Annotated in this window: 102 protein-coding genes (2 of these 102 running past the window's edge); 47 read left to right on the top strand and 55 right to left on the bottom strand. The window is 73.1% G+C overall.

What is annotated here, in order from left to right; genetic code table 11:
* From FB455_RS17410 to valS, 5 genes are all read left to right on the top strand, one after another.
* Positions 1-483: the final stretch of a DNA-3-methyladenine glycosylase 2 family protein gene (locus FB455_RS17410; protein WP_071097816.1), read on the top strand. Its footprint begins 969 nt before the window's first position; the window shows 483 of its 1,452 coding nt (coding positions 970-1,452); its start codon lies off the left edge, out of view; its stop codon occupies positions 481-483.
* Positions 480-992 carry a methylated-DNA--[protein]-cysteine S-methyltransferase gene (locus tag FB455_RS17405; RefSeq protein WP_145754070.1) on the top strand — a complete coding sequence of 171 codons (513 nt, stop codon included), beginning with the start codon at positions 480-482 and terminating at the stop codon, positions 990-992. The genes FB455_RS17410 and FB455_RS17405 overlap by 4 nt, the downstream gene beginning before the upstream one ends.
* A gap of 37 nt (positions 993-1,029) precedes the next feature.
* Positions 1,030-2,850, top strand: coding sequence for an ABC transporter ATP-binding protein (locus FB455_RS17400; RefSeq protein WP_030269447.1), 1,821 nt, complete (start codon positions 1,030-1,032; stop codon positions 2,848-2,850).
* Positions 2,851-2,936: 86 nt separating this feature from the next.
* Positions 2,937-4,769, top strand: a complete 1,833-nt coding sequence (locus tag FB455_RS17395; RefSeq protein ID WP_327653286.1) for an ABC transporter ATP-binding protein — start codon at positions 2,937-2,939, stop codon at positions 4,767-4,769.
* 151 nt (positions 4,770-4,920) lie between these two features.
* Complete coding sequence (valS, locus tag FB455_RS17390; RefSeq protein ID WP_145754065.1) at positions 4,921-7,485, top strand: valine--tRNA ligase; 2,565 nt, start codon at positions 4,921-4,923, stop codon at positions 7,483-7,485.
* 118 nt (positions 7,486-7,603) lie between these two features.
* Here valS and FB455_RS17385 read toward each other — a convergent pair whose 3' ends face one another.
* The 5 genes from FB455_RS17385 to FB455_RS17365 all read right to left on the bottom strand — a co-directional run bounded on the left by FB455_RS17385 (position 7,604) and on the right by FB455_RS17365 (position 11,638).
* Positions 7,604-8,029, bottom strand: a complete 426-nt coding sequence (locus FB455_RS17385) for a hypothetical protein (RefSeq protein ID WP_013288489.1) — start codon at positions 8,027-8,029, stop codon at positions 7,604-7,606.
* A gap of 157 nt (positions 8,030-8,186) precedes the next feature.
* Positions 8,187-8,897: an ABC transporter permease gene (locus FB455_RS17380; protein WP_013288490.1), complete on the bottom strand. Its 711-nt coding sequence runs from the start codon at positions 8,895-8,897 to the stop codon at positions 8,187-8,189.
* Positions 8,897-9,856, bottom strand: coding sequence for an ABC transporter ATP-binding protein (locus FB455_RS17375; protein WP_013288491.1), 960 nt, complete (start codon positions 9,854-9,856; stop codon positions 8,897-8,899). The genes FB455_RS17380 and FB455_RS17375 overlap by 1 nt, the downstream gene beginning before the upstream one ends.
* Positions 9,853-10,731 carry an ABC transporter permease gene (locus FB455_RS17370; protein ID WP_013288492.1) on the bottom strand — a complete coding sequence of 293 codons (879 nt, stop codon included), beginning with the start codon at positions 10,729-10,731 and terminating at the stop codon, positions 9,853-9,855. Before FB455_RS17370 ends, FB455_RS17375 begins: the two co-directional genes overlap by 4 nt.
* Entirely contained in the window at positions 10,724-11,638 is a 915-nt protein-coding gene (locus FB455_RS17365; protein ID WP_013288493.1) for an ABC transporter ATP-binding protein, read from the bottom strand. Before FB455_RS17365 ends, FB455_RS17370 begins: the two co-directional genes overlap by 8 nt.
* Positions 11,639-12,008: 370 nt before the next feature.
* On the opposite strand from FB455_RS17365, the gene cysC reads away from it, so the two are divergent.
* From cysC to galT, 3 genes are all read left to right on the top strand, one after another.
* The gene (cysC, locus tag FB455_RS17360; protein ID WP_013288494.1) at positions 12,009-13,538 is read left to right on the top strand and encodes an adenylyl-sulfate kinase; all 1,530 of its coding nucleotides are present in this window, start codon (positions 12,009-12,011) and stop codon (positions 13,536-13,538) included.
* A 178-nt stretch (positions 13,539-13,716) separates the two neighbouring features.
* Positions 13,717-14,505, top strand: coding sequence for a DeoR/GlpR family DNA-binding transcription regulator (locus FB455_RS17355; protein WP_013288495.1), 789 nt, complete (start codon positions 13,717-13,719; stop codon positions 14,503-14,505).
* Entirely contained in the window at positions 14,502-15,575 is a 1,074-nt protein-coding gene (gene galT, locus FB455_RS17350) for a galactose-1-phosphate uridylyltransferase (protein ID WP_114918804.1), read from the top strand. Before FB455_RS17355 ends, galT begins: the two co-directional genes overlap by 4 nt.
* 312 nt (positions 15,576-15,887) lie before the next feature.
* Here galT and FB455_RS17345 read toward each other — a convergent pair whose 3' ends face one another.
* A complete protein-coding gene (locus FB455_RS17345; protein WP_013288497.1) occupies positions 15,888-17,105 on the bottom strand; it encodes an NADP-dependent isocitrate dehydrogenase in 1,218 nt (405 codons plus the stop codon).
* Positions 17,106-17,244: 139 nt separating this feature from the next.
* On the opposite strand from FB455_RS17345, the gene FB455_RS17340 reads away from it, so the two are divergent.
* Positions 17,245-18,036 (top strand): MBL fold metallo-hydrolase, encoded by a 792-nt coding sequence (locus FB455_RS17340; protein WP_145754062.1) that lies wholly within the window; start codon positions 17,245-17,247, stop codon positions 18,034-18,036.
* 130 nt (positions 18,037-18,166) lie between these two features.
* Here FB455_RS17340 and mdh read toward each other — a convergent pair whose 3' ends face one another.
* Positions 18,167-19,117, bottom strand: coding sequence for a malate dehydrogenase (gene mdh / locus FB455_RS17335; RefSeq protein WP_013288499.1), 951 nt, complete (start codon positions 19,115-19,117; stop codon positions 18,167-18,169).
* Positions 19,118-19,215: 98 nt separating this feature from the next.
* On the bottom strand, positions 19,216-20,079 hold the full coding sequence (locus FB455_RS17330; protein WP_013288500.1) for a bifunctional methylenetetrahydrofolate dehydrogenase/methenyltetrahydrofolate cyclohydrolase: 864 nt from the start codon (positions 20,077-20,079) through the stop codon (positions 19,216-19,218).
* A gap of 390 nt (positions 20,080-20,469) precedes the next feature.
* Here FB455_RS17330 and FB455_RS17325 point away from each other — a divergent pair, with 390 nt between their 5' ends.
* The 5 genes from FB455_RS17325 to FB455_RS17305 all read left to right on the top strand — a co-directional run bounded on the left by FB455_RS17325 (position 20,470) and on the right by FB455_RS17305 (position 26,128).
* Positions 20,470-22,068 carry a peptide ABC transporter substrate-binding protein gene (locus tag FB455_RS17325; protein WP_013288501.1) on the top strand — a complete coding sequence of 533 codons (1,599 nt, stop codon included), beginning with the start codon at positions 20,470-20,472 and terminating at the stop codon, positions 22,066-22,068.
* An 89-nt stretch (positions 22,069-22,157) separates the two neighbouring features.
* Positions 22,158-23,096, top strand: coding sequence for an ABC transporter permease (locus FB455_RS17320; protein WP_013473620.1), 939 nt, complete (start codon positions 22,158-22,160; stop codon positions 23,094-23,096).
* Positions 23,097-23,114: 18 nt separating this feature from the next.
* The gene (locus FB455_RS17315; protein WP_071097812.1) at positions 23,115-24,071 is read left to right on the top strand and encodes an ABC transporter permease; all 957 of its coding nucleotides are present in this window, start codon (positions 23,115-23,117) and stop codon (positions 24,069-24,071) included.
* A gap of 7 nt (positions 24,072-24,078) precedes the next feature.
* Positions 24,079-25,116, top strand: coding sequence for an ABC transporter ATP-binding protein (locus tag FB455_RS17310; RefSeq protein ID WP_013288504.1), 1,038 nt, complete (start codon positions 24,079-24,081; stop codon positions 25,114-25,116).
* Positions 25,100-26,128, top strand: coding sequence for an ABC transporter ATP-binding protein (locus FB455_RS17305; RefSeq protein WP_013288505.1), 1,029 nt, complete (start codon positions 25,100-25,102; stop codon positions 26,126-26,128). Before FB455_RS17310 ends, FB455_RS17305 begins: the two co-directional genes overlap by 17 nt.
* 221 nt (positions 26,129-26,349) lie before the next feature.
* On the opposite strand, the gene FB455_RS17300 is transcribed toward FB455_RS17305, so the two are convergent.
* The 3 genes from FB455_RS17300 to purN form a co-directional block, all read right to left on the bottom strand.
* The gene (locus tag FB455_RS17300; protein ID WP_013288506.1) at positions 26,350-26,799 is read right to left on the bottom strand and encodes a hypothetical protein; all 450 of its coding nucleotides are present in this window, start codon (positions 26,797-26,799) and stop codon (positions 26,350-26,352) included.
* Between the two features lie 147 nt (positions 26,800-26,946).
* Positions 26,947-28,521, bottom strand: a complete 1,575-nt coding sequence (purH, locus tag FB455_RS17295; RefSeq protein ID WP_071097809.1) for a bifunctional phosphoribosylaminoimidazolecarboxamide formyltransferase/IMP cyclohydrolase — start codon at positions 28,519-28,521, stop codon at positions 26,947-26,949.
* Positions 28,518-29,138, bottom strand: a complete 621-nt coding sequence (gene purN, locus FB455_RS17290; protein ID WP_013288508.1) for a phosphoribosylglycinamide formyltransferase — start codon at positions 29,136-29,138, stop codon at positions 28,518-28,520. Before purN ends, purH begins: the two co-directional genes overlap by 4 nt.
* 178 nt (positions 29,139-29,316) lie before the next feature.
* Here purN and FB455_RS17285 point away from each other — a divergent pair, with 178 nt between their 5' ends.
* Complete coding sequence (locus tag FB455_RS17285; RefSeq protein ID WP_013288509.1) at positions 29,317-29,613, top strand: CD225/dispanin family protein; 297 nt, start codon at positions 29,317-29,319, stop codon at positions 29,611-29,613.
* 34 nt (positions 29,614-29,647) lie between these two features.
* Positions 29,648-30,202, top strand: a complete 555-nt coding sequence (locus tag FB455_RS17280; protein WP_013288510.1) for a DUF4190 domain-containing protein — start codon at positions 29,648-29,650, stop codon at positions 30,200-30,202.
* Positions 30,203-30,272: 70 nt separating this feature from the next.
* On the opposite strand, the gene FB455_RS17275 is transcribed toward FB455_RS17280, so the two are convergent.
* The gene (locus tag FB455_RS17275; RefSeq protein WP_030269427.1) at positions 30,273-31,589 is read right to left on the bottom strand and encodes a cell division protein PerM; all 1,317 of its coding nucleotides are present in this window, start codon (positions 31,587-31,589) and stop codon (positions 30,273-30,275) included.
* Between the two features lie 158 nt (positions 31,590-31,747).
* Here FB455_RS17275 and FB455_RS17270 point away from each other — a divergent pair, with 158 nt between their 5' ends.
* Positions 31,748-32,017, top strand: a complete 270-nt coding sequence (locus tag FB455_RS17270) for a hypothetical protein (protein ID WP_013288512.1) — start codon at positions 31,748-31,750, stop codon at positions 32,015-32,017.
* A 56-nt stretch (positions 32,018-32,073) separates the two neighbouring features.
* Here FB455_RS17270 and sucD read toward each other — a convergent pair whose 3' ends face one another.
* The 3 genes from sucD to icmB all read right to left on the bottom strand — a co-directional run bounded on the left by sucD (position 32,074) and on the right by icmB (position 35,000).
* On the bottom strand, positions 32,074-32,961 hold the full coding sequence (sucD, locus tag FB455_RS17265) for a succinate--CoA ligase subunit alpha (protein WP_013288513.1): 888 nt from the start codon (positions 32,959-32,961) through the stop codon (positions 32,074-32,076).
* A 2-nt stretch (positions 32,962-32,963) separates the two neighbouring features.
* Positions 32,964-34,142 carry an ADP-forming succinate--CoA ligase subunit beta gene (sucC, locus tag FB455_RS17260; protein WP_013288514.1) on the bottom strand — a complete coding sequence of 393 codons (1,179 nt, stop codon included), beginning with the start codon at positions 34,140-34,142 and terminating at the stop codon, positions 32,964-32,966.
* A 453-nt stretch (positions 34,143-34,595) separates the two neighbouring features.
* Complete coding sequence (gene icmB / locus FB455_RS17255; protein WP_013288515.1) at positions 34,596-35,000, bottom strand: coenzyme B12-dependent isobutyryl CoA mutase small subunit; 405 nt, start codon at positions 34,998-35,000, stop codon at positions 34,596-34,598.
* A 402-nt stretch (positions 35,001-35,402) separates the two neighbouring features.
* Here icmB and FB455_RS17250 point away from each other — a divergent pair, with 402 nt between their 5' ends.
* Together FB455_RS17250 and FB455_RS17245 are read left to right on the top strand one after the other, a co-directional pair.
* Positions 35,403-36,113, top strand: coding sequence for a M23 family metallopeptidase (locus FB455_RS17250; protein ID WP_013288516.1), 711 nt, complete (start codon positions 35,403-35,405; stop codon positions 36,111-36,113).
* A gap of 250 nt (positions 36,114-36,363) precedes the next feature.
* The gene (locus tag FB455_RS17245) at positions 36,364-37,137 is read left to right on the top strand and encodes a M23 family metallopeptidase (protein WP_013473628.1); all 774 of its coding nucleotides are present in this window, start codon (positions 36,364-36,366) and stop codon (positions 37,135-37,137) included.
* 70 nt (positions 37,138-37,207) lie between these two features.
* On the opposite strand, the gene pcrA is transcribed toward FB455_RS17245, so the two are convergent.
* A complete protein-coding gene (gene pcrA, locus FB455_RS17240; RefSeq protein ID WP_013288518.1) occupies positions 37,208-39,619 on the bottom strand; it encodes a DNA helicase PcrA in 2,412 nt (803 codons plus the stop codon).
* A 288-nt stretch (positions 39,620-39,907) separates the two neighbouring features.
* Between pcrA and FB455_RS17235 the strand changes: the two genes are divergently transcribed.
* On the top strand, positions 39,908-40,261 hold the full coding sequence (locus tag FB455_RS17235) for a chorismate mutase (protein WP_013288519.1): 354 nt from the start codon (positions 39,908-39,910) through the stop codon (positions 40,259-40,261).
* 85 nt (positions 40,262-40,346) lie between these two features.
* On the opposite strand, the gene FB455_RS17230 is transcribed toward FB455_RS17235, so the two are convergent.
* From FB455_RS17230 to FB455_RS17200, 7 genes are all read right to left on the bottom strand, one after another.
* A complete protein-coding gene (locus tag FB455_RS17230; RefSeq protein WP_145754060.1) occupies positions 40,347-41,363 on the bottom strand; it encodes an ABC transporter ATP-binding protein in 1,017 nt (338 codons plus the stop codon).
* The gene (locus FB455_RS17225; protein ID WP_013288521.1) at positions 41,356-42,384 is read right to left on the bottom strand and encodes an ABC transporter ATP-binding protein; all 1,029 of its coding nucleotides are present in this window, start codon (positions 42,382-42,384) and stop codon (positions 41,356-41,358) included. Before FB455_RS17225 ends, FB455_RS17230 begins: the two co-directional genes overlap by 8 nt.
* Before the next feature lie 25 nt (positions 42,385-42,409).
* Positions 42,410-43,393, bottom strand: a complete 984-nt coding sequence (locus FB455_RS17220) for an ABC transporter permease (protein WP_013288522.1) — start codon at positions 43,391-43,393, stop codon at positions 42,410-42,412.
* Positions 43,394-43,468: 75 nt separating this feature from the next.
* Entirely contained in the window at positions 43,469-44,395 is a 927-nt protein-coding gene (locus FB455_RS17215) for an ABC transporter permease (RefSeq protein WP_013288523.1), read from the bottom strand.
* 144 nt (positions 44,396-44,539) lie between these two features.
* Positions 44,540-46,183, bottom strand: a complete 1,644-nt coding sequence (locus FB455_RS17210) for a peptide ABC transporter substrate-binding protein (RefSeq protein ID WP_013288524.1) — start codon at positions 46,181-46,183, stop codon at positions 44,540-44,542.
* Positions 46,184-46,769: 586 nt separating this feature from the next.
* Positions 46,770-47,447: a response regulator gene (locus tag FB455_RS17205; RefSeq protein ID WP_013473634.1), complete on the bottom strand. Its 678-nt coding sequence runs from the start codon at positions 47,445-47,447 to the stop codon at positions 46,770-46,772.
* 1 nt (position 47,448) lies between these two features.
* Positions 47,449-48,726, bottom strand: a complete 1,278-nt coding sequence (locus tag FB455_RS17200) for an ATP-binding protein (protein ID WP_030269421.1) — start codon at positions 48,724-48,726, stop codon at positions 47,449-47,451.
* A 149-nt stretch (positions 48,727-48,875) separates the two neighbouring features.
* Here FB455_RS17200 and FB455_RS17195 point away from each other — a divergent pair, with 149 nt between their 5' ends.
* From FB455_RS17195 to FB455_RS17185, 3 genes are all read left to right on the top strand, one after another.
* On the top strand, positions 48,876-50,726 hold the full coding sequence (locus tag FB455_RS17195) for a PspC domain-containing protein (protein ID WP_145754057.1): 1,851 nt from the start codon (positions 48,876-48,878) through the stop codon (positions 50,724-50,726).
* Positions 50,723-51,160: a hypothetical protein gene (locus tag FB455_RS17190; RefSeq protein WP_145754055.1), complete on the top strand. Its 438-nt coding sequence runs from the start codon at positions 50,723-50,725 to the stop codon at positions 51,158-51,160. The genes FB455_RS17195 and FB455_RS17190 overlap by 4 nt, the downstream gene beginning before the upstream one ends.
* A 156-nt stretch (positions 51,161-51,316) precedes the next feature.
* The gene (locus FB455_RS17185) at positions 51,317-52,564 is read left to right on the top strand and encodes a phosphatidylserine decarboxylase (protein WP_013473638.1); all 1,248 of its coding nucleotides are present in this window, start codon (positions 51,317-51,319) and stop codon (positions 52,562-52,564) included.
* Positions 52,565-52,622: 58 nt separating this feature from the next.
* Here the strand turns inward: FB455_RS17185 and FB455_RS17180 are convergent, their stop codons facing one another.
* From FB455_RS17180 to FB455_RS17170, 3 genes are all read right to left on the bottom strand, one after another.
* Positions 52,623-53,537 (bottom strand): CDP-alcohol phosphatidyltransferase family protein, encoded by a 915-nt coding sequence (locus FB455_RS17180; RefSeq protein WP_013288530.1) that lies wholly within the window; start codon positions 53,535-53,537, stop codon positions 52,623-52,625.
* A gap of 345 nt (positions 53,538-53,882) precedes the next feature.
* Positions 53,883-54,794, bottom strand: coding sequence for an NUDIX hydrolase (locus FB455_RS17175; protein ID WP_145754052.1), 912 nt, complete (start codon positions 54,792-54,794; stop codon positions 53,883-53,885).
* A 144-nt stretch (positions 54,795-54,938) separates the two neighbouring features.
* Positions 54,939-55,886, bottom strand: coding sequence for an NUDIX hydrolase (locus tag FB455_RS17170; RefSeq protein WP_013288532.1), 948 nt, complete (start codon positions 55,884-55,886; stop codon positions 54,939-54,941).
* Between the two features lie 144 nt (positions 55,887-56,030).
* On the opposite strand from FB455_RS17170, the gene FB455_RS17165 reads away from it, so the two are divergent.
* Positions 56,031-56,393 carry a PspC domain-containing protein gene (locus FB455_RS17165; RefSeq protein WP_013288533.1) on the top strand — a complete coding sequence of 121 codons (363 nt, stop codon included), beginning with the start codon at positions 56,031-56,033 and terminating at the stop codon, positions 56,391-56,393.
* A 6-nt stretch (positions 56,394-56,399) separates the two neighbouring features.
* Here FB455_RS17165 and guaA read toward each other — a convergent pair whose 3' ends face one another.
* Entirely contained in the window at positions 56,400-57,956 is a 1,557-nt protein-coding gene (guaA, locus tag FB455_RS17160; RefSeq protein ID WP_030269412.1) for a glutamine-hydrolyzing GMP synthase, read from the bottom strand.
* A 119-nt stretch (positions 57,957-58,075) separates the two neighbouring features.
* Positions 58,076-59,758: an FAD-dependent oxidoreductase gene (locus FB455_RS17155; RefSeq protein ID WP_013288535.1), complete on the bottom strand. Its 1,683-nt coding sequence runs from the start codon at positions 59,756-59,758 to the stop codon at positions 58,076-58,078.
* Between the two features lie 141 nt (positions 59,759-59,899).
* Between FB455_RS17155 and FB455_RS17150 the strand changes: the two genes are divergently transcribed.
* Positions 59,900-61,000, top strand: coding sequence for an LCP family protein (locus FB455_RS17150; RefSeq protein WP_013288536.1), 1,101 nt, complete (start codon positions 59,900-59,902; stop codon positions 60,998-61,000).
* A gap of 5 nt (positions 61,001-61,005) precedes the next feature.
* On the opposite strand, the gene FB455_RS17145 is transcribed toward FB455_RS17150, so the two are convergent.
* From FB455_RS17145 to guaB, 4 genes are all read right to left on the bottom strand, one after another.
* Entirely contained in the window at positions 61,006-62,463 is a 1,458-nt protein-coding gene (locus FB455_RS17145; RefSeq protein ID WP_013288537.1) for a M1 family metallopeptidase, read from the bottom strand.
* A gap of 89 nt (positions 62,464-62,552) precedes the next feature.
* On the bottom strand, positions 62,553-63,947 hold the full coding sequence (locus FB455_RS17140) for a M1 family metallopeptidase (protein WP_145754050.1): 1,395 nt from the start codon (positions 63,945-63,947) through the stop codon (positions 62,553-62,555).
* Between the two features lie 94 nt (positions 63,948-64,041).
* On the bottom strand, positions 64,042-65,160 hold the full coding sequence (locus FB455_RS17135; RefSeq protein WP_013288539.1) for a GuaB3 family IMP dehydrogenase-related protein: 1,119 nt from the start codon (positions 65,158-65,160) through the stop codon (positions 64,042-64,044).
* Between the two features lie 31 nt (positions 65,161-65,191).
* Positions 65,192-66,754 (bottom strand): IMP dehydrogenase, encoded by a 1,563-nt coding sequence (guaB, locus tag FB455_RS17130; RefSeq protein ID WP_030269408.1) that lies wholly within the window; start codon positions 66,752-66,754, stop codon positions 65,192-65,194.
* A 197-nt stretch (positions 66,755-66,951) separates the two neighbouring features.
* On the opposite strand from guaB, the gene FB455_RS17125 reads away from it, so the two are divergent.
* Positions 66,952-67,356, top strand: coding sequence for a DUF5319 domain-containing protein (locus FB455_RS17125; RefSeq protein ID WP_013288541.1), 405 nt, complete (start codon positions 66,952-66,954; stop codon positions 67,354-67,356).
* A 12-nt stretch (positions 67,357-67,368) separates the two neighbouring features.
* Here the strand turns inward: FB455_RS17125 and FB455_RS17120 are convergent, their stop codons facing one another.
* Positions 67,369-68,187 carry a helix-turn-helix transcriptional regulator gene (locus FB455_RS17120; protein WP_013288542.1) on the bottom strand — a complete coding sequence of 273 codons (819 nt, stop codon included), beginning with the start codon at positions 68,185-68,187 and terminating at the stop codon, positions 67,369-67,371.
* A 252-nt stretch (positions 68,188-68,439) separates the two neighbouring features.
* On the opposite strand from FB455_RS17120, the gene FB455_RS17115 reads away from it, so the two are divergent.
* Complete coding sequence (locus FB455_RS17115) at positions 68,440-68,823, top strand: WhiB family transcriptional regulator (RefSeq protein WP_013288543.1); 384 nt, start codon at positions 68,440-68,442, stop codon at positions 68,821-68,823.
* Positions 68,824-68,999: 176 nt separating this feature from the next.
* On the opposite strand, the gene FB455_RS17110 is transcribed toward FB455_RS17115, so the two are convergent.
* The 3 genes from FB455_RS17110 to groES form a co-directional block, all read right to left on the bottom strand.
* The gene (locus FB455_RS17110; protein WP_145754047.1) at positions 69,000-70,646 is read right to left on the bottom strand and encodes a sulfite oxidase; all 1,647 of its coding nucleotides are present in this window, start codon (positions 70,644-70,646) and stop codon (positions 69,000-69,002) included.
* Between the two features lie 123 nt (positions 70,647-70,769).
* The gene (gene groL, locus FB455_RS17105; protein WP_013288545.1) at positions 70,770-72,413 is read right to left on the bottom strand and encodes a chaperonin GroEL; all 1,644 of its coding nucleotides are present in this window, start codon (positions 72,411-72,413) and stop codon (positions 70,770-70,772) included.
* A 70-nt stretch (positions 72,414-72,483) separates the two neighbouring features.
* On the bottom strand, positions 72,484-72,798 hold the full coding sequence (gene groES / locus FB455_RS17100; RefSeq protein ID WP_018222648.1) for a co-chaperone GroES: 315 nt from the start codon (positions 72,796-72,798) through the stop codon (positions 72,484-72,486).
* 254 nt (positions 72,799-73,052) lie between these two features.
* On the opposite strand from groES, the gene FB455_RS17095 reads away from it, so the two are divergent.
* The 7 genes from FB455_RS17095 to FB455_RS17065 all read left to right on the top strand — a co-directional run bounded on the left by FB455_RS17095 (position 73,053) and on the right by FB455_RS17065 (position 80,343).
* A complete protein-coding gene (locus FB455_RS17095) occupies positions 73,053-74,285 on the top strand; it encodes a THUMP-like domain-containing protein (RefSeq protein ID WP_145754045.1) in 1,233 nt (410 codons plus the stop codon).
* A 55-nt stretch (positions 74,286-74,340) separates the two neighbouring features.
* Positions 74,341-74,820 (top strand): Cys-tRNA(Pro) deacylase, encoded by a 480-nt coding sequence (gene ybaK, locus FB455_RS17090; protein ID WP_145754042.1) that lies wholly within the window; start codon positions 74,341-74,343, stop codon positions 74,818-74,820.
* A gap of 204 nt (positions 74,821-75,024) precedes the next feature.
* Positions 75,025-76,128 carry a substrate-binding domain-containing protein gene (locus tag FB455_RS17085; RefSeq protein ID WP_145754038.1) on the top strand — a complete coding sequence of 368 codons (1,104 nt, stop codon included), beginning with the start codon at positions 75,025-75,027 and terminating at the stop codon, positions 76,126-76,128.
* 103 nt (positions 76,129-76,231) lie between these two features.
* Positions 76,232-77,044 carry an ATP-binding cassette domain-containing protein gene (locus FB455_RS17080; protein ID WP_013288549.1) on the top strand — a complete coding sequence of 271 codons (813 nt, stop codon included), beginning with the start codon at positions 76,232-76,234 and terminating at the stop codon, positions 77,042-77,044.
* Positions 77,041-78,300, top strand: coding sequence for an ABC transporter permease subunit (locus FB455_RS17075; RefSeq protein ID WP_145754035.1), 1,260 nt, complete (start codon positions 77,041-77,043; stop codon positions 78,298-78,300). The genes FB455_RS17080 and FB455_RS17075 overlap by 4 nt, the downstream gene beginning before the upstream one ends.
* A 31-nt stretch (positions 78,301-78,331) precedes the next feature.
* The gene (locus FB455_RS17070) at positions 78,332-79,507 is read left to right on the top strand and encodes an ROK family protein (RefSeq protein ID WP_030269402.1); all 1,176 of its coding nucleotides are present in this window, start codon (positions 78,332-78,334) and stop codon (positions 79,505-79,507) included.
* A gap of 98 nt (positions 79,508-79,605) precedes the next feature.
* Entirely contained in the window at positions 79,606-80,343 is a 738-nt protein-coding gene (locus FB455_RS17065) for a DUF4142 domain-containing protein (RefSeq protein WP_013288552.1), read from the top strand.
* A gap of 53 nt (positions 80,344-80,396) precedes the next feature.
* Here FB455_RS17065 and FB455_RS17060 read toward each other — a convergent pair whose 3' ends face one another.
* From FB455_RS17060 to tsaB, 6 genes are all read right to left on the bottom strand, one after another.
* The gene (locus tag FB455_RS17060) at positions 80,397-82,166 is read right to left on the bottom strand and encodes an ABC transporter ATP-binding protein (protein WP_013473653.1); all 1,770 of its coding nucleotides are present in this window, start codon (positions 82,164-82,166) and stop codon (positions 80,397-80,399) included.
* A complete protein-coding gene (locus tag FB455_RS17055) occupies positions 82,163-83,869 on the bottom strand; it encodes an ABC transporter ATP-binding protein (protein ID WP_145754033.1) in 1,707 nt (568 codons plus the stop codon). Before FB455_RS17055 ends, FB455_RS17060 begins: the two co-directional genes overlap by 4 nt.
* A 70-nt stretch (positions 83,870-83,939) precedes the next feature.
* Entirely contained in the window at positions 83,940-84,194 is a 255-nt protein-coding gene (locus FB455_RS17050; protein WP_013288555.1) for a hypothetical protein, read from the bottom strand.
* Positions 84,195-84,211: 17 nt separating this feature from the next.
* Positions 84,212-85,258, bottom strand: coding sequence for a tRNA (adenosine(37)-N6)-threonylcarbamoyltransferase complex transferase subunit TsaD (gene tsaD / locus FB455_RS17045; protein WP_145754030.1), 1,047 nt, complete (start codon positions 85,256-85,258; stop codon positions 84,212-84,214).
* Between the two features lie 5 nt (positions 85,259-85,263).
* Positions 85,264-85,707 carry a ribosomal protein S18-alanine N-acetyltransferase gene (gene rimI / locus FB455_RS17040; protein WP_013288557.1) on the bottom strand — a complete coding sequence of 148 codons (444 nt, stop codon included), beginning with the start codon at positions 85,705-85,707 and terminating at the stop codon, positions 85,264-85,266.
* Positions 85,704-86,381 carry a tRNA (adenosine(37)-N6)-threonylcarbamoyltransferase complex dimerization subunit type 1 TsaB gene (gene tsaB / locus FB455_RS17035; protein ID WP_145754028.1) on the bottom strand — a complete coding sequence of 226 codons (678 nt, stop codon included), beginning with the start codon at positions 86,379-86,381 and terminating at the stop codon, positions 85,704-85,706. Before tsaB ends, rimI begins: the two co-directional genes overlap by 4 nt.
* Positions 86,382-86,594: 213 nt before the next feature.
* Here tsaB and FB455_RS17030 point away from each other — a divergent pair, with 213 nt between their 5' ends.
* Entirely contained in the window at positions 86,595-87,320 is a 726-nt protein-coding gene (locus FB455_RS17030; RefSeq protein WP_145754026.1) for a helix-turn-helix domain-containing protein, read from the top strand.
* On the opposite strand, the gene ung is transcribed toward FB455_RS17030, so the two are convergent.
* A complete protein-coding gene (ung, locus tag FB455_RS17025; RefSeq protein ID WP_013288560.1) occupies positions 87,309-88,007 on the bottom strand; it encodes a uracil-DNA glycosylase in 699 nt (232 codons plus the stop codon). The two genes, FB455_RS17030 and ung, sit on opposite strands and share 12 nt — an antisense overlap.
* A gap of 181 nt (positions 88,008-88,188) precedes the next feature.
* On the opposite strand from ung, the gene FB455_RS17020 reads away from it, so the two are divergent.
* Positions 88,189-89,577, top strand: coding sequence for a lipase family protein (locus FB455_RS17020; protein WP_145754023.1), 1,389 nt, complete (start codon positions 88,189-88,191; stop codon positions 89,575-89,577).
* On the opposite strand, the gene tsaE is transcribed toward FB455_RS17020, so the two are convergent.
* The 4 genes from tsaE to FB455_RS17000 form a co-directional block, all read right to left on the bottom strand.
* Positions 89,574-90,056, bottom strand: a complete 483-nt coding sequence (tsaE, locus tag FB455_RS17015) for a tRNA (adenosine(37)-N6)-threonylcarbamoyltransferase complex ATPase subunit type 1 TsaE (RefSeq protein WP_013288562.1) — start codon at positions 90,054-90,056, stop codon at positions 89,574-89,576. The genes FB455_RS17020 and tsaE overlap by 4 nt on opposite strands.
* On the bottom strand, positions 90,053-91,138 hold the full coding sequence (locus FB455_RS17010; protein WP_047890899.1) for an alpha/beta fold hydrolase: 1,086 nt from the start codon (positions 91,136-91,138) through the stop codon (positions 90,053-90,055). The genes tsaE and FB455_RS17010 overlap by 4 nt, the downstream gene beginning before the upstream one ends.
* Positions 91,135-92,253 (bottom strand): alanine racemase, encoded by a 1,119-nt coding sequence (alr, locus tag FB455_RS17005; protein WP_030269390.1) that lies wholly within the window; start codon positions 92,251-92,253, stop codon positions 91,135-91,137. The genes FB455_RS17010 and alr overlap by 4 nt, the downstream gene beginning before the upstream one ends.
* A gap of 84 nt (positions 92,254-92,337) precedes the next feature.
* Positions 92,338-93,807 carry an NAD(P)H-hydrate dehydratase gene (locus FB455_RS17000; RefSeq protein WP_071097779.1) on the bottom strand — a complete coding sequence of 490 codons (1,470 nt, stop codon included), beginning with the start codon at positions 93,805-93,807 and terminating at the stop codon, positions 92,338-92,340.
* A gap of 217 nt (positions 93,808-94,024) precedes the next feature.
* Here FB455_RS17000 and FB455_RS16995 point away from each other — a divergent pair, with 217 nt between their 5' ends.
* Both FB455_RS16995 and FB455_RS16990 read left to right on the top strand, forming a co-directional pair.
* The gene (locus FB455_RS16995; RefSeq protein WP_145754021.1) at positions 94,025-94,327 is read left to right on the top strand and encodes a type VII secretion target; all 303 of its coding nucleotides are present in this window, start codon (positions 94,025-94,027) and stop codon (positions 94,325-94,327) included.
* Entirely contained in the window at positions 94,324-95,946 is a 1,623-nt protein-coding gene (locus tag FB455_RS16990; protein ID WP_145754019.1) for an alpha/beta hydrolase, read from the top strand. The genes FB455_RS16995 and FB455_RS16990 overlap by 4 nt, the downstream gene beginning before the upstream one ends.
* A gap of 119 nt (positions 95,947-96,065) precedes the next feature.
* Here the strand turns inward: FB455_RS16990 and glmS are convergent, their stop codons facing one another.
* A complete protein-coding gene (gene glmS, locus FB455_RS16985) occupies positions 96,066-97,979 on the bottom strand; it encodes a glutamine--fructose-6-phosphate transaminase (isomerizing) (protein ID WP_013288568.1) in 1,914 nt (637 codons plus the stop codon).
* 272 nt (positions 97,980-98,251) lie between these two features.
* On the opposite strand from glmS, the gene FB455_RS16980 reads away from it, so the two are divergent.
* From FB455_RS16980 to FB455_RS16970, 3 genes are read left to right on the top strand one after another with little or no spacing between them, the layout of a single operon-like run.
* Positions 98,252-99,229, top strand: coding sequence for an MmpS family transport accessory protein (locus FB455_RS16980; RefSeq protein ID WP_145754017.1), 978 nt, complete (start codon positions 98,252-98,254; stop codon positions 99,227-99,229).
* A 31-nt stretch (positions 99,230-99,260) separates the two neighbouring features.
* Positions 99,261-100,448 carry a pyridoxal phosphate-dependent aminotransferase gene (locus tag FB455_RS16975; RefSeq protein WP_145754015.1) on the top strand — a complete coding sequence of 396 codons (1,188 nt, stop codon included), beginning with the start codon at positions 99,261-99,263 and terminating at the stop codon, positions 100,446-100,448.
* The gene (locus FB455_RS16970; RefSeq protein ID WP_145754013.1) at positions 100,445-101,551 is read left to right on the top strand and encodes a beta-eliminating lyase-related protein; all 1,107 of its coding nucleotides are present in this window, start codon (positions 100,445-100,447) and stop codon (positions 101,549-101,551) included. Before FB455_RS16975 ends, FB455_RS16970 begins: the two co-directional genes overlap by 4 nt.
* A gap of 57 nt (positions 101,552-101,608) precedes the next feature.
* Here the strand turns inward: FB455_RS16970 and glmM are convergent, their stop codons facing one another.
* The 6 genes from glmM to FB455_RS16940 all read right to left on the bottom strand — a co-directional run bounded on the left by glmM (position 101,609) and on the right by FB455_RS16940 (position 106,249).
* On the bottom strand, positions 101,609-102,964 hold the full coding sequence (glmM, locus tag FB455_RS16965; RefSeq protein ID WP_013473666.1) for a phosphoglucosamine mutase: 1,356 nt from the start codon (positions 102,962-102,964) through the stop codon (positions 101,609-101,611).
* A gap of 116 nt (positions 102,965-103,080) precedes the next feature.
* The gene (rpsI, locus tag FB455_RS16960) at positions 103,081-103,545 is read right to left on the bottom strand and encodes a 30S ribosomal protein S9 (protein WP_013288573.1); all 465 of its coding nucleotides are present in this window, start codon (positions 103,543-103,545) and stop codon (positions 103,081-103,083) included.
* Between the two features lie 20 nt (positions 103,546-103,565).
* Positions 103,566-104,009: a 50S ribosomal protein L13 gene (gene rplM, locus FB455_RS16955; RefSeq protein ID WP_013288574.1), complete on the bottom strand. Its 444-nt coding sequence runs from the start codon at positions 104,007-104,009 to the stop codon at positions 103,566-103,568.
* A 209-nt stretch (positions 104,010-104,218) separates the two neighbouring features.
* A complete protein-coding gene (locus tag FB455_RS16950) occupies positions 104,219-105,586 on the bottom strand; it encodes an MFS transporter (protein ID WP_013288575.1) in 1,368 nt (455 codons plus the stop codon).
* A 122-nt stretch (positions 105,587-105,708) separates the two neighbouring features.
* The gene (locus FB455_RS16945; protein ID WP_030269379.1) at positions 105,709-106,002 is read right to left on the bottom strand and encodes a type II toxin-antitoxin system PemK/MazF family toxin; all 294 of its coding nucleotides are present in this window, start codon (positions 106,000-106,002) and stop codon (positions 105,709-105,711) included.
* Positions 105,992-106,249 carry a DUF6364 family protein gene (locus FB455_RS16940; protein WP_030269378.1) on the bottom strand — a complete coding sequence of 86 codons (258 nt, stop codon included), beginning with the start codon at positions 106,247-106,249 and terminating at the stop codon, positions 105,992-105,994. The genes FB455_RS16945 and FB455_RS16940 overlap by 11 nt, the downstream gene beginning before the upstream one ends.
* A 178-nt stretch (positions 106,250-106,427) precedes the next feature.
* Here FB455_RS16940 and FB455_RS16935 point away from each other — a divergent pair, with 178 nt between their 5' ends.
* Both FB455_RS16935 and FB455_RS16930 read left to right on the top strand, forming a co-directional pair.
* Entirely contained in the window at positions 106,428-106,895 is a 468-nt protein-coding gene (locus FB455_RS16935; protein WP_013288578.1) for a helix-turn-helix domain-containing protein, read from the top strand.
* Between the two features lie 84 nt (positions 106,896-106,979).
* A complete protein-coding gene (locus tag FB455_RS16930; RefSeq protein WP_255348697.1) occupies positions 106,980-107,447 on the top strand; it encodes a PIN domain-containing protein in 468 nt (155 codons plus the stop codon).
* Here FB455_RS16930 and FB455_RS16925 read toward each other — a convergent pair.
* Positions 107,420-108,130 (bottom strand): class I SAM-dependent methyltransferase, encoded by a 711-nt coding sequence (locus tag FB455_RS16925; protein ID WP_013288580.1) that lies wholly within the window; start codon positions 108,128-108,130, stop codon positions 107,420-107,422. The genes FB455_RS16930 and FB455_RS16925 overlap by 28 nt on opposite strands.
* A gap of 146 nt (positions 108,131-108,276) precedes the next feature.
* Between FB455_RS16925 and FB455_RS16920 the strand changes: the two genes are divergently transcribed.
* Positions 108,277-110,388 carry a molybdopterin oxidoreductase family protein gene (locus FB455_RS16920; protein ID WP_145754009.1) on the top strand — a complete coding sequence of 704 codons (2,112 nt, stop codon included), beginning with the start codon at positions 108,277-108,279 and terminating at the stop codon, positions 110,386-110,388.
* Positions 110,385-111,869 carry an FAD-dependent oxidoreductase gene (locus tag FB455_RS16915; RefSeq protein ID WP_071097772.1) on the top strand — a complete coding sequence of 495 codons (1,485 nt, stop codon included), beginning with the start codon at positions 110,385-110,387 and terminating at the stop codon, positions 111,867-111,869. The genes FB455_RS16920 and FB455_RS16915 overlap by 4 nt, the downstream gene beginning before the upstream one ends.
* Entirely contained in the window at positions 111,866-114,388 is a 2,523-nt protein-coding gene (gene nirB, locus FB455_RS16910) for a nitrite reductase large subunit NirB (protein WP_145754007.1), read from the top strand. Before FB455_RS16915 ends, nirB begins: the two co-directional genes overlap by 4 nt.
* On the top strand, positions 114,385-114,388 hold the start of the coding sequence (nirD, locus tag FB455_RS16905; protein WP_013288584.1) for a nitrite reductase small subunit NirD. Its footprint extends 344 nt past the window's final position; only the first 4 of its 348 coding nucleotides appear in the window; the start codon lies at positions 114,385-114,387; its stop codon lies off the right edge, out of view. Before nirB ends, nirD begins: the two co-directional genes overlap by 4 nt.

Genomic DNA, 114,388 nt, shown 5'->3' with positions numbered 1-114,388 from the left:
GCCACCCAGCAGGTCTCGCTGGCCTCGGCGCGGACCACGCTCACCCGCCTGCTCTCCGCCACCCGGGCAGCGAGCGGGGCGGCTGCCGACGACCCGGCGGACGGCCTGGTGGCGTTCCCCGGTCCGGCGGAGGTGCTCGCGGCGCCGGACACGGCGTTCCGGATGCCGGCGGCCCGCCGGGAGACGCTCCGTGCGCTGGCCCGCGCGGTCGCCGACGGCGAACTCGACCTGGAACCCGGAGGCGACCGGGAGGAGGCGGTCCGGCTCCTGGCCGCGGTGCCCGGTATCGGCCCGTGGACCACCGGCTACCTGGCCATGCGCGCACTCGGCGACCCGGATGTCGCGCTCACCACCGACCTGGGCGTACGCCGTGGCGCAGCGGCGCTCGGCCTGTCCGACGACCCGAAGACCCTGTCCGCGTACGCCGACCGCTGGCGCCCCTGGCGGTCGTACGCGACCATCCGACTCTGGAGAGCAGCATGAGCACTGTGGACAGCACCGTCATGGACACACCCGCCGGCCCGTTGAGCGTGCTCGCCGGCCCGACCGGGGCGGTACGCGCGGCGGGCTTCACCGCCGACCCGGCGGACCTGCTGCCGTTGATCCACCCGAGCCTGCGCGGCGAGCTGCGAGAACGGGCCGACCTCGGTCCGGTGACCGCCGCCGTGCGGGCCTACCTGGACGGTGAACTCACCGCGATCGACGCGGTAGCGGTGGAGCAGCACACCGGCGGCGCATTCCTGACGCACGCCTGGCAGGTGCTGCGCGACGTGAAGCCCGGCGACCCCGTCACCTACACCGGCTTCGCCGCGCTGGCCGGGCGACCGGCGGCGATCCGGGCCGCCGCGGCGGCCTGCGCACGCAACGCCGCCGCGCTGTTCGTGCCCTGCCACCGGGTGCTGCGCACCGACGGCTCGCTCGGCGGATACCGCTGGGGCCTGGACGTGAAGAAGTGGCTTCTCGGGCATGAGGGACGGGTGACGGCTAGCTGACAGCCGGACTGTCACCCCCGGCGGCTACCGTCGGGTAGTGCCCGCGTCCAGCGACGGCAACCCCGCGGCGCATTCCGGCGCCCGGTCCCAGCCGCTGCGCAACCTCTGGCGGCTGCGGCCCTACCTGCGCCCGTACGCGACGGAGTTCGCCTGGCTGCTGGTCGCGGCGCTTGCCGCCACCGCGGCGAGCCTGGCCGTTCCGCTCGTGGTGCAGCGGGTGGTCGACGGGCCGGTGGCCCGGCACGACGAGGCCGGGCTGCTCCGGCTCGGCGCCCTCGCGCTGCTGCTCGGCGTGGCCGAGGCGGTCCTCATCTTCATCCGCCGCTGGACGCAGTCGTCGTCCTCGGTGGGCATGGAGGCCGCCATCCGCGCCGACATCTACGCCCACCTGCAACGGCTTCCGGCCGGCTTCCACGACCGCTGGCAGTCCGGCCAGTTGCTGTCCCGGATCACCAGCGACCTCTCGGTGATCCGGCGGTTCCTCTCCTTCGGGCTGCTGTTCCTGGTCCTCAACCTGGTCACCTACGCGGCGGTGGTGGCGCTGCTGATCCGGCTGCACCAGTGGCTGGGGCTGCTGGTCGCGGCGAGCGCCGTACCGCTGTTCCTGATCAGCCGCCGCTTCGCGCGCCACTACCACGCGGCGTCGCGGCGCATGCAGGACCAGCAGGGCGACGTCGCCACGCTGGTCGAGGAGACCGCGCTGGGGTTGCGCACCATGCGGGCGTACGGGCGTGGGCCGGAACTGGCGGCCCGGTTCGCCGTCGGCGCGCGCCGGCTGCACGACACCGGGATCGGCAAGGCCCGGCTGCTGGCCCGTACCTCCGCGTTGTTCGACCTGGTGCCCAACCTGACCCTCGGCGCGGTCCTGGTGGCCGGCGCCGCGGCGGTCGCCGACGGCGTGCTGTCCATCGGGGAGCTGGTCGCGTTCGTCAGTCTCCAGCTCATGCTGATCTGGCCGGTGCAGTCGCTGGGCTGGATCATCGCCAACGGCCAGGAGGCCGCGACCGCCGCCGACCGGATCCAGGAGGTCCTGGACACGCCGCCGACCATCGTGGACGCACCGCACGCCCGGCCGCTCGACCGGGGCGAGGTGCGCGGCCGGCTCCGCTTCGAGGGGGTCGGCTTCCGCTACCCCGGCACGTCCGCGCCGGTGCTGCGCGATCTGGACCTGACAGTGGAGCCGGGCGAGACGATGGCGCTCGTCGGCGCCACCGGCTGCGGCAAGAGCACGCTGCTGTCGCTCGTCCCCCGGCTGCACGAGGTCACGCGCGGCCGGATCACGCTCGACGGGTACGACGTGCGTGACCTGCGGCTGGAGTCGTTGCGGCGGCTGGTCGCCGTCGCGTTCGAGGAGCCGACGCTGTTCTCCATGTCGGTCTGGGAGAACCTCACACTGGGCCGCCCGGACGCGAGCGAGGACGAGGTCCGGGCCGCGCTGACGCTGGCCCAGGCGGAGTTCGCGTACGAGCTGCCCTGGGGGCTTTCGACCCGGGTCGGTGAGCAGGGGCTGTCGCTGTCCGGCGGGCAGCGGCAGCGTCTCGCGCTGGCGCGTGCGGTGCTCGGCCGGCCCGCGGTGCTGGTGCTCGACGACCCGCTCTCCGCACTCGACGTGCACACCGAGGCGCTCGTCGAGGCGGCCCTGCGCCGCGTGCTGCGGGACACCGCCACCACGACCCTGCTGGTGGCGCACCGCCCCTCGACCGTGGCACTGGCGGACCGGGTGGCGTTGCTCGACGACGGCCGGATCGTCGCCGTCGGCACCCACTCGGAGCTGCTGGCCCGCGTACCCGCCTACCGGGCGGTGCTGTCCGCCGAGCCGGAGCGCCGGAGCGACGGCGTCGGCCTGGTGCGCTCGTGACCGGCCGCGCGCCGCGGGTGCCCCGGCCCCGCGACGCGCCGAACGGTAACGGGACGACCGGCGCACGCCACGGCGACGGTGAAGACCTGTCCCGCTGGCGAGGGCGGGCCACCGATCCGGACGCCGACCGCAGCCGGGCCGAGGACTCGTCCCCGGAGGCGGTGACCCGGCTGCGTGCCCGCAGCCGGCTGCTGCTGCGCCGGCTGCTGCGCCCGCACCGGCCGGCCCTCGGGCTGGCGGTGGCGTTGCTGCTGGCCCAGAACGCCGCCGCGATGTCCGGGCCGTACCTGGTCATGCTCGGCATCGACAGGGGTATCGAGCCGCTGCGGGCCGGCGATCCCGGCCCGCTGATCGCTGTCGCCGCCGCGTTCGTGGTCGCGACCGCTGTCGAGTACGCGGCCCGGCGCGCGTTCCTCACCCTCGCCGCCCGGATCGGCCAGGCCGTCCTGCTGGACCTGCGCCGCCGGGTGTACTGGCACTTCCTCCGCCTCGACGTCGGGTTCCACGAGCGCTACACGTCCGGGCGGATGGTGTCCCGGCTGACCAGCGACCTGGAGTCGATCGCCGAGCTGGTCGACGGCGGCATCGACAAGCTGGTGATGGCCGGGCTCTCAGTGCTGTCGGTGGCGGGCATCCTGCTCTGGCTGGACCTGCCACTGGCGGCGGTGACGCTGCTCGCGTTCCCGTTCCTGTTCGTGCTGTCACGCTGGTTCGCCCGCGCCTCGGCCGGGGCGTACCGGCGCACCCGGGAGGCGGTGGCGCTGGTCATCGTGCACTTCGTCGAGTCGCTGCGCGGCATCCGGGCCGTCCAGGCGTACCGGCGGGAGGACCGCAACGACCACATCTTCGCCACTGTGAACGACGACTACCGGCGCTCCAGCCTGCGCGCGTTCCGGCTGATCGCGATCTACTCACCGGGCATCCGGTTGATCGGCAACCTGACCGCTGCGGTGGTGCTCGGGTACGGCGGCTGGCGGGTGCTGGGCGGCGGCGTGGAGGTGGGCGTGCTCGCCGCGTTCCTGCTCTACCTGCGCCGGTTCTTCGAGCCGATGGAGGAGCTGAGCCAGTTCTACAACTCGCTCCAGTCGGCGACCGCCGCGCTGGAGAAGCTGGCCGGCGTGCTGGACGAGCGCCCGGCGGTGGCCGAACCGGCGCGGCCGGTGCCGCTGCCGGCCGGACCGCCGCGCGGGGCCGTCACCTTCCGCGCCGTCGACTTCGGCTACCGCCGCCGAACACCGATCCTGTCCGGCCTGGACCTGACCGTGCCGCCCGGGCAGACAGTGGCGTTGATCGGGCCGACCGGCGCCGGGAAGTCCACTGTCGCGAAGCTGGTGGCCCGCTTCCACGACCCCGACGCGGGCGTGATCCGGCTGGACGGGGTGGACCTGCGCGACCTGGCCGACGCCGAGCTGCGCCGGGCGGTGGTGCTGGTGACCCAGGAGACGCACCTGTTCAGCGGTTCCGTGGCCGACAACATCAGGTTCGGCCGCCCCGACGCCGACGACGAGGCGGTGGTCGCGGCCGCCCGGGCGATCGGCGCGCACGACTTCATCGCCGCGCTGCCGGACGGGTACGCCACCGACGTGCACCGGCGCGGCGGTCGGCTCTCCGCCGGGCAGCGGCAGCTCGTCGCGTTCGCCCGGGCGTTCCTCGCCGATCCCCGGGTGCTGATCCTCGACGAGGCGACCTCGTCGCTCGACGTGCCGACCGAGCGGCTGGTGCAGCGGGCCCTGCACAGCGTGCTGCGCGACCGTACCGCCCTGGTGATCGCCCACCGGCTCTCCACGGTGGAGACAGCGGACCGGGTGCTGGTGCTCGACGACGGCCGGATCGTGGAGGACGGCCCGCCGGCCGAGCTGATCGCCGCCGACGGCCCCTACGCCGCCCTGCACCGCCAGTGGCGCGACTCCCTCCTCTAGCTCTCGCCCAGGTCCCCGTCGATCTTGCACTTGCGGCCCGAGGGATGCCCGATCAGTGGCTTGTGCCGGGGCGGCAAGTGCAAGATCGACGAGGACGCGCGGGGTGGGGAAAGTCGTGGAGTGCGGCGGGGCGACTGCCTACCATCGGCTGATGACCGACACGACGAGGAGCGCCCGCGGCGGCGTCCCCGAGCGTCCGAGCCTGGACGGCCTCGAGGAGACCTGGGCCCGCCGCTGGCAGGAGGACGGCACGTACGCGTTCGACCGCACGAAGGAGCGGTCGGACGTATACGCGATCGACACTCCCCCGCCGACCGTGTCGGGCGAGCTGCACATGGGTCACGTCTTCTCGTACACCCACACCGACACGGTGGCCCGGTTCCAGCGGATGCGCGGGCGCACCGTCTTCTACCCGATGGGCTGGGACGACAACGGGCTGCCCACCGAACGCCGGGTGCAGAACGTGTACGGCGTTCGTCCCGACCCGTCGTTGCCGTACGACAAGGACTGGCGCCCGCCGGCCGCACCGGTGGACGACGCTGCCCGGAAGAACCCGACAGCGATCTCCCGGCGCAACTTCATCGAGCTGTGCGAGCTGCTCACTGTGGAGGACGAGAAGGCGTTCGAGGCGCTGTGGCGGCGGCTCGGGCTGTCGGTGGACTGGTCGCTGACGTACACCACGATCGGGTCGGCGGCCCGCGCGGCGAGCCAGCGGGCGTTCCTGCGCAACCTGGCGCGGGGCGAGGCGTACCAGGCCGAGGCGCCGACGCTGTGGGACGTCGGGTACGGCACCGCCGTCGCGCAGGCGGAACTGGAGGACCGGGAGCGGCCCGGCGCGTACCACCGGCTGCGGTTCACCGGGCCGGACGGCCGCGAGGTGCTGATCGACACCACCCGGCCGGAGCTGTTGCCGGCCTGCGTGGCGCTCGTCTGCCACCCCGACGACGAGCGGTACGCGGACCTGGTCGGCGCCGCTGCGCGTACCCCTGTGTTCGGGGTCGAGGTGCCGGTGCGCGCGCACCCGCTGGCGGACCCGGCCAAGGGCACGGGCATCGCGATGGTCTGCACGTTCGGTGACCTGACCGACGTGACCTGGTGGCGGGAACTGCGGCTGGACACCCGCGTGGTGATCGGCCGGGACGGGCGCCTGCTGCCGGAGCCGCCGGCCGGCGTGCCGGCGGAGCCCTACGCGGCACTGGCCGGGCAGACGGTGAACGGCGCCCGGCGGACGCTCGTGGAGCTGCTCGCCGACGCGGGCGACCTGGTCGGCGAGCCGCGGCCGATCACCCACCCGGTGAAGTTCTACGAGCGCGGCGACCGGCCGCTGGAGATCGTCTCGACCCGGCAGTGGTATCTGCGCAACGGCGGCCGGGACGCCGGCCTGCGCGAGGAGTTGCTGGCCCGGGGGCGGGAACTGCGCTGGGTGCCGGAGCACATGCGGCACCGGTACGAGCACTGGGTGGGCGGACTCACCGGTGACTGGCTGGTCAGCCGGCAGCGGTTCTTCGGCGTGCCGGTGCCGGTGTGGTACCGGCTCGACGACGCTGGCGAGCCGGACTGGTCCCACCCTCTCACACCGGACGAGGCGATGCTCCCGATCGATCCGACGAGCGAGCCGCCGCCCGGATACGAGGAGACGCAGCGCGGCGAGCCGGGCGGTTTCACAGGCGACCCGGACGTGCTGGACACCTGGGCCACCTCGTCGCTGACCCCGCAGATCGTCGGCGGCTGGGAGACCGACCCGGACCTGTTCGCCCGGGTCTTCCCGATGGACCTGCGCCCGCAGGGGCACGACATCATCCGGACCTGGCTGTTCGCCACTGTGGCCCGGTCCCACCTGGAACACGGCGCGCTGCCGTGGCACACAGCTGTGCTCTCCGGCTGGATCCTCGACCCGGACCGCAAGAAGATGTCGAAGTCCAAGGGCAACGTGGTCACGCCGATGGCGCTGCTGGAGCGCAACGGGTCCGACGCGGTCCGCTACTGGGCCGCCAACGGCAAGCCGGGCATGGACCTCGCCTTCGACCCGGCCCAGGTCAAGGTGGGGCGCCGCCTGGCCACCAAGCTGCTCAACGCGTCGCGGTTCGCGCTCGGGCTGGGCGCCGCCGACGCGCTGCGGGCCGCGGCGACCCAACCGCTGGACACCGCGATGCTCGCCGAACTGTCCGGCGTGGTCGCGACCGCGACCACCGCCTTCGACGGGTACGACCACACGGCCGCCCTGATGGCCACCGAGGCGTTCTTCTGGCGGTTCTGCGACGACTACATCGAGCTGGTGAAGGAGCGCGCCTACGGCACCGGGCCGGCCGCCGACTCGGCCCGGGCGGCGCTGGCGACCGCGCTGTCGGTGCAGTTGCGCCTGTTCGCGCCGGTGCTGCCGTTCGTGACCGAGGAGGTCTGGTCGTGGTGGCGGTACGGGTCGGTGCACCGCTCGCCGTGGCCGACCACGTACGAGGTGGGCCGCGCCATGGAGGCGCCGGGTGACCCGGAGCTGCTGCGGCTGGCCGCTGACGCGCTGGGTCAGGTGCGCCGCGCCAAGTCGGAACGGAAGCTGTCGATGAAGGCGGACGTGCCGCTGGCCGAGGCGCTCGGACCGGCGGCGGTGCTCGACCAGCTCGGCGCCGTCGCCGACGACCTGCGCGCGGCGGGCCGGATCGCGAAGCTGGACCTGCTGCCGGACCGCACCACCGAACTGGTCATCGCCTGCGCGTTCTGAACCGCCGCACGGCGGCCGGATGTAAGGAAGGGCCCCTTCTTAACGCCTGGCGTTGTAGAAGGGGCCCTTCTTAACACCCCGGAGGGCCGACCGGGCCGGCCCCTCGGCGGTGCATGCCTCACTCGGCCGCGCAGGCCGCCTTGAGCTTGTCCCGGGCGGTGGTCAGATCCGCCTTGCTCGGCGCCTTGCCCGGCGCCTTGGCCCAGGTGTCGGCGAGGTCGGTCATGGCGGTGGCGACCCCCTTCACCGCGGCGTTCACCTCGTCGCTGCTGGTGAAGGCGTGCGTGTAGAGCGTGGCCGCGCCCGCCGAGTACTGGGCGCTGACCGCCGAGTGGCCGGCCGGCGGGCCGATCTTCTCCGCCTCGGCCACCTCCTTCAGCGCGGCCGTGATGTCCTTCTCCGCCGTCGCGCAGGTCTTCCGGGTGGCCTCGTCGAGGCCCGCCGGCGCCGGGGTCACCGGCGGCACGGAGGTGGCGGCGGGGGCGGAGGGCGCCGCCGGCCCGGCCGAGGGCTTGTCGTCATCGCAGCCGGACATGACGATCATCGCGACCGCGGCCGGAGCCAGCAGGGCGAGGCGAGCTGAACGCAAGGTGTTCTCCCCGTGTCGGTGTGCGTAGCCGCCGCAAACTAACAGACCGGACACGGCAGGGCAGAACCCGTTTTCCGGCGCTCGTGCCGGAAAACGGGTTCCGCCCCGGGGTTCAGCTCGTCTCGCCGGCCACGCTGAACGAGCGCAGGCGGTCGATCGCCAGCACTGTGAACCCGACCGCCACCAGGGCGGTGAGCACCGCCGCGACCGGCACCGAGACGGTGGTGCCGAGCAGCGGCGTCGGCGCCATCCGGTCGGCCAGGGCGATCACCCACTGCTGGATCGACAGCACCCGGGTGCCGCCGACGAACCGGCCCAGCAGCCCTTCCCAGATCAGCACGTAGACCAGGCCGAGCAGCACCGGCCGCCGGGTCACCAGGCTCAGCGCGAGGAACAGCGCCGAGTACGCCAGCGCGCCCGCCGCCGAGGCGGCGACCAGTGCGAGTCCGAGGCGTACCGAATCGGCGAGCACGCCCGCGACGTAGATCGGGACGCCGACGGTGACCGCTGTGACGCCGGCCGCGACCGCCAGCTTCGGCAGCACGATCTGCCAGCGCGGCAGCGGCTTGGTGAGGATGTGCACGACGGTGCCGTCGTCGATCTCCGCGCCGAGCACGCCGGTGCCCACGATCAGCGCCACCACCGGCAGCACCACCGCGAGGCCGAGGCCGACGAGCACCGGCGGTCCCCACTGGCCCGGGTCGACGCCGAGCGACCGGCAGAGCACCGCCAGGCCGATCAGGACCAGCGGCAACGGCAGCAGCATGAGGAACCGGCTCCGGCCGAACAGGCCGCGCGCGGTGATCCAGGTGACTGTCGACATCATGCCTCCACCAGATACGAGAAGACGCTCTCCAGCGACTCGTCCTCCGGCAGGAGCTGCCGGACCCGGATGCCGTGCCGGAGCGCGATCCGGGGCAGTGCCCGGGTGAACGCGCCGTAGTCGCCGGCCTTGACCGTCAGGCCGGTTCGGTCCAGCTCGACGCCGGAGACCGACGCCTCGGCCATCAGCGCCACCGCCAGCGCCCGGTCGTCGGTGGAACGCACCCCGAACACGTGCGGCCGGTTGGTCATCAGGCGGCGGATGGTCCGGTAGTCGCCGGAGGCGGCGAGCCGGCCGGCCACCATCACCTGGACCGTGCCGGAGACCTGCTCGACCTCCTCCAGGATGTGCGAGCTGAACAGGATGGTCCGCCCCGCGTCGCCGAGCCGGTGCAGCAGCGCCATCATGTGCAGCCGCTGGCGCGGGTCCATCCCGTTGAACGGCTCGTCGAGCAGCAGCACCTGCGGGTCGTGCACGAGCGCGGCGGCGACCCGGGTGCGCTGCCGCATGCCCTTGGAGTAGGTGCCGATCCGGCGGGTCTGCGCGTCCTCCATCTCGACCAGCTCGATCGCCCGCCGGGTGGCGGCCTCCGGGTCGGGCAGCCGGTGCAGCTTGGCGCTGGCGAGCACGAACTCGTACGCGCTGAGGAACGTGTGCACCGCCTCGCGCTCGCTGACCAGGCCGAGCCGCCGGTAGACGGCGGGGTTGCGCCAGGTCGGCTCCCCGTCCAGCGTCACGGTGCCGCGCGACGGGGACAGGAAGCCCGCCATCATGTGCAGCAGCGTGGTCTTCCCGGCGCCGTTGGGGCCGAGCAGGCCGGTCACGCCGGGGCCGAGCCGCATGGTGACGTCGTTGACCGCCACCACGTTGCCGTACCAGCGGGAGACGCCCGCCAGGTCGAGCGTGCTCGTCGCGGCGGCGGGCGCGCCGGCCGTCGACTGGGTGCTGATCGCCGTCATCGGGCGGCCACCTTCCGGTATCGCAGGAGCAGCAGGCTGACGCAGGCGGCGACCAGCAGCACGGCGGCCACGGCGTAGACCGGCCCGAAGTCGCCGATCGGCATGCCGCCCCGTCCCTGGGTCAGCCGGTCGCCGAGCGCCCAGTTGCCCACGCCGCCGACGAGCGTCGGCGGAGAGGCCACGAAGGCCAGCTCGTTGATCGTCCGCGAGGGCAGGATGGACAGCACGCCCACGACCGGCGTGGTCATCAGGAAGACCGCCACGATGCCGCCGGCGGCGAACGCGCGCTTGCCGGTGAGCGAGGCGACGAGCAGGGCGATCGAGGCGAACACCACCGCCCACAGCCCGGCGTAGAGCAGCCCGGGCAGCAGGTCGAGCAGCTCGTCCCACACCCCGCGTACGCCCCGGTTCGTGGTGAACGCGGCACCGAGGAACATCACCAGCTGCGGGCCGCCGAGCAGCAGCCACAGCGCGGTCACCAGCGCCAGCAGCTTGGACAGGGCGTAGTCGCCGCGCGGCAGCGGCCGGGAGAAGTACAGCGGCAGCACGCCGCTGCGCAGGTCGCGGGAGACCAGCTCGGGCGCGGCCACCGCGGCGAAGAAGATGACCAGCCAGCTCATCGCGTCGGCGAACTGGGCGTACGTCATCACCACCTCGCCGATCTGGCTGCGTACCGCGGTGACGCCGGCGGCCACCACTGTGACCACGGAGACGACCAGCCACGGGAAGATCTTGGCCTTGGCGCTGCGGCCCAGCCCGAAGACGGTACGCACGCCGTGCAGGTAGAGCGCGCCGAAGACCTGCCGGCGGCCGAGCCGCGGACCGGTGTAGCGCTGGTAGCCGATGTCGTGGATGACCCCGGTCGCGTCAGACATGGCTGGGCTCCCTCGCGGCGAAGAGTTCGGCCACCCGGTGCCGCCGCTGGTCCAGCCGGTGCAGCGGCAGGTCCAGCTCGGCGACCGCGCCGAGGATCTGGTCGTAGGTGGCGTCGTCGGCGAGCGGGACGAGCAGCAGCCGCCCGTCGCGGGTCACCGGCAGGTCGAGCGCGGTGAGCCGGGCGGCCAGTTCCTCCGTGCCCTCGCTCACCTCGACCGCGAGCACGTCGGTGGCGGTGGTCATGGCGGACACCCGGTCCGCGCGCAGCAGCCGACCGCCGTCGATGGCGACGAGCGTGTCGCAGATCCGCTCCACCTCGCCGAGCAGGTGCGAGCAGACCACCACCGAGATGCCGAACTCGGTGCCGATCCGGTGGATCAGCGCGAGCATGGCGTCCCGGCCGGCCGGGTCGAGGCCGTTGGTCGGCTCGTCGAGCAGCAGCAGGTCGGGATCGTGCACGAGCGCCTGGGCGAGCTTGACCCGCTGCTTCATGCCGGTGGAGTAGCCACCGACGGCCCGGTGCCGCTCCTCGTGCAGACCGACGTGGCGCAGCGCCTCGGAGGCCCGCTCGCGGGCGACGGTGCGCGGCAGCCCGCTGATCCGGCCCAGGTGGGTGACCAGCTCGGCGGCGGACAGGTCGGGCGGGAGGGCGTCGTGCTCGGGCATGTAGCCGACCCGGGCGCGAACCGCGGCGGGGTCGGTGGTGGGGTCGAGGCCGAGCACCTGCACCCGGCCGCTGGTCGGCGGGAGCAGACCCAGCAGGATCTTGATCAGAGTGGACTTGCCGGCGCCGTTCGCGCCCACCAGCCCGATGATCCCCGGCTCGACCGACACGGTGAGGTCGGCCAACGCGGTGACCCGGCCTCCGTACGTCTTGGTCAGCGACTCGGTCGCGAGCAGTGTCACGCCGTTCAGCGTAGAACTCCGGTGCCTCGCCGGAGCCTCTCCTGACCCCTGCGATCCCCTGATCCTCGGCCTCCGCGGCCCTTAGGTGGCGGGAACGGCGGCGCGCCTCGGGTGGAGGAGTCGCGCCGGCTCCGGTCCCGTCTCCGCCGAGCGGTCCGGCGGATACGGGACCGCGCGCTCGGCCGGTCGGCGCGCGCAGGCAGCCGTTCGCACGATCGACCGGCCGCGGCCCGCCGGTAAGGATTCGGTGACCCCGACTCGTCCTCGGCACGGTCGCCGGAACAGGCGATCACCGGGAGGCCGGGTGGCGCTCTCGACCGATCGCCGGTGGGCTGCGAAACTGTGTGCCGGCCGGTGAGTTGGGGGTTCGATGAGCAACGGGTGGCTGCTGCCCGAGGACGTTCTGCGGGATGCGCCGTCGTACGCGCCCAGACCCGCTGAGCTGGCCGATCTCCAGTTGTTGCTGAGCGGGGCGTACGCACCGCTCACCGGTTTCATGAGCCGGGCCGACCTGGCCTCGCTGAACCGGCGCGGCCGGCTGGCCGACGGCACGCCGTGGCCGGTGCCGGTGACACTCCAGGTGCCGGCGGCGCTCGCCGACGGGCTGGACCCGGCCGACCCGGCCCGCCGGGCGGTGGTGCTCACCGACGGCGAGGGCGCACCGGTGGCGGCGATGGACGTGACCGACGTCTGGCCGGGCCGCGAGGGCATGGTGGGTGTCGGCGGCACGGTGCGCCGCCTGGGCGACGGCGGCCACGGGCCGTTCCAGCGGCTGCGGCGCGGCCCCGACGAGGTACGCGGACTGCTGCCGCCGGGCCGGGTGCTCGGCGTGTTCGCCGACCGTCCCCTGCACCGGCCGCAGCTGGCGCAGATCGCGCACGCGGCCCGTACGCTCGGCGCGCACCTGCTGGTGATGATCCCGGTGGGCGAGGAGTCGATCGGCGGCCTGCCGGCCGAGTCGCTGGTGCGCAGCGTGTTCGCCGCCCGCGACCGGATGCCCCCGGCGACGCTCGTGGCGGTGCCGCTGGCCCGGCGGCGCGACGAGATCAGCGACGCGCTGCTGCGGGCCCGGGTCGCCGCCGCGTACGGCGTGACCCACCTGCTCTCCACCGAGGGCATGCTCTCCGGCGCCGGTCTGCGCGTGCTGGTCCCCCGCGAGCTGGCCTACGACAACCGGGACGGGCAGTGGCGCTGGCGCGAGGACATCCCGCCGCGCAACCGGCGGCTGGCGCTGAGCGCGCGCGAGATCGACGACCTGCTGGACCGGGGTTTCCCGCTGCCCGAGTGGCACACGCCGCCGGCGGTGGCGAAGGAACTGGCCCGGGCGCGCCCGCCGCGGCGGCACCGAGGGCTGGTGATCTTCCTGACCGGCCTGTCCGGCTCGGGCAAGTCGACGATCGCCCGAGGGCTGGCCGACGTGCTCCGCGAGCAGGGCGACCGCACCATCACGCTGCTCGACGGCGACGTGGTGCGGCGGGAACTCTCCGCCGGGCTGGGGTTCAGCAAGGCCGACCGGGATCTCAACGTGCGCCGGATCGGCTGGGTGGCCGCCGAGATCGCCCGGCACCGGGGCGTCGGCATCTGCTGCCCGATCGCGCCGTACGCGGCGGCCCGCGCCACCGCCCGGGAGATGGCGGAGACGGCCGGGGCGGGCTTCCTGCTGGTCCACGTGGCGACGCCGCTGGCGGTGTGTGAGCAGCGCGACCGCAAGGGCCTGTACGCCCGCGCCCGGGCCGGCCTGATCACCGGGATGACCGGCATCGACGACCCGTACGAGGCGCCCACCGACGCCGACCTGGTGGTGGACACCTCGGATCTGAGCGTCGAGGAGGCCATCGGGAAGGTGATGGAGCACCTGACCGAGACCGGCTGGGTGGAGCCCCGCCTCCAGCCCGCGTGACCGCCTGACCGCCGGCCGAGTCCCGGCACTCCAGCACCCTCGACCGCCGTCGTCCGGCTTCCGGACGGCGGCGGTCTCGCATCACCCCTCGTTGCGCGGTAGTGTTCGTCTTTGTTGGAACACGTTCGACCGCGTGGAGCGCCCGCGTGAGTCGGTGAGGCGCGGAGGTGAGCCGGGGATGCTGGCGCGGCAGCGGCAGACGGCCATCCTGGAACGACTGCGCCGCGCCGGCGGCGTCCGGGTCACCGAGCTGGCGGCCGAGTTCGGCGTCTCCGACATGACCATCCGGCGCGACCTGGACACGCTGCACGAGCAGGGCCTGCTCGCCAAGGTGCACGGGGGCGCGACGCCGGCCGGTCCCGGCTCGACCGACGAGCCCGGCTTCCACGCCAAGTCCGTCCGCCAGTCGGCGGAGAAGGCCGCCATCGCCGAGCATGCCGCAGGGCTGGTCCGGCCCGGCGCCGCGATCGCGCTCTCCGCCGGCACCACCACCGCCGAGCTGGCCCGGCGGCTGGTGGACGTGCCCGGCCTCACAGTGGTCACCAACTCGCTGCCGGTGGCGGAGGCCCTGCACGTCGGCGGCCGGCCGGACCAGACGGTGGTGCTCACCGGCGGCGTACGCACACCGTCGGACGCGCTCGTCGGCCCGCTCGCCGTGGCCGCGATCGCCGCGCTCCACCTGGACCTGCTCTTCCTGGGCGTGCACGGGATCAGCGAACGGGCCGGTTTCACCACCCCCAATCTGATGGAGGCGGACACGAACCGGGCGCTCGTGGCAGCGGCGGACCGGCTCGTGGTGCTCGCCGACCACACCAAGTGGGGCACCGTCGGCATCTCGTCGATCGTGCCGCTGGAGGCGGCGGACGTGCTGGTCACCGACGACCGGTTGGCACCCGAGGCCCGACGGGTACTCGACGACAGGGTGGGTGAGCTGGTGACGGTGCCCACGACGAGGGGGGCGGAGTGAAGCGTACGCAGATCGCGCTGGCCGACGGCCGCGAGCTGATCTACTTCGACGAGCGGGACGACGCGGTCCGCGACCAGCCGGACCGGCGGGACCTGCCCCCTCCCCCGCCCGCCTCGCAGCTGCGGTACGACCCGCTGACCGACGAGTGGGTGGCGGTGGCGGTGCACCGGCAGACCCGCACGTTCCTGCCCCCGGCCGACCAGTGCCCGCTGTGCCCGTCCCGCGGTGAGCGGCACAGTGAGATCCCGGCACCCGACTACGACGTGGTGGTCTTCGAGAACCGGTTCCCCTCGCTGAGCCAGCGGGTGGCCGACGAGCCGGCCGAGATCACGCCGTTCACCCCGGTACGCCCCGGACGCGGCAGGTGCGAGGTGGTCTGCTTCACCGACGACCACAACGCCTCCTTCGCCCGCCTCTCCCCGCACCGGGTGCGGACGGTGCTGGACGCGCTCGCCGACCGCACCACCGCACTGAGCGCGCTGCCCGGCGTCGAGCAGGTCTTCCCGTTCGAGAACCGGGGCGTGGAGATCGGGGTGACGCTGCACCACCCGCACGGGCAGATCTACGCGTACCCGTTCGTCACGCCGCGCACCCGGACCATGCTGGCCGCCGCCCGGCGGTACGCCGACCGCACCGGGGGCAACCTCTACGCCGACGTGCTGGCCACCGAACGCGCCTCCGGAGAGCGGGTGGTGACGAGCAACGAGCACTGGACCGCGTACGTCCCGGCGGCGGCGCGCTGGCCGTTCGAGGTGCACGTGGCACCGCACCGGCCGGTGCCGGACATCCCGGCGCTGAACGACGCCGAGCGGGACGCCTTCGGGCCGCTCTACCTGGACCTGCTGCGCCGCTTCGACGGGCTGTTCGACCTGCCGATGCCGTACATCGCGGCCTGGCACCAGGCGCCGGTGCGGATCGACAGGGAGCTGGGCCACCTGCACCTTCAGCTGTTCAGCATCCGGCGGGCCAAGGACAAGCTGAAGTACCTCGCCGGGTCGGAGTCCGGCATGGGCGTGTTCATCAACGACATCGCCCCGGAACGCGCCGCCGAACTGCTCCGCGCCGCATGAAAGGAAGGGCCCCTTGTTAACGCCTGCGGTAGAGGAAGGGCCCCTTCTTAACAGCCGCGGCCCGAGCAGGGGGCGCGGGGGGCCCGGGACAGGACCCCCCGCAGGGAAGGGACGGCTGGCTGCGCTCAGCAGCCTCGAAGGTCGGCCGGCCGGCGCGCGGCCACGGCCCACCTTCATGGACGCGACTGGCATCTCGTCCACCTTGTCAACGAGGGCGCACCGAACGAGGTCACGCCGCCCCGGCGGGCCTGAGGTGTTAAAAAGGGCCCCTTCTACAACGCGAGGCGTTAAGAAGGGGCCCTTCCTTGCACGTCAGGCGGCGAGCTTGCGCGCCAGGTTCTCGTCGAGCGCGTTCATGAACTCGTCGGTGGTCAGCCACGGGGCGTCCCGCGAAATGAGCAGCGCGAGGTCCTTGGTCATCTGGCCACCCTCGACGGTGTCCACGATGACCTTCTCCAGCGTGTCGGCGAACTCGGTGACCGCCGGGGTGCCGTCCAGCTTGCCCCGGTGGGCCAGGCCCCGGGTCCAGGCGTAGATCGAGGCGATCGGGTTGGTCGAGGTCTTCTCGCCCTTCTGGTACTGCCGGTAGTGCCGCGTGACGGTGCCGTGGGCGGCCTCGGCCTCGACGGTGCGGCCGTCCGGGGACAGCAGCACCGAGGTCATCAGGCCGAGCGAGCCGAAGCCCTGCGCGACGGTGTCGGACTGCACGTCACCGTCGTAGTTCTTGCAGGCCCAGACGTATCCGCCCTCCCACTTGAGCGCGGCGGCGACCATGTCGTCGATCAGCCGGTGCTCGTAGGTGAGGCCGGCGGCCTCGAACTCGGCCTTGAACTCGTTCTCGAACACCTCGGCGAAGATGTCCTTGAACCGGCCGTCGTACGCCTTGAGGATGGTGTTCTTGGTCGACATGTAGACCGGGTAGCCGCGGTCCAGGCCGTACCGGAACGAGGCGCGGGCGAAGTCCCGGATCGACTCGTCGTAGTTGTACATGCCCATGGCGATGCCGCCGCCGGGGAAGTTGGCGACCTCCATCTCCATCGGGGTGCCGCCGTCGGCCGGGGTGTAGGTGATGGTCACAGTGCCGGGGCCGGGGACGACGAAGTCGGTGGCCTTGTACTGGTCGCCGTGCGCGTGCCGGCCGATGATGATCGGCTTGGTCCAGCCCGGGACGAGCCGCGGCACGTTCGACATGATGATCGGCTCGCGGAAGACCACGCCGCCGAGGATGTTGCGGATGGTGCCGTTCGGCGACCGCCACATCTTCTTCAGGCCGAACTCCTCCACCCGGGCCTCGTCCGGGGTGATGGTGGCGCACTTGACGCCGACGCCGTGCTCCTTGATGGCGTTGGCGGCGTCGACCGTGACCTGGTCGTCGGTGGCGTCACGGTGCTGGATCGACAGGTCGTAGTAGTGCAGGTCGACGTCGAGGTAGGGCAGGATCAGCTGCTCCCGGATCTGCTTCCAGATGATCCGGGTCATCTCGTCGCCGTCGATCTCCACGACCGGGTTGTTTACCTTGATCTTCGCCATCGGCCGGCGCTCCTCTCGGGGGACACGTGCTCAAGCAGTACGAGCGTACTGGAAACTGACCGGCAGTCCCCAGGCGGCCCGGGTGGACCGCCGGAAAAGCGGGCTGCGCCGCGCCTCGGCCCGCTGGCATCATCGTCCGATGCCGCGCAGCCGCACCCTCGGGTCTATCACGGTCACCGCGCTCTCCGACGGCGAGGGGCCCTTCTTCCAGCCCCGCGGCGAGGCGTTTCCCGACGCCACGGAAGCGCACTGGCAGGCGGCCGACCGGCTCGATCGGGGCGCCGTCACCGACGACGGCCGGTGGTGGCTGCGGTTCCGCGCGTTCGCGGTGCGGGCCGGCGACGGGCCGGTCACGCTCGTCGACGCCGGCATCGGCCCGGCCGACTCCCTCGCCGCGAGCTGGGCGCCGGTGCCGGGCCGGCTGCCGGCCGAGCTGGCCGCGGCCGGGATCGACCCGGCCGACGTGCGCACCGTGGTCCTCACCCATCTGCACACCGATCACGTGGGCTGGGCCGGCGCGCTGTTCCCGAACGCGGACCACCTGATCCAGCGCGCCGAGGTGGACGCGCTGGAGCTGTTCCACCCGGAACTGCCGGCCCGGCTGCTGAGGCCGTTGCGCGCCGCCGGCCGGCTGCGGGTGGTCGACGGCGAGACGCCCCTCACCCCGGGGGTACGGCTGCTGCACACGCCCGGCCACACGCCGGGTCACCAGTCGGTGCTGGTCGAGGCGGGCGACGACCGCCTCCTGATCACCGGCGACCTGCTCGTGCACGCGATCCAGTTGGTCGACCCGGAGCTGGCGTACGCCCACGAGGAGGACCAGCCCACGGCCCGTCACTCCCGGCAGCACCTGCTCACGTCCCTCTCCCCCACCGTCCTGGCCACTCCCCACCTGACCGCCCCCTTCACCCCCCATCCCCTCCCCGGATGATCATGAGGTTGGCGGCGTATTCGATCTCCAATTCCGCCGTCAACTTCATGATCGACGGGGAGAACCGCGGGTGGGACGGCAGAAGGCCCGCCGGCGGAGCCGGCGGGCCTTCGACGCTGTGGGACGGGCGTCACATGCTGGCGACGTCGCCCTGCTTGGCGCGGACCGCCTCGGCGGCCTCCTTCAGCGCGGCCAGCTCGTCGGCGTCCAGGTCGGTCTCGACGACCCGCTTCACACCCTCGGCGCCGATCTCGGCCTCGACGCCCAGGTAGACGCCGGAGATGCCGTACTCGCCGTCGACCCAGGCGCAGACCGGCATGACGGCGCCGGAGTCCTCGGCCACTGCCTTCGCCATCCGGGCCGCGGCGGCGGACGGGGCGTAGTACGCGGAACCGGTCTTGAGCAGCGCGACGACCTCGGCGCCACCGTTGCGGGTCTTGACGACCAGCTCCTCGATCTGCTCGGCCGGCATGACGTCACGCAGCGGCTTGCCGTTCACCGTGCTCTTGGACGGCACCGGGACCATCGTGTCGCCGTGCGAGCCGAGCGTCAGGGTCCGTACCGACTTCACCGGCACGCTCAGCGCCTCGGCGACGAAGTTGGTGAAGCGGGCGGTGTCCAGCATGCCCGCCTGGCCGAGCACCCGGTTCTTGGGGAACTGAGTGGCGAGCTGGGCCAGCGCGGTCATCTCGTCGAGCGGGTTGGACACCACGATGACGACGGCGTTCGGGGCGTACTTGGCGACGTTCTCGGCGACCTGCCGGACGATCTTGGCGTTGGTCTCCAGCAGGTCCATCCGGCTCATGCCCGGCTTGCGCGGCAGGCCGGCGGTGATGACGACGACGTCCGAGCCCTCGATGGCCTCGTAGCCCTCGCCGTTCGGGCCGGTGGTGACGCCGACGACCTTGGTCTCGAAGCCCTCGACCGCGCGGGACTGGTTGAGGTCGAGCGCGAGACCCGCCGGCTTGCCCTCCACGATGTCGGTGATCACGACGGTGTCGAAGACGTCGTACTCGGCCAGGCGCTGTGCGGTGGTCGAGCCGTAGAAGCCGGCGCCGACGACAGTGACCTTCTTACCCATGGTCGTCCCACTCCCTGATACCAGTCGGTTTTCCGGACCGTATCAGCCATCCTGGCACCGATCGGGTCAGGGGCGGACGGTTATGACCTGGGTGGGTGTCAGGCGGTCCGCTCGGCCCGTTCGACCACGTTCGTCAGCAGCATCGCCCGGGTCATCGGGCCGACGCCGCCGGGCATCGGCACCAGCTTGCCGGCGACCTCGGCCACCTCCGGGTCGACGTCGCCGGTGTAGCGGCCCTTGCCGTCCTCGCCGATGACCCGGGTGATGCCGACGTCCACCACCGTCGCGCCCGGGTTGATCATGTCGGCGGTGAGCAGCCCGGGCACGCCCGCGGCGACGATGACGACGTCGGCTGCGCGGGTGTGCGCGGCCAGGTCGAGCGTGCCGGTGTGGCAGAGCGTCACTGTGGCGTTCTCGCTGCGCCGGGTCAGCAGCAGGCCCAGCGGGCGGCCGACCGTGTTGCCCCGGCCGACGACAGCCACGTTCGCGCCGCGCAGCGGCACGTCGTGCCGGCGCAGCAGCTCCACGATGCCGCGCGGGGTGCAGGGCAGCGGCGCGTCGTACCCGAGGACGAGCCGGCCCAGGTTGACCGGGTGCAGCCCGTCGGCGTCCTTGTCCGGGTCGATCGACTCCAGCGCGCGCTGGGTGTCGAGGTGCCCGGGGAGCGGGAGCTGGACGATGTAGCCGTGGCAGGCCGGGTCGGCGTTCAGCTCGGCCAGCGCCGCGTCGAGCTGCTCCTGGCTGGCGTCGGCCGGCAGTGCGACCCGCAGCGAGGCGATGCCGACCTCGGCGCAGTCACGGTGCTTGCCGTTGACGTACGCCTGGGAGCCGGGGTCCTCCCCGACCAGCACGGTGCCGAGGCCGGGGGTGATGCCGCGTTCCGCGAGCGCCTTCACCCGGGCCCGTAGCTCGTCCTTGATCTCCGCCGCGGTGGCCTTGCCGTCCAGGATCGTCGCCGTCACGTCGTGATCGTCTCACGGCTGCGGGCGGGCCCGGACGACGACGGCCGACGATCACGCTGCGCAACGTGCCCTAACTCACGGAGAGTGACCAGTCACCGTGACACGGCGGCCCTGACACGCCCGGACGGGCAGGGACCGGACAGGCGGGCCGGACGTCGCAGACGCGCTTGACCGACCTCGAACGGACCACCAGGGGCGAACAAAAGGCCAGGTAGGGGCGGTGTTTAGCACGCGCGGACAGCAGCGGCAAGGCCCGCCGAACACGATCCGTCATCAGTTGACCACGCACTAGTTGTCGACGGGCCGGATGGCGACCTACCGTTACCGCTCGTTGCGCAGAGTCACCCAGCGCCGGGACGACCGCGCAGCGTGAGGAGATGAGGAGACTCCATGCGTGTTCGTAGGCTCGCGGCCTGGGCCGCGCTCCCGCTCGCGGTGACGCTCGGCCTGACGGCCTGCGGCTCGGGCGGTGGCGGCGGCGGTGCCGGCGACTCCGATGCGGCCGTGCGGATCGAGATCGCCGAGCCGCAGCACCTCGTGCCCACCAACACCAACGAGACGAGCGGCTCCCAGGTCCTGTCGGCCCTGTTCAGCCCGCTCGTCGACTACGACGAGGCGAACAAGCCGCACGAGGTGGCGGCCGACTCGGTGACGACGTCCGACAACAAGGTCTGGACGGTCAAGCTGAAGCCCGGCTACACGTTCCACAACGGCGAGAAGGTCACCGCCGACAACTACATCGACGCCTGGAACTACGGCGCGTACGCGCCGAACGGCCAGAACTCCAGCTACTTCTTCGAGAAGGTGGCCGGCTACGACGACCTCCAGGGCGAGAGCCCGAAGGCGACGACGATGAGCGGCCTGAAGAAGGTCGACGACCTGACCTTCACCGTGACGCTCAGCCAGCCGTACGTGGACTTCAAGTCCATGCTCGGCTACACCGCCTTCTACCCGCTGCCCAAGGCGGCCTTCTCCGCCCCGGGCGTGCTCGCCGAGGGCTACGAGCAGGCGCCGATCGGCCAGGGCCCGTTCAAGATGAAGGGCAGCTGGCAGCACGACGCCAAGGTCGAGGTGGAGCGCTACGACGCGTTCCCGGGCCAGCAGCCCAAGGTCGGCGGCGTCGAGTTCCGCATCTACCAGCAGCCGACCGCGGCGTACGCGGACGTGCTGTCGGACAACCTCGACGTGATCAAGACGATCCCGACCGAGAACCTGTCGACCGCCTCGACCGACCTGGGCGACCGCTTCCAGCAGAGCCCGGCCTCGTCGCTGCAGGTGCTGGCCTTCCCGACGTTCCAGGAGGAGTTCAGCAAGCCCGAGGTGCGCAAGGCGATCTCGATGGCGATCGACCGGGACGAGATCACCAAGTCGATCTTCAAGGACTCGCAGCAGCCGGCTCGCTCGTTCGTCTCGCCGGTGGTCGCCGGTTACCGGGAGAACACCATCGGCACGGCGGGCGCGTTCGACCCGGTCAAGGCCAAGGCCATGTACGAGGCCGCGGGCGGCCCGAAGAAGATCGAGCTGTCCTACAACGGCGACGGCGGCCACAAGGACTGGATCGACGCCACGTGCAACCAGCTCAAGGCCAACCTGGGTGTGGAGTGCGTGGGCACCGCCGAGCCGAAGTTCGCGGACCTGCTGACCAAGCTCAAGCAGAAGCAGCCGGTCGGCCTGTTCCGGATGGGCTGGGTCATGGACTACCCGTCCATGGAGAACTACCTCGGCCCGCTGTACAGCACCACCGGCTCGTCGAACTACTACGGCTACAGCAACCCGGAGTTCGACAAGCTGCTCGCGGAGGGCGCCCGCGCGGCGACCGAGGACGAGGCGATCAAGAAGTACCAGGCGGCGGAGGACCTGCTCGCGCAGGACATGCCGGTGATCCCGCTGCGGTACGGGCAGAACAACTTCGGCCACTCGACCAAGGTCAAGAACGTCCACGTGGACCTCTTCGACCGGGTGGATCTGCTGAAGATCGAACGCGCCTGACACCCCGCTGACGGGCCGGGCCACCCCCACCGGGTGGCCCGGCCCTCGCATTGGCACGTATTTAGCCTGGTTTCGGCAGACTTGCCAGCATGCTCCGCTTCATCCTGCGGCGACTGCTCCAGATGGTCCTCGCCTTCTTCGGGACCACGCTGATCGTCTACGCGTTGATGTTCGCCGGGCAGGGCGACCCGATCCAGGCCCTCGCCGGGGAGCGGCCGGTCACCGCCGCGCAGCGGGCCTACCTGACCGAGAAGTACCACCTGGACGCGACGGGTGTCGGCGGCTTCTTCTACCGCTACTTCGACTACCTGGGCGGCCTGGTCCAGGGCGACCTCGGGCAGTCGCTGACCGGGCGGCAGATCAGCGACATCCTCGCCGCCGCCTGGCCGGTCACCCTGAAGCTCGCCGTGATCGCGATGGCCGTGACGGTGATCTTCGGGGTCACCGCCGGCGTGATCGCGGCGATCCGCCGCTCCGGCGTGTTCGACCACGCCACGCTCGTGCTCACGCTGCTGGTGCTCGGCATCCCCACCATCGTGCTGGCCCCGCTGGCGCAGTACTTCCTCGGCGTACGCTGGCCGATCTTCCCGCCCACCGCCGGAGCGCAACCCTCCTTCTACGCGTTGCTGCTGCCCGGCATCGTGCTCGGCTCGTTGTCGCTGGCCACCGCGCTGCGGCTGACCCGTACCTCGGTGACCGAGAACCTGCGCGCCGACTACGTCCGCACCGCCCGGTCCAAGGGCCTGCGGCGGCGCCGCATCGTCGGCGTGCACGTGCTGCGCAACTCGCTCATCCCGGTGGTCACCTTCCTCGGCGTCGAGCTGGGCAACCTGATGGGCGGCGCGATCATCACCGAGGGCGTGTTCAACGTCCCGGGCGTCGGCTTCAACCTGTTCCGCGGCATCCGCACCGAGGACGGCCCGCTTGTCGTCGGCATCGTCAGCGTGCTCGTCGTGGTCTACCTGCTGTCCAACCTGGTGGTGGACGTGCTCTACGCCGTCCTCGACCCGAGGATCCGCTATGAGTGAGCGCAGCGAGGTGCCGCAGTGAGCGACTTCGAGACGGTGGCGGCTACCGAGAACCAGGCCGCGCGGCGCGGCGTGTCAGGCGAACCGGGCACGCCCGGGCGTGCAGGGCGGCCGGACCGGGCCCGCAGCCTGGCCGGTGACGCCTGGCGGGACCTGCGCCGCAACCCGGTCTTCTGGATCAGCCTGCTCCTGGTGGTGCTGGTCGCCGCGATGGCCGTGGCACCCGGGCTGTTCGCCGCCAACGACCCGCGCGACTGCGTGCTGTCCCGGCAGCACGCCGGGCCGTCCGGCGGGGCGATCTTCGGGTACGACTTCCAGGGCTGCGACACGTTCGCCCGCGCGGTCTACGGCGCCCGCGCCTCGCTGCTCGTGGGCGCGTTCTCCGCGCTGATCACCGGCGTGATCGCGCTCGTCGTCGGCATGCTCGCCGGCTACTTCGGCGGGTGGGTCGACGCGGTGCTGTCCCGGGTGATCGACATCGTGCTCGGCATCCCGCTGCTGCTGGCCGCGATCGTGCTGCTCAAGCGCGTCAGCACCAGCGGCGACACGGTACGGCTGTTCGCGGTGATCCTCGTCCTGGCGCTGCTCGGGTGGACCACGGCGGCCCGGGTGGTCCGCTCCTCGGTGATCACCGCCCGGGAGCAGGACTACGTGGCCGCAGCCCGGATGCTCGGGGCCGGCAACGGCCGGATCATGTGGCGGCACATCCTGCCGAACGCGCTCGCCCCGGCCATCGTGGTGCTCACCATCGCGCTCGGGTCGTTCATCGCGGCCGAGGCGACGCTGAGCTTCCTCGGCATCGGCCTGAAGGCGCCGACCATCTCCTGGGGCATCGACATCGACGCCGGCCGGGTGCACATGCGCGAGTCGGCGACACCGCTGATCGTGCCGTCGACGTTCCTGGCCCTGACCGTGCTCGCCTTCATCATGCTCGGCGACGCGATCCGCGACGCCTTCGACCCGAAGCTGCGGTGACTTCCTCATGACGCAGAACGCGGTCCGGCCCACGCCGGCCTCACCCACGCCGCCCGGCGGGCACCTGCTGGAGGTACGGGACCTGCACGTCGAGTTCCGCACCCGCGAGGGCGTGGCCCGGGTGATCAACGGGGTGACGTACCACCTGGACGCCGGTGAGACGCTCGCGGTGCTGGGCGAGTCCGGCTCCGGCAAGTCCGTCACCGCCCAGGCGATCATGGGCATCCTGGACACCCCGCCCGCGTACGTGCGCGCCGGGCAGATCCTCTACCAGGGGCGGGACCTGCTCACCCGCCCGGAGGAGGAGCGCCGGCAGATCCGCGGCGCCGAGATCGCGATGATCTTCCAGGACGCGTTGTCGGCGTTGAACCCGGTCTTCCCGGTCGGCTGGCAGATCGGCGAGTCGCTGCGCGAGCGGGCCGGGATGTCGCGGGCCGACGCGCGCAGGCGCACCGTCGAACTGATGGACCTGGTCCGGATCCCGGCCGCGGCGAAGCGGCTCGGCGACTACCCGCACCAGTTCTCCGGCGGCATGCGGCAACGCGTCATGATCGCGATGGCGCTGGCGCTGGACCCGAAGGTGCTGATCGCCGACGAGCCGACCACCGCGCTGGACGTCACGGTGCAGGCGCAGATCATGGACCTCCTGGCCGACCTGCGCCGGGATCTCGGCATGGCGCTCGTCCTGATCACCCACGACCTGGGCGTGGTCGCCGGCGTCGCCGACCGGATCGCGGTCATGTACGCGGGCCGCATCGTCGAGCACGCCGACGTGCATGCGCTGTACCGGGCGCCGGCCCACCCGTACACGAAGGGGTTGCTGGAGTCGATCCCGCGCCTGGACGTGCGCGGCCAGGCGCTGTCCAGCATCCGCGGGCTGCCGCCGAACCTGATGGCGATCCCGTCCGGCTGCCCGTTCCACCCCCGGTGCCCGTACGTCCAGCCGGTCTGTGTGGACGAGGTGCCGCACGACCTGGTGCTCGGCGACGGGCGGACCAGCGCGTGCCACTTCGCCCAGGAGGTGCACGATGACCGCGACGGCTGAACCCGCCAAGGTGCGCGGCGAGACGATCCTCGCCGTCGACCAGTTGGTCAAGCACTTCCCGATCAGCCAGGGCGTGCTGTTCAAGAAGACCATCGGCCAGGTCAAGGCGGTCGACGGCGTCTCGTTCGAGCTGCGGCGCGGTGAGACGCTCGGCGTGGTCGGCGAGTCCGGGTGCGGCAAGTCCACGCTGGCCCGGCTGCTCATGCGCCTGGAGACGCCGACCGCCGGGCGGGTCACGCTGGAGGGGCGCGACCTGCTCCGGGCGGCAGGGGCGGACCTGCGCCGGCTGCGGCGGAACATGCAGATGGTGATGCAGGACCCGTACACCTCGCTGAACCCGCGCATGACTGTCGGCGACATCATCGGCGAGCCGTTCGAGATCCACCCGGAGGCGGCACCGAAGCGCAGCCGGCGGCAGCGGGTGCAGGAGCTGCTGGACGTGGTCGGGCTCAACCCGGAGCACGTCAACCGCTACCCGCACCAGTTCTCCGGCGGTCAGCGGCAGCGCATCGGCATCGCCCGGGCGCTCGCGCTGCGGCCCGAGATCATCGTCTGCGACGAGCCGGTGTCGGCCCTGGACGTCTCCATCCAGGCCCAGGTGATCAACCTGCTGGAGCAGCTCCAGGACGAGCTGGGGCTGTCGTACATCTTCATCGCCCACGACCTGTCGGTGGTCCGGCACATCTCCGACCGGGTGGCGGTGATGTACCTGGGCCGGATCGTGGAGATCGGCACCGAGGAGCAGATCTACCAGCGCGCGACCCACCCGTACACCCAGGCGCTGCTGTCGGCGGTGCCGGTGCCCGACCCGGAGGCCCGCGACCGGCGGACCATCATCCGGCTCACCGGCGACGTGCCGAGCCCGGCCGAGCCGCCGTCCGGCTGCCACTTCCGGACCCGCTGCTGGAAGGCCGAGGAGGTCTGCGCGACGCAGGACCCGCAGGCGGTACCGCGCGCGGCGGACCCGCACCCCAGCGCCTGCCACTTCGCCGAGGTACGCACCGAGGCGTGACGACGAAGGCCCCGTCCCCCGGAGGAAGAGGGGGCGGGGCCTCCGATGCGGGCACGCGTGCGGAAGGCGGACCCGGGACGAACCCGAGGCGGCCCGGCGGCGTGAGGCGCGCCGCCGTACCGGTGGACGGCAGCTCGCGGCGGAGACCGCCGGGTCGACGCGGCGGTGTCCGGTGCGGCGCGAGCGCGCGTCCCGGGTGCGGGCTGCGGGTTCGGTGCGGCTCAGGCGGCCGGCGGGGCGCGCGCGGCGAGCGGGCCGCGCGGCGGCAGCGGCACGACAGGCGGCCGGGGCGCGGGCACGACCGGCTCCGGCACCGCCGGACCGGCCACGCGCGGGAGCGCGGCCGGGGCCAGGTCGTCCGGTCCGTCGGCGTAGCCGAGACCGCCGCCGTGGTCGTGCCACGGCCCGGCGGCAAGCTCCGACCAGGAGATTCGGGGGTACGCGGCACGCAGCGCGGCCGGGCTCGTTCCGCTCGCCGAGGCGGCGGCCGGCGCGGCGGCGAGCGCTTCGGCGGGTGGTGCGACGTCGGGAGCGGGCCGCGCGGCGGCGAGCGCTTCGACGATCGGGGCGACGGCCGGTGCGGTGACGGCGGGTGCGGCTGCCGCTCCCAGTCCGGCCAGGACGAACGCCAGCGTGACGACGACGGCGGTCAACCGGTCGCGAACGCGCATGGCACACCTGCCGGGCTCACAGACAGCGGAGACGCTCGATCGTCGCCGCGCACACGCTAGCAACCGCCTCCCGCGGCGGGCAACGGCACGACGTCCGGGTGCGTCAGTCGTCGGATGGACGACCGACGCACCCGGAGGCCGGACTCGTCAGTGGAAGAAGTGCCGGGTGCCGGTGAGGTACATGGTCACGCCGGCCGCCTTGCAGGCCGCGATGGTCTCCTCGTCCCGGATCGATCCACCCGGCTGAACGATCGCCCGCACCCCGGCGTCGATGAGGATCTGCGGACCGTCGGCGAACGGGAAGAACGCGTCCGAGGCGCAGACCGAGCCGCGGGCCCGCTCGTCACCGGCCCGGCTGACCGCCAGCCGCGCCGAGTCCACCCGGTTGACCTGGCCCATGCCGACACCGACGGTGGCGCCGTCGCGGGCCAGCAGGATCGCGTTGCTCTTGACCGCGCGGACCGCCCGCCAGGCGAACGCCAGGTCGCGCAGCGTCGCCTCGTCGGCCGGGTCGCCGGTCGCGAGCGTCCAGCCGGACGGGTCGTCGCCGGGCGCGTCGACGGCGTCCCGCGTCTGCACCAGCACGCCACCGCTGACCTGCCGCCACTCCGCGGGCCGCACGGCGAACTCGGGCGCCCGCAGCAGGCGGAGGTTCTTCTTGGCCCGCAGCAGCTCCAGCGCGTCCGCGTCGAAGCCGGGCGCCACGAGCACCTCGGTGAAGATCTCCGCGACCTGGCCGGCCATCGCCGCGTCGACCGGCCGGTTCACCGCGATCACGCCGCCGAACGCGGAGACCGGGTCGCAGGCGTGCGCCTTTCGGTGCGCCTCGGCCACGTCCGCACCGACGGCGATGCCGCACGGGTTGGCGTGCTTGATGATCGCCACCGCCGGCTGGTCCGCGAAGTCGTTGGCGGCCCGCCAGGCGGCGTCCGCGTCGACGTAGTTGTTGTAGGACATCTCCTTGCCGTGCAGCTGCTCGGCCTGGGCCAGCCCGGCCGGCGCGCCCGGGTCGGTGTAGAGCGCCGCCGCCTGGTGCGGGTTCTCGCCGTACCGCAGCACCGCCTGGCGGCGCAGTGCCAGCCCGGCGAACTCCGGCCAGCCGTCCTCGACCGGCGACACGGTGGTGGCGAACCAGTCGGCCACCGCGACGTCGTAGTCGGCGATGTCGGCGAACGCGCGGGCCGCCAGCGCCCGGCGCCGGGCCGGCGTGAAGCCGCCCTCGGCGAGCGCGGCCACCACCGCCGGGTACGCGGCCGGGTCGGTCACCACCGCCACCGAGGCGTGGTTCTTCGCCGCGGCCCGCACCATCGCCGGACCGCCGATGTCGATCTGCTCGACGCACTCGTCGGTGTCGGCGCCGGAGGCGACGGTGGCCTGGAACGGGTACAGGTTGGAGACCAGCAGGTCGATGCCGGCGATGCCGTGCTCGTCGAGCTGCGCGGCGTGCGCGTCCTTGCGCAGGTCGGCGAGGAGGCCGCCGTGGATCTTCGGGTGCAGCGTCTTGACCCGCCCGTCGAGGATCTCCGGGAAGCCGGTGACCTGCTCGACCGGCGTCACCGGCACCCCGGCGCCGGAGATCGTCGACGCGGTGCTCCCGGTCGACACGATCTCCACGCCGGCCTCGTGCAGGGCGCGGGCCAGCTCGGCCAGGCCGGTCTTGTCGTAGACGCTGACCAGCGCGCGCCGGATCGGGCGGCGGCCGGCGTCCTCAGTGGCGTTCACGGGATGGTGACCTTTCTGCCGGTGATCGTCCAACCTTCACGGACCAGGCGGCCGACCTGCTCGACGAGCTGGCGCCGCTCGGCGGACTTGATGCGCTCGGTGAGCGTGTCCTCGTCGTCGTCGTCCTGCACCGGCACGGCGACCTGGGCCACGATCGGGCCGGTGTCCATGCCGGCGTCGACGAAGAACAGGGTGGCCCCGGTGACCTTGACGCCGTACGCCAGCGCGTCGCGGGGGCCGTGGATGCCGGGGAACGCCGGCAGCAGCGTGTTGTGCGTGTTGAGGTAGCGGTCGCCGAACGCGGCCAGGAACTCCGGACCGACCAGCTTGAGGAACCCGGCGCTGATGACCAGGTCGGGCCGGTGCTCGGCGACCCGCGCGGCGAGCGCCTTGTCCCAGTCGGCGCGGGTGGGGTGGTCCTTGACGCGCTCGACGAAGGACGGCACACCGGCTGCGGCGGCCCGGTCCAGGCCGGCGATCCCGTCCCGGTCGGCGCCGACGGCGACCACCCGGGCGCCGTACCCGGGGTCGGCGGTGGCGTCCAGCAGCGCCTGGAGGTTGCTGCCGGAACCGGAGACGAGGACGACGAGGCGGGCGACGGACGCGGGCTCGGTCACCGGGCAACCCTATCGGGCAGGTCAGGCGGCCCGGCCGCGGGGCGGCGGCTCATCGGGTGACCTCCCCGGTGGCGTGATCGCGGTACGCTGCCGGTCGCCCGGTGTCCGGCCCCGTGCCCGGCCCGCACCCCCAGTGAACCCGGCACGCCGCGTGCCACCGGACCGAGGAGTACTTCGAATGCAGCCCGGATACCCCCCGCAGCAGCCGCAGCAGATCGACAACAACATGACGATGTCCATCGTCGCGATCTTCCTGTTCTGGCCGCTCGCGATCCCGGCCATCATCAACGCGTCGAAGGTCAACCCGCTGATCCAGCAGGGTGACTACGCGGGCGCCCAAGCCGCCGCCGCCGAGTCCAAGAAGTGGTCCAAGTGGGCCCTCATCGTCGGCCTGATCTGGATCGGCATCATCGTGGTGGGATGTTGCCTCCTCGGCGGCCTTGCTGGTCTCGCCGGCAACAGCGGCAGCAACTGACCGACAACCCGAACCGATCTGAGGAGCACCAGACATGCAGCCCGGTTACCCCGGACAGGACCCGTACGGCCAGCAGCCGAACCAGGACCCGAACGCGCAGCCGCACGACCCGTATGCCCAGCCGCCGCAGGCCCCGCAGTACGGCCAGCAGCCCCCGTACGGGCAGCAGCCGCAGTACGGCCAGCAGCCGACCTCGGGCCAGCCGTACGGCCAGCCCACGTCGGGTCAGCCCGCCTACGGCCAGGACCCGTACGCGCAGCAGCAGCCGTACGGCGCCGCGCCGCAGTACCCGGCCGCCGGCTACCCCAGCGGCCCGGGGCAGGGTCAGAACAACACCATGGGCCTGGCCGGCATGATCGTCGGCATCGCGTCGATCGTGCTCGGCCTGTGCTGCCCGCTGCTGGGCGTCCCGGCCGGCATCGTCGCCGTCGTCCTCGGCGTGCTGGGCCAGAAGAAGGTCCAGGCCGGTGAGGCCAGCAACGCCGGCCAGGCCCGGGCCGCCCTGATCTGCGGTGCCGTCGGCGTGGTCGTCGGCATCGTCAGCGCCATCGCGGGCGCGGCGATCAACATGAACAACTTCGGCGCCTGACCGGCGTCCGACGAGGGGCGTCCACCATCCGGTGGGCGCCCCTCTCGCGTTCCCGAGCCGCGCCGCGAGGTCAGCGGGGAGCCGGGGTGGCGCGGGGCGGAGGGGTCGGGCGGGTCAGCGTGCGGGTGGCGGCGGCGCCGAGCGCCGCGCCCACCCCGATCACGAGCGTGGCCACCGCGGCCACCGCCCACGGTGACGGCCCGACCTCGGCCAGCCGGCCACCGCCGAGCGACCCGCCGGAGGCCGCCGCGAACAGCCCCAGCAGCGCGCCCGCGACCGGTCCGGCGAGCGCGGCCGGCAGCAGCAGCGCCGGCCAGCCCGCCTCGGTGCGTTCCTCGGCCGCCACGCGCAGCAGCCGCCGGGCCAGCAGCCAGCCGGCCGCCATGGCGGCCAGCACCGGCACGGCCAGCAGCGCGCCACCGAGCCCGTCCATCGGGCCGCGCGGCAGGCCCGCCAGCAGCGGTACGGCCGGCAGCGCGCCCACGGAGACCTCACTCGTGCGGACGGCGGTGTCGGTGCCGACCGCGAACCCGGGGCCGAGCAGGTAGCTCGCCGACCAGGCGGTCGCGTTCGGCGCGTAGGCGAGGCTGACCAGTGTGATGCCCGCCTGACCGGCCACCCCGGTCCGGTACGCCCCGATCATGTCGGCCGCGTCGCCGCCACCGGTGGCCACCGCCAGCCCGGCCGCACCGGCACCCGCGCCGCACAGCAGCAGCGCCGCCACCAGTCCGGTACGCAGACCGTCGCGCACCGGCGGTGGGCAGCGCTCGGCCAGCAGCGCCCAGACACCTGTGGTGCGCAGCGCGCCGACCAGGGCGGCGGGTACGCCGAACGCGGCGAACGTGAGCGCGGCGGTGACCGGGGAGACCCGCAGGCCGCCCGCGTCGACAGCGAACGCGGCGAGCGCGCCGAGCAGCGCGTACCCGATGCCGACGGCGACCGCGACGGTGAGCGCCTGGCGGGGTGACCCGGCCCCGCGCGCGCCGACGGCCCGGCTGACGTGCACCCCGGCGCGGGTGAGCCGCCAGACGACGAGCGCGCTCAGCGCGAGCGGCGCCAGGCCGAGCGGCCCGGCGGTGGTCTGCAACGGCACCCCGTGCCCGAGCAGCCAGCCGGCCAGGCCGGCGCGCAACGCGCCGCCGAACGATCCGGCGTCCTCGCTGAGCTGGGCGAGGCCCAGCACGGCGGACACCGGCAGCCAGGAGGTCAGCGCCGCCCAGAGCGCGGCCACCCCGGCGGCGACCGGCAGCGGGGCCCGGCTGCGGGGCTCCTCACCCGATCGGGGTGCGGGCACCCGCGCGGCCGGGCGGGCACGGCCGGGCGGCCGGGCGCCGGCGGGGGGACCGGTGGCCGGACGGCGGGGCTGGTCAGGGGTGACGCGTGACATCGTGTCTACTCTGGCACGCCGCGGGAAGGACGGCAGTCCGATACCGGGTCGGCAGCGTGGCGAGTTCGCCGAACCCCGGTCCCGCGGTGGTGATCCGGTCTAGCCTCGGCCTCAGACGCGACCGTTCCCGTCGCGGCGCCGACCGCTCGGAGGAAGCCGTGCACGCTCCGTATCCGCCGCCCCCGCCGCCACCGGCCGTCGGCCGGGACCGGACCACGCTCTGGGGCGTCCTCGGCATCGTCTTCGGCCTGCTCTGCTGCGGGATCCTGGGCATCGTCTTCGGCGCGCTGTCGATCCGCGACGCCCGGCGCAACGGCCGGTCGCAGTTGCTCGGCTGGCTGGCCATCGCGTTCGGCGTGATCAACATCGTCGCCAGCGCCATCGTGCGCGCCCGGGGCAACTCGTACTACCCGTACTGGTATCGCTGAACGCGAGGGGGCCGACCGGTTCCCCGGTCGACCCCCTCGACACGTCGCTCGACCGCTCAGCGGCCGGACATGATCTCCCGCATCAGGTTGGCGGTCTCGGTCGGGGTCTTGCCGACCTTGACGCCCACCGCCTCCAGCGCCGCCTTCTTGGCGTCGGCGGTGCCCGCCGAGCCCGAGATGATCGCGCCGGCGTGGCCCATGGTCTTGCCGGGCGGGGCGGTGAAGCCGGCGATGTAGCCGACCACCGGCTTGGTGACGTTGGCCTTGATGAACTCGGCCGCCCGCTCCTCGGCGTCGCCACCGATCTCACCGATCATGACGATCGCGTCGGTCTCCGGGTCCGCCTCGAAGGCGGCCAGGGCGTCGATGTGGGTGGTGCCGATGATCGGGTCACCGCCGATGCCGACGCAGGTGGAGAAGCCGATGTCGCGCAGCTCGTACATCATCTGGTAGGTCAGCGTGCCGCTCTTGCTGACCAGGCCGATCCGGCCGGAGCCGGTGATGTCGGCCGGGATGATGCCGGCGTTCGACGCGCCCGGCGAGGCGATGCCCGGGCAGTTCGGGCCGATGATCCGGGTGCGCTCGCCCTGGGCCCGGTTGTACGCCCAGAACGCGGCGGTGTCGTGCACCGGCACGCCCTCGGTGATCACCACGGCCAGGTCGATACCGGCGTCGATCGCCTCGACCACGGCGGCCTTGGTGAACTGCGGCGGCACGAAGATGACGGTGACGTCCGCGCCGGTCTCCTTCATCGCGTCCGCGACGGAGGCGAAGACGGGCAGCTCGGTGCCGTCGAAGTCGACGGTCGTGCCGGCCTTGCGCGGGTTCACGCCGCCGACCACGTTGGTGCCGGCGGCGAGCATCCGCCGGGTGTGCTTGGAGCCCTCGGAACCGGTCATCCCCTGCACGATGACCTTGGAGTCCTTGGTCAGCCAGATAGCCATTGTCAGACCCCCGCAGCTGCCAGCTCGGCGGCCCGCTCGGCCGCGCCGTCCATGGTGTCGACCCGCTGGATCAGCGGGTTGGCCGCGCCGTCGAGGATCGCCCGGCCGGCCTCGGCGTTGTTGCCGTCGAGGCGCACGACGAGCGGCTTGGTGGCCTTCTCGCCGCGCTGCTCCAGCAGCGCCAGCGCCTGCACGATGCCGTTGGCGACCGCGTCACAGGCGGTGATGCCGCCGAAGACGTTGACGAAGACGCTCTTGACCGACGGGTCGGACAGGACGATCTCCAGGCCGTTCGCCATCACCTCGGCGCTCGCGCCGCCGCCGATGTCGAGGAAGTTGGCCGGCTTGACGCCGCCGTGCCGCTCGCCCGCGTACGCGACCACGTCGAGCGTGGACATGACCAGGCCCGCGCCGTTACCGATGATGCCGACCTCGCCGTCGAGCTTGACGTAGTTGAGGTCCTTGGCCTTCGCGGCCTGCTCCAGCGGGTCCACCGACGCCTGGTCGACCAGGGCCTCGTGGTCCGGGTGCCGGAACCCGGCGTTCTCGTCCAGGGTGACCTTGGCGTCCAGGAGCAGCAGCTTGCCGTCCTTGGTCGTGGCCAGCGGGTTCACCTCGACGAGCGTGGCGTCCTCGGCCACGAACGCCTGCCACAGCTTGACCGCGACCTCGACCACCTGGTCGGCGATCTCGGCCGGGAAGCCGGCCGCGGTGACGATCTCGCGCGCCTTGGCCTCGTCCACGCCGGTGTTGGCGTCGATCGGCGCCTTCACGACCCGCTCCGGGGTCTCGGCCGCGACCTGCTCGATGTCCATACCGCCGGCCACGCTGGCGATGCAGAGGAAGGTGCGGTTCGCCCGGTCGAGCAGGTACGAGAAGTAGTACTCCTCGGCCACGTCCGCGGTCACGGTGATCATGACCTTGTGGACGGTGTGACCCTTGATGTCCATGCCGAGGATGTCGGTGGCCCGGGCCACCGTCTCCTCCGCGCCCTCGGCCAGCTTCACGCCGCCGGCCTTGCCGCGGCCACCGACCTTCACCTGCGCCTTGACGACCACCCGGCCGCCGAGGCGTTCGGCGATCGCGCGGGCCTCCTCCGGGGTAGTGGCGACGCCGCCGGCGAGCACGGGCAAGCCGTGCCGCTCGAACAGGTCCCGCCCCTGGTACTCGTACAGGTCCACGATTGCGCGTCCCGTCCCGTCTCCGCGGCGCGCCGTCGCGCCGCCACCAGCTTCGGAAAATCAGTTTGACGCCTGTCATCAGATGAGACAGGCCATTTGCCGCAGCCTAACGAGATGGGAACGGGCGGCAACCGAGCGGGTGCGGGGTGTGCGGTAATGCACAGACCGGGCTCGGCCGGGCCGATCACCGCGGCGCCGGCGCACGGGGGCGTCAGCCGTCCGGGGGATGTCCGGGCCCGGGCGTAACCGCCCGTCGGGGGCGTCGTTGAGTGTGATGTCGGCGCGCTGGTCAAGCGCGGCGACGGGAGCGGCCGATGCCCTGTCGGTCGAGGGGTGGCGGCGGGGCATCGTGCATAGAGGGGCCGGGCGTGTGAGGGGTGCGTCCGGCCCCTCCCCCGTGCCCGGAACCGGAAACGCGGGGGCCGGGCACGCAGGAGCCGGGAACCGGGCGGGTCAGCCGACCGGCTGGGCGACGTTCTCCCGCACCCACTCGACGATCGACCCGGTGGTCGCACCCGGGGTAAAGATCTTCGCGACGCCGAGCCGCTCCAGCTCCGGGATGTCGGCCTCGGGGATGATGCCGCCGCCGAACACCACGATGTCGGTGGCGTCGCGCTCGGTAAGCAGTTCGACGACGCGCTTGAACAGCGTCATGTGCGCGCCCGAGAGCACCGAGAGGCCGACCGCGTCCGCGTCCTCCTGGATGGCGGTCTCGACGATCTGCTCGGGCGTCTGGTGCAGGCCGGTGTAGATGACCTCCATGCCCGCGTCACGCAGGGCGCGGGCGACCACCTTCGCCCCCCGGTCGTGGCCGTCCAGGCCGGGCTTCGCGACGACGACCCGGATACGAGAGCTCATCTGCGCACACCTTTCACCGGCACTCCTGACCTGAACGAACGGTAACCCGGCCGGACCGGAGGCGGGAAGCCGGGCCGGACCTTCCCACATACGAGCCGCCCCACTACCGCCCACCCGGGTACGCGGAAAGCCGGACACCTCCGCCGTTCGGTCACTGTCCGCGACGAATGGGCAGTCGACATACCATCCGACCGGCGGCACGAGCTATGACAAGGTCGGATGGAATTGGACATAACGAATCAGCATTTCGGCGCTTCGGCTTGTGACAGGAGTGGCGGTTGGCTAACGTGTCCACGGTTGTCATCAGGTCCACGGACGGGTGACGACGCGACACCGGAGGTTCGACCGAGCTTCACCGAACGGTCCGGAGTCGCATCGGATCCCCGACAACGGAGGGTGTGCGTGCGCCAGCGCCTGTCGTCTGAGCCCGATCGCTATCGCGGCCGCCGCCGCGTACCCACCCCCCCGCGGAGCCGCTACGCCGCGGTGGTCACCACCGCCTTCGTCGGCGCCGGCATCGTCGCCATCGGCGCGAACGCCCTCCCCGACGCCAAGAGCGTCAGCCCGTCGGTCCTCGACGAGCTCCGGCAGGCCTCGGTCGCCAGCCAGGACGCCGCCGCCCGCGCCGACAGCGCGGAGCGCCCGTCCCGTGCCGACCGCTCCGACAGCAAGGCCGCCGAGCAGGACCCGTGGCTCCTGCCGCTGCACGGCTACGACTTCAAGTCCCCCTACGGCATGCGGTGGGGCAAGCTGCACACCGGCATCGACCTGGTCGCCCCGGAGGGCACGCCCTACAAGGCGGTCCACGCCGGCACCGTCACCAAGGCCGGCTGGTTCGGCGGCTACGGCTACGCCGTCATCGTCCAGCACTCCGACGGCAGCGAGGCCATCTACGGCCACTCCTCCGCGGTAACGGTCAAGGAGGGCCAGGAGGTGAAGGCCGGCGACCAGCTCGGCCTGGTCGGCAACACCGGCCACTCCTACGGCTCCCACCTGCACCTGGAGATCCATGTCAAGGGCCAGCCGCAGGACCCGGTGGCGTTCCTCAAGGATCGCGGAGTGGACATTCAGCTCGAAGTCGAGGCAGTTTACAGCGACGTAGCCGCGTCCTGACGCTCCGTACCGCCCCGTCACCGCCCGGACCGCACGGTCCGGGCGGTTTCGTCTGTGCCGATGTCTGCCACGTCACACCGGCCGGTGTGAGCGGGAGCACATCGCCGAATGATCGTCTCTTCGACCGAACCGGCCGACCGGTTCGAAACCGGACGCGCGGTGGCGGCGCGGGCCACCGCCTCCGTACCCCCGATACCCGCTGCGACCTGCACCGACACCAGTATTTCGAGGTCACGTGCCCCTCGAACCGATGAAGGATCCCGTGCAGCACAGCAGCCCCACCCCGGACAACGCTCCCGCCCGGCACCGGCGCCCGCGCCGCGCCCGGCGCACCGTTTACGTGGTCACCGGCGCGGTGGCCCTGCTCGGCCTCGGCATCGGCGGCGTGGTCGTCACCACCGCCCCGTCCGACCCGACGCCGGCCGCCGTCGACCTCGGCGTAGCGGCCCGCGCCGACGACGCCGACCGCGCCGACCGTTCGGCCCGCGAGCCGGTCACCCCGTCCGCCGTACCGGCCAGCCCGTCGCCGAGCCCGAGCGCGAGCGCGACCAGCCCGGCACCGAAGAAGACGGCGACGGCGAAACCCAAGCCGAAGCCGAAGAAGACGACAGTGGCGAAGAAGCCCACCTGGGTCATCCCGATGAAGGGCGCCGACATCACGTCGTGCTACGGGCCCCGCTGGGGCACCCAGCACGCCGGCATCGACTTCGCCATGCCGGCCGGCACGCCGATCCACGCCGCCGCAGCGGGCACCGTGGTCAAGGCCGGTGACGTCGGCGACGGCTACGGCATCTCGGTCTTCATCGACCACCACAACGGCTACCTGACCCACTACGCCCACCAGAGCCGGCTCGCCGTCGGCGTCGGCGACACGGTCAAGGCCGGTCAGGTCATCGGGTACGAGGGCTCCACCGGCGACTCCACCGGCCCGCACCTGCACTTCGAGGTGCACCAGGGCGCGATGTGGAACCAGATCGACCCGGCACCGTTCCTGCGTGCCCGGGGCATCGGCGTGGCCTGCTGACGCAGTGGTCCACCGGCGTGGCCGGGCCGGTCTCCAGCCCGGCCGCGCCTGCGGTCCGTCCGCCTGACGCTCAGAGCTTGTCGATCGGGGCGTGCCGCAGCACCAGCCACATGGTCTGGTCGCCGAAGTCGATCTGGGCCCGGGCACCCGGCCCGGCCCCCTCCACCGCCAGCACCCGGCCCAGGCCGTACCGCTGGTGGTTGACCCGGTCGCCCACCGCGACCTTCGGAGCCTGCTTCAGCTCGCTCGCGGTGGCCAGCCGGCTGGCGTCCACGCCCAGCCGCTTCGCCAGCTCGGTCGCCTTGGGCGTGCCGCCGGCGAAGCCGCCGCGGCCCAGCCGGTCCGCCCGGCCGCCGACGCCCCCGCCTCCGCCGCCCCACGAGGTGTACGACCCCTCGGTGCGCTCCCAGCGGACCAGCTCGGGCGGCAGCTCCTCCAGGAACCGCGACGGCGGGTTGTAGGCGGGCGCGCCCCAGGCCGACCGGGTCACCGCGCGGGACAGGTAGAGACGCTGGCGGGCCCGGGTGATGCCCACGTACGCCAGCCGCCGCTCCTCCTCCAGCTCGCGGGTGTCGCCGAGCGAGCGCAGGTGCGGGAAGACGCCGTCCTCCAGGCCGGTCAGGAAGACCACCGGGAACTCCAGGCCCTTGGCGGTGTGCAGCGTCATCAGCGTGACCACCCCTTGGTGGTCCGGGTCGTCGGAGGGGATCTGGTCGGCGTCGGCGACGAGCGCCACCTGCTCCAGGAAGCCGGCGAGCGTGGCTCGCTCGTCGTCGGCGCCGAGCGCCTCGATCCGCTCGGTGTACTCCCGGGCGACGCTCACCAGTTCCTGGAGGTTGTCCACCCGGCCGGCGTCCTGTGGGTCGAGGCTCTCCTCCAGCTCGGCCAGGTAGCCGGAGCGGGTCAGCACCGCCTCCAGCACCTCCTCCGGGGTGCCGGTGCCGGCCAGCTCCCGCGCCGCGTCGAGCAGCGCGACGAACTCGGCGATGCCGTTCGCCGCCCGGGTGGAGATGCCCGGCGCGTCCTTGGCCCGGCGCAACGCGGCGCCGAAGGAGATGCGGTCCCGGGCACTCAGCGCCTCCACGCACGCCTCGGCCCGCTCGCCGATGCCCCGGCGCGGGGTGTTGAGGACCCGGCGCAGGCTGACCGTGTCGTCGTCGTTGACCACGGCGCGCAGGTACGCGAGCGCGTCGCGGACCTCCTTGCGCTCGTAGAAGCGCACCCCGCCGACCACCTTGTAGGGCAGGCCGACCCGGATGAACACCTCCTCGAACACACGGGACATGGCGTTCGTGCGGTAGAACACCGCCACGTCGCCCGGGCGGGTCTCGCCGTCGTCGACCAGCCGGTCGATCTCCCGGGCCACCCAGTCGGCCTCGGCGTGCTCGGTGTCGGCGACGTACCCGACGATCTGCTCGCCGGACCCGGCGTCGCTCCACAGCCGCTTCGGCTTGCGGGAGGTGTTGCGGTCGATCACCGCGTTGGCGGCGTTGAGGATGGTCTGGGTCGAGCGGTAGTTCTGCTCCAGCAGGATCGTGCGGGCGTCGGTGAAGTCCCGCTCGAACTCCAGGATGTTGCGGATGGTCGCGCCGCGGAACGCGTAGATCGACTGGTCGGCGTCACCGACCACGCACAGCTCCGCCGGCGGGATCCCCTCGGTACCGGAGACCAGTTCCTTGATCAGCACGTACTGGGCGTGGTTGGTGTCCTGGTACTCGTCCACCAGCACGTGCCGGAACCGGCGCCGGTAGCTCTCCGCCACGTGCGGGTGCGACTGGAGCAGGTGCACAGTCGTCATGATCAGGTCGTCGAAGTCCAGCGCGTGCGCCTCGCGCAGCCGCCGCTGGTAGAGCGTGTACGCCTCGGCCAGCGCCCGCTCGTTCGGCCCCTTGGCCCGGCCGGCGAACTCCTCCGGGTCGACCAGCTCGTTCTTCAGGTTCGACACCTGGGCGGCCAGGCCCCGGGCCGGGTAGCGCTTCGGGTCCAGATCCAGCTCGCGGGCGACCATCTGCATCAACCGGCGCGAGTCGTCCGCGTCGTAGATCGAGAACGTCGACTTCAGGCCGGCGTGCTCGTGCTCGGCCCGCAGGATGCGTACGCAGGCGGAGTGGAACGTCGAGACCCACATGAGCCGGGCGCGCGGGCCGACCAGCGCGGCCACCCGCTCCTTCATCTCACCGGCGGCCTTGTTGGTGAACGTGATCGCGATGATCTCGCCGGGGTGCACGTCGCGGGCGGCGAGCAGGTAGGCGATCCGGTTGGTCAGCACCCGGGTCTTGCCGGACCCGGCGCCGGCCACGATCAGCAGCGGGGAGCCGGCGTGGGTCACCGCGTCCCGTTGGGGGCCGTTCAGGCCGTCGAGGAGGGCGGCCGGGTCCGACCCGGCGCCCCCGGGACGGCGCGGCGGGGTCGGCCGGGACTCCGGCGCGGGCGGGGACTCCGGCGCGGGCGGGGATGTGGGAATGTCGAAGAGAGGATGCATCGCAGCCCGAGTCTATGCCGCCGGGCGGACACTTCCCCGCCCGCGCCGCCGCCCGGCGCACACCGTCACGTCTCACCTGTTGGTGCGTCTTCTTGCGCGCCCGCCCGGATGGTCGGCATACTCGACGACGTGTTCGATCAGCGCTTCTACTTTTACTACGGCACCGGGAGTCCGGCAGCCGTGGGTCGCGCCTGATCACAGACCTACGAAACGCCCCGGGCTCCCCGAGCCCGGGGCTTTTCCGTCCCGGGATCCGGGTACCGGGCCCGAGCCCCGAGAGGGACGACGATGATGACTGACGTGGTGGAGTCCAGCGGCAGCCTGGCGCGGCACGACCGGCCGGCCGGCGGCGACCCGACCGGCGCCGCGGCGGCCCGGACCGGCACCGACGACGCGGCGGCGGCGGAACGGATCGGCGAGATCCGGCGGCGGATCGACGAGATCGACCGCACCCTCATCGCGCTCTGGCAGGAGCGGGCAGCGCTCTCCCAGGAGGTCGGCGCGACCCGGATGGCGTCCGGCGGCACCCGGCTGGTGCTCTCCCGCGAGCGGGAGATCCTGGAGCGGTTCCGGTCCGAACTCGGCGCCGACGGCACCCAGCTCGCGCTCCTGCTGCTGCGCGCCGGCCGCGGCCCGCTGTGACGGCCACGGAGACGCTGTGACGGCCACGGAGACGACGAACCGCCTGCCGGCGTCGAGCTGACGCCGGCAGGCGGTCCGGAACGGATCAGGCCACCTCGTGGGTGACGACGATCTCCCGCTTCTCCGCGAAGTGGCAGGCGCTCGGGTGGTCCGAGCCCGGCCGGATCTGGAGCAGCGGCACCTCCTGGGCGCAGACGTCCTGCGCCTTCCAGCACCGGGTGCGGAACCGGCAGCCCGAGGGCGGGCTGACCGGCGAGGGCACGTCGCCCTGGAGCCGGATGATCGCCTTGCTCTCCCGCACGGTCGGGTCCGGCACCGGCACCGCCGACAGCAGTGCCTGGGTGTACGGGTGGGTCGGCCGCTCGTAGATCTCGTCCTCGGTGCCGATCTCCACCATCTTGCCCAGGTACATCACGGCGACCCGGTCGGAGAGGTGCCGCACCACGGACAGGTCGTGGGCGATGAAGACGTACGACAGCCCGAACTCGGCCTGGAGCTTCTCCAGCAGGTTCATCACCTGAGCCTGGATCGAGACGTCCAGGGCCGACACCGGCTCGTCGCAGACGATCACCTCGGGCCGCAGCGCCAGCGCCCGGGCGATGCCGATGCGCTGCCGCTGACCGCCGGAGAATTGGTGCGGGTACCGGTTGATGTGCTCCGGGTTGAGGCCGACCAGGTCGAGCAGCTCCTTGACCTTGCTGCGCCGGCTGCCGCGCGGAGCCACCTCGGGGTGGATCTCGAACGGCTCGCCGATCAGGTCACCCACCGTCATCCGGGGGTTCAGCGAGGTGTACGGGTCCTGCATCACCAGCTGGATCTGCCGGCGCAGCCGCCGCAGCGCGCCACCGGAGAGCTTGGAGATGTCCTGGCCCTTGTAGAGCACCTGGCCGCCGGTCGGCTTCTCCAGGTTCATCAGCACCCGGGCCAGCGTCGACTTGCCGCAGCCGGACTCGCCGACCACGCCGAGCGTCTCGCCGGCCTTGAGGTCGAAGGAGACGCCGTCGACCGCCTTGACCTGACCGATGGTCTTCTTGAACACCACGCCCCGGGTCACGGGGTAGTGCTTGACCAGGTCACGGACCTCGATGATGTTCTCAGTCACGGTTCACCAGTTCCTCGGCGAAGTGGCAGGCGCTGGCCCGGCCGTTGCCCAGTTGCAGCAGCGGCGGGACCTTCTCCCGGCACATCGGCTGCGCCATCGGGCAGCGCGGGTTGAACGCGCAGCCCGTCGGGATGTTCATCAGGTTCGGCGGGAGACCCTTGATGGTGCGGAGCTCCTGGCCCTTCTCGTCCATCCGCGGGATCGAGTTGAGCAGGCCGAGCGTGTACGGGTGTGCCGGCTTGCGGTACAGGTCGTAGACGTCGGCTTCCTCGACGATCCGGCCGGCGTACATGACCGCGATCCGGTCCGCGACGTCGGCGACCACGCCGAGGTCGTGGGTGATCAGGATCATGCCCATCTGCCGTTCCCGCTGGAGCTCGCCGAGCAGGTCCATGATCTGGGCCTGCACTGTCACGTCGAGCGCGGTGGTCGGCTCGTCGGCGATCAGCACCTCGGGGTCCAGCGCCAGCGACATGGCGATCATGGCGCGCTGCCGCATACCGCCGGAGAACTGGTGCGGGTAGTTGCTGAACCGGCCCTTGGCGTTGGGGATCTTCACCTGGTCGAGCATCTCGATCGCGCGCTTCTTGGCGTCCGAGCGGCTCATGCCGCGGCGGATGCGGAACTGCTCGGCGATCTGGAAGCCGACTGTGAAAACCGGGTTGAGGGCCGAGAGCGAGTCCTGGAAGATCATGGCGATGCCCTCGCCCCGGATCCGCCGCCGCTGCTCGGGGGACATGGTGAGCATGTCCTTGCCGTGGAAGCGGACCTTGCCGCCGGTGACGAAGCCGGGCGGGGTGTCCAGGATGCCCATGATGGTCTGCGCGGTGACGCTCTTGCCGGAGCCGGACTCGCCGAGCACGGCGAGGGTCTCCCCCGCGTCGACGTGGTACGTGACTCCGTTGATGACCTTGGCGACGCCGTCCCGGGTGCGGAACTCCACCCGAAGGTCGTCGACCTCGAGCAGCCGACCCGAGGGGCGGCCGGATCCGTCGGCGCCCGGCGAGGACTGCTCGGACACGAGAATGTCGGACAACTCAGTTCCCCTATCGGAGCTTCGGGTCGAGGGCCTCGCGGACCGCCTCGCCGAGCATGACGAAGCTCAGCACGGCGGCGACGAGGAACGCGGAGGGGAAGAACAGCAGGTAGGGCGAGACCCGGATGTAGTTCTGCGCCTCGCTGATCATGATGCCCCAGGAGACGACCGGGCTCTTCAGGCCGATGCCCAGGAACGAGAGCGTGGCCTCCGCGCCGATGAACGAGCCGACCATGATCGTGCCGTAGACCAGCAGCGGGGCCAGGCAGTTCGGCAGCAGGTGCTTGAGGATGATCCGGCCGGTGCCGGCGCCGAGCGCGCGGGCCGCGACGATGTAGTCGGCCTCCTTGGTGGCGAGCACCGAGGAGCGCATCAGCCGCATCACGACCGGCCAGCTCAGCACGCTCAGGGACATGATGACCAGGCCCATGATCGTCCACTCGCCGTTGTCGGAGCCGGACCCGTTGAACGTGGTCAGGATGACGATCGAGCCGAGCACGAACGGCAGGCCGAAGAAGATGTCCGCGATGCGGGAGAGCAGCGCGTCCACCCAGCCGCCGCGGTAGCCGGCGATGATGCCCATCGTGCCGCCGACCAGCAGCGTCAGGAAGGTGGAGACCACAGCCACCACGATCGAGGCGCGGGCGCCGTAGATGACCCGGGCGTAGACGTCGCGACCCTGCACGTCGTAGCCGAACCAGGCGGCCGACGACGGCTCGACCCGGCTGCGGTCCAGCGAGCCGTTCACCGCGTCGCCGGAGGTGAACAGCCACGGGAAGGCCGCCATCACGAGGAAGACCAGGATGATCGTCGCCGAGATCCAGAACAGCGGCTTGCGGCGCAGGTCGATCCAGGCGTCACCGAGCAGGCCACGCGGCTTGTTCTGCTTCGCGCTCTCCGGCAGGCCCGCGTTGGTGGGCGCGCCCGACCCCGCCTCGGTGGGCATGGTCGCGGGCGGCGTCGACACGATCGACGCGGTATTCGGGTCACTCATGCCCGTACCTCGCTGCGCTCGGCACGGGCGTGGTTGCCCGCGCAGACTGCTGGGACGTTTCGTACGCTGCGGCGGTCACTCATAGCGGATCCTCGGGTCGAGGGCGGCGTAGAGCAGGTCCACCACCAGGTTCATGATGAGATAGACGAGCACCAGCACCACAACGATGCCGACAACGGTAGCGCTCTCCTTGGTGACGATCGAGCGGAGCACCTGCCGGCCGATGCCGTTGATGCCGAAGATGCCCTCCGTCACGATCGCGCCACCCATCAGCGCGCCGAGGTCGGTGCCGAGCAGGGTGACCACCGGGATGAGCGAGTTGCGCAGCAGGTGCACGCCGACCACGCGGCGCATCGGGAGACCCTTGGCGATCGCGGTGCGGACGTAGTCGGCACGCCGGTTCTCGGCGATGCTCGTACGCGCCACCCGGGCGATGTACGCCATCGATGCGCTTCCGAGCACGAAGCCCGGCACGATCAGTTCGCTGAACCGCATCTCGTTGGACACGGTCGGGTTGATGATGCCCCACTTCACGCCGAGCAGCCACTGCAGCACGAAGCCGATGACGAAGACCGGGAGGGCGATCAGGAAGAGGGTGGAGACCAGGACCAGGTTGTCCAGGAAGCCGTTGCGCCGCAGACCGGTCAGGATGCCCGCGCCGAGACCGATCACGGCCTCGATGGCGAGGGCCACCACCGCCAGCTTCAGGGTGTTCGGGTACGACGTGGCGATGATGTCGCTGATCTCGCGACCGCCGAACGTGATACCGAAGTCACCCTGCAGAAGGTTCTTCATGTAGCTGGCGTACTGCACCCAGATCGACTCGTCGAGGTTGTACTTCTCGGTCATCATGGCCCGGTAGTTCGGCGGGCAACCGCGGTCGCCGCACTTGCCGGCGAAGGGGTCACCGGGCACCGACCAGACGAGCCAGTAGATCAGGAACGTCGTGCCGATGAACACCGGCACGAGTTGCAGCAGCCGTCTCAAGAGATAACGGCCCATGGGGTGGTCCTCCAGACAGGGAGCGCCGGGTGAGCCGGCGCGGCGGCGACAACGTGCGAGGGGTCCGTTGTACACCCCCTCGCGGAACGGCCCCGGGTCGGGCTCACCGGTAGGCGAGCCCGACCCGGGGTCAGACCGTTCGGATCAGAGCTCGACCGAGGTGATGTCGAGCTCGCCGACGTTGGTCAGCTCCAGCTTCTTGATCTTCTCCGAGTGGCCGGACTGCTGGCCACCGAAGTAGATCGGCATCGACGGGACGTCCTGGTCGATGAGCTTGACGGCCTCAGCGAACTTCTTGTGGGCCTCCTCGATGCTGGGGGCCGCGGAGGCCTCCTTGGCGAGGGCGTCCACCTGCGGGTTGCTGTACTTGCCGTCGTTCGAGGAACCACCGGTGACGTAGAGCGGGTTGATCCAGTTCTCCACGTCCGGGTAGTCCTGCTGCCAGCCGGCCCGGTAGGCACCGGTCATCTTGTAGGCGTTGATGTTGGCGCGGAAGACCGCGAAGGTCGGCACGCCGACGGCAACAGCGTCGATGCCCAGGTTGGTCTTGATCTGCTGGGCGACGGCCTCCATCCACTCCTTGTGGCTGGCGTCCGCGTTGTACGACAGGGTCAGCTTGCCCTGGAAGCCACCGGCCTCCTGGAGGAGCTGCTTGGCCTGGGCCACGTCGAACTTGCAGGCGGTGCAGTTGCCCGGCTCGGCGCCCGGGGTCAGCGGGTTGGCCCAGCTGTCGGCCGGCTTACGGGTACCGAAGAAGATCTTGTCGGTGATCGACTGCCGGTCGATGGACAGCGAGATCGCCTTGCGCAGCTTCGGGTTCTGGAAGCGCTTGTCGTAGATCGGGAAGGCGATGATGCCGGTCGACGGGGTCGTCGAGGCCATGGCCCGCTCGGCCAGGTCGGTCTTCCACTTCTCACCGGCCAGCGCGGAGACCGGAACCTGCTGCTGGAAGTCCAGGTTGCCGGCGAGCAGGTCGTTGTACGCCGCCGTGTCGTCCTGGTAGATCTTGACGGTGACGTCCTTGACCTTCATCTTGTCGCGCAGGCTGTAGTCGTCGAAGCGGGTCAGCTTGATCTCGACGTCGTCCTGCCAGGAGACGAGCTTGACCGGGCCGTTACCGATCGGCTTCTTGCCGAAGTCAGCCGGGGTGGACGAGAAGAACGCGTCCGGCAGCGGCACGAAGGCGCTGTAGCCGAGCTTGGTCGGGAACACGGCGGTCGGCGCGGAGAGCGTGACCTCGAAGTTCCAGTCGTCGACGACCTTCAGGCCGGACATCTCCTTGGCCTTCGGCTCCGGGGCCTTCTGCGGGCCGTCCGGGCCGTCCGGGTCCTCGGTGTAGACCTCGTCGAAGCCCTGGATGTCGGAGAAGAAGGAGGCGTTCTGCGCGCCGTTCGGGCCGTACGCAGCCCAGTTCCAGGCCTTGACGAAGCTCTCGGCCTTGACGGTGGTGCCGTCGTGGAACTTGGTGTTCTGCTTGATCTTGACCTTGAAGACCTTCGAGTCGCTCGTGTCGATCGACTCGGCGAGCAGGTTCTGCGGCGCCCCACCGTTGTTGGGGTACTCGACCAGACCGCTCCACATCCAGTCGATGATCGCGCCGCCACCGGTCTCGGTGGTGTTCGCCGGAACCAGGGGGTTCTCCGGCTGGGTGCCGTCGATGACGATCGCGCCGTCCTTGCTGGCGCCGGCGTCGCCACCGTCGTTGTTCCCGCTGGAGCAGCCGGACGCGACGAGCGCGAATGCCGCGCCCACCGCGAGCGCGCCGCTCGCCCGCTTCGAGACTCTCATTCCGAGGGGCCTCCTCTTTCTAACCTGGTTCCGTCGTGAGTTTCACGCACGTCTTTGGGGGTGACACCACCGGCGACCCGAACCGCAGGACGCCGGTTTACCGCAGAGGAATTCGGGACACCCCAGGGGTACCGATCCGCCGGGCGCCACACCCTGGACGAGACACCGCGCAGGGTCGGCGACCACGCGGCGGCGCGAAAGACGGCGTCACGTGGTCGGCAGGCCCGACGAGATGCCTCACACCGGGGGGTGAGGTGCTGCCACTGTGACACCAACCGGCCCTTTCCGTGAAGGTGCCGTTATCAAGCCGTTAGTTGGTCGCCACGTTGCCGATACTTGAGAAAAGATCACAAAGCGCACGGACGATAGGGCCCTGAACAGGCAAGACGGGCACAGACAGGTCGACGGACGTCCCTGCGACACGGGAGGCTGTGACGTTCACCGCGCCGGCGTCGGCCCCCTTCGCAGGCACCCGGCTGCCGGGTTTTTTGTCCGTCCGGATGATGCCATGCCGACCGAGCGGGCACCACCGGCACCCCCGGGGTACGAGGTCGCCGAGGCCCCGCCCCCGGGCGGGCGTCGGTTCCTAGACCAGCCGGCGGTCGGCGGCCCACCGGGACAGCTCGTACCGGTTCGACATCTGGAGCTTGCGCAACACGTTGGAGACGTGCGTCTCGACCGTCTTGATCGAGATGTACAGCTCCTTGGCGATCTCCTTGTACGCGTACCCCCGGGCGAGCAGCCGCAGCACCTCGCGCTCGCGGTTGGTGAGCTGGTCCAGCTCGGGGTCGGCCACCGGCGCGTCCGGCCGGGAGGCGAACGCGTCGAGCACGAACCCGGCCAGCCGCGGGCTGAACACCGCGTCGCCGTCGGCCACCCGCCGGATCGCGTCGGTCAGCTCCTCCGGCGAGATCGTCTTCGTGACGTACCCCCGCGCGCCGGCGCGGATCAGGCCGATCACGTCCTCGGCGGCGTCGGAGACGCTCAGCGCCAGGAACCGCACCTGCGGGTGGGTACGCCGCATCGCCTCCAGCACCGCGCGGCCACCACCGTCGGGCATGTGCACGTCGAGCAGCACCACGTCCGGAGCGGTGGCGGCGATCCGGGTCACCGCCTCGGCCACCGAGCTGGCCTCACCGACCACCTCCACGCGCGTGCCCAGCTCGGCGCGGACGCCGGCCCGGAACATCGCGTGGTCGTCGACGAGGAACACCCGCAGCGGCCCGCTCGGCGCCGTACCCTCGACCGGTTCCTGCTCGGACATGTCACTTGTCCCTTTCCGCCGTGGAGCCGGAGCCGCTGATCGGCAGGATCAGCCGGACCTCGGTCCCTTCCCCCGGCTCGGACCGGATCTCCGCCCGGCCGCCGTGCCGCTTCATCCGTCCGATGATCGAGCCCCGGACGCCGTGCCGGTGATTCTCCACCGTATCCGGGTCGAAGCCCTTGCCCCGGTCCCGGACGAACACGCTCACCTGCTCCGGCTCCACCTCGGCGTACAGCGACACGGTCTGCACACCGGCGTGGCGGGCCGCGTTGACCAGGGCCTCCCGGGCGGCGGCCACGATCGCGCCCACCCGCTCGTCGGTCTCCCGGTCGCCGACCACCACCACCTCGACGGTGATGGCGAACGTGTCCTCCACCTCGGCGGCGGCCTGCTCCAGGGCGGCCGCGAAGCGCTCGGTGGGCGAGGCGGCCGGCTTGTAGAGCCAGTTGCGCAGCGAGCGCTCCTGGCCCCGGGCCAGACGCTGCACCGTCTTGACGTCGCTGGCGTTGCGCTGGATCAGGGCCAGCGTGTGCAGGACCTGGTCGTGCACCATCGCGGCCAGTTCGGCGCGCTCCTGCTCACGGATGCGGCCCTCCCGCTCGGAGCGGAGCTGGTTCCAGGTGCGCCAGAGCACCGGACCGGTGACCACACCCACGCCGGCCAGCCCGACCAGCGCGAAGATCACGCCGTTGAGCACCGCGTCGACGTTCTGCGCCGGCGAGTAGACGGCCGCCACGCCGATGATGCCCACCGCGACGAGCACGCCGCCGCCGATGAAGCGCAGCACGAACGCGCGCCTGTCGCTCTCCTCCACCACCGCGCCCAGCCAGGGCACCGCCGAGTCGCCCCACTGCCGGCGGCGCTCCGGGGCGGACTGGTGCCAGATGACGCCCGCGCCGACCGCGATGATCGCCACCAGCCAGCCGGCGGTGCCGGCCGCGCCCACCGAGTTGAACGCGACCACCTGGAGCAGCAGCACGCCGAGCCCGATCACCACGAACGGCAGCAGCTGGGCGAGGTCGCGGCGGGGCGGGACGGCGGTGTCGCCGGGGCGGGGCGGGACCACCGCCCAGAAGGCGGCGTAGAGCAACAGGCCGAGACCGCTCAGCCCGAGCAGCACCATGAACGCCACGCGTACCCGCAGCACCGGGATGCCCAGGTGCTCGGCGATGCCCGCGGCCACCCCGGCGGCCAGCCGGTGGTCGGTGGCCCGGTAGAGGCGCGGGGCGTGCGGGGCGGGGGTGCTGCTGATCGGAGGCTCCCAGGTCGAGGCGGACATGCCGGCGGCGCCGACGCCCCGATCGTCACACGGCCGCGACGCCCGGGACCACGGGGACGCCCCGGAGTTTCACCGGCGGAGGATCTCAGGGTGGGGTCAGGGTCGGGTCCGGAGGCTGCTCGGGCGGCCGGGGCAGCAGTATCGAAGGCATGAACGAGGACGCTGCCCGTCCGCCCCGCCCCTGGGCGGCAGCACAGGACGCCCCGCCGCCCCCGCCGGGAGCGGCACCCACCGACCAGGCGACCCCGCCGCCCGGCGGCGGCACGCCGTTCGGCGGTCCGCCACCCGGTGGGTACGCCCCACCGCCCGGTGCCGCCGGCTTCACCACCCGGTACGGCCTGGTACGCCCCCGTGAGGGCCGCTACCTGGCCGGGGTGTGCGCCGCCATCGGCCGGGCCACGAACACCGACCCGGTGCTGTGGCGAGTGCTGCTGGCCGTGCTCGGCTTCTTCGGCGGCATCGGGATCATCGTGTACGTCGCCGGCTGGCTGATCATCCCCGGCGAGGGCGACACCGCCTCGCCGGTGGAGGCCATGCTCGGCCGGGGCCGGTCCAGCATGTCCCCGATCACGGTGATCGTGCTCGGCATCGTGGTGGCGCTCGGCTTCGCCTACGTCGTCACCGACGGGTTCCGGGCGATCCTGCTCGGCGCGGTGATCCTGATCGGCGGCGCGCTCCTGCTCAACCGCGAGCAGCGCGGCCCGGCGCAGCGGCCGGCTCAGCCGGCGCCGCCGCACGGTCCCCCGCCGGGTCCGGTACCACCGGTGGCCTGGCCCGCGCCGCCGGCCCCGGCGCCGGGCACCTGGACCGCGGCTCCCCCCGCGGCACAGTGGACCGGCACACCCGCCGGACCGGCACACCCCGCGGCGGCGCCGTCCGGCGGCATGCCCGCCGAGCCCGGCTACCCGCCGGTGTCCGCGTCCGAGCCCGGCTACCCGCCGGTGTCCGCGTCCGAGCCGGGCTACCCGCCGGCGGCGCCGTCCGAGCCGGGGCACCCGGCCACGTCCGACGCGGAGCGCGAGCCGGGCCACCCCGGGCCTACTACCGGCTACCCGACGCTGCCGGCGCCGGGCTGGCCCGCCGCGGCCGGCACCCGGCCGGGCCCGTCCGAGCCGACGACCGTCGCGATGCAGCACGTGACCGGCCCGGTCGCCGACACCGCCACCTGGCCCGCGTACGGCGCGAACCCGGCCTGGCCGGGCGCGCGGGACGCCGGGGCCCGGCTGGACGAGCCGGCCGCCGTGCCGCCGCCCGCGCCGGTGGGCGCACCGCTGCCGCCCGGCGGTTACCGGCCGCCGTTCGCCCCGCACGGCCCGTACGCCGGATCGCCGCCCGTTCCGCCGCCCTTTCCGCCACCGGTCCGGCCGCCGCGACCGCCGAAGCGGCCCAAGGAGCGCTCGCCGCTCGGCGCGATCACGTTCTCGCTGATCTTCCTGGCGCTCGGCATGGTCGCAATGCTCGACCTGCTCGACGTCTTCCCGGTCGGCGCCGCCGGCTACTTCGCCGCGGTACTCGCGACCATCGGCCTCGGTCTGCTCGTCGGCACCTGGTTCGGCCGGGCCCGCTGGCTGATCGCCCTGGGCCTGGTGACAGCGGCGGCGCTCGGCATCGCCACCGTCGCCGAGTCCTACGACCGGGTACGCGGCATCGACGGCAACGTCACCTGGGCGCCGACCGACCTGCGCGACCTGGCCGACCGGTACGAGAACAACCTCGGTGACGCGACGCTCGACCTGCGCGGGATCGACTTCGACAAGCAGGACGTCCAGGTGACTGTCGACGTGAACCTCGGCAACGCGACAGTTGTCGTACCGCCGGACGTCGACGTGACCACTGTGGCCGACGTGAACGCCGGCGACGCCACTGTCTTCGGCCGGCGCAGCGGCGGGCTCGGCGGTCGTCAGTGGGAGACCACCGACCCGGGCGCCGACGGTCCCGGTGGCGGCAAGCTGCGCCTCTACGTCCACGTGAACGCCGGCAAGCTGGAGGTGACCCGGTGAAGGCACACCGTACCGACATCGTGTCGTTCGCTTTCGGACTCGTCTTCCTCGGCCTGTCCGTCTGGTGGCTGCTGGCCCGGATCCTCGGCCTCTCCGTACCCCCGGTCGGCTGGTTCCTGGCCGGCGGGCTGGTGCTGATCGGACTGCTCGGGCTGATCGGCGCGCTGCGCTCGGGCCGTCCCCCGGAGCAGCCCACCACGCAGCCCGCGCCGGACGTCACGGTCTCGGCGCCGTACGGCTCCCCGGTCGCGGGCCCGGAGACCGCCGGCAGCGTGGAGACGACCGCCGGCCCGGAGACGCCCGACAGCGCCGACGAGTGGGCCACCGAGGCCACGACCGACTCCGCGGAACCGGCCACCCGCGAACTGCCGCCGCTCGATCCACCGGCCGACGAGGCGGCTCCGCAGCGCCGTACGCCGGGGGATCCGGCCTGACCGCGCCACTGCGGCGCCCTCCGGACGCGGCCTATGCTGGTCGGCGGAGATCTCGTCTCCGCCGGCCGGCCCGCGCACCCCGACCATGCTGGAGCCGCCGGCCGGGTCGCCGGAGCCGCCCCGTCCGTTCGCTATCTCGTCAGGAGCCCGTCCGACATGACCCAGTCCCCCGCCGTGCGCGTCACCGCTCCCTCCGGTGCGGTCCGCATCGGCGAGCGCGCCGCCCGCACGCTCGTCAGCGAGTTCGCCCGGCGTAACGACCCGAAGGCCGGCCTGCTGGTCGGCGCGACCCCGGAGTCCGCGGTGCTGGCCGCCGCGATCGAGGCGCTGCTCCCCGGCGACCGGCTCACAGTGGTGCCGGCGGAGGGCGCCGCGGCGGCCGCGCTGCGCGAACACGTGACCGCGCAGGGCCGCTGGGTCGCCGACCGGGTACGCGTGGTCGACACCCTCGCCGAGGCGGACGCCGCCGCGGTGGTGGTCGTCGCCGAGCCGTTCACCGGCACCGCGGACGAGGCGCGCGTCGCGATCGACGGGCTGGCGAAATACCTCGCCGAGGGCGCGGTGCTGAGCGTCGCCGCGCCGCTGTTCCGCACCGAGGGCGCCGACGGCGAGCTGGACCGGCAGGGCGTGCTGCACGGCGTACGCACCGACCTGGTGCTGCGCAACACCCCGCCGGTACGCGTGCACCACCTGCGGTTCACCCCGGCGCCGGTCGCGCTCGCGGCCTCGCTGTCCCCTGCGTACCGGCCATCGAGCGTGCCGCTGACCCGGGGCATGCACATCGACTCGAACGGGGTGGCCGCGGCCGGCATCACGCTCGGCCTGGCCGCCCTGGCCCGGGCCGCGCGGCCGAAGTCGAAGCTCTGGCTGCTGCCGGCGCTGGCCGCCGCGCCGGTGGCCGCGTTCTTCCGCGACCCGGAGCGGGACGTGCCGGAGGACCCGTCGGCGGTGGTCGCCTCGGCGGACGGTCAGGTGCTGTCCGTGCAGCGCCTTCAGGACGAGCGCTTCGGTGACGGCGAGTGGCTGCGGATCGCGGTCTTCCTGTCGGTGCTGGACGTGCACGTCAACCGCGCTCCGGTGGCCGGCAAGGTGGTCGACTACTTCGTCGCCGACGGCGGGTTCGTCAACGCCATGAAGCCGGACGCCGAGCACAACGTGGCGGCGTACACGGTGCTGGACACCGACCACGGCACCGTGGTGGTGGCGCAGCGCACCGGGCTGATCGCCCGCCGGATCGTGCAGCGGGCGCCCGTGGGTTCGCTGCTGGCCCGGGGTGAGCGCTTCGGCCTGATCCGGTTCGGCTCGCGTACCGACGTCTACCTGCCGGCCGACGCCGCGGACCCGCTCGTCGGTCCGGGCGACAAGGTGGTCGGCGGCGCGACGGTGATCGCCCGCTGGCGCTGAGCGCCTGACATGAGAGAAGGGGCGCCGCTCTCGCGGCGCCCCTTCTGTCGTTCTCGGGTCAGGCGGTACGGCGCTGGTGCAGCCAGAGCAGCGGCCCGCTGACCAGGTAGCCCACCACCACGAGGGCGAACGTGAGCCGGATGTCGACGAGCGCGCCGACCACCGGGGCCAGCCAGAGCCACGGCGGCAGCTTCAGCAGCCGGGCGAGCTTCGCGTACGGGAAGCTGGACACCATGGCGAAGGCGAGCAGCGCCACGCCGGCCACCATGACCAGGCCGGGGACCGGCACGCCGATGGCCACGGTCAGGGCGAGCACTGCCGCCGCCATGGTGGTCGGCACGCCGCAGAAGAAGCGGCCGTCCTTCGGCGAGACGTTGAACCGGGCGAGCCGGACGGCCGCGCACGCGGCGACGAGCGCGCAGGAGACCGCGGCGGCCGCGGGCGGCGCCGAACCGGCGAGCGAGGCGTAGACCACGACCGGCGCGGCGAGGCCGAACGAGCACATGTCGGCGAGCGAGTCCATCTGCGCGCCGAACGGGCTGGCCACACCGAGCTTGCGGGCCAGCGCGCCGTCGAGGCCGTCGAACGCGACGCACGCGATCAGGCAGATCGCGGCGATCTGCACCTCACCGCGCATGGCCAGGAAGATGGCCAGCATGCCGAGCATGAGGCTGCTCAGCGTGCACGCGTTGACGAGCGCGAACTTTGCCCGGCGGGCGGCGGTGCGCTCACCCGGCAGGAGCGGGATCGACATCGCCGGGGACTCGTCGTCGACGGGTGTCGCCGGGGGAAGCGCCGGGCTGATGGGCCGTACCGCTTCGATGTCGGTGTCGAGCCGGCCGTAGCGGAGGCGCTGGCGGTCGGCGTAACGGTGGTCGGGGGTGACCAGGTCGGTCCCGGAGACGGCCGCGCCGTCCCGGCGGCCCACCCGGACCAGCAGCACCTGGCGGGCGAACGTACTGCTGCGGCGCAACCTGCCCGCCCAGCGACGCCCTGCGGGGCGCGGACTGTCAGTCGTACGACGCCGGCGCCATGGGGCTCTCGGCACGTTTCCTCCATCACCGGATCGGCTGGCCGCCCACTGCGGGGCGGGTGTCCGGCTGTCTCGTGCCGGACCTTTCGGGTCCGGCAGCCCTTTTGCGGAGTACACCATTGCACAGGGGACAGGGGCTTGGCGATAGCTGCCGGCGGTACTTATATCTCCCTTAACCGCGCGAACCGCCCACTCATTCCCATCTCGGGCCTCAACGCCCGTTTTCGTCGGTCAGCCGTACTTCCGACTGTACCGGAGGTCACCCAGGGCGGCTCGGCGAGCGATTCAGCTCACCCGCTGCCCGGTGGCCCGGGCCGCCACATCGGTCATCGACAGACCGGTGACCTGCTCCGGGGCGAACCAGGCGGCCCGTGCGGTCGAGCCGCCGGCCAGCTCGGTCACCACCGCGTCGGTCGGCGCGTCCACGCGTACCCGGTAGATCACCCGGACGCCGTGCCAGTCCAGCGGGCGGCCCTCCGGGCCGAGCGCGGCCGGGTTGTGCAGGTTGTCCACGGCGATCAGGCCGACCACCCGGCCCAGCTGCCCGGCCTCCTCGACCAGCTCGCGCAGCAGCCCGGCGGCCGGCTGCTCGCCGTGGTCGGTGCCGCCACCGGGCAGGTGCCAGCGGCCCGCGCCCGGGTACCCGTCGGCGATCATGGTGAGCAGCACCCGGTCGGCCGGGTCGGTGACCAGCCCGTACGCGGCGAAGCGCTGCCGGCGGTCGACGGACGGCCCGGCCGGCTCGGCGGGCAGCGCCCGGGGCAGGTCGGCCGGCAGCGGAGTCACAGGCAGGCCGAGCAGCTCGGCGGTGAACGGCATCAGCTGCCGGGCGGCTGCCTCGTCGGGCGTGAACCAGCCGACCTCGTCGCTGCCACCGGCCGGCTCCGGCCGCAGCCGCCCGCCGCGCGCCTCGACCTCGAAGACCAACCGATCGGTGTGCAGCGCGATCCCCAGTTCGGCGAACGCGGCCACGTCGGCCACCGCGGCCCGGATCGCGCCGGGCGCGACGGTCAGGCCGGTCTCCTCGGCGAACTCGCGTACCACCGTGTCGGCCGGGTGCTCGGCGTGTTCGACGCCGCCGCCGGGCAACTGCCACACCCCCGGGTACGGGCACCTCGCCGAACCGCGCGCCAGCAACACCCGCCCGTCGGAGTCCCGCAGCACCCCGTAGGCCCCGACCCGCCGCCGCTGCTCCACAGCACCCTCCCCCGCCCGCGCGCCCCCGCGCACTCCCCGCGCCCCACTCCGTCGATCATGAGGTTAGCGGCACCGAGGCGGACATTTCGCGCCGTCAACTTCATGATCGCCGGGGTGGACGCCCGGAGGGCGGGGGTGTGTGGGTCAGAGGAGGTGGGCGGCCTGGACTGCTTCGGCCGTCACCTCGGTGAGGCGGTCGGTGGGGAGGGCGCCGAGTTCCTCGCGGCGGAACCAGCGGGCCTCGCAGGTCGAACCGCCGATGTCGGCAACGGTGGGCGGCGCGGGCTGGTCGACGACCACCCGGTAGAAGGCGCGTACGCCGTGCCAGTCGATCGGGTAGCCCTCCGGGCCGAGCGAGGCGGCGTCCCGGTGGCTGGCCACCCCGAGCAGCTCGACCAGGCGGCCGGTCTGGCCGGTCTCCTCGACCAGTTCCCGGATCAGCGCCGCGCCCGGCTGCTCGCCGTAGTCGGTGCCGCCGCCGGGCAGGTGCCAGCAGCCGGCGCCCGGGTAGCCGTCGGACACCCGGGTCAGCAGCACCCGCTCCTCCGGGTCGGTCACCACCGCGTACGCGGCGAAACGCTGCGCCCGGTGCAGCCCGTCCGGGCCGGGGACGGCGTAGAACGAGGGGAACTCGGGCACCTCCTCCGGCACGATGTCGTCGGTGGAGGTGGGCAGGCCCAGGGCGCGTGCGGTGAACGACCGCAGCGGCAGCTCCCGGGCCTCGTCGAGGGTGAACCAGCGGGCCAGGTCGGTCGGGCGGTCGACCCGCTCGGTGAGCGTCCCGCCGCGGACCGACACGGTGTAGAGAAGCCGGTCGGTGTGGATCGTGATGTGCCGCTCGGGCAGCGCCCGCATGTCGGCGAGCACGTCCTGGAGGCCGGCGACCGCCACCGAGAGCCCGGTCTCGGCAGCGGTCTCCCGGACGACCGTGTGTTTGGGGTCCTCACCGTGGTCGACTGCTCCTCCGGGGAGCGACCAGGTGCCGGGGGTGCCGGAGCGCTCCGATGCGCGGACCAGCAACACTCGGCCGTTTGAGTCAGCACAAACTGCGTATGCCGCGATCCTGCGGAGCGGCTCCAGCGAGGTGGTCACGGGAGCAAATTCTCCCCGTAGCGGGTTACCGACATCGAAAAGAGTCAGATTCCTGACTCTCCGCTGGCGTCTCAGGGGCAGCTCAGGGTAGGCGTCCGGGCGGTCACCGAGGTCGCCCGCCGCGGCGCGCGGGACCGTTGACACATGACCTTCCCGAACCCCTCCCAGGCCCCGTACAAGCAGCTCCGCCGGCCGGTCAGCGACCGCATGATCGCCGGTGTGGCGAGCGGCCTCGGCCGCTACTTCGCCGCCGACCCCACGCTGATCCGGGTGATCTTCGCGACCGCCACCGTGCTCACCGGCGGGCTCGCCGCGCTCGCGTACCCGATCATGTGGTTCCTGATGCCCGAGGAGCCGGCCGGCGCGCCCGCCTGGCCGCACCCGCCGGGCACCGCGCCGGGCTGGCCGCCGGTCCCGCCGGCCGGGCCGGTCCCGCCGGCTACGCCGACCGAGCCGCGGACGCCGGGCGGGCCGCAGGCCGGCCCGCAGACGCCGCCCGCGGCCTGAGCCGCGTCACTCCCACTCGATGGTGCCCGGCGGCTTGCTGGTGACGTCCAGGACCACGCGGTTGACCTCGGCGACCTCGTTGGTGATCCGGGTGGAGATCCGGGCCACCACGTCGTAGGGCAGCCGGGACCAGTCGGCGGTCATCGCGTCCTCGCTGGAGACCGGGCGCAGCACCACCGGGTGGCCGTAGGTGCGCCCGTCGCCCTGCACCCCGACGCTGCGCACATCGGCCAGCAGCACCACCGGGAACTGCCAGACGCCCCGGTCCAGACCGGCCGCGGTCAGCTCCTGCCGGGCGATCAGGTCGGCCTTGCGGAGCACGGCGAGGCGCTCCTCGTCGACCGCGCCGATGATCCGGATGGCCAGGCCCGGACCGGGGAACGGGTGCCGCCACACCATCGCCTCGGGCAGTCCCAGCTCCAGGCCGATCGTGCGGACCTCGTCCTTGAACAGCGTGCGCAGCGGCTCGACCAGGGCGAACTTCAGGTCCTCGGGCAGGCCGCCGACGTTGTGGTGGCTCTTGATGTTGGCGGTGCCGGTGCCGCCGCCGGACTCCACCACGTCCGGGTAGAGCGTGCCCTGCACCAGGTATTCCACGTCGCCGTGCGCGGCGATCTCCCGGGCGGCGGCCTCGAAGACGCGGATGAACTCCCGGCCGATGATCTTGCGCTTCTGCTCCGGGTCGGTCACCCCGGCGAGCGCGCCGAGGAACCGCTCCCGCGCGTCGACCACCTTGAGCTTGATGCCGGTCGCCGCCACGTAGTCCTTCTCGACCTGCTCGGCCTCACCGGCCCGCAGCAGCCCGTGGTCCACGAACACGCAGGTGAGCTGGTCACCCACGGCACGGTGCACGAGCGCGGCGGCGACCGCCGAGTCGACACCGCCGGAGAGGCCGCAGATGACCTCCTTGTCGCCGATCTGCTCGCGGATCCGGGCGACCTGCTCGTCGATGATGTTCGACGGCGTCCACGTCGGCTCGATGCCGGCGATGTCGTACAGGAAGCGGCTGAGCATCTCCTGGCCGTGCGCGGTGTGCCCGACCTCCGGGTGGAACTGCACGCCGGCCCGGCGCCCGGCCAGATCCTCGAACGCGGCGACCGGGGCGCCCGCCGACTCGGCGGTCACGGTGAAGCCGTCCGGGGCCTCGGTGACGCAGTCGCCGTGGCTCATCCAGACCGGCAGGTCGGCCGGCAGGTCGCGCAGCAGCACACCGGGCTCGGTCAGGCGCGGGCGCAGCGGCGTGCCGCCGTACTCGCGGTTGCCGGTGCGCGCGACGGTGCCGCCGAGCGCCTGGGCCATGGCCTGGAAGCCGTAGCAGATGCCGAAGACCGGCACGCCGGCGTCGAACATCCCGGCGTCGATCTGCGGCGCGTCAGGCGCGTAGACGCTGGACGGGCCGCCGGACAGGATGATCGCGGCCGGGTTCTTGGCCAGCATCTCGGACACCGGCATGGAATGCGGGACGATCTCCGAGTAGACCTTCGCCTCGCGGACACGGCGCGCGATGAGCTGGGCGTACTGGGCTCCGAAGTCCACCACGAGGACGGGGCGAGGCGTGCTCATGTGCGCAAAGCCTACCGACAGTCACCGGCCGCGCGGACGCGCCCCGGCGGTGTGGCGGGGTGAACGTGTTAACAAGGGGCCCTTCCTCTACCGGAGGCGTTAAGAAGGGGCCCTTCCTTTCACCGCAGGGCGGCGGGGGCGTGCGCGGGGACGGCCGGCCGCCGCGGCGGGACCGGCTCGACCCGGGTGTACGCCGTGCCGAGCGCCGGGCGCGGGTCCGCCTCGCCCTTGTTCGGCCAGTACGACATGGCCCGCTCGGCCTGCGCGGTGATGGTCAGCGACGGGTTGACGCCCAGGTTCGCCGAGACCGCCGCGCCGTCCACCACGTGCAGCCCCGGGTGGCCGTACACCCGGTGCCAGGGGTCGATCACACCCTCGTCCGGGGTGGCGCCGATGACCGCGCCGCCGAGGATGTGCGCCGTCACCGGGATGTTGAACGGCTCGGTGACCGCCCCGCCGGGGGTGCCGCCGATCTCCTCGGCGAGCAGCCGGGCCGCCGTGTTGCCGGCCGGGATCCAGGTCGGGTTGGGCGCGCCGTGGCCGGGGCCGGAGACCAGCCGCCCCTTGCGGTAGCGGGTGGTCAGCGAGTTGTCGACCGACTGCATGACGAGCGCGATCACGGTGCGCTCGGACCAGCGGCGTACCGACAGCATCCGCGCGGCCAGCACGGGCTGCCGGACGATGCTCCCGAGCCAGCGCCGGACCCGGCGGGGGCCGCCGTCGACGAGCAGCGACTGGAGCAGGCCCATCGCGTTGGAGCCCTTGCCGTAGCGGACCGGCTCGATGTGGGTCTGCGCGTCGGGGTGGAACGAGCTGGTGATCGCCACCCCCTCGGTGAAGTCGAGGCCGCGCTTCCGGGCCGCGCCGGGCGCCACCGAGGCGCCGAGGATGGCCTCGGAGTTGGTGCGGGTCAGCTCGCCCAGCCGGGGCGAGAGCGCCGGCAGGGCACCCGTCGACTTCATCTCGTGCAGCAGCCGCTGGGTGCCGAGCGCGCCGGCCGCGAACACCACCTGGTCGGCGTGGATCACCTCGCGCCGCTTGCGCAGCCAGGCGCCGGTGCGCTCGGTGTGCACCGCGTAGCCGCCGGCCGGGTCCGGGCGTACGGCGGTGACCGTGGTCAGCGGGTGCACCTGCACACCGAGGCGCTCGGCCAGCCAGAGGTAGTTCTTCACGAGCGTGTTCTTGGCGCCGTGCCGGCAGCCGGTCATGCACGACCCGCAGTGGCTGCACCCGGTGCGGTCCGGCCCGGCCCCGCCGAAGTAGGGGTCGGCCACCCGCTCGCCGGGGCGCCCGATGTGCACCCCGACCGGCGTCGGGTGGTAGGTGTGCGCCACCCCCATCCGCTCGGCCACCGCGCGGACGGCCTGGTCCGCGCGGGTGTCGATCGGGTACGTGGTGACGCCGAGCATCCGCTTCGCCTGGTCGTAGTGGCGGGCCAGCTCGTCGCGCCAGTCGGTGATGTCCCGCCACTGCGGGTCGGCGTAGAACGCGTCGAGCGGCTCGTAGAGCGTGTTCGCGTAGACGAGTGACCCACCGCCGACCCCGGCGCCGGAGAGCACCAGCACGCCGCCTCCGGCCTTGCGGTCGGCCGAGCGCAGCAGCGTGATCCGCTGGAGCCCGAAGCAGCCGAGCCGGGGCGCCCAGAGGAACCGTCGCGCCCGCCAGGACGTACGCGGGAACTCGTCGTCGGCGAAGCGCCGCCCCGCCTCCAGGACGCCCACCGTGTAGCCCTTCTCGGCCAGCCGGAGCGCGGTGACGCTGCCGCCGAAGCCCGAACCGATGACGAGCACGTCGTAACGCATGAACGCATCATTACCGACCGGTAGCTATGGCGCCAGCAAGTGTTTTTCGCAGATCATGCAGAGCGCTCGATTCGCCGGGATTCCCGCCGCTGCAACCTCCGGCGGCCCCCGGCGCGTCGAACACCACGGGGAGGAACGAACGTGACGAGACGACGCCTGCTGGGCCTGGCCGCACTGGTGGCGGCGCTGCTGGTGGCCACCGGAGCGGTGGTGACCACCCGGCTGGTGGCGAACCGCCCGGCCGCCCCGGCCGCCGGCCCGAGCACCGCGCCGCCGGCCTCACCGACGCCCGCCCCGACCACCGCCAGCCCGGCACCCCCGCCCGGCGCCGACCTGAAGGGCCCGCTCAACCTGCTGCTCGTCGGCGTCGACACCCGGGTCAGCATCCCCGGCTGGGAGCCGCACGCCGACGCGGTGCTGCTGCTGCACGTACCGGCCGGGCTGGACAAGGCGTACCTGTTCTCGCTCCCCCGCGACCTGGTCGTGGACATCCCCGCCTACCCGAAGGCCCGCTACCCGGGCGGCCGGACCAAGCTCACCCACGCGATGAGCTACGGCAGCCGGGTGCCGGGCGACAAGCGCAACCCCAGCACCGCCCAGGGGTACGAGCTGCTGCGCACCACCGTCTCCCGCTACACCGGCCTGCGCATCGACGCCGGGGCGGTGATCACGTTCGGCGGCTTCGACAAGCTGGTGGACACGCTCGGCGGCGTGGACCTCTACGTCGACCAGCGGGTCGAGTCCCGGCACCGCCGCCCGGACGGCACCATGCGGACGCTGACCGGTGGCGGCTACACCGGGCCGCAGATGGTCTACGAGAAGGGCACCCGCCACCTGACCGGCTGGCAGGCGCTCGACTACGCGCGGCAGCGCTACACCGCGGGCGGCGACTACACCCGGCAACGGCACCAGCAGCAACTGCTCCGGGCGCTGGCCCGCAAGATCCTCGACCAGGGCACGGCCCGCGACCCGCAGCGGGTCGAGCAGGTGGTGGCCGCGCTGGGCAGGACCCTGGTGTACGCCGGGGGCGGCCGGAAGCTGATCGACTACGCGTACGTCCTGGGTGGCCTGCCGGCCGACCGGCTCACGCTCGTCGTGCTGCCCGGCGCCGGGGTGAGCAGCGGCGGCGCGTACCGGGGTGAGCAGCTCAAGCCGCTCGGCCGCGACTTCCTCACCGCGCTGCGCGGCGGGCGGGCCGACGCGTTCCTGGCCGCCCACCCGTCGCTGCGCGTCAAGAACTAGAGGCCCTACAGCGGCTTCGGGGCGGGCGGGCGCTCGGTGCCGTACAGCCACGGGTCGAAGACCTTCGCCAACTTCTTGCCGGAGATCCGCTCGGCCAGCGCCACGAAGTCGGCGGTGGTGGCGTTGCCGTTCTTCCGCTCCGCCGCCCAGGTGCGCAGGATGGTGAAGAACGCGGTGTCGCCCACCGCCACCCGCAGCGCGTGCACGGTCATCCCGCCCCGGTCGTAGACCGAACGGCTGAACAGGTTCGCCACGCCCGGCTTGCCCGGCGGCGTACGCCACACCTGACCGCCGGCGTTCGCGTACCTCTGCTCGAACATGCGCTGAACCGTGGTCGAGCCGCTGTGCTCGGCCCACAGCCACTCGGCGTACGTGGCCAGCCCTTCGTTGAGCCAGATGTCCTGCCAGCGCTGGATCGACACGCTGTTGCCGTACCACTGGTGGGCCAGCTCGTGCGCGACCACGCCGGTGTTGTCGCCCTGCCGGAAGAAGCTCGCCGAGTAGACCGGCCGGCTCTGCGTCTCCAGCGCGTACCGGATGCGTTCGTCGGCGATCACCACGCCGCCGTACGAGTCGAACGGGTACGGCCCGAAGACGCTCTCCAGGTAGTCGGCGACCTCGACCGTGCGCGCGACGGACCGGTCCGGCGCCCCCTGGGCGACCTGCGTGGTGACCGCGCTGTAGACCGGCCGTCCCTTGTGCTGCCCGGTGGTGACCCGGAACTTCCCGATCGCCACGGTGGTCAGGTAACTGGCGGCCGGCGCGGTCTCCGACCACTTCCAGGTGGTCCAGGCGCCGCTGGTCGCCTTCCCCTTCGGCACGCCGTTGGAGACCGCCGTCAGTCCCTTCGGGACGGTGATCTCCATGTCGTAGGTGGCCTTGTCCGACGGGTGGTCGTTGACCGGGAACCAGGTGCTCGCCGACTCCGGCTGCCCGAGTGCGATCGCCCCGTCGACGGTGTGCAGCCAGCCGCCCTCGCCCAGCGCCTCGGTACGCAGCGCCTCCGGCCTGCCGTCGTACCGGATCTCGGCGGTGAACCCGTTGCCGGAGGTCAGCCCGATCGCCGGGGTGATCACCAGCTCGTCCTCGGTGCGGCTGTGCCGGGCGGCGGTGCCGTCCACAGTCACCGAGCGGACGGTCAGCCCGGCCAGGTCCAGGTTGAACGCGGACAGGTCGGCGGTCGCGGTGGCCCGCAGCGTGGTGGTGCCGCTGAGCTTGTCCGTCTCCGGGTCGTAGCGCACCTTCACCGTGTAGTGCGCGACGTCGTACCCGCCGTTGCCGTAGCTCGGGAAGTACGCGTCGCCGGCTCCGGCCGCGCCCGGCGCGAAGCTGCGCGAGGTCGCCGGCGCGGGACCGGCCGGGGACGACGGGCCCGGGTCCGGCTCGGCCGAACCGCAGCCGGCCAGCAGCAGCGTGCCGCAGGTCAGCAACCCGATCCGTCGTCGTGCGCCGCGCCGCGTCATCGCCTCGATCCCTCCCGGGGCCCGTTCGGCGGCCCCGCCCACGGGCCGCTCCGACCGCGGCAGCCTACCCAGCGGCGGTCACGCGTGCGTCACGGCAGTCCCGGTGGCGTGCCCCCGACCAGCCAGGCGTCCAGCAGCGCCCGCAGCGGCCGCCCGGACGTTCGTTCGGCGTACCCGATGAAATCAGCAGTGGTGACGTTGCCGTCGCGGTGCTGCGCCAGCCATCCGCGCAGCACCCGGTAGAACGCCTCGTCGCCCACCGCGCGGCGCAGCGCGTGCACCGCGAGCGCGCCCCGCTGGTAGACCGCGTCGCCGAACATCCCGGCCCGGCCCGGGTCGACTGTGGGCCTCGACCAGTCGGTGGCCGCGTAGCGCTCGACGACGGTCTGCGCCACTGTGCGCCCGCCGTCGTGCTCGGCCCAGAGCCATTCGGCGTACGTGGCGAAGCCCTCGTTGAGCCAGATGTCGCTCCACCGGGCCACCGAGACGCTGTCGCCGAACCACTGGTGCGCCAGCTCGTGCGCGACCACCTCGGTGTTCGGCCGGTCCCCGCGGAAGAACGCCGGCCCGTAGACCGGACGGCTCTGCGTCTCCAGCGCGTACCGGATGCGTTCGTCGGCGACCACCACACCGCCGTACGCCTCGAACGGGTACGGGCCGAAGCGCGCGGCCAGGAAGTCGGCGACCTCGCCGGTGCGGGCCACCGACGCGGCGGCCGGCCCGTCCGCGGGCAGCGCCGCGGCGACGGCGGTGACGAGCGGCTTGCCGGCGTGGGTGCCGCTGCTGACCCGGTAGTCGCCGATCACCAGCGTGCTCAGGTAGCTGGCCATCGGCGCGCGTTCCGCCCAGCGCCAGGTGGTCCAGCCGCCGCTCGACGTCCTCCCCTCCGGCACGCCGTTCGACAGCGCGGCGAGGCCGTCCGGCACGGTGACCGCGAGGTCGTAGGTGGCCTTGTCCGACGGGTGGTCGTTGACCGGGTACCAGGTGCTCGCCGACTCCGGCTGACCGAGCGCTATCGCACCGTCCGGTGTGGCGTGGAATCCGCCGTCGCCCAGTTCGGCGTTCGGCAGCGGCTTCGGCACCCCGCCGTACGTGACCTCGACAGTGAACCGCCGCCCGGACGGCAGCCCGCCCGACGGGGTGACGATCAGCTCGGCGCCGTCGTGGCGGTGCTTCACCGCCTCGCCGTCCACCCGCACCCGCTCGACGTCCGGCCCGGCCAGGTCGAGCTGGAACCGGGACAGCGCCCGGGTGGCGGTGACGGTCAGCGTGGCGGTGCCGGTGAGCCGGTCGCTCGCGGGGTCGTACCGCACGTCCAGCGCGTAGTGGCCCACGTCGTAGCCGCCGTTGCCGGCCCCCGGCACGTACGGGTCACCGGCGTCCGCCGCGCCCGGCCGGAACCCGCTCTCGTCGCCGCCGGTGCACCCGCTCAGCGCGAGCGCCGCCGTCACCAGCCCTGCCGCCCAGACCCGCCCCCGTCCCACCCGGCGAGCCTAGACGCGCGACGGCGCGGGCGGGGCCGGAACACGTCCGCGCCGCCGCCCGCGCCGTTCTGTGCTCAGCGGTACTCAGGGGTGCTCAGCGGTCGAGGACCAGCCCGACCTTCTGGAACTCCTTCAGGTCGCGGTAGCCGCACTTGGCCATCGCGCGGCGCAGGCCGCCGAAGAGGTTGAGCTGGCCGTCCGGCTCGTCGGCCGGGCCGAACAGCAGCTTCTCCATCGAGCCGAGCGGCTCACCGGCCACCTCGAACGCCCCACGGGGCAGCGACGGGTGGCTGGCCGCGGAGTGCCACCAGGCGCCCCCGGCCGGCGCCTCCTCGCACAACGACAGTGGCTCGCCGAGCATCACCGCGTCCGCGCCGCAGCCGAGCGCCTTGGCGATGTCGCCGGAGGTCTGCATGTCGCCGTCGGCGATCAGGTGCACGTACCGGCCGCCGGTCTCGTCCAGGTAGTCGCGGCGGGCAGCGGCGGCGTCGGCGATGGCGGTGGCCATCGGCACCCGGATGCCGAGCACCGACTCGGTGGTCGACCAGTCGTCGCCGCCGATGCCCACGATCACACCGGCCGCGCCGGTACGCATCAGGTGCAGCGCGGTCTTGTAGTCGGTGCACCCGCCGACGACGACCGGCAGGTCCAGGTCGGCGATGAACTCCTTGAGGTTGAGCGGCTCGTCGGTGGTGGAGACGTGCTCGGCCGAGACGAGCGTGCCCTGGATGACCAGGATGTCCACGCCGGCGTCGAGGATCACCGGGGCCAGCGCCAGGGTGTGCTGCGGGGAGACCCGTACCGCCACCGTGCCGCCGCCCTCACGCAGCTCGCGGACCCGCTCGGCGATCAGGTCGGGGCGGATCGGCTCGGCGTAGACCTCCTGGAGGCGCTTGGTCGCCCGCGCGTCCTCGCCGAGACCGGCCAGCTCCTCCAGGATCTTGGCCGGGTTCTCGTACCGGGTCCAGAGGCCCTCGACGTTGAGCACGCCGAGGCCGCCGAGCTGGCCGAGCCGGACCGCCGAGGCGGGGCTCATGGTCGCGTCCGAGGGGTGCGCGACGCAGGGGATGCCGAACTGGTACGCGTCGAGCTGCCACGCGGTGGAGACGTCGTCGACGTCCCGGGTGCGGCGGCTCGGCACGATGGCGATGTCGTCCAGGTGGTAGCCGCGCTGCGCGGTCTTGCCCAGCCCGATCTCGACCACGTCACGCATGGGGGACTCCAGGTGGTTTGGGGGTGGTGGTTCAGCGGGAGTGGTAGTTGGGCGCCTCGACGGTCATCTGGATGTCGTGCGGGTGGCTCTCCTTGAGCCCGGCCGCTGTGATCCGGATGAGCTGGCCGCGCCGGTGCAGCTCCGGGATGCTCTCCGCGCCCACGTACCCCATCGCGGCGCGCAGCCCGCCGATGAGCTGGTGGGCGACGGCGGAGAGCGGCCCCCGGTAGGGCACCTGGCCCTCGACGCCCTCCGGGACGAGCTTGTCCTCGGCGAGCACGTCCTGCTGGAAGTAGCGGTCCTTGGAGTAGGACTTGCCCTGGCCCCGCGACTGCATCGCGCCGAGCGAGCCCATCCCCCGGTACGCCTTGTACTGCTTGCCGTTGATGAAGATCAGCTCGCCGGGACTCTCCTCGCAGCCGGCGAGCAGGCTGCCGAGCATCACCGTGTCGGCGCCGGCGACGAGCGCCTTGGCGATGTCGCCCGAGTACTGGATGCCGCCGTCACCGATGACCGGCACACCGGCCGGGCCGGCGGCGCGGGCCGCCTCCATGATCGCGGTGATCTGCGGTACGCCCACACCGGCGACGATCCGGGTGGTGCAGATGGCGCCCGGGCCGACGCCCACCTTCACGCCGTCCGCGCCGGCCTCGACGAGCGCCTTCGCGCCCGCGTACGTGGCGATGTTGCCGCCCACGATGTCGATGGAGACGTCCCGCTTGAGCCGGGCGACCATCTCCAGCACGGCGCGCTGGTGGCCGTGCGCGGTGTCGACGATGACGACGTCCACGCCGGCGTCGACCAGGGCACGGGCGCGCTTGTAGCCGTCCTCGCCGACACCGACCGCGGCGGCGACCCGGAGCCGGCCCGCGTCGTCCTTGGTGGCGTTCGGGTACTGCTCGCTCTTGGTGAAGTCCTTGACCGTGATGAGGCCGCGCAGCTTGCCGCCCGCGTCCACGATCGGCAGCTTCTCGATCTTGTGCTGGCGCAGCAGGCCGAGCGCGTCGTCCTTGCTCACGCCGACCGGGGCGGTGATCAGCGGGGTGCGGGTCATGATCTCGCGCACCGGCGTGGCCGGGTCGGAGACGAACCGCATGTCGCGGTTGGTGACGATGCCGACCAGCTGGCCCTGCCCGTCCACCACCGGCACGCCGGAGATGCGGTAGCGCCCGCAGAGCGCGTCGACCTCGCGCAGCGTGTCGTCCGGGCTGGCCGTCACCGGGTTGGTGATCATGCCGGACTCGGAGCGCTTCACCAGGTCGACCTGGAGCGCCTGGTCCTCGACGGAGAGGTTGCGGTGCAGCACGCCGATGCCGCCCTGGCGGGCCATGGCGATCGCCATCCGCGCCTCGGTGACCGTGTCCATCGCGCTGGACAGCAGCGGCACGGTCAGCTCGATGTTGCGGGTGAGGCGGGTGCGGGTGTTGACGCGGCTGGGCACGACGTCCGACTCGCCCGGCTGGAGCAGGACGTCGTCGAAGGTCAGCCCGAGCGGCACCACCCGGGCCGAACCGGCCGGCAGCTCGGGCAGATGGCCACCCAACTCCCCGCCGTCGGTGCCGGCCGGGATCTCGGTGCTGGGCGAATTCTCCACGATTGCTCCCCTGAGCTGGTCGTACGGGCTGCAGCGAGGCGGCGCGCGGGGGCACCGGCAGGCGCCTGGTGACGGCGCGTCGCCTCATCGTACCCACTTGCCCGTCCGCGCCCGGGAAGCGGCGGGCCCGAGGGTAGGCCGGGCCACAGCACGGGCTGGGGCGGGCTTTCCTGCGGCGCGGGGTCTACGGTGAAGGGGTGCACGACGAGCCCATCGACCCGTTCAACGGCGACCCGGCCGATCCGGCTGCCGGCCTGCACGATCCCGGCGACGACGACGCGCTCGACCCGCTGAGCGAGGTCGAGCGCCAGGACGTCCTGGAGGATCTCGCCGATCTGGAGATCTACCAGGCGTTGCTCCAGCCGATCGGCGTGCGCGGCCTGGTGATCGAGTGCGAGGACTGCCGCGAGCCGCACTACTTCGACTGGGACCTGCTGCGCGGCAACCTGCGCCACCTGCTCAACTCGGGGCGTCCCCGGGTGCACGAGCCGGCCTACGACCCCGACCCGGACCACTACGTGAGCTGGGACTACGCCCGCGGCTACGCCGACGGCGTGCACGACACGCTCACCGAGGGCACCGACGACTCCGCGCAGGAGTGATCCCCGCGCGGGTCAGGCGACCAGGCCAGCCCGGAACCCGGCCGCCACGGCGTGCGCCCGGTCGCGCGCGCCGAGCTTGCGGAACAGCCGCCGGGCGTGCGTCTTGACCGTGTCCTCGGAGACGAACAGCTCCCGCCCGATCTCCGCGTTGCTCTTGCCCTCGGCCATGCCGAGCAGCACCTGAAGCTCCCGCTCGGTCAGCCCGATCGCGCTGCGCGGCGACCGCGCCGGCCGCTGGGCCGCACCGGGCCGGGGCGCCTCCGCGCCGTCGGCCGCCGCCGGGTCGTCCGGGTCCTCACCCCGCTGCACGGGCACCACTGTGGGCAGGCCCGCCGCGTCCACCGGCGCCGTCGCCGGCCAGCCGGGCCCACCCTGGGTACGCCCCGGCGCCGCCGGCCGGGTCGGCCCGCCCACAGCCGCCGCGTCCCGGGCGGTGTCCGCCACCCGGTGCCTGTTGCTCCGCCCGGGGGCGGAGAGCAGCAGCAGCGCCTTGGCGACCGCGCTGGTCAGGTCGTGGTCGGCGTTCTGGATCAGTCCGCGCGCCCCGGCGCTGATGGTGGCCGCCGCCGACTCCGACTCCTCGGCGCCGAGCAGCAGCACCGCCGCCTGCGGGGCACGGGCCAGCACCCGCCGGACGAAGCCGGCGCTGTCCGGACGGGTCAGGGCGGTGTCGGCGAGCACCACGTCCACCGGGCGCTCGGCGAGCCGCAACATCACCTCCGGATCGGAGACGGCCGTCCGGACGACGCCGGACAGCCCGAGCCGCGCCGCCGCGGAGGTCAGATGCTGGGCCGCCAATGGTGTCCGAACGCACACAAGAACACTACGCACAGTGGTCTCCTCTCCGACTCAGAGCAGACCATGCGGAGGTGGGCTCGGGAGGGGGTTCCGGGCAATCATCCGAACTTTTCCGACAGATGGGGCATATGCCGCCGAGTGTCCGAGGTTTTCGATCACAGATGTGTGAGCCGCGGACCGCTCGGGTACCGAGGGGTTCATCCGGAACCGGCATCCCGCGCGGACCGCCGCCCGGTAGCTGGCAACGAACATTCTCCGCGGTGCCGCGCGGGAGGAGGGGTGCTGATGTCGAACGTACGTAGGCTGCCTGGACCGATCGACGAGCTCTGGGACTGGCAGCGGCTCGGAGCCTGCCGTGGCCGCGACAGCGCGCAGTTCTTCCACCCGGACGGCGAGCGCGGCTCCTCCCGGCTGCGCCGCGAGATGGGTGCCAAGTCGGTCTGCCGCGCCTGCCCGGTACGCGCCGAGTGCGCCGCCCACGCGCTCTCCGTACGCGAGCCGTACGGCGTCTGGGGCGGGTTCAGCGAGTCCGAGCGGCTGCGGCTGCTCGCCCTCGGCTGGGAGGACCTGGCCGACCGCCGGCAGACCAAGGTGGACATCGCCCGGCTGGAGGCGCGCCTCGGCCGGCCGCACAACACCGCCGTGCCGGACCAGCGCAAGGTCGCCTGACCGGCTTCACGACCCCCGACGCCGCGCCCCGGACCCCGGGGCGCGGCGTCGTCGTGTCGTCCCGCCCCGCCGCCCCCCGCGTGATCAACACCAGCTCGGCGAAATGGCTATATCGCGGAGCCTCTGATGCCACCACTTCGGGGAACTGGTGTTGATCTTTCGGGGTGGGGCGGTCGTCAGGTGACCGTGACCCGCACTGTGTGCCAGCCGGTCGCGCCGTCCGGGGCGACCGGGGCGCGCTGTTCCGTCTGGGTCTCGCCGGTCGTGTCGGTCGCCCGCACCTGGAGCGTGTGCTCGCCCGGCGTCGCGTCCCACCGCCAGGACCACTGCACCCAGGTGTCCGCCGACACCGCCGGGGCCGGCGTCGCCTCCTGCCAGGGGCCGCCGTCGACGCGTACCTCGACGCGACGGATGCCGCGGTGCTGCGCCCACGCCACACCGGCCACGATCACCGGGCCGGCGGCCGGGCGGCTGCGGGGCCGGGGCGTGTCGATCCGGGACTGCGTCTTGATCGGGCCCTGCGCGGACCAGCCGCGCGGCACCCAGTACGCGTCGAAGTCGGCGAAGCTGGTCAGCTCCAGCTCGGTGAGCCACTTGCAGGCCGACACGTACCCGTAGAGGCCGGGCACCACCATCCGCACCGGGAAGCCGTGCTGGATCGGCAGCGGCTCGCCGTTCATGCCGACCGCGAGCAGCGCGTCCCGCCCGTCGCGCAGCACCGAGGTGGGCGTGCCGCAGGTCCACCCGTCGACCGCGCGGCCCACCACCTGGTCCGCGCCCTCCTCCGGGCCGGCCTCGTCGAGCAGTTCCCTGATCGGTACGCCGAGCCAGCGCGCGTTGCCGATCAGGTCGCCGCCCACCTCGTTGGAGACGCAGGCGAGCGTCACGTACCGCTCGACCATCGGGCGGGCCAGCAGGTCGTCGAAGCTCAGCTCGATCGGGTTGCGCACCCGCCCGTGGATCCGCAGCCGCCAGGTGACCGGGTCCACCTGCGGCACCACCAGCGCCGTGTCGATCCGGTAGAACTCCCGGTTCGGCGTCACGTACGGCGCGAGCCGGGGCAGTGACAGGTCGGCTCCGGCCGGCACCTGCGGGGCGGGCGCGGCCGGGGCGGGCAGCGTCACCGCCTCCCGGGCCGCCGACACGCCGCGCCGCCCGGCCAGCCAGTGCCCGCCCAGCCCGGCCACCGCCGCAGCGCCGGTGAGCAGCCCGGCGCCGCGCAGGAACCGCCGCCGGGACTCCGCGTCATCGTCGTGCCGTACCGGCTCCCAGCCGCCCGGGGTCTTCTCCTCCCCCGCAAGCGCGGCGACCGCCGGAGGCGGCGTCGACGGCGGCCGGTCCGCCGCGTCGGCCCGGTCGCGCCCGGCCTGCTCCCGGCGTGCCGGGCCGGCGCCCAGCGGTCCGGCCACGAACGCCCAGAGCGTCAGCGCGCCGAGTCCGCCGCCGACCAGGGAGGGCAGCGCGTCGAACGCGTTCGCGCCGGCCCGGGTCAGCGCGGCCGCGACACCGAGCACGGCGAACGCGGCGACGCCGGCCAGGCCGACCACCAGCCGCCGGGCCGCCGCCAGGCCGAGCAGCGCCCCGAAGGCGGCCAGCAGCAGCGCCGTCCCGACCAGCAGGGCGATCTTGTCGTACGTGCCGAAGACGTCGATGGCGAACTGCTTGACCGGCTCGGGTACGAGGTCGACGACGAGTCCGCCGACGGCGACGAGCGGCGCGGACCGGGGACCGGTCAGGACCGCCACGGGCTCGGCGGTGCCGAGTGCCACCACGGCGGCGACGACACCGGCCAGTGCCGCGCGGCGGCGGGAGAGGGTGCTCACGGCGTCCAGTCTGGTCGACCCGCCGGCCCGGCTGCCAATGTCGTCAGCGTTCCGTAAGGGCATACGCGTCAGGGCACACCACCGGGTCGGCGGTGTGCCCTGACGTCGGGCCGTGCGGTCGGGTCAGAAGCCCGGGCCGTGCTGGTGGCCGTGACCGTGCGAGTGGCCGTGGCCACCGGCGGCCGGCTCCGGCTCGGCCGGCTTCTCCACCACGAGGCTCTCGGTGGTGAGCAGCAGGCCGGCGATCGAGGCGGCGTTGCTGACCGCGTTGCGGGTCACCTTCACCGGGTCGATGATGCCGGACTTGGCCAGGTCGACGTACTCGCCGGTGGCGGCGTCGAGGCCGTGACCCCAGTCCTGGGCGACGACCTTCTGCACCACCACGTAGCCGTCGTGGCCGGCGTTCTGGGCGATCCAGCGCAGCGGCTCGACGAGCGCCTTGCGCACGATCGAGACGCCGACCTTCTCGTCACCGGTGAAGCCCAGGTCGTCGTCGAGCGCCGGCAGGATCTGGGCCAGGGCGGCACCGCCACCCGGGACCGTGCCCTCCTCGACCGCGGCCTTGGTCGCGGCGATGGCGTCCTCGATGCGGTGCTTGCGCTCCTTCATCTCGACCTCGGTGGCCGCGCCGACCTTGATCACGGCGATGCCGCCGGAGAGCTTCGCCAGCCGCTCGGCCAGCTTCTCCCGGTCCCACTCGGAGTCGGAGGCCTCGATCTCCTTGCGGATCTGCGCGACCCGGTCGGCGACCTCGGAGGCCTGCCCGCCACCGTCGACGACTGTGGTGTTCTCCTTGTCGACCACGACGCGACGGGCGGTGCCGAGCACCTCCAGGCCGACCTGGTCGAGCTTGTAGCCCAGCTCCGGGGCGACCAGCTCGGCGCCGGTCAGGATCGCCATGTCCTGGAGCATCGCCTTGCGGCGGTCGCCGAAGCCGGGGGCCTTGACGGCGCAGACCTTGACGGTCTTGCGCAGCGCGTTGACCACGAGCGTGGACAGGGCCTGGCCCTCGACGTCCTCAGCGACGATGAGCAGCGGCTTGTTGTTCTGGAGAACCTTCTCCAGCAGCGGCAGCAGCTCCTCGATCGCCGAGATCTTCTGGGTGGTGATCAGGATGTACGGGTCCTCCAGGACCGCCTCCTGCGCCTCCAGGTCGGTGACGAAGTTCGGCGAGATGAAGCCCTTGTCGAACTGGAGACCCTCGGTCACCTCCAGCTCGGTGGTGAGCGCGGAGCCCTCCTCGACGGTGATGACGCCGTCGCGGCCGACCTTCTCCATCGCCTCGGCGATCAGGTCGCCGATGGCGGCGTCCTGCGCGGAGACGGTCGCGACGTGCGCGATCGACTCCTTGCCGGCGACCTCGACGGCCTTGCCGAGCAGCGCCTCGGAGACCTTGGCGGCCGCCGCGTCGATGCCCCGCTTCAGGCCGGTCGGGTTGGTGCCGGCGGCCACGTTGCGCAGGCCCTCGCGGACCATGGCCTGGGCCAGCACGGTGGCGGTGGTGGTCCCGTCGCCGGCGACGTCGTTGGTCTTGGTCGCCACCTCCTTGACCAGCTGCGCGCCGAGGTTCTCGTACGGGTTGGTGAGCTCGATCTCCTTGGCGATGGTCACGCCGTCGTTGGTGATCGTGGGCGCACCGAACTTCTTGTCCAGGACGACGTTGCGCCCGCGCGGGCCGAGGGTGACCTTCACCGCGTCCGCGAGGGCGTTGACACCGTGCTCGAGCAGGTGCCGGGCGTCGTCCGAGAAGCTGAGGATCTTCGCCATCAGTATCCCTTCGAAGCGACGTCGCCCCGGCCCGGCGAGCCGGACCGGGGCAACGACACTGATCGGTTGCTTACTTCTCGATGACCGCGAGGACGTCGCGGGCGGAGAGCACCAGGTACTCCTCGCCGGCGTACTTGACCTCGGTGCCGCCGTACTTCGAGTAGAGGACGGTGTCGCCGACCTTCACGTCGATCGGCACGCGGTTGCCCTTGTCGTCGATCCGGCCCGGGCCGACAGCGAGGACGGTGCCCTCCTGCGGCTTCTCCTTGGCGGTGTCGGGGATCACGATGCCCGAGGCGGTGGTGGTCTCGGCCTCGTTCGCCTGGACCACGATGCGGTCCTCGAGCGGCTTGATCGCAACCTTGGTCGCGGTAGTCACGGGCATACCCTCCCGGGTACTTGGTGTCGTTGCCGGCCGGCATGCCGACCAGCGTCAATCTGCCACATGCCACCGGGCGGGGCCGTCGTCGCGGGTGCCGGTCCGCCTGGCGCTCAACCCCCGGGCACGAGGCTCGGGCGTTGGCACCCTCAGGGTGAGAGTGCTAATCGCAGGTTATTCCTCGGCTAGCACTCCGTCAAGGAGAGTGCCAACGCGTCGCCCTCCGTGTCGCGCCGGAACCGGGCCGGGAGAATGAGCGCGTGGATCTCGACCAGCTCGCCGCGCTGCGTACCCCCGAGGGGTCGGCCGCGCTCGCCGCGGCCGAACGGGTGGCCGGCGGCGACCCGCTGGCGGCGGCGGCCGCGCTGCGTTCGGCCGGGATTCCCGGCGGGCTCGCGGCGGCGGCACTCACCCAGGCGGAGCTGCGCCGCCGGGCGGCCGGCAAGTTCGGTGCGGCGGCGGCCGGGATGTTCCTCACCCGGGCCGGGCTGGAGCAGGCCACCCGCCGCGCGGTCGCCGACCGGCGCGCCGCGCGGCTGCGGGCCGCGGGTGTGACCACGCTGGCCGACCTGGGGTGCGGGCTGGGGGCCGACGCGCTCGCCGCGGCCCGCGCCGGCATCCGGGTGTACGCGGTGGAGGCCGACCCGGTGACCGCCGCGATGGCCGCCGCGAACGCCGAGGCGGCCGGGCTGGCCGACCTGGTGACCGTCGAGCGCGGTGACGCCACGGCGTTCGACGCGACAGGGGTCGACGCCGTGTTCTGCGATCCGGCGCGGCGGCGGGCCGGCACCGGGCAGCGTGTGTTCGACCCGAACGCCTACTCGCCGCCGTGGGAATTCGTCACCGGCCTGGCCGCACGCGTGCCGCGCACAGTGGTGAAGGTGGCGCCCGGGCTGGACCACGCGCTGATCCCGGCCGGCGCCGAGGCGGAGTGGGTGAGCGTGGACGGCGACCTGGTCGAGGCCGCGCTCTGGTGCGGCGAGCTGGCCGAGGTCCCGCGCCGCGCCACCCTGCTGCGCGAGAAGGAAGGGCCCCTTCTTAACGCCTCCGGTAGTAAAAGGGGCCCTTCCTATCACCTCACCGGGACCGGTGCGCAGGAGGCGCCGGTGGGACCGGTGCGGCGGTTCCTCTACGACCCGGATCCGGCCGTGGTGCGCGCGCACCTGGTCGCCGAGCTGGCCGCCGACCTCGACGCCACGCTCGCCGACCCGTCGATCGCCTACCTGTACGCCGACGAGGCCCGGCCCACGCCGTTCGCCCGCTGCCTGGAGATCACCGACGTGCTGCCGTTCTCGCTGAAGCGGCTGCGCGCCCTGCTGCGGGAGCGGCGCGTCGGCCGGGTCGAGATCCGCAAGCGCGGCTCGGCGCTGGAGCCGGAGAAGCTGCGCCGCGACCTGCGGCTGTCCGGTGACGAGGCGGCCGGTCTGGCGCTGACCCGGGTGGCCGGCGACCCCACTGTGCTCGTCTGCCGGCCGGTTCCGCCCGGCGGTTGACCCCGGCTCACGTTTCCGGCTCGCGGTGTCGCGGCGCGCGGGTTAGCTTGAGCCCGTGGCGGGCCCTGGCACTCCGGCGATCGCGTTGCTGAGCAAGCGGAAGATCGCCCACAGCACCCACACCTACGACGTCTCGCCGGACGCGCCGAACTACGGCGCGCTCGTGGCGACCGCGCTCGGGGTGGCGCCGGAGCGCGTGTTCAAGTCGCTCGTCACCGAGGTCGACGGCGGGCTGACGGTGGCGGTGGTGCCGGTGACCGGCGAGCTGGACCTGAAGGCGCTCGCCGCCGCGGCCGGCGGCAAGCGGGCCACCATGGCGGACCGGGCGACCGCCGAGCGGGCGACCGGGTACGTCCGCGGCGGCATCAGCCCGCTCGGGCAGCGCAAGCGGCTACCGACTGTCATCGACGCCTCGGCGCTGGCGCATCCGACGGTGTACGTCTCGGCGGGTCGCCGGGGGTTGCAGGTGCAGCTCGCGCCGACGGATCTGGTTGCGCTCACCGGGGCGACGACGGCATCGATCGCCGCCATCTGAGCGGGGTCGTGACGGTACGTGTGGGAGCGTTCCCGGAACGCGCTCTCCCGGTGGTGTCCCGTGGGTGACAACCGCGTTGCTGAATTGTTACCGCCGCCAACAAACTTCTGACCTCGGCAGTCTTGCGGCGCATGGGAAACGGGGAATACGTTGCCGGACACAACAAAACATCACCACTCCCCCACCTCCGAAAGGACCCTGCACATGCGCAAGGGCTTCCTCACCTTCGCGGCCGTCGGTCTTCTCGCGACCGGCAGCATGGCCGCATGCGGTGACAACGGCGGTTCTTCCGACGAGGCCGGCGGCTCCAACGCCAAGAAGCCGAAGATCGGCGTGATCCTGCCGGACAGCAAGTCCTCCGCCCGCTGGGAGGGCGCGGACCGCAAGTACCTCAAGGCGGCGTTCGACGCGGCCGGCGTCGAGTCCGACATCCAGAACGCGCAGAACGACAAGACCGCGTTCCAGACCATCGCCGACCAGATGATCACCAGCGGCGTCAACGTCCTGATGATCGTCAACCTGGACTCCGGCACCGGCAAGGCCGTGCTCGACAAGGCCAAGTCGCAGGGCGTCGCGACCATCGACTACGACCGGCTGACCCTGGGCGGCTCCGCCCAGTACTACGTCAGCTTCGACAACGAGGCGGTCGGCAAGCTCCAGGGCGAGGGCCTGAGCAAGTGCCTGACCGACAAGGGCGTCAAGAACCCGTCGATCGCGTACCTCAACGGCTCGCCGACCGACAACAACGCCACCCTGTTCAAGAACGGGTACGACTCGGTGCTCAAGCCGAAGTTCGACTCGAAGGAGTACACCAAGGTCGCCGACGACTCGGTGCCGGCCTGGGACAACGCGCAGGCCGCCACGATCTTCGAGCAGCAGCTGACCAAGGCCGGCGGCAAGATCGACGGCGTGCTCGCCGCCAACGACGGTCTCGGCAACGCGGCCATCTCGGTGCTGAAGAAGAACAAGCTCAACGGCAAGGTTCCGGTGACCGGTCAGGACGCCACCAAGGAGGGCCTGCAGAACATCCTCGCCGGTGACCAGTGCATGACTGTCTACAAGGCGGTCAAGAAGGAGGCGGACGCCGCCGCCGAGCTGGCCATCGCGCTCGCCAAGGGTGAGCCGAAGGACACCGGCCAGACGGTCAAGGACCCGGAGGGCGGCCGGGACGTGCCGTCGGTGCTGCTGGAGCCCAAGGCCATCTACAAGGACAACGTCAAGGACGTGGTGGCCGACGGATACGTCACCAAGGAAGAGCTCTGCACCGGTGCCTTCGCGAAGCTCTGCACCGACGCCGGCGTGAGCTGACCCACCCGCCTCAGGCGGCGCCGCCCGGCACGGGGTTTCCCGTGCCGGGCGGCGCCCGCGCCGGACGGGATCCGAGACCTCCCTCCGCCCAAAGGAGAACCCCGTGTCCGCAACCCCCCTGCTGGAGCTACGCGGGATCGACAAGAGCTTCGGTCCCGTCCAGGTGCTGCGTGACGTCGCCTTCGCCGCGCACGCCGGCGAGGTGACCGCGCTGGTCGGCGACAACGGCGCCGGCAAGTCGACCCTGGTCAAGTGCATCAGTGGCATCCACCCCACCGATGCCGGCGAGTTCGTCTTCGACGGCCGCCCGGTGACCATCAACAGCCCTCGGGACGCCGCCGCGCTCGGGATCGAGGTCGTCTACCAGGACCTCGCGCTCTGCGACAACCTCGACATCGTGCAGAACATGTTCCTCGGCCGGGAGAAGCGCAGCGGCATCGTGCTCGACGAGCCGACCATGGAGCAGATGGCCGCCGAGACGCTCGCCGGCCTGAGCGTGCGCACCGTGAAGTCGCTGCGCCAGCACGTGGCCAGCCTCTCCGGCGGCCAGCGGCAGACCGTGGCCATCGCCAAGGCCGTGCTCTGGAACAGCCGGCTCGTCATCCTGGACGAGCCGACCGCCGCACTCGGCGTCGCGCAGACCGCCCAGGTGCTGGAGCTGGTCCGCCGGCTGGCCGACAACGGCCTGGCCGTGGTGCTCATCTCGCACAACATGAACGACGTCTTCGCCGTATCCGACCGGATCGCCGCGCTCTACCTCGGCCAGATGGTCGCCCAGGTGAAGACCACCGACATCACCCACTCGCAGGTGGTCGAGCTGATCACCGCCGGCCGCTCCGGCAGCCTCGGCCTCACCGGCGAGCCGGGCGGCAACGGCGCCGCGCCCGCCGACACCACTCCAGGAGCCGTCCGATGACCGCCATCGTCGTGAAGAAGGAAGGCCCGGCCGGCGTCACCCCGACACCGACCGTCGGCAGCCACGTGAACAACTACTGGCGCCGGGTACGCGGCGGCGACATCGGTGCGCTCCCCGCCGTGGTCATGCTCGTGACGCTGGCGGTGGGCTTCTCGATCGCCCGCCCGTCGTTCTTCACCGCCGGCAACCTGGCGAACCTGTTCACCCAGGGCGCGGCGGTCACGCTCATCGCGATGGGTCTGGTCTTCGTCCTGCTGCTCGGCGAGATCGACCTCTCCGCCGGCTTCGCCAGCGGCGTCTGCGCCGCGATCCTGGCCAACGTGGTGACAGTGCTCGGCTACCCCTGGTACGTGGCGGTGCTCTCCGCCGTCGTCACCGGTGTGGTGATCGGCACCGTGCTGGGCCTGCTGGTCGCCAAGGTCGGCATCCCCTCCTTCGTGGTCACGCTCGCCGGGTTCCTGGCCTTTCAGGGCGTGGTGCTGACGCTCATGGACGAGGGCGCCAACATCGCGGTCCGGGACGACGTGCTCGTCGCGATCGCCAACCGCAACCTCTCCCCCGTGCTGGGCTGGTCGCTCGCAGCCGTCGCCGTCGTCGGGTACGCGGCCGTGCAGTTGCTGCGGCACCGCAACCGTGCCGCCCGCGGCCTGCTCACCGACCCGATCGCGGTGGTCGCCGCGCGGATCGCCGGTCTGGCCGTGATCCTCGGCGTGGCGGTCTACGTGCTCAACCTGGAGCGCAGCCGCAACGTGCTCGTCGTCTCGCTCAAGGGCGTGCCGATCGTGGTGCCGATCATCGCGATCCTGCTCGTCGTCTGGACGTTCGTGCTCCAGCGCACCAGCTACGGGCGGCACATCTACGCGGTCGGCGGCAACGCCGAGGCGGCCCGCCGGGCCGGCATCAACGTCGACCGGATCCGCATCTCCGTGTTCATCATCTGCTCCTCGATGGCCGCGATCGGCGGCATCGTGGCCGCCAGCCGGGCCAACTCGGTCGACCCCAACACCGGGGGCAGTAACGTACTGCTCTACGCCGTGGGCGCGGCGGTGATCGGCGGCACCAGCCTCTTCGGCGGCAAGGGCCGGGTCCTCGACGCCGTGCTCGGTGGCGCAGTGGTGGCGGTCATCGACAACGGTATGGGACTGATGGGATACAGCTCGGGCGTCAAGTTCGTGGTCACCGGCGTGGTGCTGCTCGCCGCGGCGACCATCGACGCGCTGTCGCGTCGGCGGGCCGCCGCCACCGGCACGCGCTGACCCGGGGTACGGGAACACCATGGCAGTGGCAATGCGCGCGGGCCCCAGTCAGGACGAGATCCGTCGGCAGAACCTGGGCGCATTGCTCCGCTATGTACACGTCCACGGCGCCACCACGCGGGCCGAGCTGACCACAGCGCTCGGCCTCAACCGCAGCACCATCGGCGCGCTGACCGCGGACCTGGCCGGCGCCGGTCTGGTCAGCGAGGGGACGCCGAAGGAGACCGGCCGGGCCGGACGACCGTCACTCGTCGTCCGGCCCGAGTCGGGTCGGGTCTACGCGTACGCGTACAGCGTCGAGGTGGACCGGCTGCGGGCCGCGCGGGTCGGGCTCGGCGGTGAGGTGCTCGACCGCCGGGAGATGGACCGGCCGCGCAACCTGGTCGCCGGGGAGGCCGCCCCGCTGCTCGCCGGCGCGGTCAAGGAGATGCACCAGTCGGTGCCGCCGGACGCGATCTGCGTCGGCGCCGGGGTGGCCGTGTGCGGCATGGTCCGCCGGGAGGACGGACTGGTCCGGCTCAGCCCCACCACCGGCTGGGTGGACGAGCCGATCGGTGCGGCGCTCGCCGTCGAGCTGGGGATAGACGTACCGATCACGGTGGGCAACGTGGCCGACGTGGCCGCGTACGCCGAGCACGCCCGGGGCGCGGCGGTCGGCTGCGACAACGTCATCTACATCTACGGCGACGTCGGTGTGGGCGCGGGCATCATCGCCGGGGGCCGGAGGCTGCGGGGCCACGGCGGCTACGGCGGCGAGGTCGGCCACATGGTGGTGGTCCGCGACGGGGTGCGCTGCGACTGCGGCCGGCGCGGCTGCTGGGAGACCGAGATCGGCGAGCACGGGCTGCTGCGCGCCGCCGGCCGGTCCGAGGCGCGCGGCCGGGACGCCCTGCTCGCGGTCTTCGACGCCGCCGACCGCGGCGACGCCCGCGCCCAGACCGCGGTACGGCAGGCCGGCGACTGGCTCGGTTTCGGCGTCGCGAACCTGGTGAACATCTTCAACCCGGAGATGGTCATCTTCGGCGGCACCATGCGTGACCTCTACCTGGCCTCCGCGGCGCAGGTACGCAGCCGGCTCAACTCCAACGGGCTGCCCGCGTGCCTGGAGCACGTACGGCTGCGTACCCCGAAGCTCGGTGGCGACGCGGCGCTGATCGGCGCCGCCGAGCTGGCGTTCGAACGACTCCTCGCCGACCCGCTGAACTGATCGGCCCGCCGATCCGTACCAGTGTGCGGACGGGCGGCCGGCTTGCGCGGCCGTCCACGACCCCGCGTACCGGTCCGGACCGAGGAGGCACCGCAACCATGGCATCGCTGGAATCCGCACGCCGCAAGCTGGCGCACCGGGTGGTACTGCTGCTCGCCGCGCTGGGCGCGGGGATCGGCGTCATTCCCGGGACGGCACAGGCCGCACCCAACCCCGGCGTGCAGATGAACGCCGCCGACATGACGCTGCTCAACGGCGTACGGCTGGCCGGGCTGTGGGAGATGCCGGCCGGGCAGATGGCGGCCGAGAAGGGCCAGTCCGCCCGGGTACGCGAGGTCGGCGCGGAGATCGCCAAGCAGCACGCGGAGCTGGACCTGCTGGTGGTCGAGGCCGCGAACAAGCTGGGCGCCACCCTGCCGACGGATCCGACGGCCGAGCAGAAGGGGTGGCTGACCGAGATGCAGAACGCCACCGGCGCCCGGTTCGACCAGATCTTCGTCACCCGGCTGCGGGTCGCCCACGGCAAGATCTTCCCGGTGATCGGCGCGGTCCGGGCCAGCACCCGCGACCCGATCGTGCGCAAGCTGGCCGAGGACGCCAACACGTTCGTCAACGACCACATGACCATGCTGGAGAGCACCGGGCTGGTGCGCTGGCAGCAGTTGCCGCCGGCCGCGCTGCCGCCCGCGCAGAGCGACTCGCTCGTCGCCGCCGCCCAGGCCAACGTGGGCAGCGGCGGTGGACTGCAGGTGGGCACCGGTGTGGTGTGGGCGGTGTTCCTGATCGCGCTCGGCACCGGCGGGTACGCGACCTGGCGGCTGACCCGCCGCACGTGACCCCCGGCCGTCGAGCGGGCCCTGGCACGTGTGCCGGGGCCCGTCGCGCGTTCTCAGCCGTGCCAGGAGCGCCACAGCGCGGCGTACGAGCCACCGGCCGCGACCAGCTCGTCGTGTGATCCCAGCTCGGTGATCCGCCCGTCGGCGACCACCGCCACGCGGTCCGCGTCGTGCGCGGAGAAGAGCCGGTGCGCGATGGCGACGACGGTACGGCCGTGCAGCACCGCCGCCAGCGACCGTTCCAGTGCCCGGGCCGCCCGCGGGTCGATCAGCGAGGTGGCCTCGTCCAGCACCAGCGTGTGCGGGTCGGCGAGCACCAGCCGGGCCAGCGCGAGCTGCTGCGCCTGCGCGGGGGTGAGCGGGTGGCCACCCGCCCCGACCGCCGTGTCGAGCCCGTCCGGCAGGGCCAGCGCCCAGTCCAGCGCGTCGACCGCGGCCAGCGCCGCGCGCACCCGAGCCGGGTCGGCGTCCGGCCGGACCATCGCCACGTTGTCGGCGAGCGTCCCGATGAACACGTGGTGCTCCTGACTGACGAGCGCGACATGGGTACGCAGCTCGGCCAGGGGCATTCCGGCGAGCGGCCGGCCGTCCACTGTCACAGTGCCGGCGCTCGGCGCGTGCACGCCCGCCAGCAGCCGGCCCAGCGTCGACTTGCCCGCCCCGGACGGGCCGACCATCGCGAGCCGCTCCCCCGGCCGGGGTTCCAGCGTCACGCCGTGCAGCACGTCGTGACCCGGGCGGTACGCGTACCGGACGTCGTGCGCGGCGAGCCGGCCCGCGCCGCCCGCACTGCCCGCAGCGGCGGCGCGCTCGTCCGGCGTGGCGAATGCCTTGGCGCGCTCGTCCGGCTCGGCGGCCACCCCGAGCAGCCGGGCCAGCGAGGCGCCGCCGACCTGGAACTCGTCCAGCCAGCCGAGCAGCCGCTCGATCGGGTCGGTGAGCTGCTGGGCGTAGAGCGTGGCGGCGGTGACCTGGCCGAGGCTGGCCCAGCCCTTCAGGTGGAACCAGCCGCCGATGAGCAGGGTCGCCACCATCGGCACCAGGTAGCCGAACTCGGCCACCGGCCAGAACACTGTCCGCAGATAGAGCGTGTAGCGCTCGGCCGCGTACGACCGGCTGATGTCCGCGTCGCCGCGGGCCCGGCGACGGGCCGCCTGCCGCAGCGCCTCGGTGGTCCGCGCCCCCTCGACCGTCTCGCTGATCCCGTCGGTGATGTCCGAGTAGGCGGCGTTCTCCCGCAGGTAGCCCTGCGGCGCGCGGCGCAGGTACCAGCGGGTGCCGGCCCACAGCACCGGCACCGCCAGCAGGCTGGGCAGCGCCAGCAGCGGGCCGGTCAGCACCAGCGCGCCCAGGATCAGCAGCACGGTCAGCGCGGCGATGAGCGTCTCCGGCCCGGCGAACCGGACCGTGCGGGACAGCGCGGCGACGTCCCGCGAGGTGCGGGTGAGCAGATCGCCGGTGCCGGCCCGCTCCACAGTGGCGAGCGGCAGCGCGAGCACCCGGTCGACGAACTCCTCCCGCAGCTCCGCGAGCACCCGCTCACCGAGCCGGGCCGAGGCCAGGTGCGCGAAGCGGACCAGCACCGCCTGCACCACCACGAACGCGGCGATGGCCGCCACGACCCGGTCCACAGTCGTCGCGGCGATGCCCTGGGAGATCCCCTCCACCAGGTCACCGAGCAGGCGCGGGGCGACGAGCCCGGCGCCGGCGGCGAGCGCGTGCAGGCCGAGCGCGACGGCCAGGCCACGCGGGTGACGGCGGATCAGCTCGCGCACGTACCGGCGGACCTGGGCGATGTCGGCGACGGGCAGCGCGTTGCTCATCGGTCCTCCTCCCGGCTCACCGTGGCGGCGTAGCGCGGCTCGCCGGCGAGCAGTTCCTCGTGCCGGCCCTCGGCGACGACCTTGCCGTCCTCGACGAAGACCACGTGGTCGGCGTGACCGAGCACCAGCGGGCTCGTGGTGCAGACGAGCGTGGTGCGGCCGCGGCGGGCCGGGCCGAGCCGTTCGGCGATGCGCGCCTCGGTGTGCGCGTCCACCGCGCTGGTCGGCTCGACCAGGATCAACGTCTCCGGGTCGGCGACGAGCGCGCGGGCCAGCCGCAGCCGTTGCCGCTGCCCGCCGGAGAACTCCCGGCCGCGTTCGGCGACCTCGCCGTCCAGGCCGCCGGGCAGCGCCTCGACGATGTCGGTGGCACTCGCCGCGGCCAGCGCCGCCGCCACAGCGCCGGGCTCGGCCCGGTCGTGCGGGTCAAGCTCCGTGCGCAGCACGCCGCTGAACAGCTGCGCGTCGTTGTCGGCCACCAGGATCCGCTCCCGCACCGTCGCCAGCGCCACGTCCCGCAGCGGTACGCCGTGCAGCGTGACGTCCCCGTCGGCGTACCGGCCGAGCCGGTCGGCGATCTCGGTGGCGTCCTGCGGGGTGGCGGCGGCCAGCGCGGTCAGCCGGCCCGGTCGCAGCACCAGTCCGGAACGTACGTCCGCCAGCTCGCCCGGCCCGGCCGGCACCGGCACCGGGGTGGCCGGGTCGGTGAACTCCGGCGCGAGCCGCAGCAACCGGACGACCCGGCGGGCCGCGACGTGTCCCCGGGTCAGCTTGTCGGCCGCCTCGGTGAGGTTGCGCAGTGGGCTGACCAGGAACGCGGTGTAGCCGTAGAACGAGACCAGCTCGCCGGCGCTGATCTCGCCGCGCAGCGCGAACCGGGCGCCCAGCCAGGTCACCAGCACCACGAAGACGCCGGGCAGCAGGATCTGCGCCGCCTGCAACAGCGACTCGACCCGGGCCACCCGCAGCCCGTCCGCGCGCAACGCCTGCGAGCGTTGCCGGTAGCGCTCGGACAGCGCCGGCTCGCCGCCGACTCCGCGCAGCACGCGCAGGCCCGAGACGATGTCCGCGGCCCGGGCGGTGAGCCGGCCGGTCGAGTCCCGGTACGCGGCCTGCTGCCGGTGCAGCGGGCGGATCAGCAACGCCACGAGCGCCATCAGCAGCGGCACCCCGAGCACCACCACGAGGCCGAGCGGCTGGGAGGCGCTGAGCAGGATCACCGCCACGGTGACGATGCCGACCACCGAGCCGGCGCCCCGGGCGGTGATGTCGATGGCGCTGCCGATGTGCTCGATGTCGGCGGTGCCGATACTCACCACCTCGCCCGCCGCGACCCGCCGGGGCAGCGCCGCGCCGAGGCGGTTCGTGGCGTCCACCGTGACCTGCACGGTGCGGTAGGCGGCGCCGAGCCAGTTGTGCACCGCGCAGCGGTGGCGCAGGATCCCGGCGACGGCCTGCACCAGACCCAGCCCGAGCAGGGCCAGACTCCAGCGCACCAGCGCGTCCGGGTCGCGTTGGGCCAGGCCGGCTTCCACGGCGCGGCCGAGCACGGCCGGCACCAGCGCCTGGGCCAGCATCCAGATCACGCCGAGCGCGAGCCCGGCGCCGAAGATGACGGGATGTCGCCCGGCGAGCCACACGAGATATCGGGTGGCCGACCGCGCGTCGGGGGTGCCGGGATCGCCGGCCGGTGAGAAGCGCATGGCGCACCGACGCTAGGTGCCGGGGCGACCCGCGCGCCAACCAATTCCGGCGGTCGTGACGACCCTCGCGTCAGCGGTCGACCTGTGTGAAGTCCCAGCTGTGCGGCGGGCGGGCGATCAGGCGCGCCGGCGGCTCGGGCAGCTCCCGAGGGCTGTTCCGCCACTTGGAGACGACCACCAGCCGGTGGTCGGTGGAGGAGAACACCTCGCTGGAGACGTGCATCGGGTCGTGCTCGAACTCGGGCAGCGCGGTCTCGCAGACCCAGGTGATCAGGTCGGCGAAGCCGTACGGCTCGGCCTTGGCCTCCCACATGCGGACGATCATGTCGGTCCCCTCCCCGCTCACACGCTGACCACTGTCAGCGGCATCGCCGAGTCGGCCGGCAGGTCCAGCCGGCTCGGCGCGACGCCCGCGGCGACCAGGTGGGAGCCGAGCGCGGCCACCATCGCGCCGTTGTCCGTGCAGAGCTTCGGCCGGGGCGTACGCACCCGGATGCCGTGCCTGCCGGCCCGTTGCTCGGCCATCGCCCGCAGCCGGGAGTTGGCCGCCACTCCGCCGCCGATCACCAGCGTGTCGATGCCGCTGCTGCGGCAGGCGTCGATCGCCTTGCCGACGAGCACGTCGCAGACCGCCTCCTGGAAGGATGCCGCCACGTCGGCGACCGGCACCGGCTCACCGGCCCGCTGCCGCGCCTCCACCCAGCGGGCGACAGCCGTCTTCAGGCCGGAGAAGGAGAAGTCGTACCGGTGTCCGACCAGGTCCTTCGCGGCGGTCAGCCCGCGCGGGAAGGCGATCGACGCCGGGTCACCGGCGCGCGCCTCGCGGTCGATGTACGGCCCGCCGGGGAACGGCAGCCCGAGCAGCCGGGCCACCTTGTCGAACGCCTCGCCGGCGGCGTCGTCGATGGTGGCGCCGAGCGGGACCACGTCGCGGGCCAGGTCGTCGACGCGCAGCAGCGAGGAGTGCCCGCCGGAGACCAGCAGCGCGATCGCGGGCTCGGGCAGCGGGCCGTGTTCGAGCGTGTCCACCGCCACATGTGCGGCGAGGTGGTTCACGCCGTACACCGGCTTCTCCGCCGCGACCGCGTACCCCTTGGCGGCGGCGACCCCGACGAGCAGCGCGCCGGCCAGGCCCGGCCCGGAGGTCACGGCGATGGCGTCGATGTCGGCGATGGTGACGTCGGCTTCGCGCAGCGCCCGGTCCATGGTCGGCACGATGGCCTCCAGGTGGGCGCGGCTGGCCACCTCGGGCACCACGCCGCCGAACCGGGCGTGCTCCTCGACGCTGGAGGCGAGCGCGTCGGCGAGCAGCGTGTGCCCGCGCACGATGCCCACGCCGGTCTCGTCGCAGGAGGTCTCGATGCCGAGGATCAGGGGTTCGTCAGCCATGCGCGTCAGTCCTCGTTGCGCTGCATGACCAGCGCGTCGGTGTTGCTCGGTTGGTAGTAGCCGCGCCGCACGCCGATCGGCTCGAACCCGTAGGTGGCGTAGAGCCGTTGCGCGGGCGCGTTGTCCGCGGCGACCTCCAGCAGCGTGCTGCGGGCGCCGCGCCGGGCCGCCTCGGCGAGCAGCGCCTCCAGCAGCAGCCGGCCGATCCCCCGGCGGTGGGCGTCCCGGCGGACCGCGACGTTCTGCACCCACGCCTCGTCGGGCGGGGACACGGCCAGCCCGGCGTAGCCGAGGACGGCGCCGTCGTCGTCGGTGGCGACCAGGTAGAAGTGCCCGTTGGCGAGTTCGTTCCAGAACATCGCCGCCGACCACTGCTCGGCGCCGAAGAGGTCCGCCTCGATGGGCAGCACCTCGTCGATGTGCCACCAGCGGAACCGGCCCAGCCTCATGGCAGGACCGGCTTGTGGCCGGTGGCCGCGACCGCGTCCGGGCGACGCAGGTAGAGCGGGGTGAGCGTCTCGCCGGGCGCGCCCGCGCGGATCCGCGGCGCGGCGAGACGGGCCAGCGCCAGCGGGTCCGGGTAGCGCGGCTCGTCGCGTACCGGCAGCCCCAGCACGTCCGCGTACCGGTGCGCGCCGTCGCCGACCGCGACGGTGACCGCAAGGTCGCGTGCCCGCTCGGCGACCACCGCCGGGGCGGCCACCTCCGGCCCGGCCAGGCGCCGGCCGGCGCCGTCGTAGACGGCCCAGTAGATCTCCCGGCGCCGCGCGTCGCTCGCCGCCAGCACCGGCTCGCCGGCGGCCGCCGGGTGGCCGAGCCCGTCCAGCGAGCAGACGCCGTACGTGGGTACGCCGAGCACCTGACCCATGGTGGCGGCGGTGACCAGCCCGACGCGCAGCCCGGTGAACGGGCCCGGGCCGAGGCCAGCGACGATAGCGGTCAGGTCGGCTGGGCGCGCGCCGACGTCCGCCAGCACGGCGTCGACCTGCGGCGCGAGCAGCTCGCCGTGGGCGCGGGCGTCGACGGTGCACCGGGACGCGCGGACCGCGACGCCGTCCGCCGAGACCTCGGCAAGGGCCGCGGTCACCGCGGGCGTCGAGGAGTCCACCACGAGTACCAGCACGGTAAGCCAGCCTAGCCGTCCGCTCCGTCCGCTCCGTCCGCCCCCGGCACGCCCTCGGCACACCCCCGGCATGCCCTCGGCACGCCCTCGCCGCTCGCCCGGTCACGATGCGTAGCGCCCGGATCAAAGAGAAGAGGTGAGAGCCTTATGCCTCTGGGTCATAAATATGACTCAGAGGCATAAGGCTAAGAAGAGGACTGCCATTCTCCGGAGATGACGGAGAGTCGCCTCGTTCGAGAAATCGCCCGGACCTTGCGGCGTGAACGCGAACAGGCAGGGCTCACCCAGCAGGCTCTGGCCGCCCGGTCCGGGCTCAGTCAGGCCGCCATCGCCCGGATCGAACGCGGCGACCGGCTGCCGAGCCTGACCGCCGCGGAACGCCTGCTCGCCGCGCTCGGCCGGCAACTGCGGATCGAGGTCGAGCCGCTGGACAGCCACCTGGACGCCGCGCTGGACGAGATGGCCGGGACGGTGCTTGCCGAGCGGATCGAAGTCCTCCGGCTGGACCGGATCATGGATGCCCTGGGCGACCTGCCGTACGTGCTGTCGGGCGGCACGGCGGCGCTGCTGCAGGGCGCGCCGCTACCGGTGGACGCGGTCGAGATTGCGGTGCGCTGGCGGGACTCGCCGCGGTTCAGCGCGCTCCTCGATCGGATCTACGCGCAGCGCTGGGACGCTCGATGGCAGGTGTGGGGCGGCATCCACACGGAGCCCGAAGAGCCGGGCGAGCACCGCTGGCTGACCCGCTACGGCGAGCTGCGGGCCCGGATGTGCGAGGAACTGCCCGAGCCCATCGAGGTCCGCCTCGGTGAACGTACGTACCCGGTCGAGCCGCTGGTCGAGGTGGAGGTGACCGACCGGCGCACGGCCGAGCTGCTGTCCCGGTACCGCCGGCGCCTCGCCGCGGCGGGCGAGGCGCCGGGCGGGTCAGCCGGCTGAGCGCTCCCAGTCGACGGTGGGCAGCCCCGCGTCGGCCAGCGCCTTGTTCGCGGCGCTGAACGGGCGGCTGCCGAGAAAGCCGCGCGGGTTCATCGGGCTCGGGTGCCCGGCCTCCAGCACCACGTGCTGCGGGTTGGTCACCAGCGCCGCCTTCTTGCGCGCGTAGCCGCCCCAGAGCAGGAACACCACGCGCTGGTCGAGCGCGTCGAGCGCCCGGATGGTGGCGTCGGTGAACTCCTCCCAGCCCTTGTTGGCGTGCGAGCCGGGCGTGGCCTGCCGGACCGTCAGCACCGAGTTGAGAAGCAGGACGCCCTGCGCGGCCCAGCCGTCGAGGTTGCCGCTGCGCGGCTTCGGCACGCCCAGGTCCTCGCCCAGCTCCTTGAAGACGTTGCGCAGCGACGGCGGCACCGCCACCCCCTCGCGCACGCTGAAGCTCAGCCCGTGCGCCTGGCCCGCCTTGTGGTACGGGTCCTGCCCGAGGATCAGCACCCGGGTGTCGGCCGGCCCGCACAGCCGGTAGGCGGAGAAGAGGTCCTCCAGCGGCGGGAAGACCGTGGCGGTCGCGTACTCCCGGGCGACGAACTCGGCCAGCGCCGCGGTGCGGGCCGGGTCCAGGTGGGGGGTGAGCACGGCACGCCAGGCCTCCGGCAGCAGCGCCGGCAGGTCCAGGGTGGGGGCGTCGGGCATCGGCAACCTCTCCTCGTCGGTCGCCATCTTCTTACCAGCCGCGACCGACACTCCCGGGCGGCGGCAGGGCCGGGTACTGGACGGGAAAAGTTACCGGAGCGTAACCTACTGGCAAGTTACTTGCGCCACACCGCCACTGCTAGCTTGCATCCACCACCATCGATGTTCGCTAGGAGTGCCCGTGAGCAGGAGAAACACCCGTCCCCGCACGCCCTCCGCCGCCCCCTCCCCCCGCCGCACGACCGGCCTCCGGATGCTGGCCGTCGCCGCGGCGGCAGCCACCTACCTGGCCGGATCCGGCGCAGCCGCAGCCGCAGCCGCCGACGGCAGCACGCCGGTGGTCTCCCGCGGCGTGACGATCCCCGCCTTCTACCACCCGCCCGCCGACCTGCCCGCCACCAACGGCACGCTGATCCGTACCGAGCCGCTGCCGCTCGGGCTCAGCATCCCCGGGCTCGACGGCCGCCCGATGCCCGGCACCGCCACCCGCCTGATGTACCGGTCCACCGACTCCAACGGCCGGGCCGTCGGCGTGACCGGCGCCTACATCGAACCGTCGGCGGCGTGGCGGGGCGCCGGCCCGCGCCCGCTGGTCGCCGTCGCCTCCGGCACGATGGGGCAGGGCGACCAGTGCGCGCCCTCGTTCGCCCTGCAACACCCGCTCACCCTCACCGGCGACACCCTGTCCGTCGGCTACGAGGCCCTGGCGATCTACCGCCTCCTCGCCACCGGCGCCGCGGTCGTCGTCACCGACTACGTCGGGCTGGGCGCGACCGACCGGCTGCACACGTACGTCAACCGCCTCGACGAGGGACGTGCCCTGCTCGACGCGGCCCGCGCCGCCCGCACCGTGCCGGGCGCGTCGGTCACCGACCGGTCCCGCGTCGGTCTGTACGGCTACAGCCAGGGTGGCGGCGCCAGCGCCGCAGCCGCCGAACTCCAGCCCACCTACGCGCCCGACGTGCCGCTGGCCGGCACCTACGTCGGCGCGCCGCCGGCCGACCTGACCGCTGTCATCGGCGGCATCGACGGCAGCGCGCTGGCCGGGGCGCTGGGCTGGTCGCTCAACGGCTTCGCCCAGTCCGACCCGGCGGTGCGGGACGTCATCGAGGCGAACGTCAACGACGCCGGCCGGGCGGCGCTCACCGACACCTCGACCATGTGCGTCGGTGACGCCATCCTCCGGTACGCGTTCACCAAGAGCAGCAGGTGGATCACCGGCGGCCGCTCCCTCACCGCTGTCATCGCCGCCTCGCCCGAGGCGGCCGCCGTCCTCGACCGGCAGCGCATCGGCACGCTCAAGCCCGCCGGCCCGGTACGCGTGGCGACCGGCGTCCAGGACGACATCGTGCCCCACCGGCAGGCCCGTCAACTGGCGGTCGACTGGTGCCGCAAGGGCGCCAACGTGACCTACCAGGCCGTCAGCCTGCCCAACCTCGGTGACAAGCTCCTCACCAACCACCTGGCGCCGCTCATCACCGACCAGGGCGACGCGGTGGCCTGGCTGACCGACCGGCTCGCCGGGCGCACCGCCTACTCCAACTGCTGGACGATGCCCCTTCAGCCCTAGGACAGTTCGGCGACCCGGGCGGCCCAGTCGCCGCCGACCGGCTCCAGCGTGACCGCCCGGGTGTCGTCGTCGCGGCGGTCGATGCGTACCCGCAGGTGCGCGTCGACCAGCTGCTCGACCATCCCCTCGCCCCACTCCACCACGGTGACCGCCTCGTCCACCGAGGCGTCCAGGTCGAGGTCGTCGATCTCCGCGCGCGGGTCGGCGGCCTCACCCAGGCGGTACGCGTCGGCGTGCACGAGCGTCACCCGGCCGCCCCGCGCCGGGTCGGGCCGGTGCACCCGGGCGATGACGAAGGTGGGCGAGGTGATGTCCCCGCGTACGCCGAGGCCGGCGCCGATGCCCTGGGTCAGCGCGGTCTTGCCGGCGCCGAGCGGGCCGCTGAGCAGCAGCAGGTCACCGGCCCGCAGCACCCCGGCCAGCCGCCGCCCGAACTCGTGGGTGTCGTCGACCGTCTTCAGCTCCACGACCACTGTCATAGCGAGTCCAGGAACCTCTCCAGCGCCACGTTCACCTCGTCGGCGTGCTCCAGCATCACCACGTGCCCACTGTCGTTGATCTTCACGAACTCGGCGTGCGGCAGCCGCCGGACGATCTCCTCGGAGTGCGTCACCGGCGTGATCATGTCCTTGTCGCCCACGATCACCAGCACCGGCGTGCCGGCCAGCGCCGCAAGCGCCGGGAACCGGGAGTGGGTGGCGATCGTGCGCAGGTAGCGGGTGACCGTGTCGGCCGAGGTGCGCGAGTTCATCATCTCGACGTACGACACCAGGGCCGGGCTCGGCTTCGACGTGCCGAAGCCGTACTTGCGGGTGAGCAGCCAGGCCACGTTCGACGTCGACCGGCGCGCCCGGTCGATCACGGTCCCGCCGTACCGGGTGGCGTTGCTCATCATGTAGAGCACCGGCGAGCCGACGCGGCCGAGCAGCGCGGGCGCCACCAGCTTGGTCTCCGCCGCGAGGCCGCCCGAGGTGGCCATCAGCACGGTGCCGACCACGCGGTCACCGAACATCTCCGGGTACAGCTCGGCCAGCGCCATGATCGTCATGCCGCCCATCGAATGCCCGACCAGCACCAGCGGGCCGTCCGGGGCCACCTCGTCGAGCACCCGGCGCAGCGTGTGGCCCAGCGCGGTCAGGTCGTACTCGCCGCTCTCCAGCCGGCCGGAACGGCCGTGCCCCGGCTGGTCGTACGCGACCACCCGGTAGTCGCCGCGCTCGGCGAGCCGCTTGCGCTGGAAGTGGAACGTGCCCATGTCCAGGCAGAACCCGTGCACCAGCACCACAGTCGGGTGCCCTGCGACAGGGCGGGTCGGCTCGACCACCTCGACGTGGATGTCGGTGCCGTCCGGCATCTCCAGCCGGTGCGCCTCGTCGTAACGCTGCTCACCGAAGACCTCGTCGGCGTACCGGTCGGTGGGGTCGTTCTTGAGCCGGCGGACCAGCACCCGCTCGCTGACCACGCCCGCCGCGAGCCCGGCGGCGGCAACGCCGACGGCGGCGCCGACCAGCCCGGCCACCTTGCCGGCGGCGGTACGCGGTCGCGGCAACCGGACACTCATGCGTGCTCGCCGTCGTAGACGCGGGGCACGCGCACACCGCCGAAGCGGGTCACGATCTCGTAGTTGATGGTGCCGACCGCCTCGGCCCAGTCGTCGGCGGTGGGCTCGCCGTCCGCGCCGCTGCCGAACAGCGTCGCCACGTCGCCGTCGGTCACCTCGTCGTCGCCGCAGTCGACCACGAACTGGTCCATGCAGACCCGCCCGGAGATGGTCCGGCGCTTGCCGGCGAGCTGCACCGGGCCGGTGTTGGAGGCGTGCCGCGGCACCCCGTCGGCGTAGCCGAGCGGCACCACCGCGAGGTTGGCCTCCTGCTCGGTGAGGTAGGTGTGGCCGTAGGAGACGCCGGTGCCGGCCGCCACCCGTTTGGTGAGCATCACCCGGGCGCGGGCGGTCATGGCGGGACGCAGACCGAACTGCTCGCCCGCGACCGGCGACAGGCCGTAGACGGCGATGCCGGGCCGGACCAGGTCGAAGTGGGTGTCCGGCCGGGTCAGCGTGGCGGCCGAGTTGGCCAGGTGCCGGTAGCGCGGACGCAGACCGGCACGCGTCACCATCTCCAGCCCCTCCTGGAACACGGCGAGCTGGCGGTCGGTGGTGGGGTGACCGGGCGAGTCCGCGTACACGAAGTGGCTCCACACGCCGACCACCTCGACCAGACCGTCGGCCTGGGCCTTCGCGGCGGCCTCCAGCAGCGCCGGCCAGTCGGCGACGGTGGCGCCACCCCGGGCCAGCCCGGTGTCGATCTTGAGGTGCAGCCGGGCCGGGCGGTCCGCCCGGCGGCTCGCCTGGATCATCTCGTCGAGCTGGGTGAGGCCAGCACAGCCGAGGTCGACGCCGACGGTGATCCCGTCGTGCAGCGGCAGCCCGGGGCTGAGCAGCCAGGCCAGCACCGGCGCGGTGATGCCCTCCTCGCGCAGCCGCAGCGCCTCGTCCAGCGTGCAGACGCCGAGCTGGTCCGCCCCGGCGTCGAGCGCCGCGCGGGCGGCCGGCACCATGCCGTGGCCGTACCCGTCGCCCTTGACCACCGCCATCAGTTCGGCGCTGGTGCCGGCCTTGAGCCGGGTCACGTTCTCCCGGATCGCGTCCAGGTCGACGCGCACCTCCGACTGCCACATGTCCTCAGCCTACTTCCGTCAGTGATCATCAGCGCCGTGAGCCGAGCGGGCGGTGCCCGCCGCCACCGGGCGCCGCCGCCCGGATCAGCCCAGCCGGGCCAGTACCGGACGCAACGCCGCGGCCACGTCGGGCGCGGTCACCGGACCGCCGCGCGCCGCCTCCCGCCCGGCCAGCCCGTGCAGGTACGCCGCCGCGGCGGCCGCCCGTTCCGGGGCCAGCCCGGCGGCGAGCAGCGAACCGAGCAGCCCGGCCAGCACGTCGCCGGTGCCACCGGTGGCGAGCACCGGGGTGCCGGTCGGGTTCACGTACGCGCGGCCGTCGGGCGTGCCGATGACCGTGCGGTCGCCCTTGAGCAGCACCACCGCGTTCATCCAGGCGGCCAGCCGCAGCGCGGCGGCGACCCGGTCGTCCCCCGGCATCTCGCCGCAGAGCCGGGCATACTCCCGGTCGTGCGGCGTCACCACGATCGGCGCGTCCCGGCCGCGCAGCCGGTCGGCCAGCTTGCCGTCGACGAGCAGCGTCAGCGCGTCCGCGTCGAGCACCACCGGCACCGGCGCGGCGAGCACCGCGCGCAGCTCGGCGGCGGAGTCCTCGCCGGTGCCGAGCCCGGAGCCGCAGACCCACGCCTGCACCCGGCCGGCGTCGGCGACCCGGCCGGTGGCGATCACCGACGGATGCTGGTGCAGCACCTCGCCCTCGGCGCTCCCGGCGTAGCGGACCAGGCCGGTGGGACCGGCGAGCGCTCCGGCGACCGAGAGCACGGCGGCGCCGGGGTAGGTGGCCGACCCGGTGGCGACGCCTACTACGCCCCTGGTGTACTTCTCCGACGACGCGCCCAGCGCCGGCCACCAGTCGGCCACGTCCGTCTGCTCGATCACCTGGAGCGCAGGCGTGCCGCGCAGCCACGGCGTCAGCCCGATGTCGACCAGCTCGACCTCGCCGGCCAGCTCGGCGGCCGGCCCGACGACCAGTGCGGGCTTGAGCGCGCCGAAGGCGACTGTCACGTCGGCGCGGACCGCCCGGGGCCGCCCGACGTCGGTGAGCGGGACGTGGCCGGTGTCGACAGCGACGCCGCTCGGCACGTCGACCGCGACCACGGTGGCGCGCGTGCCGCCGCGCCCGCGCTGCCCGGTCAGGCTCGCGGCCAGCTGCTCGGCCGTCTCGCGGAGCCCTCCGGTGCCACCGATGCCCACGATGCCGTCGAGCACCAGGTCGACCACAGCGGGCGGCCGGTCGGCCACACGGCCGCCGGCGGCGCGCAGGGCGGCCAGGCCCTCGGCGTGTGCCCGGCCCGGCGTGAGAAGCAGCGCTGTCACCGCCACGCCCCGGCGGGCCAGATGCGCGCCCGCGAACAGGGCGTCGCCGCCGTTGTCGCCGGACCCGGCGAGCACCAGCACCCGGGCGCCGTAGACACCGCCCCGGTCGGCGAGCAGCAACGCGCAGCGGCGGGCCAGCCCGGCCGCCGCCCGCTGCATCAGCGCACCGGGCGGGAGGGTGGCCATCAGGCCCGCCTCCGCCGCGCGAACGTCCGCGACCCGCCACACCTGTCTCATGCCACCCCGCCCCCGCTCGTCGCGCCGGCTCAGCATCCGCTCGCGGCTCCCCCGATCACGGCCTCACCCTACCGGCGGTACGCGCCCGGGACCGGCTGGCGAACAAGCCCTGTGGATAACCCGGACCGTTGTCCACAGGGGTCGGCGGCCACTGCCGGGTGCCGCCTAGCGTCCCGGTGTCCGGAACCGGCCGGTGGCGCCGGGCGAGGGAGGGCACGTGGTGAAGAAACCGTTCGACGTCGACCCGGAGCTGCTGCGATCGGTGGCGCGCGAGCTGGCCGACGACGCGTACCGGCTGGGCCGCGGGCCGGGCGCGGCACCGGAGTCGTTGCTGGTGGCGGCACCGGACGGCTGGCGATCCGCGGTGGCGCTGACCGAACTGGAGTCGGCCGTGCGGCGCTGGTCCGGCGCGCTCGGCGCCCGGGTGGCCGACACCGCTCAGGCGTTGCGCCGCGGCGCGGACGGCTACGAGGCGGTCGACGAACGCGCCGCCCGCCGCCTCACCGGGGTGCTCCGGTGAACGACGGTCCGGCCGACGCCGTGGACGTGCCGGTCGGCTACGCGCAGCTCTGGCGGGCCGATCCGGGCGCCTGGTCCACCGCCGGGGCGGCGTGGCGGGGCCTCACCACGCCGGTACGGCAGCGCGCCGACGCGTTGGCCGCCCGGATCGGCACGCTCCGCCCCGGGTGGTCGGGTGCGGCCTCGACTGCCGCGCAGCGGCGCATCGGGGATCTGCGCACCGATCTCACCGACGTGCTGCCCGCACTGGTCGAGGTCGACCAGGTGCTCGCCGAGTTCGGCGCCCGGCTGGGCGCGGCGAAGGCCCGGCTCGGCGCCGAGGTGGCCCGCGCCGAGTCCGGTGGCCTGCTCGTCGACCGCACCGGCGCGGTCCGGCCCGACCCGGCACGGCCGCCGGCGCAGACCGGGCCGGCGGTGGTCGACGCGCGGGCCGGGATCCGGGGCGCGCTGACGCTCGCCGGCGCCGCCGACCGGGAGGCGGCCGGCCGGCTGGCGGAGCTGACCACCGCTGCGGTACGCGGCTGGGTGAGCGTCCCGCCCGCGTGGCGGCCCGGTCCCGGCGCCGGGCCGGCCGAGGTGAGCCGCTGGTGGGCCGGCCTGAGCGCGGCCGAGCGGCGCTGGCTGGTGGGGCGGGAACCGGGCCGGATCGGGCGCCTCGACGGGCTTCCGGCCGCCGTCCGGGACCAGGCGAACCGGCTACTGCTCGGCGACCGGCGGGAGCAGTTGCTCGCGCGCCGGCTCGGGCTGCTGCACCCGCTTCCGGCCGGGCCGTTGGAGGCGTCCCGGCGGGTCCGGCTCGCCGCTGTCGAGGCGGCGCTGCGCGGGCTGGACGGGCTCGGCGAGCGGCTGGCCGCGGGCGGGGCGCCCCGGGCGTACCTGCTGGGGCTCGACCCGGCCGGCGACGGCCGCGCGGTGGTGGCGCTCGGCAACCCGGACCGCGCCGCCTCGGTGCTCACGTACGTCCCGGGCATGACCTCGGATCTCGCCGACGCGCCGGCCGAGCTGGGCCGGGCAGCACGGGTGTTGCAGCGATGCGCGGCGCTCGGGCCGGGCGAGGAGGCGGCGGCTGTGCTCTGGCTGGACTACGACGCGCCCGGCTTCCTCACCGAGGCGGCCGGCACCCGGCAGGCCGAGGACGCCGGCCCGGCGCTGCACCGGTTCCAGGACGGGCTGCGGGCCGCGCACGAAGGGCCACCGGCCCGGCAGACGGTGCTCGGGCACAGCTACGGCTCGCTCGTGGTCGGCACCGCCGCCCGCGACCACGGGTTGGGCGCCGACGCGCTGGTCTTCGTCGGCTCGCCGGGGGTCGGCGTCGACCACGCCGCCGAGCTGCGGATGCCCGCCGGTCAGGTCTGGTCGTCGACCGCGCCGGACGACGTGATCCGGCTGGCCCGCCCACCGGACGAGCTGGCCCGCCGCGCGCTGCTCGCGGGTACGCCGCTCGGTCCGGCGCTCGCCGTGCTCGACCCGCACGGCGAGCGACTCTGGTTCGGCGCCGACCCGAGCGCGCCGGACTTCGGCGGGAGGCGCTTCCCGAGCGCTCCGCACGGCCACACCGGCTACTGGGATCCGGACAACCCGGCGCTGGACGGCATGGCCCGGATCGTGCTGGGCCGATGACCGCCCGCGGCCCTCCGGCGACCGGTCCGCGGCCATGCGGCGGCCGCCCGAGAGGCAGGCCGGAGACGACGCGGTCCCTCCACCCGTCGTGCGGGCGGAGGGACCGTGGACGAGATCGGCTACTCGACAGTGACCGACTTGGCCAGGTTCCGGGGCTGGTCGACGTCGTGCCCGCGGGCGGCGGCGATCTCGGCGGCCAGCACCTGCAACGGCACCGTGGTCACCAGCGGCGCCAGCAGCGTCGGCGTACGCGGCACGTAGATCAGGTGGTCGGCGTAGCGGACCACCGCCTGGTCGCCCTCCTCGGCGATCACGATGGTGCGGGCGCCGCGGGCGCGGACCTCCTGGATGTTGGAGACGACCTTGTCGTGCAGCATGCCCCGGCCGACCGGGGAGGGCACGATGCAGATCACCGGCGTGCCCTGGTCGATCAGCGAGATCGGGCCGTGCTTCAGCTCGCCGGCGGCGAAGCCCTCGGCGTGCATGTACGCCAGCTCCTTGAGCTTCAGCGCACCCTCCAGCGCCACCGGGTAGCCCACGTGCCGGCCGATGAACAGCACCGTCGGCTCGGACTTCAGCTCGCGGCCCAGCTCACGGACCGGCTCGATGCGGTCCAGCAGCTCCCGCAGCTTGCCCGGCATCTCCTGGAGCTGGGCCACCACCGCGCCCACCTCGTCGGCGAACTTGATGCCGCGCACCTGGGCCAGGTGCAGGCCGATCAGGTAGCAGGCGACGACCTGGGTGAGGAACGCCTTGGTGGAGGCGACGGCGATCTCCGGGCCGCCGTGGGTGTAGAGCACCGCGTCGGACTCGCGCGGGATGGTCGAGCCGTTGGTGTTGCAGATCGCCAGCACGCGGGCCTTCTGCTCCTTGGCGTGGCGCAGCGCCATCAGCGTGTCCATCGTCTCGCCGGACTGCGAGATCACCACGATCAGCGTGGACCGGTCCAGCACCGGGTCGCGGTAGCGGAACTCGCTGGCCAGCTCCACCTCGCAGGGGATGCGGGTCCAGTGCTCGATGGCGTACTTGGCGACCAGGCCGGCGTGGTAGGAGGTGCCGCAGGCGACGATGAAGATCTTGTCGACGTCGCGCAGGTCCTGCTCGCTGAGGCGGACCTCGTCGAGGGCGATCTCGCCGGTCTCGGTGAGCCGGCCCAGCAGCGTGTCGGCGATGGCCTGCGGCTGCTCCTCGATCTCCTTGAGCATGAACCAGTCGTAGCCGCCCTTCTCGGCGGCCGACGAGTCCCAGTCGATGTGGAAGTCCGTGCCGCTCGCCGGCTGACCGTGGAAGTCGGTGATGTCGATGCTGTCCGGGGTGATCAGGACGATCTGGTCCTGCCCCAGCTCGACCGCGTCCCGGGTGTGCTCGATGAACGCGGCGACGTCGCTGGCCAGGTAGTTCTCGCCGTCGCCCCGGCCGACGACCAGAGGCGAGTTGCGCCGGGCGCCGACCACCGCGCCGGGGATGCCGGCGTCGACGGCGAGCAGCGTGAACGCACCCTCCAGGCGCGCGCAGACCACGCGCATGGCGGCGGCGAGCAGCGCCGGGCTGTCGGTCTCGCCGGCCGAGCGCAGGTCTGCCAGCGCGCGGGCGATCAGGTGCGCGGCGCACTCGGTGTCGGTGTCGCTGGCGAACTCGACACCCTCGTCCTCCAGCTCGGCGCGCAGCTTCGCGAAGTTCTCGATGATGCCGTTGTGGATCACCGCGACCCGGCCGTCCGGGGAGAGGTGCGGGTGGGCGTTGCGGTCGGTCGGGCCGCCGTGCGTGGCCCAGCGGGTGTGGCCGATGCCGGTGGTGCCGTCGCCGATGCCGATCGGGCTGGCGGCGCAGTCCTCGGGGTTGTCGGCCGCCCGCTCGGAGAGGACCTTCTCCAGGTTCGCGAGCTTGCCGGCCTTCTTCTCGGTCAGCAGCTCGTCCTCGCAGACCACGGCGACGCCGGCCGAGTCGTAGCCGCGGTATTCGAGACGCCGCAGTCCGTCAAGCACGATGCCGAGCGCCGGGCGCGCACCGGCGTAACCCACGATTCCACACATGGTCCGCAGCCTAACCGAGTTTCGCTCATCGTGCGTGCTCGGAAAGGCGGTTAACGATCACTGAACTTGAGCGAACCGAGCGCCGGGGATGCGATTACCGGACAAAGCACCATCCAGGTCGTTCCGCCCGTCCGGACCGGTTCGGGACGCGGGGCGCGGACCGCCGGCCGGGACCGCACGGCTGGTCGCCACCGCCTACATTGAGGCCGGGCGCCGTCCCCCGGCCCCACCGTTCCGCGGTCGTCCGCGCCGTACCCCTGTGAGCTGAGCCCATGTCCGAGACGACCCCCGCCCCCGAACCGGCCTTCGGACCGAGCGACCCGACCGCCGCGCCGGCCACGCCGCAGCCCTCGTCCTGGACGCCGCCGGACCCGTTGGCCGCCCCGCAGCCGTGGACGCCGCCCGCGCCCTGGTCGCCGCCCCCGGCACCGAGCCCGTGGGCGGCAGCCGGCCCGGAGAGCGCGTCCGGAACCGACCCGGCCTCGTCCCCGAGCGGCACGGGCCGGCCGGTGGGCGAACCGGGGTGGGCGGCTCCGGCCGACCCGGCCGCCACGCCACGCCCGGCCGTCCCACCGGCCTCCGGCGATCCGCAGGCCCCAGGCTTCCCGGGCGCGCCCGGCTGGCCGTCCCAGCCCGGCGTCCCGGACTTCTCGGCACAGCCGGCCTGGACACCGGGCGCCTACCCGCCCGGCCCTCACAAATCCGGGTCCTACCCGCCCGGGCCCTACCCGCCGCCGTACGCGTATCCGGGCATGCCGCCGCGCCGCAGCGGCGGCGGCTGGGTAGCCGGTCTGGTGATCGGCATCGTCACCGTCCTCGCGCTGATCGTCTGCGGCTGCGTCGGGCTGTCCTTCCTCGGCCGCTCCATGACCGAGGGGACGGCCTCCGGCGACCGGTACGACGGGCCGCTTTACGGCGAGCCCGACGGATGGGCCGACGAGCCCACCGGTCCCCCGGCCCGACCGGTCATCACCCCGTCCGGCGGACCCGGCAGGTTCACCGTCCTGTACGAGGTCACAGCCACCGACGGCGAGGCGGAGGTGCAGTTCTACGACGCGGACGCGAACTTCCACCAGCCCGGCGCCGTGGACACGCCCTGGCGGCTGAGCCTCACCGCGAACGACCGCGAGCGGGTGCAGATCATCGCGAGCCCCGTCGAGTCCGGCGAGGTGACCTGCCGGATCACCGTCAACGGCAAGGTCGTCTCCACGGACTCGGGCGAGTACGGCGCGACCTGCTTCGGCTGGTGAGCGGTCGGCGGCGGGCCGTAGGCTGGCCGCCGTGACGACGACCGATCCCCTGGTGGCCCGGATGCGGCCGTTCGGCACCACCGTCTTCGCCGAGATGTCCGCGCTGGCCGTGCGCACCGGCGCGGTCAACCTCGGGCAGGGCTTCCCGGACACCGACGGCCCGCCGGAGATGCTCGCCGCCGCGGCCGAGGCGCTGCGTACCGGCCACAACCAGTACCCGCCCGGCCCGGGGATCCCCGCGCTGCGCGCCGCCGTCGCCGGGCACCAGCGCCGGTTCTGGGGCCTGGAGTACGACCCGGACGGCGAGATCGTCGTGACGGCCGGCGCCACCGAGGCGGTCGCGGCGAGCATCCTCGCGCTCTGCGAGCCGGGTGACGAGGTGATCTGCTTCGAGCCGTACTACGACTCGTATGCCGCCTCGATCGCGCTCGCCGGCGCGGTCCGCCGCCCGGTGACGCTGCGGCCCGGCCCCGACGGCAGGTACGCGTTCGACCCGGACGAGCTGCGCGCCGCGTTCGGGCCACGTACCCGGCTGGTGCTGCTGAACTCGCCGCACAACCCGACCGGCAAGGTCTTCACCGCCGACGAGCTGACGACGGTGGCCGAGCTGTGCCGGGAACACGACGTGTACGCGGTCACCGACGAGGTCTACGAGCACCTGGTGTTCACCGACGCCGCCGCGCCGCACGTACCGCTGGCCACGCTGTCCGGCATGCGGGAGCGGACGCTGCGCATCTCGTCGGCCGGCAAGACGTTCTCCTGCACCGGCTGGAAGGTCGGCTGGGTGAGCGGCCCCGCGCCGCTGGTGGCGGCGGTGCTGCGGGTGAAGCAGTTCCTCACGTTCGTCAACGCCGGGCCGCTGCAACCGGCGGTGGCTGTGGCGCTCGGGCTGCCGGACGCGTACTTCACCGGGTTCCGGGACGACATGCAACGCCGCCGGGACCAGCTCGCCGCCGGGCTGGCCGACGCCGGGTTCGGCGTGCTCGCGCCGGAGGGCACCTACTTCGTCACCGCCGACGTCACGCCGCTGCGCGGCCGGGACGGGGTGGAGTTCTGCCGGGCGCTGCCGGAGCGCTGCGGCGTGGTGGCGGTGCCGACGCAGGTGTTCTACGACGACGTGGAGGCCGGGCGCCGGCTGATCCGGTTCGCGTTCTGCAAACGGCCGGAGGTGCTGGCCGAGGCGGTGACCCGGCTGCGCCGGCTCCGGGCGGACGGATGAGCGACGAGCAGGCCACGCGGCTGCGCCGGTTCACCGCCCAGCGCGGCTGCGACACGATGCTCTCCGGCGTACGCCCGGCCTCCGTACGGGAACAGCTCGCCGCGCTCGATCAGGTGGCCGGGGACGACCCGCCCGACCTGTACGGCGAGGGCGGGCCGGTGGCGGAGCTGGAGCTGCGGGTCGCCGAGCTGCTCGGCGCGGAGGCTGCCGCGTTCTTCCCGTCGGGCACGATGGCGCAGCAGGTGGCCATGCGTCACGGGGCGGAGCTGACCGGCCGCGCCGGTGTCGGCCTGCACCCGCTCAGCCATCCGCTGACACACGAGCGGGACGCGTACGCGCTGCTCGCCGGCGTACGCGCGGTGCGCACCACGAGCGCGCCGCGCAACCCGGCTGCCGACGAGGTGGCGGCGCTCGACGAGCCGATCGGCACGCTCTTCCTGGAGCTGCCGCTGCGGGACGCCGGGTTCGTGCTGCCGACCTGGGACGAGCTGGTGGCCGTCGTCGCGGCGGCGCGCGCCCGCGGCGCCCGGGTGCACTTCGACGGGGCCCGGCTCTGGGAGTCGTCAGTCCATCTGGGCTACTCGCCGGCCGAGATCGCGGCGCTGGCCGACAGCACGTACGTCTCGTTCTACAAGTCGCTGGGCGGCATCTCCGGTGCCGCGCTGGCCGGCGACGCGGAGCTGATCCGGTACGCGCGTGCCTGGCGGCACCGCTACGGCGGCACGCTGTTCCAGCAGTGGCCGGCGGCGCTCGCAGCGCTCGCCGGGCTGACCCGGGAGCTGCCCCGCCTCCCCGGGTACGTGGTGCACGCCCGGGTGGTGGCCGAGGCGCTGGCCGCCCTGCCCGGCGCCCGGGTGTACCCGGCGCCGCCGCACACCCACCAGTTCCGGTTCTGGCTGCCGTACCCGGCGGCCGTGCTCGACGCGGCGAACCTGGCGCTGGCCGAGGAGGAACGCGCGTGGTTCGTCGGCGGCTGGCGGGACACCGAGGTACCCGGGCTGGCGCTGGCCGAGGTGACCGTGGCCGGGCCGGCGCAGGAGCTGGACGCCGGCGCGGTGGCCGACCTGGCCGCCCGCTTCCTGCGCCGGGTCCAGGCGAACTGACCGCCGCGTCCGGCCGAGCTGACCGGCGAGGAGGAAGAGCAGGCGGCCCCGGGTCGGTCAGGCGACCGGGCTGGCGGTGCGGACCTGCTCGGCGATGCGCTCGGCGACCTCGCGCGCGGTGTCCTCGGTGGCCGCCTCGACCATGACCCGCACCAGCGGCTCGGTGCCGGACGGGCGCAGCAGCACCCGGCCGGTCTCACCCAGCTCCGCCTCGGCGCGCTCGACCTCGGCCCGGACGGCCGGTGCGGCGGCGCCGACGGTACGGTCGCCGACCGGCACGTTGATCAGCACCTGGGGCAGCTTGGTGACCACGGCGGCCAGCTCGGCCAGCGAGGTGCCGGTGGCGGCCATCCGCGCCATCAGGTGCAGGCCGGTCAGCACGCCGTCGCCGGTGGTGGCGTACGCGGGCAGCACGATGTGGCCGCTCTGCTCGCCGCCGAGCGCCAGGCCGGAGGCGCGCAGCTCCTCCAGCACGTACCGGTCGCCGACCTTGGTCTCGACCAGCCGGATGCCGTGCTCGGACATGGCCAGCCGGAGACCGAGGTTGCTCATCACTGTGGCGACCAGGGTGTCCTGGGTCAGCTCGCCGGCGTCCCGCATGGCCAGCGCGAGGATCGCCATGACCTGGTCGCCGTCGACCTCGTTCCCGTCGGCGGTGACCGCGACGCAGCGGTCGGCGTCGCCGTCGTGGGCGATGCCGAGGTGGGCGCCGTGCTCGACCACCGCGGCGCGCAGCGCCTCGATGTGGTTCGAGCCGCACTCGTCGTTGATGTTGAGCCCGTCCGGCTCGGCGTGGATGGCGATCACCTCGGCGCCGGCCTCCCGGTAGGCGACCGGTGCGACGTCGGCGGCCGCGCCGTTGGCGCAGTCGACCACGACCTTGATCCCGTCGAGGCGGTGCGGCACGGTGCCGACCAGGTGCTGCACGTAGTGGTCGGCGCCGTCGAGCAGGTCGTGCACGCGGCCGACACCGGCGCCGACGGGGCGCTTCCAGGCGGTGGTGGCGTTCGCCTTCACCGCCTCCTCGATCCGCATCTCGATCTCGTCGGGCAGCTTGTGCCCGCCGGCGGCGAACAGCTTGATGCCGTTGTCCGGCATCGGGTTGTGCGAGGCGGAGAGCATCACGCCCAGGTCGGCCTTTGCCTCGGCGGTGAGGAACGCCACCGCCGGGGTGGGCAGCACGCCGACCCGGACCACGTTGGCGCCGGCGCTGGTGAGCCCGGCGACCACCGCCGCCTCCAGCATCTCGCCGCTGGCCCGGGTGTCCCGGCCGACCACAGCGAGCGGCGGATGGCTCTTGTCGGTCTCGGCCAGCGTGTGGGCCGCGGCCACCGCGACCGCAAGCGCCAACTCCGGGGTGAGATCCGCGTTCGCCCGCCCGCGTACGCCGTCCGTGCCGAACAACCGGCCCATACCCGCCAACCTCCGTGGAACTGCCGATGAGAGGAGAAACGCGGAACGGCCGGTCCGCCTCCCGGGAAGGGGAAGCGGACCGGCCGTCCGTCAGAAGTACAAGACGCTTGTGATGATCAGCGCTTCGAGTACTGGGGAGCCTTGCGGGCCTTCTTGAGGCCGTACTTCTTGCTCTCCTTGACCCGGGCGTCACGGGTCAGGAAGCCGGCCTTCTTCAGGGCCGGGCGGTCGTCGGGCTCGCTGACGATCAGCGCCCGGGCGATGGCGAGCCGCAGCGCGCCGGCCTGGCCGGTGGTGCCGCCGCCACGCAGGTTGGCGATCACGTCGAACGCCTCGGGCTTCTCGGCGGTGACCAGCGGGTCCTTGATGAGCTGCTGGTGCACCTTGCTCGGGAAGTAGGCCTCGAGGTCGCGGCCGTTGCAGGTGATCTTGCCGCTGCCCGGGATGATCCGGACCCGGACGATGGCTTCCTTGCGCCGACCCACGGTCTGGATCGGGCGGTCACCACGGGGCGCGCGCGCGACGGGCGCCGGCGCCTCGGTGGCCTCGGGGGCGACCTCGGTGGCGGTGATGTCGGTCATGCTGCTTCCTTCGCCCGCGCTCACTGCGCGATCTGCTTGATCTCGAACGGCACCGGCTGCTGCGCGGTGTGCGGGTGCTCGGCACCGGCGTAGACCTTCAGCTTCTTGAGGAGCTGACGGCCCAGCTTGTTGTGCGGGAGCATGCCCTTCACGGCCAGCTCGATGGCCCGCTCGGGCCGCTTGGTGAGCAGCTCGTCGTAGCCGACCCGCTTCAGGCCACCCGGGTAACCGGAGTGGCGGTAAGCGACCTTGGTCTGACGCTTGTTGCCGGTCAGCGCGACCTTGCCCGCGTTCACGATGACGACGAAGTCGCCCGTGTCGACGTGCGGCGCGAAAGTCGGCTTGTGCTTGCCACGCAGGAGCGTGGCGGCGTGGGTCGCCAGGCGGCCCAGCACGACATCAGAGGCGTCGATGACGTGCCACTGACGCTCGATCTCACCCGGCTTCGGGCTGTACGTACGCACAGGTCTACCTTGTCTCGTCGTCGGTCTGGGGTCGCGCGCCGAGGTGACCAGGAGTACCCAGCCGGACCAGCGCGCACGAACGACCAAGCGTACCTGATGCGGCACGCCTAAGAATGTCGTACAACAGCAGGCAACGATACCCGGCCGCCCGGCGGCAGGTCAAAACGGGGTCGCGCCGCGCGTGGCCTGCGGGTTCGCCATGGCACAGGTCACACGCCGACCAGCGTACGCGGTCCGGGACGCAGGTAGACCACCCAGGTGACCAGGAAGCAGAGCGCGTACCAGCCGATGAAGGCCAGGTAGGCGGCATCAGCAGTGCCGGAGGCCAGGAACGACTGCCGGAACGCCACGTTCACCAGCACCCCGCCCGAGGCGCCGACCGCCCCGGCGATGCCGATCACCGCGCCGGCCAGCCGCCGGGCCCGCCGCTGTGCCGCCTCCGGGTCGCCGGTCAGCTCGCTCTCCGCGACGGCCCGGGCCCGGAAGATCGCCGGGATCATCTTGTACGTCGACCCGTTGCCGATGCCGGAGAAGACGAACAGCGCCAGGAACCCGGCCAGGTAGAGCGGGAACGACTTCTCCCTGGCGGCGTACAGCACCAGCCCGGCCCCGGCGGCCATCGCCACGAAGTTCCAGAACGTGACCCGCGCCCCGCCCAGCCGGTCGGCGAGCTGACCACCCACCGGCCGGATCAGCGACCCGATCAGCGGGCCGAGGAAGGTCAGCCAGGCCGCGTCGACGGGCGTCGGGAACCGGTCGTGGAACTGGAGCTGGAGCACCTGGCCGAAGGCGAACCCGAAGCCGATGAACGAGCCGAACGTGCCCACGTAGAGCAGCGACATCACCCAGGTGTGCGGGTCGCGGGCCGCCGCGCGCAGCGCGCCCGGCTCGTTGCGCGCCCCCGGCACGTTGTCCAGCCACCGGGCCGCGGCCAGCGCGGCCAGCACGATCAGCGGCAGGTAGACCGCCGGCACGAGCCGGGGGTACGCGGCGCCGGCGGTCGCCAGCACCGCCAGCCCCACCAGTTGCACGGCCGGTACGCCCAGGTTGCCGCCGCCGGCGTTGAGCCCCAGCGCCCGGCCCTTGAGCCGCTCCGGGAAGAACAGGTTGATGTTCGCCATCGACGAGGCGAAGTTGCCGCCGCCGACGCCGGACAGGCAGGCCAGCACCATCAGCGTGGCGTACGACACCCCGGGCTCGATCAGCACCGCCATCGGCACCGCCGGCACCAGCAGCAGCAGCGCGCTCACGATGGTCCAGTTCCGGCCGCCGAAGCGGGCCACCGCCAGCGTGTACGGCAGCCGCAGCACCGCCCCCAGCGCGGCCGGTACGGCGGTGAGCAGGAACTTCCCGGCCGGGTCGATGCCGTACTCGGGGCCCAGGAACAGCACCGTGACGGACCAGAGGCTCCACACCGAGAAGCCGACGTGCTCGGCGAAGATCGAGACGTACAGGTTGCGCCGGGCGACCCGGGCGCCACCGGCCGCCCAGAACGCCGGGTCCTCCGGCCGCCATTCGGTGAGCCGGCCGGCGGTGGCGGCCGGAGGCGTGGTCGGTGCGGAAACGAGAGTGCTCACGGGCGACTCCTCCTCGTCGATGACGAGGCGACGCTCTCAGCCCGTGGTTTCCCCGGCGTGCCCCGCACGCGTCGGCCCGGCAACGGAGATCGCACGTCCGCCGGACGGCGCCGGTGAGGCGGTCACAGCTCCTGGAGGATCCGCAGCGCCCGGCCGACCCGCTGCATGGTCTCGGTGTCCGCCACGTCCACGCACTCGGTGAACCACTTCTTCATCGGCGAGGAGATCCGGTCGGGCATCACCACGTACGCGCCCATCGGCACGGCGAGCGGCGAGTCGCGCAGCAGCGACTCCTCGACCACCTCGGCCACGATCACGATCGGTACCGCAGTGGCGTTGTAGACGTCGGAGCTGATCACCAGGCCGAACCGCTCCCGGGCGCCGGAGATGCGCCAGACCTCACCCCTACGCAGCACGCGGACGCCCGCCGAACAGGGCGTCGTCGACGAGCGCGACCTCCTGGGCGTCGGCCAGGGCGGCGGCTTCCAGGTCCAGGCCGGCACGGCCGACCGCGTCGGCGTGCGCGGTGAAGACCTCGCGCAGCGCCTTCTCCCGGGCGGCCTGGTCCATCCAGGCGGAGAGGGAGAGCCCTTCCCGCTTGGCGAACCGGCGCGCCTCCTCGATCGTCTCGTCGGAGAACGACAGCGTCACCTTGGCGGTCATGCTGGGAGGACTACCCATCGGTATGACCGCCAGTCATCCTCGTCCCCGCCGATCGCTGAATCGGACACCTACAGGTGAAACAAGCGAAGCCGGTTGCGGATATTGCACTTGGGGGCGACGATAGAGCAGGTCCGAACGGCTGGGACGACACAAGCCGCATCTGCCACAGGGAGCCGTCATGAGCCTCAGCACCGGCATGGCCGCCTCGGTCATGCCCACCGAGGGAGCGGAGCGCCAGAAGGCGGCCGCCATGGAGGAGTTCCTCGTGCGGCACCCCCTCGCCGCGGGCGGAGGCGTGGCCCGCCTCGTCTCGGCGGACGGCGAAGAGGTCGAGGTGCCCGCCCAGATGTTCGACGTCCTCCATCAGATCTCGGCGATGCTCGCCCGCGGCGACGGCGTCGCGATCAGCGCCATCTCCCGCGAACTGACGACGACCGAGGCGGCGAAGCTGCTCGGCATGTCCCGCCCCACACTCGTCCGCCTCCTGGAGAACGGGTCGATCGCGTCACACCGGGTCGGCAGCCACCGGCGCCTCTTCCTCCGCGACGTCCTCGCATTCCGGCAACGGCAGATGGAGGAGCGACGGAAGTCGTACGAGGCCTTGATGTGGGAATCCGACGCGCTGGGTTTCACCGACGACGTGTAGTTCCGGGCCCGGCCAGGGGGTGCTGGGTAGGGTGTCCACTGTGATCCCCAGCGCCTCACTGGTGTTCCTGGACGCGAGGACGTTCTGGCGGAATGGATGTATCGCCTGCGCCGTAAGCGGCCCGAGCATTCCGAGCAGGCGATCGGCGGGCAGCGACGCCGCTTCGTCCAGGCGTTCCCGTACGGCCTCGTCACCGGCTATTCGCCGAACGACGTTCCGTGCCCGCCGGACCCGGACGACCGGCACGTGCTGGCCGCCGCCGTCCACGGCCGCGCCGACATCCTGGTGACCGACGACCGGCGCGCCTTTCCGCCGGAATGCGTACGGGAATCGCTGTCGGTCCGCACCGGCGACGAGTTCCTCAACTGGGTGGCCGACCGTTCGATGCCTCTGGTCATGAGAACGTTGGCGCGGCAGATCGACTACTACCGGCGCAGCCTGGTCGCCGAGGACAAGGACGCGGTCGAACTGATCGCCCACCTACGTAAGGCCGGCGCGTCCCGTTTCGCCGATCGGCTCGAGAATCACCTCGCCGATCCGTCCGGCCGCTGACCGCCGAAGACCGCGAAACGCCATTCCTTGAAGAAGCAGTCCACGTCCACCAGGCCCGCCTCGGTCAGCCAGCGACACTGCTCGGCCACCGGGGCCGGCCGGTCGTGCCGCATCCGCTCCCGGGCGCCGGCGATCTCCTCGGCGTCGGAGCCCAGCTCGGTGATCCGCGCCGTCCACACCTCGTCGTAGCGGCGGTCCAGCGCGGGGGTCGGCCCGGCGACCTGCTCGGCGTTGACGAACACCCCGCCGGGGACGAGCGCGTCGGCGGCCCGCTTGTACAGCGCCCGCTTGCCCTCGTCGTCGAGGTGGTGGATGGCCAGCGCGGAGACCACCGCGTCGTACCGGCCGGCAGGCAGCGGGCCGGCCAGGTCGGCGTGGACGGTGCGGTGCGGCACGCCACGGGCGTCCAGGTGCCCGGCGGCCACCGCGAGCATGCCGGGGGCGCCGTCCACGAGCGTCAGGCGGACCCCGGGGACGGCCGCGGTCAGCAGCAGGGACAGCAGGCCGGTGCCCGCGCCCAGGTCCAGCACCTCGGGGGTACGCCCGGCGGCGAGCGCGGCGCGCAGCGGGGGTGCGGCCACCTCGACAGCGGTGCCGTAGAAGGCGTCGAAGCAGGGCACAAGGCGGCGCCGGGCCTGGTCGTAGCTGCCGGCCACCGCGTCGAACGCGTCCGCCACGCTCATCATGCCTCCCGTTATATGAGATTATTGTCCCACATTCTAAGCCCTGCGGAGCGTCTCGTCACCCGCGTGCGGTGTGAAGCGCTCGTGACAGGACCGAAACAGAGCAGACCCGGACCGGAAACCGCCCGACGGCACGCTTTTCCGACATGACAGACGGTGCACGCACGGCGACGCGAACGGGGTCACGCCTCGTCGAGGCCGCCACGCACTGCCCGTACTGCGCGTTGCAGTGCGGCATGGTGCTACGCGCCACCGGCGACGGTGTCGAGGTCGGCGCCCGCGACTTCCCCACCAACCGGGGCGGGCTCTGCCAGAAGGGCTGGACCGCCGCCGACCTGCTCGACCACCCGGACCGGCTCACCACCCCGCTGCTGCGCGACCGGCCCGGCGGCGAGCTGCGCCCGGCGACCTGGGACGAGGCGCTCGACCGCGTCGCCGCCGGGGTCAAGGACGTGCAGCACCGCCACGGGCCGGACGCGGTGGCGGTCTTCGGCGGCGGCGGGCTCACCAACGAGAAGGCGTACGCGCTGGGCCGCTTCGCCCGGGTGACGCTGCGGACCCGGCACATCGACTACAACGGGCGCTGGTGCATGTCGTCGGCCGCCGCAGCCGGGAACCGGGCGTTCGGGATCGACCGGGGACTGCCGTTCCCGCTCGCCGACCTCGGGCACGCGGACACGCTGCTGCTGGTCGGCGCGAACCCGGCCGAGACCATGCCGCCGCTGATGCGGCACGTCGCCGACCTGCGGGAACGCGGCGGCCGGCTGATCGTTGTCGACCCGCGCGCCACCGCCACCGCGCGCCAGGCCGACCTGCACCTGCAACCCCTGCCCGGCACCGACCTCGCGGTGGCGAACGCGCTGCTGCACATCGCGCTCACCGAGGGCTGGCTGGACCGCGCGTACGTGGCGGAGCGGACCACCGGATTCGACGACGTCCGGCGGACGGTGGCCGGCTACTGGCCGACGGAGGTGGAACGGCTCTCCGGCGTGCCGGTGGCCGACCTGTACGCGACCGCCCGCGCACTCGCCACTGTGGACCGCGCGGTCGTCCTCACCGCCCGGGGCGCCGAGCAGCACGCCAAGGGCGTCGACACGGTCACCGCCTTCATCAACCTGGCGCTCGCCCTGGGCCTGCCCGGCCGCCCCGGCTCCGGCTACGGCTGCCTGACCGGGCAGGGCAACGGGCAGGGTGGCCGGGAACACGGGCAGAAGGCCGATCAGCTTCCCGGCTACCGGCGCATCGACGACCCGGCGGCCCGCGAGCACGTCGCCGGGGTGTGGGGCGTCGAACCGGACTCGCTACCCGGGCCGGGGGTGCCGGCGTACCAGCTCCTCGACGCGCTCGGCACGCCGTCCGGCGCGCGGGCGCTGCTGGTGTTCGGTTCCAACCCGGTCGTGTCCGCGCCCCGCGCCGCGCGGGTCGAGTCCCGGCTGCGCGCCCTGGACCTGCTCGTGGTGGCGGACTTCGTCCGTTCCGAGACGGCCGAGCTGGCCGACGTGGTGCTGCCGGTCGCCCAGTGGGCCGAGGAGGACGGGACGATGACCAATCTGGAGGGCCGGGTGCTGCGCCGCCGGGCGCTGCGCGAACCACCCGCCGGGGTCCGTACCGAGCTGGAGATCCTCGCCGCGCTCGCCGAACGGCTGACCGGGGGCGGGACGCCGCTGCCGGCCGACCCGCGCGAGGTGTTCGCGGAGCTGGGCCGGGCCTCGGCCGGCGGGCCGGCCGACTACGCCGGGATCACCTGGGACCGGATCGACGCCGACACCGGCGTGTTCTGGCCCTGTCCGGACCGGGACGGCCCGGACACGCCCCGGCTGTTCGCCGACCGCTTCCCCACCCCGGACGGCCGGGCCCGGTTCCATCCGGTGACCCACCGGCCGGCCGCCGAGCCGGTGTGCGCCGACTACCCGCTGCACTTCACCACCGGGCGGGTGCTCGCGCAGTACCAGTCCGGCGCGCAGACCCGGCGGGTGGCCGCGCTGCGCCGCGCCGCACCGGGCGGCTTCGTCGAGCTGCACCCCGACCTGGCAGCACGGATCGGCGTGGCCGAGGGCGCGCCGGTACGTGTGGTCTCCCGCCGGGGTGAGTTGTGCGCACCGGCCCGGCTGAGCACGGCGATCCGGCCGGACACCGTCTTCGCGCCGTTCCACTGGCCCGGCGCGCAACGCGCCAACTCGGTCACCAACGACGCGCTCGACCCGGTCTCCGGGATGCCCGAGTTCAAGATCTGCGCGGTCCGGGTAGAGCCGGCATGAACGAACGCATCGTCGTCGTCGGCTACGGCATGGCCGGCGCCCGGCTCGCCGCCGAGCTGCACGCACGCGGCGGGAACCACTCGATCACAGTGCTCGGGGCGGAGCCGCACCGCGCGTACAACCGGATCATGCTCTCCACGCTGCTCGCCGGACGCATCGGCGAGCCGGACGTGGAGCTTGTCGAAGCCGTCGGGCCGGGCGTCGAGGTCCGCACCGGCGCGGCGGTCACCGCGGTGGACCGGGCCGCCGGCGAGGTGGTCACCGACGACGGCGAGCGGCACGGGTACGACCACCTGGTGCTCGCCACCGGCAGCCGGGCCGTGGTGCCGCCGCTGCCGGGCCTCGCCCCGCTGCCCGAGCGGGTCGTCCCGTTCCGCACGCTCGGCGACTGCCGGCGGATCCTCGCCGCCGCCGAGGGCGCGCGGCGCGTGGTCGTGCTCGGCGGCGGGCTGCTGGGTCTGGAGGCGGCCCGCGGGCTGGCCGCCCGAGGGCTCGACGTGACTGTGGTCCACCCGGTCGGGCACCTGATGGAACGCCAGCTCGACCCGCCGGCCGGCGCGGTCCTCGCGGGCACGCTCGCCGGCCTGGGCGTCCGGTCCCGGCTCGGGGTGCCGGCCACCGCCGTGAGCGCCGGCGCCGACGGCGTCCGCCTGCACCTGGGCGACGCCGGGACGCTCGACGCCGACCTGCTGGTGCTCTGCTGCGGGGTACGCCCCGACACCGCGCTCGCCGCCGCGGCCGGGCTCGCCGTCGAGCGGGGCGTGGTGGTGGACGACCGGATGCGGACGAGCGACCGGCGGATCTCCGCGATCGGCGACTGCGCCCAGCACGACGGGACGTTGACCGGGCTTGTCGCGCCGGCCTGGGCGCAGGCCCGGGTGGTGGCCGACGTGCTGACCGGCACGGACCCGCTGGCCCGGTACCGGCCCCGCCCGGCGGTGACCCGGCTCAAGGCGGCCGGTATCGACCTGGCCGCGATGGGCGACGTGGACGGGACCGGCGACCCGGGCGGGCCGGTCGAGGAGCTGACCTTCGCCGACCCGGCCCGGGGCACCTACGCCCGGCTGCGCATCCGGGACGAGCGGCTGACCGGCGCGATCCTGCTCGGTGACAACCCGGCGGTCGGCACCGTGGTGCAGCTGTTCGACAGGGGCGCGCCGGTGCCGGCGGACCGGCGTTCGCTGCTGCTCGGCCGGGCGTTCGGCGAGGCGCCGGCCGGTCCGGCCGCGTCACCGGCGCTGATGCCGGACGCCGCGACCGTGTGCCGGTGCAACGACGTGAGCAAGGGCGCCCTGGTGGCGTGCTGGCGGGCGGGCGCCCGGACGGCGGCGGAGCTGTCCGCGGAGACCCGGGCCGCCACCGGCTGCGGCAGTTGCCGGGACGCGGTGGCCGGCATCGCCGCCTGGCTCGCCGAGGTGGACCCGCCCACGGACGAGACACGCGACAGCGAGACGGATCGCGAGACGGTGGAGGTGTCATGAACGAGCGGCTGGTGGTGGTCGGCAACGGCATGGTGGGGCAGCGCTTCGTCGAGGCGCTGCGGGCCCGGGACACCGACGGGCGGTGGCGGGTCACGGTGCTCGCCGAGGAGCGGCGCCCGGCGTACGACCGGGTGCGGCTCTCGGCCGTGTTCGACGGGGTGGACGCCGGTGAGCTGAACCTGCACACGCCCGACGCCGGAGTGGACCTGCGACTCGGCGAACCGGCCACCGGCGTCGACCGGGCACGGCGGGTGGTGACCACGGCGGCCGGCGAGTACCCGTACGACGCGCTGGTGCTGGCCACCGGCTCGTACGCGTTCGTGCCGCCGGTCGACGGCACCGATCTGCCAGGCGTCTTCGTCTACCGGACACTCGACGACCTGGCCGCGATCCGGGAGCACGCCCGGGGCCGCCGTACCGGCGCGGTGATCGGTGGCGGGCTGCTCGGGCTGGAGGCGGCGAACGCGCTGCGGCTGCTCGGGCTCGCCACGAGCGTTGTCGAGTTCGCGCCCCGGCTGATGCCGGTGCAGGTGGACGAGGCGGGCGGCGCGATGCTCCGCCGCTACGTCGAGGAGCTGGGCGTCACGCCGTACCTCGGGGTGGCCACCACGGCGCTGCGTCCCGGGCCGGACGGCACGGTGGCCGCGCTCGACCTGGCCGACGGCCGCAGCCTCGACGCGGAGCTGGTGGTGGTGGCCGCCGGGATCCGGCCGCGCGACGAACTGGCCCGGGTGGCCGGGCTGCCGCTGGGCCCGCGCGGCGGCGTGCTGGTGGACGCGGCCTGCCGGACCGCCGACGAGCGGATCTGGGCGGTCGGCGAGTGCGCGGCGGTCGACGGGGTCTGCCACGGTCTGGTCGCGCCCGGGTACGCCACCGCCGAGGTGGTCGCGGACCGGCTGCTCGGCGGCGCTGCGACGTTCCCCGGCGCGGACACCGCCACGAAACTCAAGCTGCTCGGCGTGGACGTGGCCTCGTTCGGTGACGCGCACGGCGTCACCCCCGGCTGCCTCGACGTGACGTACACCGACCCGGCCACCCGCTCGTACGCGAAGCTGGTCCTCTCCGACGACGCGCGGACGCTGCTCGGCGGCGTGCTGGTCGGGGACGCGAGCGCGTACCCGGCGTTGCGCGCCAGTGTCGGCGGACCGCTGCCCGCTCCCCCGCTGGCGTTGCTGGCGCCGGCCGGCGGCGCGGGCGCCGGTGCAGGCGCGTTGCCCGCCACCGCGCAGGTCTGCTCCTGCAACGCGGTGACCCGGGCCGACCTGGACGCGGCGATCGCCGGCGGGGCGACCGACGTGCCGGCGCTGAAGGCGTGCACCCGCGCCGGTACGAGCTGCGGCTCCTGCGTGCCGATGCTGAAGCAGCTGCTGGACGCCGCCGGGGTACGCCAGTCGACGGCGCTGTGCGAGCACTTCGACCACAGCCGGCAGGAGCTGTTCGACCTGATCCGGGTACGGGGCATCAGCACGTTCTCCCGGCTCGTCGCCGAGCACGGGCGCGGCAGCGGGTGCGACATCTGCAAGCCGGTGGTGGCCTCGATCCTGGCCTCGCTCGGCACCGGGCACGTGCTCGACGGCGAGCAGGCGTCGCTCCAGGACACCAACGACCACTTCCTGGCCAACCTGCAACGCGACGGCAGCTACTCGGTGGTGCCCCGGATTCCCGGCGGGGAGATCACCCCGGAGAAGCTGATCGCGATCGGTGAGGTGGCGCGCGACTTCCGGCTCTACACGAAGATCACCGGTGGGCAGCGGATCGACCTGTTCGGCGCCCGGGTCGACCAGTTGCCGCAGATCTGGCGCCGGCTCGTCGACGCGGGCTTCGAGTCGGGTCACGCGTACGGCAAGGCGCTGCGCACCGTGAAGTCGTGCGTGGGCGACACGTGGTGCCGCTACGGCGTGCAGGACTCGGTGGGGCTCGCGGTCGCGCTGGAGCTGCGCTACCGGGGCCTGCGCGCGCCGCACAAGCTCAAGTCGGCGGTGTCCGGCTGCGCCCGGGAGTGCGCCGAGGCCCGGAGCAAGGACTTCGGCGTCATCGCCACCGAGACCGGCTGGAACCTGTACGTCGGCGGCAACGGCGGTTTCCGGCCCCGGCACGCCGACCTGTTCGCCACCGACCTGAGCACCGCGGAACTGGTCACCCTGATCGACCGGTTCCTCATGTACTACATCCGCACCGCCGACCGGTTGCAGCGCACCGCCGCCTGGATCGAGGCCATGGACGGCGGCCTGGACCACCTCCGGTCGGTGCTCGTGGACGACTCGCTCGGGCTCTGCGCCGACCTCGACGCGGCGATGGCCCGGCACGTCACGAGCTACTCCGACGAGTGGCGCGACGTCCTGGAGGACCCGGACCGGCTGCGCCGCTTCACCTCCTTCGTCAACGCGCCCGAGGTGCCCGACCCGTCCATCACGTTCACCCAGGAGCGGGGCCAGCCGGTGCCGGCCCGGGGCGCGCCCCCGGACGGCGGACACCGCCGCCAGCCCGTCGCGCTGGGCCTGCCGGAGGTACGCCGATGA

The sequence above is a fragment of the Micromonospora sp. CNZ296 genome (assembly GCF_007827635.1).
Note: the sequence above shows the minus strand (reverse complement) of the source record. Positions and strands in the feature narration are given on the sequence as shown.

Coding starts and splice junctions, on each gene's coding strand:
- FB455_RS17405 (WP_145754070.1), top strand. CDS start 480: ATGAGCACTGTGGACAGCACCGTCATGGACACACCCGCCGGCCCGTTG.
- valS (WP_145754065.1), top strand. CDS start 4,921: ATGACCGACACGACGAGGAGCGCCCGCGGCGGCGTCCCCGAGCGTCCG.
- FB455_RS17385 (WP_013288489.1), bottom strand. CDS start 8,029: ATGATCGTCATGTCCGGCTGCGATGACGACAAGCCCTCGGCCGGGCCG.
- FB455_RS17380 (WP_013288490.1), bottom strand. CDS start 8,897: ATGTCGACAGTCACCTGGATCACCGCGCGCGGCCTGTTCGGCCGGAGC.
- FB455_RS17375 (WP_013288491.1), bottom strand. CDS start 9,856: ATGACGGCGATCAGCACCCAGTCGACGGCCGGCGCGCCCGCCGCCGCG.
- FB455_RS17370 (WP_013288492.1), bottom strand. CDS start 10,731: ATGTCTGACGCGACCGGGGTCATCCACGACATCGGCTACCAGCGCTAC.
- cysC (WP_013288494.1), top strand. CDS start 12,009: ATGAGCAACGGGTGGCTGCTGCCCGAGGACGTTCTGCGGGATGCGCCG.
- FB455_RS17355 (WP_013288495.1), top strand. CDS start 13,717: ATGCTGGCGCGGCAGCGGCAGACGGCCATCCTGGAACGACTGCGCCGC.
- FB455_RS17345 (WP_013288497.1), bottom strand. CDS start 17,105: ATGGCGAAGATCAAGGTAAACAACCCGGTCGTGGAGATCGACGGCGAC.
- FB455_RS17340 (WP_145754062.1), top strand. CDS start 17,245: ATGCCGCGCAGCCGCACCCTCGGGTCTATCACGGTCACCGCGCTCTCC.
- mdh (WP_013288499.1), bottom strand. CDS start 19,117: ATGGGTAAGAAGGTCACTGTCGTCGGCGCCGGCTTCTACGGCTCGACC.
- FB455_RS17325 (WP_013288501.1), top strand. CDS start 20,470: ATGCGTGTTCGTAGGCTCGCGGCCTGGGCCGCGCTCCCGCTCGCGGTG.
- FB455_RS17320 (WP_013473620.1), top strand. CDS start 22,158: ATGCTCCGCTTCATCCTGCGGCGACTGCTCCAGATGGTCCTCGCCTTC.
- FB455_RS17310 (WP_013288504.1), top strand. CDS start 24,079: ATGACGCAGAACGCGGTCCGGCCCACGCCGGCCTCACCCACGCCGCCC.
- FB455_RS17305 (WP_013288505.1), top strand. CDS start 25,100: ATGACCGCGACGGCTGAACCCGCCAAGGTGCGCGGCGAGACGATCCTC.
- FB455_RS17300 (WP_013288506.1), bottom strand. CDS start 26,799: ATGCGCGTTCGCGACCGGTTGACCGCCGTCGTCGTCACGCTGGCGTTC.
- FB455_RS17285 (WP_013288509.1), top strand. CDS start 29,317: ATGCAGCCCGGATACCCCCCGCAGCAGCCGCAGCAGATCGACAACAAC.
- FB455_RS17280 (WP_013288510.1), top strand. CDS start 29,648: ATGCAGCCCGGTTACCCCGGACAGGACCCGTACGGCCAGCAGCCGAAC.
- FB455_RS17275 (WP_030269427.1), bottom strand. CDS start 31,589: ATGTCACGCGTCACCCCTGACCAGCCCCGCCGTCCGGCCACCGGTCCC.
- sucD (WP_013288513.1), bottom strand. CDS start 32,961: ATGGCTATCTGGCTGACCAAGGACTCCAAGGTCATCGTGCAGGGGATG.
- icmB (WP_013288515.1), bottom strand. CDS start 35,000: ATGAGCTCTCGTATCCGGGTCGTCGTCGCGAAGCCCGGCCTGGACGGC.
- FB455_RS17245 (WP_013473628.1), top strand. CDS start 36,364: ATGAAGGATCCCGTGCAGCACAGCAGCCCCACCCCGGACAACGCTCCC.
- pcrA (WP_013288518.1), bottom strand. CDS start 39,619: ATGCATCCTCTCTTCGACATTCCCACATCCCCGCCCGCGCCGGAGTCC.
- FB455_RS17235 (WP_013288519.1), top strand. CDS start 39,908: ATGATGACTGACGTGGTGGAGTCCAGCGGCAGCCTGGCGCGGCACGAC.
- FB455_RS17220 (WP_013288522.1), bottom strand. CDS start 43,393: ATGAGTGACCCGAATACCGCGTCGATCGTGTCGACGCCGCCCGCGACC.
- FB455_RS17215 (WP_013288523.1), bottom strand. CDS start 44,395: ATGGGCCGTTATCTCTTGAGACGGCTGCTGCAACTCGTGCCGGTGTTC.
- FB455_RS17210 (WP_013288524.1), bottom strand. CDS start 46,183: ATGAGAGTCTCGAAGCGGGCGAGCGGCGCGCTCGCGGTGGGCGCGGCA.
- FB455_RS17205 (WP_013473634.1), bottom strand. CDS start 47,447: ATGTCCGAGCAGGAACCGGTCGAGGGTACGGCGCCGAGCGGGCCGCTG.
- FB455_RS17200 (WP_030269421.1), bottom strand. CDS start 48,726: ATGTCCGCCTCGACCTGGGAGCCTCCGATCAGCAGCACCCCCGCCCCG.
- FB455_RS17195 (WP_145754057.1), top strand. CDS start 48,876: ATGAACGAGGACGCTGCCCGTCCGCCCCGCCCCTGGGCGGCAGCACAG.
- FB455_RS17185 (WP_013473638.1), top strand. CDS start 51,317: ATGACCCAGTCCCCCGCCGTGCGCGTCACCGCTCCCTCCGGTGCGGTC.
- FB455_RS17165 (WP_013288533.1), top strand. CDS start 56,031: ATGACCTTCCCGAACCCCTCCCAGGCCCCGTACAAGCAGCTCCGCCGG.
- guaA (WP_030269412.1), bottom strand. CDS start 57,956: ATGAGCACGCCTCGCCCCGTCCTCGTGGTGGACTTCGGAGCCCAGTAC.
- FB455_RS17155 (WP_013288535.1), bottom strand. CDS start 59,758: ATGCGTTACGACGTGCTCGTCATCGGTTCGGGCTTCGGCGGCAGCGTC.
- FB455_RS17145 (WP_013288537.1), bottom strand. CDS start 62,463: ATGACGCGGCGCGGCGCACGACGACGGATCGGGTTGCTGACCTGCGGC.
- FB455_RS17135 (WP_013288539.1), bottom strand. CDS start 65,160: ATGCGTGACGTGGTCGAGATCGGGCTGGGCAAGACCGCGCAGCGCGGC.
- FB455_RS17115 (WP_013288543.1), top strand. CDS start 68,440: ATGTCGAACGTACGTAGGCTGCCTGGACCGATCGACGAGCTCTGGGAC.
- groL (WP_013288545.1), bottom strand. CDS start 72,413: ATGGCGAAGATCCTCAGCTTCTCGGACGACGCCCGGCACCTGCTCGAG.
- groES (WP_018222648.1), bottom strand. CDS start 72,798: ATGCCCGTGACTACCGCGACCAAGGTTGCGATCAAGCCGCTCGAGGAC.
- FB455_RS17085 (WP_145754038.1), top strand. CDS start 75,025: ATGCGCAAGGGCTTCCTCACCTTCGCGGCCGTCGGTCTTCTCGCGACC.
- FB455_RS17075 (WP_145754035.1), top strand. CDS start 77,041: ATGACCGCCATCGTCGTGAAGAAGGAAGGCCCGGCCGGCGTCACCCCG.
- FB455_RS17070 (WP_030269402.1), top strand. CDS start 78,332: ATGCGCGCGGGCCCCAGTCAGGACGAGATCCGTCGGCAGAACCTGGGC.
- FB455_RS17065 (WP_013288552.1), top strand. CDS start 79,606: ATGGCATCGCTGGAATCCGCACGCCGCAAGCTGGCGCACCGGGTGGTA.
- FB455_RS17060 (WP_013473653.1), bottom strand. CDS start 82,166: ATGAGCAACGCGCTGCCCGTCGCCGACATCGCCCAGGTCCGCCGGTAC.
- FB455_RS17055 (WP_145754033.1), bottom strand. CDS start 83,869: ATGCGCTTCTCACCGGCCGGCGATCCCGGCACCCCCGACGCGCGGTCG.
- FB455_RS17050 (WP_013288555.1), bottom strand. CDS start 84,194: ATGATCGTCCGCATGTGGGAGGCCAAGGCCGAGCCGTACGGCTTCGCC.
- tsaD (WP_145754030.1), bottom strand. CDS start 85,258: ATGGCTGACGAACCCCTGATCCTCGGCATCGAGACCTCCTGCGACGAG.
- rimI (WP_013288557.1), bottom strand. CDS start 85,707: ATGAGGCTGGGCCGGTTCCGCTGGTGGCACATCGACGAGGTGCTGCCC.
- FB455_RS17030 (WP_145754026.1), top strand. CDS start 86,595: ATGACGGAGAGTCGCCTCGTTCGAGAAATCGCCCGGACCTTGCGGCGT.
- ung (WP_013288560.1), bottom strand. CDS start 88,007: ATGCCCGACGCCCCCACCCTGGACCTGCCGGCGCTGCTGCCGGAGGCC.
- tsaE (WP_013288562.1), bottom strand. CDS start 90,056: ATGACAGTGGTCGTGGAGCTGAAGACGGTCGACGACACCCACGAGTTC.
- FB455_RS17010 (WP_047890899.1), bottom strand. CDS start 91,138: ATGAGTGTCCGGTTGCCGCGACCGCGTACCGCCGCCGGCAAGGTGGCC.
- alr (WP_030269390.1), bottom strand. CDS start 92,253: ATGTGGCAGTCGGAGGTGCGCGTCGACCTGGACGCGATCCGGGAGAAC.
- FB455_RS17000 (WP_071097779.1), bottom strand. CDS start 93,807: ATGAGACAGGTGTGGCGGGTCGCGGACGTTCGCGCGGCGGAGGCGGGC.
- glmS (WP_013288568.1), bottom strand. CDS start 97,979: ATGTGTGGAATCGTGGGTTACGCCGGTGCGCGCCCGGCGCTCGGCATC.
- FB455_RS16980 (WP_145754017.1), top strand. CDS start 98,252: ATGTCCGAGACGACCCCCGCCCCCGAACCGGCCTTCGGACCGAGCGAC.
- FB455_RS16970 (WP_145754013.1), top strand. CDS start 100,445: ATGAGCGACGAGCAGGCCACGCGGCTGCGCCGGTTCACCGCCCAGCGC.
- glmM (WP_013473666.1), bottom strand. CDS start 102,964: ATGGGCCGGTTGTTCGGCACGGACGGCGTACGCGGGCGGGCGAACGCG.
- rpsI (WP_013288573.1), bottom strand. CDS start 103,545: ATGACCGACATCACCGCCACCGAGGTCGCCCCCGAGGCCACCGAGGCG.
- FB455_RS16940 (WP_030269378.1), bottom strand. CDS start 106,249: ATGACCGCCAAGGTGACGCTGTCGTTCTCCGACGAGACGATCGAGGAG.
- FB455_RS16935 (WP_013288578.1), top strand. CDS start 106,428: ATGAGCCTCAGCACCGGCATGGCCGCCTCGGTCATGCCCACCGAGGGA.
- FB455_RS16925 (WP_013288580.1), bottom strand. CDS start 108,130: ATGAGCGTGGCGGACGCGTTCGACGCGGTGGCCGGCAGCTACGACCAG.
- FB455_RS16920 (WP_145754009.1), top strand. CDS start 108,277: ATGACAGACGGTGCACGCACGGCGACGCGAACGGGGTCACGCCTCGTC.
- FB455_RS16915 (WP_071097772.1), top strand. CDS start 110,385: ATGAACGAACGCATCGTCGTCGTCGGCTACGGCATGGCCGGCGCCCGG.
- nirB (WP_145754007.1), top strand. CDS start 111,866: ATGAACGAGCGGCTGGTGGTGGTCGGCAACGGCATGGTGGGGCAGCGC.